The organism is Pseudanabaena sp. PCC 6802 (assembly GCF_000332175.1).
GTDB lineage: Bacteria > Cyanobacteriota > Cyanobacteriia > Pseudanabaenales > Pseudanabaenaceae > PCC-6802.
Window position 1 is genome coordinate 3,486,756 of sequence record NZ_KB235914.1, and the last position, 115,343, is coordinate 3,602,098.

Here is a 115,343-nt window from a genome sequence, read left to right on the forward strand (position 1 = left end):
CAGCCCGACAAAAATCTTAGGCGTGATGGCAGGGATTAATCCATCAAACTGGAAGTTGCGATGCGATCTCTGCTGTGAAGCGGGTGGGGGAGCAGTTTGTAATTCCATTCTTCCAGGCTGTGTTTGTCCGCTATGAAGCATAACTTGAGCTACACAACAGGAGGAAGTTACTATGTCCATAAAATGTGTGAGGAAGTTTAGTCAGATTGTCGAGAATAATACAGAGATTCAAAAGAGTCTAGAAGCAAAGACAGATCGAGAAAGTTTAATAAATCTCGCTGTGCAGATTGGTTCTGAAATAGGCTTGAGTTTCACAGCCGACGAGGTAAACGAATATTATACAGAAGAGAGGAGAAAAATTGAAAGAGCGTCTAACAGTATCTTTCCGGCGATTCTTAGCAATACGATTAGATTTCTCCAAACAACAATCTCAGCATTCCCCCTTGCAGGTGGGATGCGTGTCCCACCAGTTGATACAGCCTCCAGCATTTGCGATAAACTGCCGCAGCACTTGGCACGTTTAATATGTGAAAAAGTTGTAAATTCCTAAAGGAGCAATCACCATGAAACTTCCGATTCAAGCCCAACCCGTCATGAGAGGAGTTAGTTCCTCAAAACTTGCAGGCAAGACAATTACCCCTTCTGAATGTAGTTATTTGCGTTGTGGCGCAAAAGTCTTAGAGTGTGCATCCGCTTGCTACGAAGGTGGAGTGGCTGCCTGTCTAGCCTGTCTGGGTCCTTCTTATGAAGCTTGTAAAGACTGCTTCAGCGATATCTTCTAATCAAAGTATCCTAGTAGTCAGCTTGCTTTACTGGCATAAACTTTCAAAAGTAAACCTCAATAAACAGGAGAAATCACCATGAAGCTTCCCATTCAAGCCCAACCAGTTTTACGTCAATTGAATAACTACACTTCTCAACATCAAGGCATCCTGCCATCTGCCAGCAAGTGTTGCGGTAGTGATGAATATTGTTTAGGTTCTTGTATATGTTTCTTGGGAGACTGTAGTTGTGCTGGTGCGTGCGTTCCTAAACTGTAAACAGATCGTGTTTGTTGAGTTTCCATTTTCACAAATTAACCTTAGAAATCAGGAGAAAGAATCATGAAACTTCCCGTTCAAGCCCAACCAGTACTGCGAAATGTCAGCGATACCAAAATAGCCATGACGAATGCAGTGATAGCATCAGGGTGTTCGACTTGGAAAAAAATTGGCTGTGCTGGTGCAGTAGCAGCCTGTGCAGCAGTCTGCTATGCAAGTGGAGGACTCGCATGTGCGGGTTGTTTTGCCGGTCTAGGGCAGAGCAGTTGCATTGATTGCCTATAAAGGATCGAAATTTTTAAAATTTGGAGATTGGGGATAGGCAAGATTCATTTCTTGCAGTCCCCAATCTCGGTATTAAATAACTCAACACAAAAAAATACTACAAAATCAAGTGAAGTTGCGAGTAGCCACAGCGCCACCTAACCAGCGCGTTGCAGCGGACGGAATGGAAACCTTGTTGCTGCATCCAAGGCGACTTGCCGCCGCTGAACGCAACCGTTAGTGGATGTGGGATCGGATCCCCCAGACTGGATATAACCCATAGAGTATAAATTTTAAGCAGAAAGAGCTTGGAATGGGCTAGTGAGGCTTTCTAACTGCTGGACTAGCAGGCTCAGGAATAAACCTACATCCGTAACAACCCCAACGGATTCCACGGAGCCGCGATCGGCTAGCTTAGTGACTACAGCGGGATTGATATCGACGCATACCATCTTCACTCCAGCCGGAGTCATGTTGCCCACGCCAATTGAATGCAGCATCGAAGACAGCATCAGAATCATATCCGCACCTTTAATTTGCTCGGCATATTTCTCCTGCGCCTTAATCAAATCCATTTCCGTATCCGGCAGCGGGCCGTCATCGCGAATGGAACCAGCCAGAACGAACGGTACGTTGTGGGTGACGCATTCGTACATGATGCCTCTGGTCAGGACTCCGTGCTCGATCGCTTTGGCAATACTGCCATAGCGGCGAATTGTATTGATTACCTTGAGGTGGTGGCGATGTCCGCCGCGCACGGGTACGCCCTTTTGCATATCCACGCCTAGAGAAGTCCCCATCAGCGCTTGCTCGATGTCGTGCACGGCGATCGCGTTGCCCCCCAACAAAGCCTGCACGTAGCCTTCGCGGATTAAATGGGAGAGATGCTCGGCACCGCCCGTGTGGATGACGACGGGACCAGCGGTGACGACGACCCTACCACCGCGATCGCGAATTTGCCGCAATTCCCAGGCGATTTGCTCGACGATTAGCTCTACTCGCCGTTCGCTGGAGACTCCAGCCCCCATAAAGCTAAATTCTGGAGCCGTAGTATTGCGTTTCTCACGGGATTCGGTTTTACGACTGGTACGAATGCCTTCTACGCCAACAATGACGCGATCGCCCACTTCCAAATCCCTCAGAATTTTACAGGTAGCCATTACTCCATCGGGCGTTTTGCTAACCACGATCGCCCCATCCATGCGCTGATTCTGCACCTTAACCCATTCGCACTCTACCCGCACCTCGGTGGGATAGATTGTCGTCACGTAGAAATCATCCGGCGCTACGCCCCGTTGCGCGCACACTTCGATATTCGTATCGCAGGCTTCCTGCGGAGGCGGTACGGCTCCTAGATCGATGAGTTGCGTCACGATCTCTTCCATGACATCGTGGGAGGGCGCAGATACCTTCACATCAGCAACAGAGATACTTTGTCTCTGTTCGCCCAACGCAAAGTTTAGAACTTGGAAACTACCGCCATTGCCAACGATCAGGTCTAACGCCTGATTCATAATGCCCGCATCTAGCAAATGTCCTTCCATGTGGATGGTACGACTTTCCACAGGAGTGCTGGCGTGTACGTCTTCCAGAACTGGCTCCGTAACGCGCAGGGTCAGGCATTTTGCCGCACCCCCAGCTTTGAGAAACTCCGTCAGAGGCGTTTCGATGACCTGAAATCCCGCATCGGCAAGCCGACTTTTCAGCGACTTACTAGCTTTGTTCATCACGACGGTCGTCTCAATATTCACGGCGTTGCAGGCAAAATTCACCGCGTCGGCTTCCTCGATCGCGATGCGTTTTTCCGCTGCCACCCGCATCTCGATCGCGCGGTTGGAATAGGTATCAAAAGCACCAGGATAGTAAAGTAAATAGCCGCCACTCAGGGGACAAAAACAAGTATCTAAATGATAGAAGCGATTATCGATTAAATGCAGGGATAATACTTCGATATCCAGCCACTTAGCGAGATAGGGATGTGAGTCCAGTTCGGAGCGGAAGCCATAGCCCGCCCACAACCAACGACCTTCGCGATCGAGCAGAGCGTCACCCGCCCCCTCAAATGGCAATTCCTTGGGAAGTTCAAATACCGTATAACCCTGCGACTCAAACCAGGCTTTGAAATAGGGTTCTTCACCCTGACGCTCTTTGTGGAAAAAGCGACTCAGCACTACATTTTGTCCCAACACCAAACCCGCATTGGCGGTAAATACCATATCGGGCCAGCCCTTTTCTGGTGGCACGAGATCGACTACTGCCATGTCTTTGAGAATATCGTGCAACCCCTGCCACTGCTCGACAGCAAGCGCGCGACTGGAACGATGGATATTACCTTCCATCCAGGGATTAATGACATAATCGACATCGTAGTGGTCGGGAGCGCACATTAAAAAACGGATTGGCATGGTCATAGATACTTTGAGGGATGCTGGGATAGCTGATGGACGTTACAGGAATTACGCAAAAGCCTTGCAATCGATTGCAGGCTAAGATCTTAAACCTATTGAAACAGGTTAACCGCAGCCATTTACTCAGTCTGCTTTAGCTGACTTTAGCTTTCAGCCAAGAAATCGATCTCTGGGATTTCCCGGATGGCGCGCGATCGCTAGAGTAGCGATCGGGTTTGGCAAATTTATAATAGCTCTACGTGTACTATTTTTGCCGCACCGCTCAACTCAACTATGGGCTGTCCTTGCCCGTTGCATGGCTGCAAAGGCAGTTCTTCTATCGGAATTTGGAGGATGCGCGGTTGAGGATCGTCGCTGGAATTGCCCACTAATAAGGCGATCTGGCTGTGGTGGGGAGCGATCGCTGCCGCTGCGATTAAGTAATCTTGTTTGTTCCGAAATGTCATGGTTTGCGAACCAATGCTACCCCTTGGTGCGAGGCGAAGGAGATCGGCTTTAAGGCGTTTGGCATAACCTTGAGCCGTCACCAGAACTAACTCTAGTTTGGGATTGATGTCGAAATTCAGAGGCATAGCTGCTACTAAATTCTCTGTGAGTCTGAGCCGCAGAGCTGGATTACCCGCCGCTGCCCGTCCGAGCGTAGGGATTTGTTCTTCGTCGGCGGCCATGCGCAGGATGCGTCCCGCCGTGGTGGCGATCGCAATTTCCCAATCTAAACCCACTAGACCTGCCCAGAAAAGTCGATCGTCATCTTTTAGTTTCATCACTGTCAAACCGCGAGCGTTGATGCCCGCATAGTCTGCTAGGGGCGATCGCTTGATTTTGGATTGACTGCTAATTAAGACCAGGTTATCCGTGGTTTCGGGATTGCGCTCCCAAACCAGGTGAGACACGATCTTGTCGGCGGCATCGGGTAGCAGCGTTACTAGAGGCGTGCCTTTACTTTTGCTGTTTTTAGCTAGGGGTGGAATATCAGAAACTGGCAAGGCAAAAGCCTTACCGCCGCTGGTGAATGTCAGCAGTTCCCGATCGCTGCGGGTAGGGTAGACGGCTATGGGGAAGTCATCGGCGATCGGCTTGACAGGACTGTGACCGTTATTGGTGCTGGATTCCTGGCGCTTGATATAACCTTTGTAGGTAATTTGGATGGTCGTATCCTCGATCTCTACGAGCCGCAGTGGGGGCAAACTGCGGGAACCGCCTTTGGTGTTTTCGAGTGCGTTATTTTCACGATCGTCCGCTGCGAGATCTCGCGCTGCTTCGCTACTACTACTGGCTTTGCGGGATGATGAGTTAGGAGGATTTGGCTCCAGCCAGCCAATGCGGGTGCGGCGTGCGTCGCCGTGTTTCTTCTTGAGGTAGCGCAGGTCTTTTTTCATCGCTTTGAATAATTCGCGGCGATCGCCGAGCAATAATTCCAGTTGGGCGATTTGCGCTTGCAGCTCTGCCATCTCGTCGCGCAGGTTTTGTTGCTCCATCCCCGTGATGCGGCGCAAGGGCATGGAGAGAATGGCATCGGACTGCGGCTCGCTCAGACCCAGGCGGGACTGGATTTCTAATTTGGCTGAGGGGGCATCGATCGCCTGACGCAGAATTTCGATCAAAACATCGAGGCGGGCGATCGCGCTGGATAAACCTTCGACTATGTGCAGTCTGTTGGTGGCTTTGCCTAACTCGTGGCGATAGCTGCGCGTGAGCGTCTCTTCGCGGAAGTCAACGAACTGCTGTAATAGTTCGCGCAGGCTCATTTGTTTGGGCTGAGAGCCAACCAGTGCCAGCATAATCGCGCCAAAATTAGTTTGCAGTGCCGTCTGCTGGTACAAACGCTCTAAAACTGCGTCGGGATTGATTTCTTTCTTTAGCTCGATTACCACCCGCATGCCCGTGCGATCGCTCTCGTCGCGGATATCAGCTATGCCTTCTAGCTTGCCCAGGTTAACCAATTCGGCAATTTTTTCAATCCAGGCTGCTTTATTCACCTGGAATGGCAGCTCGGTGACCACAATGGCAGTACGGGAACGGCGCGACTTGCTGCCCTCAATCGTCTCAAACGTAGCGATGCCGCGAATGGTGATGCTGCCCCTACCCGTCGTATACGCCTCTTTAATGCCGCCATCGTCAACGACAATGCCGCCAGTGGGGAAATCCGGGGCGGGAATTAACTCGAATAGTTTTTCATCGGGGAGATCGGGGCGATCTATTAAAGCGATCGTGCCGTCAATTACCTCGCTCAGATTATGGGGTGGAATGTTGGTTGCCATACCCACCGCAATCCCCGACGCACCATTCAGCAATAGCATCGGCAATTGCGACGGCAGCACGATCGGCTCCTGCTGCGAGCCGTCGAAATTATCGGTAAAGTCAATTACCGAGTCATTGATGTCGCTCAGGAGGGCATCGTTACCAATTTCGGACAGGCGGCATTCGGTGTAGCGCATTGCCGCTGCCGGATCGTTATCTACAGAGCCAAAGTTACCGTGTCCTGCCAGGACGGGATAGCGGCTAGAAAAGTCCTGCACCAAACGCACCAGCGCGTCGTAGACCGATTGATCGCCGTGGGGATGGTACTTACCCAGCACGTCGCCCACTACTCTGGCGCACTTACGGTAGGGGCGATCGGGTAGCAGCCCCAACTCGTGCATGGCATAGAGAATGCGTCGGTGCACGGGTTTCAAGCCATCGCGGGCATCGGGTAACGCCCGCCCTACAATTACGCTCATGGCGTATTCCAGATAGGATCGCTGCATTTCCGCGTGCAGATCCATGGGAACAATTTTTCCCTGCGATGGTTCTGGGGCTAAAAAATTTAATTGCTCTGTCCGCTTTGCCATTAACTTGGTACTACAACGATCGCGCTATCTGAACTAATTAATGCTTACAACATAAGTGCGTAAAAACACAAATTTTTATTTGTATTGTGAAGTATGGGGTGTTAGTTTTGGTGTTAGCTTTGAGGGGACAGATCGCAGAACAATTAATCCCCCCAAATTTTCACATTTAAAAACCATAACTAAGTAATTAGTGTAAACATTCAGAATTCTAGGTTAGTGACTGTGCCAAAACGTACTACTAAACAATGGATAATCAATATCGTCTTGATTATTACTACGCTCTCTTTTTTAGGGATTTCGATCGCGCCGCTACTGGGGGGTATTCTAGCACCGCAACAGGCAGCCAATAAGCCTACTACTACCCAAACCAGCGAGAAGGAAAAGTTAAAAATTCAAATTGAAGGCTTTGAAGCTGTCCTGAAGCGCGAGCCTAAAAATCGCACTGCTTTAGAGAATTTAGCCATTCTGCGCATCCAGGCTGGCGATCTTAAGGGCGCGATCGAACCTTTACAAACCCTGGCAGATATTAACCCTGACATTGCGGACTACAGGCTGAAACTGGCGGAAACACACCTGAGGCTGAAACAACGCGATCTTGCCATTGCTGAATATCGTAAAATCCTGAGCACTAAACCCGGCGAACTGCGCGCTCTTGATAGCTTAATTGGTCTAGAGCTGAAAGATAAGCGTCCTGAAGCCGCGATCGGTCTGCTGAAAGAAACGATCGCGGCTGCCGATACTGTCAATAAAATCCAGCCGGATAGCATCGACAAAACTACCGTCACGCTGATGTTGGGTGACGTATACCTCAATCAAAAGCGCTACGAGGAGGCAAAGGATGTCTTCGATAAGCTTGCCAAGCAAGAGACTAAAGATTTCAGACCTTTAGTGGGGCAAGCTCAAGTAGCACGCGCTCAAGGCGATGAAACTAAAGCTAGCTCTCTATTTACGAAAGCAGCCGAATTAGCGCCTCCTCAATATAAAGACAACATTAATAAGCTGGCTGCAAAACCGCCAGAATCAACAACAAACGTGGCACCAAAGCCAGATACGACCGATCCCAAGGAAAAAACAGATAATAAACCTGACAAGAAAAATTAGATAGGACGGATGGCGTTGACGCAGGGGTTTAGCATTTGTTACTGATGTTTGGGTTTAATGCGAGACTTTCGGACAAATGCTAAACCCTTACGGGTTGGTATGGCAAACTCTTGATGATGGCGTTGAAGTTTGAGGTTAAAGATATGACGGATGTTTGGGTTTAATGCGAGACTTTCGGACAAATGCTAAACCCTTACGGGTTGGTATGGCAAACTCCTGGTGATGGCGTTGAAGTTTGAGGTTAAAGATATGGCGGAATATTTTTCTTGTCCTATCTGTGGTGCGGATGTACCCATCAAAGCGCGTGCCTGTCCTGAATGCGGCTCGGACGAGCAAACTGGTTGGTCGGAAGCCGCAAAGTACGCGCACTTGCTGCCATATACAGGCGAGCCGGAACTAACGCAATCCAGCACTCCAGTTTGGCAGCGCTATGTAATTTTTGCGATCGCCGTCCTGTTGACCCTAGCGTTTTCGATCGCGCAGAATATGGCCTGGATCGTGCCCGCGATCGCAGCAGTAGCTCTCATCTGCGGTGCGGCTTATTGGTTAGGTCAAAAATTCTCGAATAGCCGTAGGGGGATGGAAAGAAAACTATACCGACAACTGGTACAAAGAGCCAGCGGCGATCGCGACCTGGCTAACAGACTGCTGGAATACGAAAAGCAGCGCGCTCCTGAAGCTAATCGCTTGCAATTACTGCAAAATGCCATTTATCGTTGGGATCGCGATCGCATTCGGTACTAGCGATGGAAAATACCACCTAGGAAACCTTCTATGCCGCCTTTGGCAGAATTGCCCTTATATTTTTCCAGAAGTTTCTCCAGTACTTCTCGCTCTTCGCTGCTGAGCTTGGTGGGGATGTCCACCTTAATCGTAATCAGATGATCGCCTCTAGCAACGGGATTACCTAGCTTGGGTACGCCCAAACCTTCTAAGGTCAAGACCGTACCGGGCTGCGTACCTGAGGGAATGGTTAAAGGCTTTTTGCCATCGACCGTATTAATTGTGATTTTGTCGCCCAGAATCGCCTGCAGGTAGCCAATCTTGATTTCCGACAGGATGTTAATGCCTTCGCGCTCGAATTCCGTATCGGCTTGTACGAAGAGGTAAACGTACAGATCTCCTGGCGGGCCGCCTTTTTGACCGGCATCGCCTTCGCCGGATACGCGAAGTCTGGTGCCGCTATCTACGCCAGCGGGAATGGTAATTTTGAGTTTTTTGGTGACCTGGTTCAAACCCTGACCGCCGCAGACTTCACACTTTTCTTCGATCGTCTGACCAGTGCCATTACAGGTGGGACAGGTCGATACTTGCGTAAAGCTGCCAAACGGCGTGCGCGTGGCACGACGTACCTGCCCGCTGCCGCTGCAAGTGCTGCAAGTACGCGGCTTTGTCCCTGGCTTTGCCCCAGAGCCAGCACAATTCGAGCAGGTTTCTAAATGAGAAACGTTAATTTGCTTCTCGCCACCAAAAATAGCTTCGCGAAACTCTAATTTCTGATCGACCCTGAGGTCGTTGCCGCGCGTGGGGCCGCTGCGGCGACGAGGTTGTTGCCCCCCACCCGCAAAGCCACTAAAGAAGCTTTCAAAGATATCGGCAAACCCACCCATGTCGCCGAAGTCTTGATATCCCCCTCCTGCCGCACCGGGCACTCCAGCTTCGCCAAAGCGATCGTAGCGCGAGCGACTGTCCGGTTCTGAGAGGACTTCATAGGCTCGATTAATTTCTTTGAACCGCTCATCTGCGCCATCATCTTTATTTACATCTGGATGGTACTTACGTGCCAAACGTCGATAAGCTCGTTTGATCTCCTCTTTATCTGCACCGCGAGAGACTCCAAGGATTTCATAGTAATCACGCGCCATATGGTATCTACTCGGTCACTTAAAATTTTGGGACTTATCTTAATTTAACCTAGCAACAACGATTCTGTAAAAGTCAATGTAGAGCTTTCAGCGATTAGCAGTTAGCGGTTGGCTTTTTTTAATTAAATCTTCCCTGTAGGATGCGTTAGGCAGCAACTGTAGCGCATCATCACCCATCGTCACTAACCTCAACATTGGTGGGTATCCACGCTAAGGACGAGTTTTAACCGATATATCCCCATTCACCAGGGTTTGACAAGCAAGGCGATAGCTGTTGGGCTTGCGCTTGAGCTTTCTTTTTTCAAAATCCGTCCGGGGAGAGAGCTGCTCGCCGCCTTCGGTAATTTCCACAATGCAGGTGCCGCATTGACCGTAACCACCGCAATTCGTGAGCTTGCCAACTAACTTATAGAGATCGATGCCATTTTCTATGGCTTTAGTGCGTAAATTAGCGCCATCCATAGCAATTACTTGTTTACCTTCTTCGACAAAATTGATATTAGCCATGGCCCGTGCGTTAACTTTTGTAAATCAAATGTGGTAGCAATACCCTTTGAGTTTAAGTGGAGGGTGTGGGGGCTTTGCCTCCACGCAGGGGTTCTATCCCTGCACCCGTCCTCACTCTTTGTTCGTAAAGCTTTATTAAGTAAATTAAACCATTGATGTGGATAGACTCACAATCAGTAAAGAGAAGTAGGGCAGATCTAAATCTGGAAATTGCGTGAGGTTTGACCACACTTTTTGCTGGGGTAGCGTGGCGTGGGCAACGACATGACTGTGGTGCAGGAGGTTTCGCGATCGCAGTAATTTCCACACCTCAGAGTAGACGCTGCTCACTTTCATCAGCACCACCACATCCGCCCAATCTAAAGCTGTCTCTAGCTCGGCAAAACTATGCATGGCGGGCAAAATTGCTAGCTTGTCAGACCAAATTGTGAGGGGAATGCCGATCGCGGCGGCAGCCGCCATGGGAGACGACACGCCTGGAATTATTTCGATTTCATATTCATGGGGCTGAGATTTTAGTCCCCACATCAGATAGGTGAGCGTGCTATAGAAGCTCACATCTCCCTCAGCAATAAAGGAAACATTTTGGCCTTTGCGCAAGTGCTGAGCAATTTTGAGCACGGCTGCCTGCCATGCTGCCTTTAGTACGAGTTTATCCTGGACGAAAGGTAGCTCCAGGGGGAGTTTGATCTGACTGGGGTGCAAAAATTGGGCAGCGATCGCTTCGGCAATGCCCTGCTTGCCACACCGCCCCGCTGGAAATGCTACAACGGCAGAATTTTGCAAGGCCTTCATTCCTTTTAAGGTGATTAATTCCGGATCGCCGGGGCCAACACCAATACCGTAAAACTTACCCTGCACTTGATTTAATTTCTACCTCGTAAAGCGTTACTGAAGCAAGCGCATCAAGACTAGCAAAATTTTGTTTCCGCGATCGGGATAATTTCCTAAAAAATCCTGAAAACCATTGCTAATTTCCGCAAAGAATGTGTCATATTGTCAGCAAACAAACAAGGTTTAGATTTTAGTTTGCTTAAGTTGGGCTTGATAACCCTATGTCAACAGTTCAGAGTAGTCGCCTGATTGCCGAGATCAATAATTTGCTGAGCCATCCGCTCGGCTCAGCTTCTCACGTTCTGTCTGATGAGGTAATTCAGCGTCGCGAGCAACTCAAGCAACTGAGGTTTCAACTAGAAAATGCTCAAGATCCTCGTCGCATTAAAACCCTGGAGCAGAAATGCCAGCTTTTGATCTATCAGCTTGATGGCACGCTAGACGCGATCGCTGATTCCCTGAACCATCCCCAAGCAAACAGTCCCGAGGCAATTGCATCCAGCCAGAATACGCTGCTGGATACATCAAGTACGCGAGACAATCCGAACGATCTAAGCGATCGAGTCGATCGAGTCACCGATCTAAGCGATCGCAGCGATCGCGAAACACAGCCGCAAATGCCATCGGGCGCACCGGAGTTGCCGAGACTAATTACCATAACGCCATCGCCTACGCCCCAGAAACCACCGTCCGAGAATGGCAGTACAGCAAATGAAATATTCGATCGCACCATGTTAGGGAACGACGAACAGGTTGCCTCAATTCAGCAGACAGTTAAGCAGGCGATCGAGCAAACCCTAGCCGTAGAAAGAGCGTTGACGATCGCGGAAATTAATGGCAACATCAAAAACTTAGTTGAGGCGCAACGGCGCGCAGCGCTGAGTCAGGAGCTACAGGAACTGGAGCAGCAGAAGCAGATACTACATACAGAGATTGCAAACCTGGAGGCGCAACGCCAAGAACAAATCCAGCAATTCACCCAACAGCTAGATCGGCACCAGCAAGAGGTAATCGCTCGAATTACCCAACAGCAACAGTCTGAGATCGAGATGTTTGCAGAACAGCAAAAGCTGTACCAGACTGAGATTAGGAACTCCATTCTGGCTTTGCAGGAATTAGTGCGCGATCGCATTCCCAATGAAGTCGATCGAGTCATCCAGGCAATTCGGGCAGAAGAAGAGAAGCGATGGCAAGATGCGAATGCATCGCATCGAGAATTTATGGAACGAGTGCAGGTACAAAGAGAGCGCTTCGCTACGGATCTCGATACTAGATTTGCCTCAACCTTTGAGGAGTTAGAACAGAACGTTCAAGCGTATAAGGATTCTCTTGCCCGCCAGGTCGAACAAGTGAAGGCTTACGAACGGGAGCATGAAGCTTTGCTCGCAACCTTAACCGACCGTTTGGCGGCTAAGGTGGAATCACTCCCAACTTCAATGCCTGATTCTCAGGCAGATAATCTCTTACTTGAGTCAGAATCGGAACCCGAATTATTACTTGACGAACAAACCAATCTATTCGAGGTGTCGGAGCCTGAATTATTCTCTGGCGAGCAGGTCGAAGAGGGTAGCGATCGAGTAGATGAATTATTTACGGGCGATGTCACAGGCGATCGCGATGAGGATGTCGAAGAGCGTGACGATCGAGCAGATGAATTATTTGCGAGCGATGCCACAAGCGATCGCGATGAGGATGGAGATGCGGACGCGATCGAAGATCTAATTAACGAATCAAATCCTTTTTTGAATGAAGATACTAGAACTGCTAGCGACGATAATTCAGCAGCGATTGAGGATCTAATAGCCAGCCTGGATTCTTTAGTAGGAACGTCCGATACACCCGAACAGACTGAACCAGAAGTCACTCTGCCTGAAATTACCGAACTTGCCGATCTAACTGCTCAAATTGAAGCGGATAGCGATCGCTCTAACGATCTTTTGCTAACTACAGATGAATCGGTAGAGGCACCTGAAGAAATAGATGCGATCGTTCCCACCGATCTGACGACAGATATTACAAGCACGGATGAACTGGTTGAATTAATTGAATCGACTGAAGAAATAGAAGATAGGTTAGTACCTGAATCTCAAGTTGAAGCCGAGATAGAACCAGAACTCGATCTAGAAGCAAATCCAGAATTCAACGAACTAGCGAATCAAATTGAAGCAGAGTTCGGTCAAGATCTCGACCGAATAATCTATTATGTTCGACCAGGGCAGGAACCAAGTATGGCAAGTTACGATCTTTCTGCAAATACGACAAAATCAGAGCGGGAGATCGCAGCCAATCTATCACCAGAAACTAACTATGCGATCGCGAATCTGTCAGAGTCCCCTATCCCTGTCCCCTCGATGGACGATGAACTCGAACGCCTGCTCGATGCTGTAGTGGCAAAGAAGTCACCGGATGAGCAAACCTCAGCGATCGCAGAAACACAAGAATTAACGGAACTGCCAGATTTATTGCCAGACTTAGATAGAGAAGAAGACCAGCTATCTGCGCTAGCAGACGTGGAATCTTTAAGCTCTGAGTTAATCTCTAACGATTCTCCCACATCAGAGCGAGTGCGATCGGAAGCGGTTACGGCTACTCCAGGTGGATCGCTAGAAGAGAGCGAGCTGGAGAGATCGGATTCTACTCTGCCACCAGAAGACGGTATCGACCCCAGCTACAGCATAGATGATACCTGGTTTTTAGGTATCGACTTCGGCACTACATCCTTGCGGGCTAGTTTATTCAATGCTACAACAAACAAAATTTATCCTCTCCTATTTGATGTATCTTCAGGGCATTCTAGCGAATATCTACCCAGTACTGGACATGCCTCACCAGAGCCGCTGTCCTTAGATCCATTACAAGCACGATCTATCGATCCTCCTGACTATGAAGATCGGAGGGATGAAGATGCGATCGCCAACTTCAAGAGGTTACTAAAATTAGGCTTGCCCTATCACGGTGTGAGTAATTGGCAGCCGATCGTGCAGTGGACGGATCGGGAGCGCATTCCCCTTCGCTATTTTCAAGCAATGCTGAAACAGCTCGTCCTCAAACTACAGGCTAAGGCAATCTGTGGCAAACTGCCAGAGCTGCATACAATCTTATCTAAGCGCATCTATGCCGTAATTTTGGGACATCCCACCGCATGGTCGGATACCTACGTGCACAATCTGCGCGAAGCAGTTCTGGTAACCGGAATCGTCGATCGAGCCGAGCAGGTGATGGTAATCGATCAAGCGATCGCTCCCTTATTTGCACTCATCCATCAAAATAAAGCACCGCAGGATATCGCTCTAGCGATCGACATCGGCGCGCAAACCACGGATATCTTACTGACAAAGGCGGGAAATGGGATAATTAGTCGCAGCACGATTGGCAGTCTGGGCTTTGATTATGCCGGACTGGGGATTAATCAAGATATCGTCGTGCAATTACTTTATCCCCGCTGTCGATTACTGGCTGCCCCAGATAGCGATGACTGCGATCTAGATCGTTTGTTAATGCCTGCGCCAGGCGATCCGGCACCTGGTCTGCGAGCGGAACTGCAGAAATGTTTAATGAGTTCGTTGGTTGGGAGGGAGTTACTGAACGCAGCCGAGCAACTGAAGCTGGCGCTATCGACGCATTTAGATCGAGATGAATGGGGCGCGACGGTATGCGATCGACCGCTGAGCGTATGGCGACGGGAGTTGGAAAGTCAGGTGATGCAGCCATTTATCCAATATCTCAATCGCGAACTCAACGATTTACTCAGTAGTTCTGGAGTTCTGGCAGATGAGGTAAAATTGCTATGGAAGCTGGGTGGTTCTGTAGCTTTGCCTAGTCTGTCGCGATGGTTAGAGCAAAAATTCCCCAATGCCGCGATCGAGCACCTGCCACCGTCAACAGTTGCCAGTGGCCTGGCGATCGCACCCATGTATCGCTACCTAATCAATATTGGACGGCAGCAATATTCTGACTACTTCTTACTACAGGAGATTTGCCACCTCAACCTGCAAAGTGCAATTACACCTGACCAACTTATGCAGCAGCTTCAGAATCGCGGTGTTAATTCTAAGTCTTGTCGCGATCGCATTTTTACATTCCTCCAGGGCGATCTGCCTATGGGGATCTTTCCTTGGCAGGAGCAAGAGCAAAGTATTTTCTTGAGCGATCCTTCCCTCAGTCACGATCTATTTGCGGGGAGGCTATTCGAGCTAGATAGCAACGGTACGTATCAACCAAACTTAAGGAAATTTCAAGCTCTGAAACTCTACCTCCAATCTATCCTCGGCAACATGCAACAATCTCTCGCGGAGCCTTTAGTATTTCCTGAGTTTGGTCGTACCGCGATCGGTTAGCACCGCTACGTTGACACGCCGTCTCATGCCTGCATTGCCGTACCTATGTTGCTTGACTTGCTTCATGGCCTTGTCTAGAACCCTGCTATATTTATAGCGGTTTTCAGATCGGAAAGAGTAGGGGGGTTGGGGGCGTTGCCCCCAAGAAGGGGTTCTACCCCTTCACCCCGTCAATAAAACCTGTTCTCAATTGAAAAACGCTATAGCTTAAATTTTTTCCAGACTATGGCTTGACTTTTTCCTCCTTTCCTTAACTTGACACCACTGCCCCCGTGTCTGCCTCAACCCTGTGCCTACCCCAACCCCGTGCCTGCCCTAACCCCGTGCCTGTTGTAAATTCCTAAACAAATGGCAACCAGGTATGGGGTGAGAATATGTTATGATCGCCCACGAAGGGCATATAGCTCAGTGGATAGAGCACCAGGTTCCGGTCCTGGGTGTCGGGGGTTCGAGTCCCTCTATGCTCGTTGCTAGTAACCTCGCTCGGATGATATTGACACTCCGCTAACTGAAGATTTTTGGGAAACCATCTTCGAGATAATATAGCGGTTTTCAGATGAAAACGAGAAGGGGGGTTGGGGGCGTTGCCCCCAAGAAGGGGTAGGACCCCTTCACCCCGTCAATAAAACCTGTTCTCAATTGAAAAACGCTATTAATGTTCCCGATCGTGGGAGAATGATCGGTAAGTGCGATTTATGCTCTAGGCTTCAGAGAGTCAAATAAAGATTGCTGTCCTCATCTTTAGATATGGTCTTTGACAAAGAAACATGCCAGATACTACTACTTTTTTGATTTTCCTGACTGCTGCTATAACCCTAATTATGACTCCGGGGCCTAATACTCTATACGTTACAACGCGCAGTATGGAGCTAGGGCAAAAGGCAGGGCTTGTTGCAGCATTTGGAGTAGGGGTAGGCTGCCTCATTCATACTTCAGCAGCGGCATTTGGTCTATCGGCTTTGCTGATGTCCTCCGATTTTGCCTATGAAGTAGTTAAGTATTTAGGTGCTGGGTACTTAGTGTATTTGGGCGTTCGTACTGTCTGGGAACACAAAAAGGTACTTGTGTCATCTGCGGTCAGAAAGATCGATTCCCTTGGTATTTTTGGTGAAAGCATTCTAACTAGTTTGCTCAATCCTAAAATTGCATTATTCTTTATCGCTTTTCTACCCCAGTTCACCAATCCCGATATTCCTTTGATGGGGCAAATTTTTTTATTGGGAAGCGTCTACAGTATCCTATGCACTGGCTGGTATGTCATCCTGGGGTTATTGCTAGGTTCCACCAGCACTTGGTTTATGAACCAGCTCAGCCTTACTCGCATACGTTCGTGGATAACAGGATGCATTCTAGTAGCCCTTGGGCTTAGCATCGCTCTGCCCCTACATATCCTGCCCGAGCATGTCTAATTACTTCTGTTTCTATTCTTCCATTGGTATAAAGGCGTAGAAGCCGAAAACCAGGATTGTTAAGCCGATCTAGTTCAAATTTTGGGGTACGAGGTGCAAACTGAGCGCAGGTAGATGGTGTCACCAAATAGCGTGCTTTAGAGGCACGATCGCTTCTTTCTCCATCCAATTCACTATCAAAGGCTTGATGGGCGTGACCGCTGACAATTACTTGTATCTGAGGATGGCGATCGCAGATCTGCCAAAACCGCTCCCGATCTTGCAACCCACTTTTATCGATCCAATCACAGCCGAGCGAGATGGCCGGATGGTGCAGGGCAATTAAGGTCGGTAAATCGGGTTGCTCGCCAAGTTGCCGATCTAGCCAGGCGAGACTCTCAGCATCAAGATAACCATGGACCTGTCCCGCGATCGCAGAATTCAGCGGCACTAAATTCCAGCCACCCCTCTGCAGGCATGAGTCCCAGAGCACGGCACAACCTCGTAATTCTCTAGCCATAATCGAGACATCGTCGTGATTTCCCGGCAGGCAGTAGGCTGGAATGCCCAGCGATTCGAGAGACTGCTGCAATCTTGCATATGCAGGAATGCCACCATCCTGCGTCAGATCGCCAGTTAAGAGCAAAAAATCCGGTGCGGGTTGCAGATGCCCAACCGACTGCAAAATGGCATGATAGGATACATCCGTATTCACTCCCATGACTAACTGCTGCGGATCGTCCGTCAAATGGATATCTGTAATCTGCGCGATCGACAAGTAAGGGTTAAGCATTTGCTCGAAAATCTTGGTATTAATCACAGATATAGCTATAGCCAATAGGCTTAGGACGGGGTGCAGGGGTTCCACACGGCAGTGGCTCTAGCGGGGAACCCCCAAGACCGCCCTGCCTCCCCTGCGTGGGGGCGCAGCCCCCACACCCCCTGTCCTAACAGATCTGTCTGCGGCTATATTACATGTAAATGCTTAAACCCTCCGATATCTCCGATACCCTCGACATTCCCGATATCCCCGATATCCACTATCCCCATCCCCCAATGCACCCAGGCAAATCCCGCACCTATCACGACCCACTCCACGGAGCGATCGCGCTCAGCGGAGACGATCGCTTGGAAGCACTCCTGATTCGCCTGATCGATACACCTGAATTCCAAAGATTGCGGCGCATTCGGCAGTTGGACACGGCCTGTTTTACTTTCCACGGTGCCGAAGGATCGCGCTTTACACATTCTCTTGGTGTCATGGCGGTGACGCGGCGCGCCTTCGATCGCATTGCCCACCTTTACCCCAGTCTGGCGACCCATCGAGATGTAACGCTGATAGCGGCATTACTGCACGACTTGGGACATGGGCCATTCAGTCACGCTGGCGAGGAGACATTTGGCAGTCAGCATGAAATATGGACGAGGAGGCTGATCCAGGAATCTAGCATCGGTGAAATCGTGGCAAGCTACGATCGCGATCTTCCCGCATCTTTAGATCGGGTGTTTGCGAAGCAGTATCCCTTACCGCTAGTCAGCCAACTGGTTTCCAGTCAACTGGATTGCGATCGCCTGGATTACCTGCTCAGAGATAGTTATTTTACGGGCGTGCAGTACGGACATCTCGATCTAGATCGAATTTTGATGGCTTTGAGTTACGATCCGGTATCGCAACGGTTGGTGGTAACGAGGAAAGGTTTAGTAGCGATCGAGCACTATTTGACCGTGCGTTACTTCATGTACTTACAGGTTTACAACCATCCCAAAAATCTGTCAGCCCGATTTACTCTAGATAAGATCTTTGCTAGAGCTAAGTTGTTGATGCAGTTGGGGCAAATAGAGGCAGATCCCATAGTTACCGCATGGCTGTCACGAGATCCGCAATCTTTAGATTGCCAAACTTATCTTGCTGCCGACGATATTGTCTTTACTTACCACGTGCATCGCTGGCGTTACAGTGCCGATCCCATATTGTCAGATCTCTGCCGCCGTTACCTGGACAGAGATCTGCTCAAAACCACGGATATAAGTACTTATAGCGATTTAGAGAAACAAGAAACGCAAAAAAGGCTTGAGAGTAAACTCAAAAGCCAGAAATTAGACCCTCAATATTACTGTGGTATACGAGTCGCTTTGACTAAAGGATACACGCTTTACCAGCAAGGGATTGAAATTCAAACACCGCATGGGTTGCAGGAAATAACGCAATTATCGCATTTAGTACAAACCCTCAGTCAGCCGATCCAAAGAGCCTGGCTAGTACATCCGTAGCTAGCGACAAACTTACCAGCTTGATTTCACTACACCTGGCAACAAGCCCTGGTGTGCCATTTCGCGAAATACGTGGCGGGATAAACCAAAATCTCTGTAATATCCACGGGATCTACCAGTTAGCCAGCAACGATTCCGCAGACGGGTGGGATTGGCATTGCGAGGAATTTGCTGCAACTCGCGATGCAAGGAAATCTTTTCTTGCTGGGATAACTCGGGGGAGGCTAGCTGCGATTTTAAGGACTCTGCTTTAGCAGCATATTTTGCAACTAGCTTTTCGCGCTTTTTCTCGCGCTCCCGCATACTTTTTTTAGCCATTTGTGCTCAAGGATTTATTGCGACAGTTAACTATACTAGCTAATTTAAGCCTACTTAAGCAAGAGTTATATTCGATTTTTCATTTTTATTATGCGTTTAGTAGGGTGGGCAATGCCCACCTTACCGATGGTATCTCTGCTATATTTGCCAAATGTTGCGGAAGAAATCATGACGGACTCGATCGCTAAAACTTACCCAGATCTGTTACTGAGACTGTTACCTGCTGATGCCGATGTCATTGTTGAGATTGGTTGCGGTAATGGCATGATGGGCGAGCAGTATAAGCGCATAAATCCTAAGTGTCTTTATTGTGGGATCGAAACCGATCGCGATCGCGCCTCTGTTGCCTCCATGCGTTTAGATGCTGTAGTCGATGCGATCGCCGACTTACCAATTGCTCCAGGCGAGGTAAATTGTTTTGTCTATGGTGATATCCTGCGGTGCGCGTTAGATCTAGAAACTACGCTGAGACAGTATAACCACTGGCTCAAGGAAGACGGGCAAGTTGTGGCGTATATGCCCAACCCGCAGTACTGGTTGAGAATCGCCAGGTTCTTGCAAGGGAATTGGGGTAGCGAACCAGAATTTATCACCGCACCCAACCAGATTTACTTTGCGTCGATCGATAATATCAAGCAAATCTTTGCGGTGGCCAACCTGAACTTATACGAAATTCAAACTGACTGTCCCCAACTGTCGCCTCAGCAAGCCGAGCAGCTAGAGAAATTTCAAACCCTGATTGCTCCCCTGGTTGAATATTTGGGGTTGCAGACTGCTAATTTCCACAAGATTATCCGTGCGCATGCCTTTGTCGCGAGAGCGACAAAGACTCCGATCGCTTCGCGCTTATTAGTTCAAACTTTCATTGCGGCGGCGGCGGGCTGCGCTCGCATTCGCGTCTACGAACCCAGCAGCTTTCTATCGACTATTCCTGGCACGCGCACCTTTAATATTCAGCGCGATCGCCCCATCGACCTGAATCTGGCGATGCCGGACGAAGAAAAAGTATTTATTTGGCAAAGAGCTTTATTGTTATATCCCCAGGATATGCAAAGGCAAAAAACGCTAATGCAACGCGGGTTTCTAATCGTGGCAGAGCACGATGACGATCCCTACTTCTGGCCGGAAAATGCGGATAACAAGTTCCTACTATTTATTAGTTCCCACTGCATCCAAACCAGTACCGAGCCACTCGCCCAACACCTGAAGCAATTTAATCCCAATGTCAAGGCATTTGCCAATCAACTAGCCTATCTGCCACCTCGACGCGAGCATACCAATCCAGATAATGTAACTTTGTTTTTTGGGGCGCTGAACCGCCAGAATGATTGGCAACCGCTTTTACCCGCTCTCAATCGCGTCTTGAATAAGTACGATCGCGTGGCGGTAAAAGTAATTCACGATCGCGAATTTTTTGAGGCGATCTCTACCGAACGCAAGCAATTTCAGCCCTTCTGTCCCTACGAGGAATATCAAGTCATCTTGCATACCTGCGACATCGGCATCCTCCCCCTGGCCGATACCCAATTTAATCGCATGAAATCGGATCTGAAATTTCTCGAACATGCGGGACATGGTGTGGCGGCGCTAGCGAGTCCCGTGGTTTATGCCGACACGATTAGAGATGGCGAAACCGGCCTGATCTACCGCGATCCCGATGACTTTGCCGACAAACTAGAGGAACTGATCCGCAGTGCTTCTCTACGTCAAGAACTAGCCGATCGCGCTTATAAATGGGTAGCAGAAAACCGATTAATGTCGCAGCACTATCACACGCGCCGTGAATGGTACCTGGAAATGCGATCGCAACTGCCGAGACTCAATGCCGAACTGCGCGATCGCTGTCCCGAAATGTTTGTCGTGTAGCTTTTAGCGGTTGGCTTTTAGCAGTTAAGGCTCGAAGCCTTCTAGTTCCGGTACGTCGGCAACTAAATGCACGCCCTGGATGTAGAGCGATCGCCCGTATTTGCCCACATTAATCAAGCGCAACTTACCGCCCTGTTTTTTTGCCTGTACGGCCATATCAATTGCCGCACCAACACCTCGACTCACGATCTTGGTGATACCTTCAAAATCGAGCACTATGGTGCTGAAGGTTTGCTCGAGGTAGGGTTGCACGACTTCGCGGAAATAGGGCACTGTTGTTACGCTTAATGCACCGCTGAGTTGCAACACAACCTTATCTCCGTCTATTTGCTCGGAGATTTTGAGTTCATCTTGTAGGAAAGAGGAGTAAGTCATGTTTGAGGTGTAAGTGAACTTGAATCAGGACTGGACAAAAATGTACTCATACGGATTAGGGTACCCTGGTCAGAGGATTCAATTTCAACCCTATCGACCAGAGACTTAATCATATGAATGCCAAAACCACCATTTTTAACCCCAATCTCTGAGATTAAGTCAAAATCAGGGGCTGGCACGCTATCTGGGTTGAAGCCAGGACCGCGATCCCGCACCTCTAGAATTAAGCTATTATGCATGGCTATGAATGTGATGTCCACATCCATCTCATCTGAGTCGCTGTAAATGATAGCGTTTACGCAAGCTTCAGTGAGGGCTTGGACAATATCCTGCACGCGACTTGGCTCAAATCCCATCTTACGAGCAAGTACCTCTACCGCTGCAACTGGCACATCCTCAACTCCCGAAATTGGGGGAATTGAGATTCGCAATTTTAGTGGTTTATCGCTCATGCTCGATTCATGTAGGATTACCAAACGGTTGATTTAATGCCCCCTCAAGGTGCCTCAGCATTTAATAAATTGTCTGTTTGCAAAAAACCTTAATTTATCAGACACGATTATACACCTTTTCTGTTTGCGTCCTGATTAGATTGATACAGCCAGAACTTAGATTGATTTGGATCGCTTAAGGCAAAACTCTGCATGGGAGTATAGCCTATATGCACCCCCATATAGCAATAATAACTCGATGGGGGTTGGCTCAAAACGCTATTATAAAATGTCTTAGGAACAAAGCTCCTGTTTGGGTTTTGTGCCTCGGCTTAACTGTGAATTGCAAGTTTAGGTTGAGGAGTAAGGAGCTAAAATACTAAGGATGGTATTAGTACTAAAATTGCCAATATGCAGTTGAACCATGCTTCTAACGACCTGACTAGCGGCAGGATGCTGCAAAGGAGTTTGCTACCTCAAGCTCTGCCAGCATACCCTGGCTTGGATATAGCGGCTGAAGTTTGGACAGCGGTAGACTTGGGAGGAGATTACTATCAGTTTCTCGAACAACCCGGATTGCTAGCAGTTGCGATCGCTGACTCATCCGGCAAATCGGTGGCGGGGGCAATTCATGCAGCTCTGTTTAAGGGGCAACTAGATGCCTATGCATCTCAAGGTAGGCTGCAAAACCCTGTATCGGTTTTGAATTCCTTAAATCATTTGCTTTGTCGGAGTCGTACCGAGGATGCAGTGGCTTTAGCCTATGGTGCCCTCGATTTTGGCAGTTACGAGATCCACCTCGGTAATGCTGGAATACCCGGCCCCATTATTTATCGTGCAGCTCAGCGTGGGTGCGAAGAAGTAGTCAACCCTGGTATTGCCCTGGGTAGATTCGGCGATACTTTCTATAAATCAACTACGCGATCGCTAAATGAGGGAGATGTTGTAGTTTTCTTTAGCGACGGCTTGACGGAGGCAACCAATTCTAAAGGAGAGGAATTCTCCGAACGAGGTGCTGATGGTCTTTCACCTTTGCAAAAAGCAATTATCAAGCTCGCTCACCTATCCGCCCCAGAAATTCGAGATGGGCTGAAGCAGGCATTAGATGAATTTTCAGGGCAGGAAATCCCCGATGATGATGTTTCTATCGTCACGATCAAGCTCAATCAAAAGGTACCGCTCTCGCTGTTGCGCAATTGTCCGTATCAAGAAGCTCTACAGGTATGGATACGCTCTGAGGAAAGGGATGAATCTGCTTTGTTACGCGGAGCGCGGCTAGCGGAAGCATTAAAGTGGGCGCACGGTCAAAAGCTCAGCCATACAGACACGGAGTTTTTGGAGGCGAGCAAGCGTATTGACGAACGCGAGCACATGCAGGCACAGTTGCTCGAAGCCGCCCAAGTACGAGCCGCCGCTGCCGATCGCCTCGAAAAACTCAGTCGCGACCTGGCTAAAAGCCTGGAATCTGAAAAGCAACACCGCCTGCAGGCAGAGATGGGCGAACTCAACGAGCGGATTGTGGCACTGACAATGTCATCGGAAGCCCTCTACCTATCGAATAACCACCTCGAAGCGTTAATTGCTACGACAATTGGGGGCGTGCAGCTCAAAAAGCTCACCTCGCAGCTAGCGCAAAAATCGATGGAACTGAAGCCCAATACCCAGATTCGTACCACGACTGCTTTAGAGCAGGTGGTCTATGGTATTAACGAATATAACCGCCTGGAAGGGCATGGGTTTTGGGTCAACCGCGTCAGTTTCAGTCCTGGCGGGAATCTGATTGCTTCCTGTAGTAGCGATCGCAGTATCAATGTTTGGGATCCCCAAGGTAAACTGCTGCAAAGGCTCTACGGTCATACTAATTGGGTCACCAGCGTAGAGTTTAGCCCCGATGGCAGTACCTTGGCATCTGCCAGTCGCGATAATACGTTGAAACTTTGGTATTTTAGCAATGACGAATCTGGGTTATTTGCTGAGAAAGCAACTCATACTCTCAAAGGGCATGACGGTCCAGTCCTGGATGTAAGCTTCAGCCCTGATGGCGAGTTGATTGCCTCTGCAAGTGAGGATACCACCATCAGGATTTGGAAAATTAATGGTGCATTAATGAGAACTTTGCGCGGAGGGCACAGCCGTTGGGCTACCTGCGTTAGCTTCAGCCCGGTTGGCGACACGATCGCTTCCGGTAGCGCCGATCGCACCATCATATTGTGGCACGTTAACGGTACGCCGATCAGAACGCTCAAAGGTCACGATAGCTTTGTCGAAAGCGTCAGTTTCAGTCCTGATGGACAATTACTGGTCTCGGCCAGTCGAGACAAAACTGTCAAGCTATGGAGCATAGATGGTACGCTCCTGAAGACGTTTCACGGCCACACCGATAAGGTATGGGATGCGGACTTTCACCCAGATGGTAAAACTATAGCTTCAGCCAGTTGGGATCGCACGATCAAAATTTGGGATATAGAAGGCACGCTGCTCAAAACTTTCAAAGGACATGGCGATGCCGTACATAGCATAACTTTTAGTCCTGACGGTAGGACGCTCGCCAGTGGGAGCAGAGATACCACGGTTAAATTGTGGAATATCACGGGCACGCAACTGCACAGATTGGTCGGTCATACGGATGAAATTTACAGTCTGGCGATTAGCCCGGATGGCTTGATGCTGGCTTCTGTGGGCAAAGATCGACAGGTTAATCTTTGGAATATGAAGGGTAAGCTATTAGCTTCGTTGAGCGGGCACAACGATCGCATACATAGCGTCTGTTTTAGCCCCGACGGACAGACAGTGGTATCGGCTAGCGGTGACAGTACGATTATGTTTTGGCAAAGCCGCAACGGTAAACTGATTAATACTCTGAAGGGGCATAGATCCGAGGTGTATGGCATCTGCTATCGGCCAGACGGTCAGGTAATTGCTTCCTGTAGTGCAGATACTACGGTACGCATTTGGACGGCTGAGGGTACGTGGTTGCAAACTCTGAGCGAGCATGGTGGTGAAGTTTACAGCGTTGCCTTCAGTGCTGACGGTAGCATGATTGCCTCTGCCAGCAAGGATAAAACTGTTAAGCTCTGGAATTGGAATGGTAGCTTGATCCGCACCTTTGAAGGGCATAGTGCTGAAGTATTAACTGTTTGCTTTAGCCCTGATAACCAGACGATCGCCTCTGGCAGCATGGATCAGAGCGTCAGGCTGTGGAGTTTGGATGGAACCCTGCTCAAAACTTTAAACGGTCACAGTGCCGAGGTCAGATCTGTTTGTTTTAGTCCCGATGGTAAGGCGATTGCCTCTGGCGGTGAAGATACGCTGGTGCAACTGTGGAGTATAGACGGTACTTTGCTGCGCACGTTTAACGGTCACACTGGAGCAGTAAAAAGTCTTTGCTTTAGACCGAATAGCAAGGCTTTGATCTCCGCTAGCGAGGATCGCACGATCGTGATCTGGAATCTGGACATGGATAACCTGCTCATGCGTGGCTGCCAGTGGTTGCAGGAATACCTCAGAACCAATACCAATGTTTCGCAAGACGATCGCCGTACCTGTCTGGGTGGATGCAGTTGGCTATTTAAACATTTGCAGTCCAATAACTCTGGACAAACCCAAGCTCAGGGTTGAGCAAATTGCTACGAAAAATTTACCAATAGCTGTAGGGGCAGCGCCTCCGTGCCTACCCTAAGCTAAAAGTGCCAATCGCCCGATCGGATGAAGTACGAATATATGCCATATCCCTAAAGTGCTAGACTATCCCCTATAAAATTGGGGCTATTAGTGATGAAAGTCAACCAGCTACAAAGACTAGGATCGTTGCTCGTCCTAATGGCTTTAAGTGCTTGCAGCCAGAGCGGGGCAACTAACAATACTGGCGCAGGTAATTTTTCTGGGTTGCCTGTAAGGATAGCTAGTGTGGCATCGGGCACCATTGAGGACAGTTCCGACTACGTGGCGAGCATGAACTCCCGCACCTCGATTACTTTGCAACCGCGCGTATCGGGTCAGGTAGCGCAGATTTTTGTCCAGGCTGGCGATCGCGTGGATGCAGGCACGCCCATCCTGGCGATCGATCCATCTAAACAGCAGGCTGCTGTCACTAGTAAAATTGCGGCGATGGAGTCAGCCGAAGCAGCTCTAGAAGAAGCTAAAGCGGATCTAGCTAATGCCGAAGACCAACTGAAGTCGTTACAGGCCAAGAAACAGGCTAATCTTTCAACGCTAGCCAATAACCGCCGCAACCTGGAGCGCGATCGCCAACTGGTAGCAGAGGGCGCAATTAACCAGCGCATATTCGATGACACTGCTACCAAGGTAGCAACATCCCAGGCGGATCTCGACTCTATAGATGCCGATATTAGAGCGCAAAGATCGTCGATCGCCAGAGCCAGAGCTGCGATCGCCCGCAACCAGAGGCTGTTGCAACAGGCGCAAGCCGATATGCGAGAGCAAAAGGTACAGCTAGAATTTTTTACGATCAAAGCCCCATTTGCTGGCACGGTAGGAGATATCCCCATTAAAGTAGGTGATTTTGTCAGCGAATCCACCAAGCTCTTAACTCTCAGCCAAAACGATCGCCTGGAACTACAAATAGCCGTTCCGCTTGAGAAGGCATCTCAGTTAAAAACGGGATTGCCAGTTAGATTAATCGATGACCAGGAAAAATCTAAAGCAGATGGGAAAATCTCCTTTGTTGCCCCCAATGTAGATAACTCAACTCAGTCGATTCTCGTGAAGGCTGTATTCGACAATCCCAAAAACTCTATGCGCGCCGATCAGTTTGTCAAAGCCAGATTGGTTTGGTCTAGCCGCCCTGGAGTATTAGTTCCTACTACAGCAATTTCGCGGCTGGGCGGTCAGAATTTTATCTTTGTGGCTGAAAACAAGGCCGATACTGTTGGGCAAACTCAATTAGTTGCCAGTCAAAGGCCAATTAAGCTGGGCAAGATTGTAGGCAATAATCAGGAGGTATTAGAAGGTCTTAAACCAGGTGAGAAGATAGTTACCTCAGGTATTTTACAGTTACGAGATGGCATTCCCATTGTTTCCGCTCCTGCCAAAGATAATGTCAAAGAAGGTACGTCTTCTAAACCCGAGTCAAAAAGTTAGCCTCAGGTTCCGCTCTCTATCTCAGTTCTAGACTATGATTCTATCCATATCGGACTTTTTCATTCGGCGGCCCGTGCTGGCTACGGTGTGCTCGGTGATTATCACATTGATGGGAATCGCCTGTATTTTTATTCTACCGATCGCCCAATACCCCGAAATCGCACCACCCAAAGTTAACGTACAGTCTAATTACATTGGAGCAAATGCCGAAACCGTAGAGTCAACCGTGACCAGCGTTTTGGAAAGGGAACTCAACGGTATTGAAGGTGTGAGGTATATTTCCTCGACTAGTGGCAATGATGGCAGTAGTGCGATCGCTCTGACCTTCGATCTGGGAAGGGATAAAGATATCGCTGCCGTGGACGTGCAAAACCGGGTTTCGTCTGTGGTGTCGCAGTTGCCAGGGCCAGTGCAGCAAACCGGAGTCCGAGTGTCAAAGGAATCTGGTGGGTTTCTGCTGGCTATTGGGGTTTATGCCGAGGATGGCGAGGATGGCAAGCCTAGATATGACAACCTTTATCTCAGTAATTATGCCGATCTCTACATTGTGGATGCGATCAAGCGAGTTAAGGGTGTCAGTAACGTTCAGATCTTTGGCGAGCGCAAGTACGCTATGCGGTTGTGGCTGGATCCCAGTCGCATGGCAGCGCGCAACTTAACCTCCCAGGATGTAGTGAATGCGATCCAGGAGCAAAACCTCCAGGTAGGAGCGGGGCAAATCGGGCAACAGCCCGCCCCGGAGAATCAGCAGTACCAGCTATCAGTTTCTGCTAAGGGCAGGTTGATTAACGCCGATGAGTTTGCCGATATTGTCATCAGGAGCAATGCTGACGGTACGTTAATCAGGCTCAAGGATGTGGGGAGAGTGGAGTTAGGCGCAGAAAACTACGGCTCTGTGTTGAGATTCAATCGTCGTCGCAATATCGGTTTGGGTGTCAGTCAGTTACCGAATGCTAATGCCCTGGAGGTAGCGCACCAGGTCAAAAAAGTATTAGAGGAGTTAAAACCGAGTTTCCCGCCTGGTCTGAACTACGCGATCGCCTTCGATACCACATTATTTGTAGAAGCGGGGACGGAGGAAGTAATTATCTCGCTGCTCATGGCAGTCACTCTGGTAATTATCATTATTTTCTTCTTTTTACAGAACTGGCGTTCTACTTTAATTCCCGCGATCGCCATTCCCGTCGCTTTAATCGGTACGTTCCTGTTCGTCAAACTGTTGAATTTTAATATCAATACGCTTACCCTATTTGGTTTGACCCTGGCTACGGGGCTGGTGGTGGATGACGCGATCGTGGTAGTCGAAGATGTGACTCGCAACATCCAGGAAAAAGGCATGAATCCGATCCAGGCGGCTATGCAATCGATGGATGAATTGCTCAGCGCTGTCGTTGCGAGTTCCTTGGTATTAATTGCCGTGTTCGTGCCCGTAGCATTTTTCCCCGGTACCACGGGGTTGCTGTACAAGCAGTTTGCCTTGACCATTGCCTTTTCGATTGCGATTTCCACTTTCAACGCAATTACGCTAACTCCCACGCTCTCGGCAATGCTGTTGCGTCAGGGGCAAACGCCGGACAATTGGTTCTTCAATGCAATTAACCGGGTTATAGATCGTACCAGGCTGGGATATAGATGGATGCTCGACCTGATTGTAAATCTCAAGGGCATCATCATACTGTTATTCATACTGTCGCTGGGTCTAACCTATTGGATCTATATGATCGTCCCCACCGGCTTTTTGCCAGAGGAAGATCAGGGATATATCATTACGATTGTGAAAGCGCCGGAAGGCGTATCGCTGAACTATACCGAGAAGGTATTGGAACAGGCAGAAGCGATTATGAAGGAGGTGCCTGAAATTGAGAACGTCTTTGCGGTGGGAGGTTTTAGTTTTAGCGGCACCACGCCTGAGAATGGTATTATCTTTTCCACTCTGAAACCTTGGAAAGAGCGATCGCGTCCAGAGCAATCTGCTCAAGCAGTTATAGGTAAGCTTTTGCCCCAACTGCTATCAATTAAGGAGGCATTTGTCATTCCCATTCCCCCACCAGCAATTATTGGTCTGGGGGATGTTGGTGGTTTTGAATTCCAACTTCAGGATAAAACTAGCCAGGGCTTCCCAGTTATGGAGCAAGCCATCGGTCAGTTATTGGGCAGAGCCAGTACCTATCCCAATCCCCCCGACACTCCGCCCAACGATTCTAAACCTCCGCAATTAGTGGGCTTGCGACCGGATTTCAGCGGTAATACACCGCAGCTTTCCGTAGAAGTGGATCGGGCTAAGGCTAGCGCGTTGCAGGTATCGCTGCAAGATATCTTTAGTTCCTTGCAAACATTCCTCGGATCCCGCTATGTAAATGATTTCAACCAGTTTGGTCGTACCTATCGCGTTTACGTTCAAGCCGATCGCGATTTCCGCTCCTCGCCTGAGGATATCAATAAGCTATACGTGCGATCGGCAAGCGGCAAGATGATCCCGTTGGGGAATTTAGTCAAGGTCACCCCAACGATCGCGCCATCCACCATCTATCATTTCAATCTGTTTCGCTCTGCCAAAATTTCTGGCAATGCAGCCCTAGGAGTGAGTTCGGGGCAGGCAATTAACATCATGGAAAAGGTAGCAAAAGAAACGCTACCGCAAGGTTTTGGCTTTGAATGGTCGGGTCTGTCGCTGGAGGAAATCAGTGCGGGCGGTCAGGCTTATATTATCTTTGGTTTGGGTCTAGTATTTGTATTTCTGGTGCTGGCAGCGCAGTACGAAAACTACATCGATCCTACAATTATCATGCTGACGGTGCCGTTAGCAATTTTAGGCGCTCTGTTTTTTGTGATGCTGCGCGGGCTTGCCAATGATGTCTACACTCAAATTGGCTTCGTCATGCTGATTGGGATGGCAAGCAAAAACGCTATCTTGATCGTAGAGTTTGCCAATCAATTACGCGCTACGGGACTTTCCATTACCAAAGCAGCAGTGGAGGCAGCGCAGCAACGCCTGCGTCCAATTTTGATGACCGCTTTATCTACAATTATCGGTACGGTACCGCTGGCGATCGCCTCTGGAGCGGGAGCGGCATCGCGTAAATCTCTAGGTACGGCGGTAATTGGTGGGATGTGCGTGGCCACTGTGCTGAGTTTATTTATCGTTCCGGTTTTGTACATCACGATCCAGACCATGCAAGAGCGGTTGCGCCGAGGTTTGTACAAACCCGCTTTGGCTGGCATTGGTAGCGATCCGGAACCGGAAACCATAGATGTGGAGATCGTCTCTAACCATCAGGGGTTACCCGACCGCATCCAGAGCGATCGGAATTTTACTAAGGCAGATCCCAGACAGGAATCTACATCTAACCAAACTGGAAACGGATCTGATAGTTCCCACACTCCCGATCCGAGCAAAGATCCCGATCCCCGAGAGACACCCAAGACATAAAGTCACGCTTAAGCACAGGCCGGAGCGCTAACCTGGATAATTCATGAAGAGAAGGAAAAAGGGAGCATCTCAGTTTTGCAAGGCAAGGTTAAGAGAGCCATTAAGGTATGCAGAACGGTGTTTGCATTGCTTTTTCCTGCTCTGGAGTCATGGTTGCTCTCCTTGGGTTTGGTTTCTCGTATTCCTATCTTCTGACTTCTGATTTCATTTTTGCTTATAGTTATAGCGGTTTTCAGATGAAAACGAGAAGGGGGTTTGGGGGCAACGCCCCCAAGAAGGGGTTCTACCCCTTCACCCCATCAATAAAACCCGTTCTCAATTGCAAAGCGCTATAAAAAGATTATTTTTATTATATCCTGAGAGACTGGTGAATACGTCACTGAAAGTCTACTCCAGTAGGGTTCGTTAATAAAGAAGGGGGGATTACTAGTTTATTATGACTTGGTATGCTGCTCACGCAATCATGTATGTGAAGTTTAAAGATGGCAATCAAGATAAATATCCTATTTGGGAGAATGCGATCTTGATAGAAGCTTCATCTTCAGATGAGGCATGGGAGAAAGCTAAAATCAGAGCAAAGGAAGATGAAGATGATGGTGAAAATCCCAGAGGAGAGTCATTATGGGAAGGTCGTCCTTTCATATTTGTCTTTGCTGGTATTCGGAAAATTGTTTCGTGCGTGGATGAAGAGAATCGACCCACAGACGGCACGGAGATCGCGTATTCCCAGATGGAACTTCCCGATCTTGATTCCCTATCAAAATTCCTGAAAGAGGAAGAAGTATTCCTAAGATATGATTGCTGATGTTGATTTGTATGGAGCATGGAAAGCCTCATTTTGATTTTAACTTCTCCGCTCGGAAACTCTGCATCGGTGAAAGTGTATATCCAGATTGGATGAGATCTGCGAGAGGAGGGGTGTTAGATGAAACTACCCATATGAGATCGCCATTTATTGAGGGATTTTACCGAAGCGATCGCCTCAGCTTTTTATTCAGAGAGCGATCGTCAATGATTGAGATGTTTTGTCGAAGCGATCGCCTCAGTTTTTTATTGAGAGAGCGATCGCTCATTAGTTTTTCCCAGTGAGATCGCCATTGATTCAGGGATGCTGCCAAAGCGATCGCCATTTATCGAAGGGGTTTGTCGAGGCGATCGCCCTTATTGCTCATGCTTGCGGTTGTTTTAGAACGATCGCGTACGTCACTCTTTGATGGGCGATCGAGATTGCCTCTTTTACTAAAGGGTTACAATGTAAATGTTACTGAATTGGGAAGGAGCTATGCAAACAATTTATCGGTTAAAAGCAAATGAACTCGATCTCAATTTTCTGGAAGGGTTAAAAGCCACTTTCCAAGGGAAAGAGATTGAGATTGTTGTGTATGAAGTTGATGAGACTGCATATTTACTTAGCTCAGAGGCAAATAAACAAAGGTTGCTCAAAGCTATAGAAAATGTTAGCAAGGACAGAAATCTGATTGAGGTTAATCTAGAGGAATTGAACGTTGAATGAAACGAAAAATCAAATTTGATGCTGATGCGTTCGATGATTTTACTCAATGGGCAAAAGAAGATAGAAAGCTGTATGCAAAGATAATTGATTTGATTAAGGATATTGAGCGATCTCCTTTTCAAGGTTTGGGTAAACCCGAACCATTGAAATATGAATTAAGTGGTTATTGGTCGAGGCGAATTAATGACGAGCACCGCCTTGTCTATAAAGTGACCGATGACGAAATTACTATTATTGCTTGTAGAAATCATTACTCCTAAAGATAAAGCACTCCTCAAATTTATCAGGGATATCATCAAAGCGATCGCCTCAGTCTCTTATTCAGAAAGAGATCGCCATTTATTGAGGGGTTTTGTTGCAGCGATCGCCCCAGCTTTTCATTCAGAAAGCGATCGTAACCAGTTATCCAAATCTGAGGAACTCTCAAAATCCAAAAGTGCTTCGGCTAAGCTATCCAATTGTGTAACGCTTAGAGCAGAAACGCGCTCGGTTATCTGAGGAGAAACCAGCGCTCTAGCCTCTTCCTGTAAACCTACATTGCCGCCCTTCTTGTCTATAGCGGTTTTCACTTGAGAATGGGTTTTATTGACGGGGTGAAGGGGTTCCACACGGCAGTGGCTCTAGCGGGTAACCCCCAAGACCGCCCTGCCTCCCCTTCTTGGGGGCAACGCCCCCAAACCCCCTGCTCTTTCCGATCTGAAAACCGCTATACCTTACCTGCAAGATTTCCTGATAAATAACAGATTCACGCATCATTGGCTCCCTGAATAACCCTTCAGTCAGTAGACTTTATCGGCAATAAAAAGGGCGAAATGCCATCAAAAGCTTATGCAGCAAGCATTTCGCTTAATTTCAGGCCATTTCTGAAAGCCTTGTGTAGCAAGGCTTTGACTATTTCCGAAGTCTATTCTATGTTTATGCAGAAAGATTTGGGGAGCCATTGGAGTGCAAAGTTTGTACCTAACGCATATGGACGTCCTCACCTGCGACACGTAAAATTTTGCCAGTAATTTGCGATCGCCGTGCCTAATGCTAAAATTGCGTGCTAATTTATTGGCATTCTCGATCGACCAGAAGTTATTGCCGTGTACATCAAACACATCGAGTTGTCTCGGTTCAAATCCTTCGGTGGTACTACCCCGATCCCGATCCTGCCAGGGTTTACAGTTGTCTCTGGTCCCAACGGATCTGGCAAGTCAAATATCCTGGACGCTCTGTTGTTTGCCCTGGGTCTGTCCAGTTCCAAGGGTATGAGAGCCGAGCGCCTGCCCGACCTGGTCAATCAAGCACACTCGCAAAAGGGTCGCACGGTAGAAGCTAGCGTTAAAGTCGTGTTTGCCCTGGAGCCTGGAGATCGGCAACCTGAAGCTGCCCCTGCTACCAATTCCGAAGTAGCCGACGATCGCCCCGCACCAACCGCAAGCATCGTTGCCCCCCCAGAAGATACGGCGGAAACCATTGAGGATAGTGAAAGTACGGCCATCCATGCCGCGATCGCCGATCGCTGCGATCGAGAAGCTCCCCACACCCCAGCACCCCAAAACGAGACGAGCAATCCCGATGAATGGGCGATTACTCGTAAACTGAGGGTTACCAGCCAGGGCACCTATACATCTACCTACTACATCAACGACCAGCCCTGCACCTTAGGGGAACTGCACGAGGAGCTTGCCAGGTTCCGCATTTATCCCGAAGGCTATAACGTCGTGCTACAGGGCGACGTTACGGGCATTATTTCCATGAACTCGCGCGATCGCCGCGAAATTATCGACGAGCTAGCCGGAGTGGGCGAGTTCGATCGCAAAATCGACCAGGCCAAAAACAAACTCGATGACGTTAAAGACCAGGAAGACCGCTTTCGCATTGTCGAGCAGGAGCTAGTCGCCAACCAGGAAAAACTCAAAAGCGATCGCGTGAAGGCGGAAAAATACCAGGCTCTCCGTAAGGAATTAGAGAGCATGGTGACGGCAGAGGTAGTGCTGCAACATCGCCAGTTAGTTCAACAACAGTCCGCCAAAGAAACCGAACTGAGCAATTGCCAGACCGCTGCCACTCAGCTACGGGAGCAAATTGTGGAATTGGACGGCGCGATCGCTACGACCAGCACGGAACTGGATGCACTCAACGCCAAAGTCCGCACCCTCGGCGAAGAGGAATACCTCGCCGTATCCACGGAAATTGCCAATAAAAGTGCGGAATTGCGCGCTATGCAACGGCAGCAACAGGAATTTACTAATAACTACAAAAATACCCAGAACAACATCATTGCCACCCAAGCAGAAATCGAGCAGTTACTCAAGCAAATCGAACAACTGGAGGGACAAAAGCAAGTTCAGGCGCAGGAAATCGAAAAACTCAGTCTGGCACGCGAGCAACAAGCTGGCGTTGTCGATACCTATCGCCGCGAACTCCAGTCCATCGCCGCATCCGCCAACGATTGGATGAAGCAGCAGGCGCAACTTTTCCAAGCGATCGAAACATTACAGCAAACCATCGATCCGCAACGGCAGGAACGCACGCGCCTGAGCGAGTCACTAAGACAATGGACGCTACAGTTAACTAACCAGGAGGCAGAGCTAGCCGAACTGCAAGAACCACAGGGACAATCCCTCACGGACGAACTAAGTCGATATCAAGCAGAAGCGAGCCAAGCGCAGACGCTGATTCAATCCGTAGCGATATCCCTCAGCGAAGCGCAAACCGAATTGCAAACTACGAAAGAGACGATCGATCGCCTCACCCAAGAGCAAAGGGTCAAAGGGAGGCAGTTGGATAAACTGGATGCCCAGGTACAGGCTACCAGCGAAGCCCAGGGCACGAGAGCTTCTCAGATTGTTCTGGAAGCCAATATCTCCGGTGTCTATGGCCTGGTGGCAACCTTGGGGAAGGTAGAGCCGAAATATCAACTTGCCCTGGAAATTGCAGCGGGCAATCGCCTCGCCAATATCGTTGTCGATAGCGATGAAGTGGCAGCGAAAGCAATTAATCTGCTCAAGCAGTCAAGGGGTGGTAGAGCGACATTTCTACCTCTGAATAAGCTGAAGCCAGCCCGCGACCTGTTCGACCTCGATCCGAAATTGGGCGCGATCGCCTATGCCCTCGATCTGGTGGAATTTGACGTGCGTTACGAGGATGTCTTTGCTTATATCTTTGGCAATACCATCGTCTTCGATCGCCTGGACAAAGCTCGCCTGCATATCGGCAAATACCGTATGGTAACGCTCGACGGCGAACTGCTGGAGGTTACGGGTGCGATTACAGGTGGTAGCGCGCCCAGTCAAAGCGGCATTCACTTCGGCACGCTCGCCCCTGCCGAATCAGCAGAAATGGCTCAACTGCGCGATCGCCTTATGGAAATCGATCGCCTCCTCGGTCACCTCTACAAACAAGCCGACAAGCTCCAAGCACAGGTAACAAAATCTGAAGCGCAACTCCAAAACGCTCGCGTTACCCAGCGAGAAGCTCAAATCCAATGCGATCGCCTCACCGAACAAATTAACCGCACTTTTAAGGGGCGCGATCGCCTTACCGAACAAATGCATCAAAATCGCACCGCGATCGAGGTGGCACAGTCACAGATTCTTGGGTTAGAGCGATCGATCGCCGATCTCGAATCGCGCATACAAGCTGAAAAAACACAACTAGCGGAGCTGGAAAAATCCGGCACGCATCAACGCTGGCAACGGGAACAGGAGGCGCTCCAACTACAGGAGCAACAACTCAATACCGTTGATTTATCCCTGCGGGCGGCTCGCCAGCAACTTACCGACTGGGAAAACCAGGGTCAACTACTACATGAAAAAATTAACCAGCGCCAGGTCACCCTTCAGGAACTGCGCTCTACCCAAACCGACTTGCTAAATCAGCGCAACAAAGCCCAAGCTGAAATTAAACAGTTAGAGGAAGAAATTACCAATCTGCAAGTCCGACTCAATGCCCTCGAACAAACTATCGGTACTGCCAAAGCCGAACGGGATGCCTGCGATCGCGCCCTGCGCAACCATCAATCCAACCATCAGCAACTGACCTGGCAACTGGAGAAAAATGGCGAACGACAGGCAGAACTAACCGAGCAAATCTCTCAAATTAAGGCTAGCTTCGCCAATATCGAACTGCCAGAGATCCTGCCAGAAATTCCCGAAAGCATGACCCTGGAGCAACTCCAACTGGAGCAACGCCGCCTGCAAAAACGCTTGCAGGCAATGGAACCGGTAAACATGATGGCGATCGCGGAATATGAAGCCACCACGGCTCGCCTCACGGAGTTGAGCGCCCGTTTGGAAACCCTCAATCAAGAACGTACGGAGTTGCTACTACGGATTGAGAACTTTACAACCCTGCGTCAACGCGCCTTTATGCAAGCATTTGATGCCGTCAACGAGCACTTCAAAACCATCTTTGCCGAGCTATCCGATGGCGACGGTCACCTGCAATTAGAGAATCCCTCCGCACCGCTCAGTGGCGGTCTAACCCTGGTGGCACATCCCAAGGGCAAACCAGTGCAACACTTAGCTTCCATGTCCGGCGGCGAAAAGTCGCTCACCGCCCTCAGCTTTATCTTTGCCCTGCAACGCTATCGCCCGTCACCCTTCTATGCTTTCGATGAGGTAGACATGTTCCTCGACGGTGCTAATGTGGAACGATTGGCAAAGATGGTACGCAAACAAGCAGAACTGGCGCAGTTTATTGTAGTCAGCCTGCGTCGCCCTATGATTGACTGTGCCGAACGTACAATTGGTGTCACGCAGGCACGGGGAGCGCATACTCAAGTGCTGGGTTTAGAACTGCGATCGAGCTAGAGGCTGTCATAAGCAAAGATAATGACATCGATCTCCAACGATCGAGATTGGCAATGAAATTTCTATTGGTTCTTGCTATAAGAGCCTCTTTTTTTGGGAATCATAGCGATCGCATTCCTGCTTGCTTATAGCGCTTTTCAACTGAGAACGGGGTTTATCGGTGGGGTGAAGGGGTTCCACCCCTTCTTGGAGGCAACGCCCCCAAACCCCTACCTCTTCAACCGATCTGAAAACTGCTATAGAAGTTTAAGCGAGTGCTGCCTGAAAGTAACTTTATCAGTCAAATTACATGAAAATTGCCCAGAGACTTCAAATCAAACGCATTTTGATAGGGCTTATTTGCCTTGCCCTTTTTTGCGGAGCCTTCTTTTTTGTCCTTTCTGCTTACAATAACGACAGTACCCAGCGCAGCAGCTCGTTTAGTTTTGGAGCCGATGAAAAAGAATCCAATCGCATGGAGGTTACTGCCACTCTTCTAGGTGCTGACCCTGTTAAAGGAGATCTGCCCATCAGGATTTCAGTCGTGCCCAAAGGGAGTTTTGCCATTAACGATTCCCCCCGCATGAGCCAGGATCTGACTTTTATAACCACCGTTGAAGGGGCGAAATCAGATGGGACGCTTGCTAAGAATAAAGTCCCACCCTACATAGATGGCACGCTTAGTCTTTATAACGGACGGGTAAATGATTATCCTTTCGATAAACACGAAGCCGATCTTTACCTTTATTTTGTTAATCCAAAGAACGACCAGCAAAGCATTCCCATGTCCGTTGATTTTAATGGTTCTATTCCTGGGTTTAATGTCGACGCAGATATCATTAAAGGGTTTGATAGCGAAGACAATATTGGAATCAAGGTTCATATCTCGCGCTCGATCGTCACCAAAATATTTGCCATTTTTATCATGGTAGCGATGTGGTTTGTTGCCATAATTGTATTAACAATGTCATTAGCCGTGCTTCTGCAGAAACGTCCTATTGAGCCAGCTTTATTTACATATATGGGCGCGCTTCTGTTCGCACTTCCGGCAGTCCGCAACATTCAGCCAGGTGTTCCTCCTGTGGGCACTCTCACCGACTTCCTCAGCTTTTTCTGGGCTGAAACCATCATTGCAGCTTCTATGGGTATTATGTTTTATTGCTGGTTTACCCGTTACCAGCCCAAAACTTAAGGAGAACTAATGTTCTGTTAAGGATTTTTCGACGGGCAGATCGCCTTCCAAAATAACTCTGACAGCACATCCTGAACAGTCAACTTAAACTTAACGAAATACCGAATATAGCGTTTTTCAATTGAGAACGGGTTTTATTGACGGGGTGAAGGGGCGGCGGCCCCAAACCCCCTACTCTTTTCGGTCTGAAAACTGCTATAAAAGGGCATTGCTAGGTCTAGAAAATTTCTGATTGCAAATTTTTTTTGCCAAGACTGCCCTTCTATTGCTAGGATATAATACTGCAAATAACGCAATAACCTGCGGTCATGGTGGAACTGGTAGACACGCTATCTTGAGGGGGTAGTGGCTAACGCCGTGAGAGTTCGAGTCTCTCTGACCGCATTAACATAAGAAGAACGCTTTTAAAATCAACAGTTTCAAGGATTGTAAAAGTAGCTATGACCAATTTTATGACCGAAATTTGATATCGTAAGTTTTTTGTAAACCATAGCAAAGATATACTTACCTCCTTCGCTCAAGAGGTATGCTGAAGTATTCTTCGAGGGCTTCTAAACAGAACAGATAGGTAGCCCCTGCGCGGATAAAGTGCCTCTTTATTTTGAGGCTATCTGCCTTTATTAAACGCATGAGTTTTTGGGTACTGATGTTTGGCTTTCCCCATTCATTGAACCCAAAAGCAGCAGAGGCTTGAACCGTTGTAAGGTTGAAACGAGATTTCATCTAGCACTTCTCCTCGATCTGCATGGATATCTGTTGCGTCAGGTTAGAAATTGACTGTCCGTAGTTAAGCTGTTTCGATCGCTCTTGCGCCCAGGCGTCCCATTGCCTTTTGTGCCAGAGGTGCATTTGTTCGCAGTGGGCAACTGTGAGGCGAATATCCCACTGAGCCTGATACTCTTGCTGAGTCATGACCTCACCACCGTGTTTTTGGGCATAGTCCTGCCGTTGGGCATCAGTGGCAAAGTAGGCATTCCTGTACTTTTCCCCGGCTTTGCAGTCGAGACGCTGGCAGATGAAGGGTTTACCGTTTTTACCACTCACGAGTTGACTCAGATAAGGGTTATCGACTAGTCCTCCGTCACAGCAGCAGAAACATTTCCACTGAGGGCGGACATCGCGATCGCACCGCGAAGGAGCAGGAATAGCTATCAGTTTTTCACCTTCGTCGAATTCGCCACTCATAATTACCTCCTTCTCTGATAAGCGACGGCAAACTGGTAACGCTCCTCGTATTCGGGCGAAGTTTGGTCTATGCCGACTGTGAGCAGATGGGTCATGCCCTTAAACGGATCGCTGAGGATAGCTTCCCACTCAGCATATCTGCTGTCTGGTGAGGCAGTTTGCGGGTAGAGCCTTTCGTATTCAGCTTCAAGATGTTCGAGGCGCGAGAGTATCCAGGCGATCGGAGCGGCGGGGCAATTGGGTAACTTGTCCACCTGTTGCCAGCAGAAGTTTTTAAAGGTGTCATCCAGGTTTGCCCAAGTTCTGGCGGCGCGGCGAGATTTGTCTTTATTTCTTGGTTCTACAGAGGTTTTATCTGGAGTTTCTGCGTTATTTCTGGAGTTTAGACTAAAAGGCAACAAGAAGCATCTCGCTAGATAGAAACTAGCGAGAGAGAGGATAAAAGGGAAGAAGTTGAGCTAAGCAGTTGCAGCGGAAGCTTTTTTGAGGGGCTTGGCATAGCGTTTTTTGACAGTAGGATAACGAATCCGTTGGGTTCGTTTTTTCCCAAGAGGCCAACCTGGAGACTTACCGCGAGGTTTAGGGTCAGGGGAAGGAGAGCCAATCCTGACCAAAACTAAAGCAAAAGCATTTGCAACTCGACCAGGAGACAATTTAGTCATCGGTTTCTGCCAAGGCAGAGGAGAGTCTTGGACAAGTTCACGAGCGAGCCACAATTGCCAAGTAAGTAAAGGCATCAAGTCCGACCAAGTCTCCATCTGAGCAGGGGTAGAAAGCTGAGGGATTGTCCAATGGAGACGTTGACGCACCAAGCGATACCAATGCTCAATGGCAAATCTGCGCAGATATTTTTGCCATACCTCACTCAAGATTGGCTCGTCTTTAGCGACCCAAATCAACCACAGGGGTTTCGATTCAGGCATATCAAGACGTTCGACCAGAATGAGTGTAAAGGGATGGTCTGCGGCTTGCTTTAAGTGCAGGTTTGGCCATCGACGAATTTGCAATCGTCCCAGTTTAGGCTCTGCAATTGTGATGTCTGCTTGGGGAATAGACCAAGTGTCAGAGTCTTTGAGGCTAAATTTCTCTCCATGCTTATGGGGTCGCCCATGCCCCTCGTAATCCTTTGGGGCATGATACAGAACCCGGTTGGGGCGTAGCCTGAGCAGCTTGATACACGGGATGTCTGCTGTTTGCTGCAAAAATGGTGCGCACCCATACTCGCCATCCCCCAGGAAAAGCACAGTCCCAGGAATTTCCGCACAAACCAAGCGTAACTGACTAGCGGCTTTCTGAATCGGGTTCTCGAAACTGGTGATCCGCTCATGCCGCAACGGTAAGGCAAAACTCCCTTCTGACTCTGGAATCCAGGCAATTGTGCTGTATCCTTGCCCCACCGTAACAGGTTTGCTTCCTACTCCCGGTTGAGGTTGATGTTCGTAGGTGCGTTCTTGTAATGTCACCGCATAGGGACGCGACCAGGCTGTATGGTCGCCCGCCAATATCGTCACCTCTGCTGCCGGCATTTGCTGTATGTATTGCTTCATCAAGTCTTCACGTGGAGGATGACTATCTTGCAGTGCTTCATAGATACTCGACCACTCCCTCCGAAATAATGGGCTTAACGAAAGTTCCACAAACGATGAAACACTCCGACTCGTCAGTACCGCATCCATCAAGTCGAACAGCGCATCTCTCCCGTTCCCTATAATTTCGTACGTGTACTTGCGAAATTGCTCAAGTTTATCCAAACTAATCATGATGAAGCTGTTGATTTTATAGTCTTTTCAGCTTCCATCATCAAGCGGTCAGTCTGCAATGGCTGGCTGCTTTTTACCACTTTTTAGTCTAAACTCCAGTTATTTGAAAAATTTTCAAAATTCTCTCTCTCCACAGTTTTTGTTGGTGCAGACAGAGAGAGATCTTTTTTAACTTCTTCTTTGTGGAATTCATTATTTATATGCGTGCGATCGCCCATAAATGGTTCGCCCATTTGTGGTAAACCTGAAAGTGGCTGAAGTGGTTTTGCGGCAAGCGGTAGAGTAAGCTGTTCGACTGGCTCGTGCTGCTGAATTTTTCGACCTTCAGGCAGTGGGTCAATGGGTAAGGGACGTTCGTATACTTCGTAGTCCCAAGATTGAAATTGTCCCGACGGCGATCGCTTGATGACGCGGCGCACGTAACCAAAATTGATTAGCTCGTCGATCGCAGAACGGATAGCGGAGATCCCATCTTTGACGCGATCTGCGATCCAGTTCAGATCGAAATGCCAATCTGGTGGAAAGCTGAGCAAGTAGCTGTGCAGACCGTGGGCGCGAAAAGATAAGCGCTCGTCGCGCAAAATGTCATTGTCGATTTGGGTAAAGCGGTTGCTGTGAATGGCATGAACGACAGTCATAAATTACACTCCTGTTCAAAAATCAGTTATTGAGGGCTAGGGGTCAGTCGCTATAGGGATCTGCTGGTGGCAAATCTAAGGGGCGAGTGCTTGGCATATTGCGATGTTTGGGCTGGCGGGAGCTGTTTGCTTTCTTCCGCTGCTGGCGGCTGGAGAGCTTTGAGGCGATTGCCTGACGGATAGTCCCTAAGATAATTTCGAGCTGAGGCAAGACAGATTCGATGTCCTCATCGGCAACCATCCTGAAGCTGACTTGGGCACGCCACTCTTGCAGTTTTTTAGCGGCGACTGTCACCGCAGACTCACCTGGGAGCAAAGGGATACTGAAAAGCTTGCAGATTTCATAGGCGTATTTAGCAACGGGAACGCGATACTGACCGCCTTTCATCAGTTCGGTCATCAGGCGTGTCGCCACACCGATCGCGCGTTGCCTTAGCGTTGGGTCGAGAGGCAGTAAGGGTTTAGTACGAAAGCTCATATTCATACCCCCTCAGCAAATAGCTGTTCTAGTCTCTGCGCGTAGGGGAGCACGCCATCGTCGATAATGCGACGTATTGGTATTCCTGTTTGTGCGGAAACTTTCTTGAGATATTCGTGTACCTCAACCGAGATATCCGCTTTCGTGGTTTTTAATGATTGCGGCATATTATGTTGTATAACGTGATCTCACGTAATATTACTTTTTCTGCGTATATGCGTCAATATCAGTTCAGGTATTTTTCAAGGGCAGTTATGTATGATGACCACCGCGTAAATATTGACAAGGAGAAGTTGCAGAACTGGACGAAAGCTGAGGCTGCTAAAACCAGTCAGAATCGGTTTGCCAAGGATTTAGGGACAACGGCAACCACGATCAATCGTTGGGTTTATGGTAGGGTTGATGCAGTAACGGGTAAGCAGTTGAAGGCGATCGCGGCGTATCGGGGCGAAGCCATTGAGGATACGTTGAGCTGGATAGCACTGCCTGAAACTGAGCCAGTGAATCAAGATGAGTTTGGTGACCTTGTTGCCAAGTTTAATCATCGGATCGCGAAACTTGAGCAAGATAACGAACTCCTTAAGGAAGAGAAAGATCTTCTGAGAGAGGAGATCGACGATCTCAAGGAGTTTGTTGAGGTTCTAGCGGCGGAATTCCATGACTCAAAAAGAACTAAACCATACAAGGCTAAAGTTTAAGAGCATTGAGAGGTATCTCATTCTTTGCGATTGGACGTTAGCGGGGCGATCGCTCCTGATTTCGTGCTCTGAGCGAGTAGCTGAAAAGCTTAAAGTTAGACTTGATGCACTGGTCTTAAGTTTTGAGCATTTGGAAAAAATTACGCTCAATGACTCAGTGGTTTTCGATGTGCCCTTGCCTGAACTTCCAGATCCGTCTGCTTTTGGGGAGATGAGGGTAGTGAAGATTATGCGACCATCAAAAGCGCTACTCGAAGCGAAGTTTCCTCTGATTGAGATAAAAATCTGATGGAGATAAGCATAGGTTTGCTTAGAGGCTGCTACTTTTTTCTCTACATCGCTAAATAGCTAGAGGATCACTTGCAAATCTTTTCGGGGCGTTGCTCTTTGGGGGATATCTCAGGTGTACTGACCCTGAAAATCGGTCTTGGTGAATTACCTTGCATTTGTCTGAATCTTACTTTTCACGGCATCTCTGAAAGCCCTTTCAGGTAAGGGTTTTGCCCAAAGATTTATTGTCAATAATCTTGGCTTAATGACAATAAGTAATGGTTGAATCAGGTTTGTGAGATCGGGCTATCAGTGCTTTTGCTAGAACAACAAGATAACGTGAAAAGTCAGGTCTGGATAACTCACCAATATTGGTATGTTACCCAGAAGTTTTCTATATAACCAATGGTGCTAGTTGCTCAAATCCAGTCGGAATGCCCGCACAAGCAAAACGCCCATACTAGAAACGATTTTTCAAGGCTTCTAGACATTTGGGTACACTTCACACCAAAGGTTATATAATTGCCTTAATAAGGTGTGTTACCCAGAAAAAGTTTGTATACAAACTAGTAATGCCCTAGAGGAGCGTCATGCTCAACATCCTCACATCCGAAACATTTTGGGCCGCATTTAGCGCACTGGTTGCTTTTGCAGCATTGCTTTTCACAATTGTAGGTGTCATCATTGCAATGTATACCGCAGGCAAGTGGCGCCGGCTTCAATCCGCTCTACAAAAGGAACGAAAGTTTTATGAGGAACAGGCTCGACGCGTTGCGCATCCAACCATAAATCTTCCCGGAGAGTCCACCACTGAACGTTACTTGAAGTCAATCGACAATGGTTTACTTGCAATCGCTCAACTATCTAGCGAACAACGAGAGCACACGAAGGACAAGCTACGCGATCTCCTTGGGCAGTTAAGAGCTACACACACAACTTTGGTCAATGAATTGAAGCCGTTTATGGAGGACAACGCAAAAAAGTTTTTCAAGGGCTTCAACAAATTCAACCGGAACTTTGGCGTGCGGTACGATGCTGGAAATATTCCCCATAATGCCAGAACTCACTGTGACGACGTGGTGGGCATCATCAAAGATGTAGCATCACAATTAGAGTCCGATGGCAATGCAACTAAAACTCCATCAGACGTGATCTACAAGATTCGAGAGATTGGGTATTCCATGGAATATGCTGACCAAGAGGTTATCGTCCCCATCATGAGATTCATTCTTTCGAAGACAGAGGTGGAGCTTTCATTGATCAACTCCGCGATCATAGACGGCGACATGCGTAAGGCGATTTGGCTCAAAGAGCGTTATAGATTTGACATTAAGAACTTATATGGGCAGCTTGATGAGGCTCTTACGACAATGAGCAGTTTGACCTCGAAGCTATAGACTGTCAAACTCATCAGATACTAATTGCTGAGCATAACCAAGCATTGCACTGGAGCGAGGTGGTCCGTTTGTTTTGAAATCAATGTCATTCCCTGCCGCCCGGTGAATGCAACCGTTATATCTCATTCGGATCGCTATAGTTGAGAGATGTCGCACGCATCCCCAGAATCAATCAGTAGCCTAGCAGGGCAGGTAGCTGCTGGTGCATTCTGTCGAGTTTGCTGACAGGTTGCCGTTTTGCTTTTTCTGTAAATGCCATCAGCAGATTAAACTTCGTTGGTTCGCGAAATTCCTCATGGCATGGCTGCTTGTACTCATTCCATACGCCGAGCATTTCACTGGGCGCGATGACTCCCTTCTCTGGCGTCCTGAAGATGACTGCTCTGGCTTCGTCATCGGATAGTCCTTCCAGTTTCAAACGCTCCAGATTCTTGAATAGGTTCTCGATCTGGTCGGGCAATTGCTTGAATGCATCACAGACGATCGCACCAATATCGATTCCCGATGTGTGCTTGCGCTTGACGCGAAATGCACCAGAAAAGGCAAGATTATCGCACAGGAAGATACGCGCTCCTGCTACGATGCCTGCTGTCATTGTCTTGTCGTGGGAATTGCGAATGCCGATGCAGAAACCATGCTCTGCACTCTGCTCGAATGCTAATACTCCGAACAGTCGATGTCCGTGTCTGGTGAGTCCATAGCCTTCACTTTTGAGCGTCAAACCAGCACAAGCGCTCAGCTCCAAAATAGACTCGACAAATTGCCGATGGGCAACGGGTTTCCATGTGGTGGTTGGTTCAGGCGTGGGAATGGCAAAAACTTCATCGCGGCTTGCAGAAAAAGCGTTACAGTGCAGCATTAACATGATAGGTTCTCCTGATTTTTGTGTCGTCTTGATGGTGGGGCGAACGTATCGCCCCGATGGAATGGATAGCTACTCGTCGGAACCAGGCAAAGCGTAAACAGTCAGTGCTTCGTAGGGCAGATTGGCTGCAAATCTCTTGATTTCGTCAATGCGCTCTTGCTGGTTGGGTTGCCAAGCAAACTCAACCGCGTAATAGGTCGTACCATTGGCACGGGACGAACGAGATTGCATTTGAGCAGTTACGATGCCACAAGCGATCGGCTGCTGTTTTTCTGCTAGATCGAGCAACATCTCATCGAAATTGTCCATCGATTCTGTCTTGAACAGGATGTGAGAAATGATGTTTTGCTGGTCGATAAAGATGATTTCCAGCCAGGTCTGAAAGTCATAGCCAAACAATTCGTCCTGTAGTTTGCGCCATGCCAGAACCTCCATTTTTAAGGTTTTATCAAGTTTCTTGGCAGCCCCGATCTTAAATTGCCCAGATTGACAATCGGCGCGATATTGACGCGGCTTACCTGTGAACGTGATGCCTTCAATAGTGAAGTTATCGAAACCATTGCTGAACACACTGCCTTCGACTTCAACCGTCGCTGTTTGGGGTTCAGTCTTTGTAGTGCCATTTTTACGAGACATAGGTTTTCTCCTTGATTGGTAGGTTAATTCGTGCGGATATATGGCGAATCGCACCCCGCCCCGTCGCTAGTTAAAAGTCATCCTCGTAGTCGGGATCTGATTCCAACTCTTCCTGCGTGCGGCAGTACAGATGAAAAATGCGCTTAGACTCAACTTCGGATTCCAGCATGGCAGGGCTAGTTGCGCTCTGCTCGTCCAGCCACTGCTCGTATTCAGCCCAGGCATTGCGGTCGTGCCATGCCTCTTGCTCGTCCAGTCTCATGACTTCGTTGTCTGTCGGCATTGTGTTATCCTCATGGTGAAAGTTTTCCGATCTGGTGAGGCAGTTTAACGACTTGCCACAGGTCGGTTTTTTATGCAGCTATCTGCGCTTGCGCGATGATGTACTCACGCAGCGATGTGTAACCGAGATGGACAAGTGTGGCGTAGACATGCTTGCAACAAGCCACAGGACGGCTCAAACCGAGTGGATTAAAAGCAACCTGATTTTTGAAGTCTTCACAGCTACACTCAATGCGATTATGGTAGGGAGTGCAGATGTACTTGGAATCTCTCTGAGGATTGCGAACGATATAGCCGCCAACCATTACAGACTTAAAGACTTGTAGCCCCTCGGCATCTCGCTTGCGGCGATCGACAAAAAAGGCGCGATAGAGCTTGAAACTGAGAAAACGAGGACGAGAACCTTTCACCCAAACCCAGACGCAACTACCCCAAACCTGAAAGCTCCTGATGGCTTCTTTGGCTACACCTAAAATCTGAGCGGTAGCAGAGATGCTGTAAACGATATTTGTCGCATTGACCATTGGTGGAACTCCTTGTTTTTATCTTAATACATGATATAACGTAGGCTTACGTAATACAATAGGTAAATCATTTAAAACCCTTATGCAGCAACGATGATGGATAGGCAATACTAATACGTAAAGCTACGTAATAATACGAGAAAGAGGGTATAATAATGGAACAACAAGAAGAAAGGCAATGAAAGCAGTCGGAGTCACTGGAACGCGCAAGCTAACCGAGAGCCAAATAGAAAAAGCTATGACGGAGCTAAGGGAACTACTCGATAAAGCCACTAAACTGCACGTAGGGGATGCCGCAGGAATAGACGCTCTCGCCTACAGATGTGCAAACAAGGGGATGGAAGTAGAACTGCACGAAACCGAAGGCAGAAAGCCATACCAACTTCAGCAACGTAGCAAGCGGATGGTCGATGCTCTAGCAAAAGAGAGTGGAATGCTCCATGCTTTCGCCAATAAGCCCTGCCCTGGTGGTGTAACTGTGAACTCGTGGGCTGGGTCTGGAACTTGGGGGACTGTGCGCTATGCGATCGCCAAAGGCGTACCTGTAGAACTGCACTGGTTGATCGAATCCTGCGAGCTGCCAGATTGGATGGTGGAAAAGCAACTGACTCTGATTTAACGGACAGCATCGGGCTTGACAGCCCTGCTACACTCACGCTCCACATGCACCACACCACATCACAAAAACTAATCGCGTAGCGTCAACTTGATTCGCGGAATGAAGCACACGACAGCCAATAAAGCGCGGCACAAAAGCAGCGCATTTGATATGAATTGGAACAACAATTTTCTGATTTGCTGTCGGAGCGCAGCGGATGTCAGCAAAAATAAACAAATGTGAGCGCACGTAGCAACTACAGGGTAATGACAAAATTGCGAAGTGCGCGAACTCCAAACCGTGCGGAGCGATAGTGAAGCTCAACAAATAAACGTGACTTCTATGACGCGCTGCTGACTGCTGTGCTAGGCTGGCGCATCCTGCGGAATGGAGCGCAAAATAATCGCGGTTCCACCGCGTCCGCTTTTCCCCATGGGGGATTGAGGGGACAAGCCCAGCGGCTTTAGAGCGATCGCTCGGTGTGAATACTTGCAGCACTGAGCTAATAAATGGACTGAGACGGTGCGATCGCTTACCCCAATTCACCTTGATATTTAACGATACGCCAAGCACGGTCGAATCCGATCCAATCGTTGTTTGGGTAGAATGCACGCAGTTGTGACTTCTGTTGCCTCTACCACGCAAGCTAATGCTCAGGCTAAATCTGTTTCATTCAGCTCGGAATTCGAAGACTCAGAGGCAGTATCTGTGATTGTCTCTAATTCTGCTTCCAACTGCTCTATAGTTGGCAGGCTATCTTGCAAATGCTTGGGTAGCTGATAAGTGGAAACTCCTATCGGTGTTTGCATTCCCTGAAGGGCAAACTCTACAACTGTCTTGTCCTTTGACTTGCAGAGAATAATGCCGATGGTGGGTTCGTCTTGGGGCGATCGCAACAAGCTGTCTACTGCGGCAACGTAGAAATTCATCTTGCCTGAAAATTCAGGTTCAAATTCAACTGCTTTCAATTCGATTACCACATAGCAATGCAACTTGACATGGTAGAAAAGTAAGTCCAGCCGATATTCTTTGCCGCTTACTTCAATCGGATATTGGCTGCCCAGGAATGCAAACCCTATACCCAACTCCAGTAGGAATTTACGGATATGCTCGATGAGCGAGCGCTCCAAGTTTCGCTCTTTTACTCCCTCGCTCATACATAGGAAATCAAACGAGTATGGGTCTTTGAGTAGCTGGTTAGCCAGGTCAGATTGTGGTTGGGGTAATGTGCGATCGAAATTCGTGGTTGCTTTGCCCTGCCGATGATACAGATCGCTCTCAATCTGATGCACCAGTACATTGCGACTCCAGCCCTGCTGCACGGTTGTATGGGCATACCACAGTCGCTCTGTCTCCAACTTGAGCTTATCGAGCAAAGTAATGTTGTGGTACCAGGTAATTTGTCCAAGCACCTCTTGGACAATTTGCTCGTCAGGGTATGCTGCGGCAAAAGCTCTCATGTAGAGCAGGTTTGTGCGAGAAAATCCTTTCATCTCTGGGAACGCAGTCTTCAGATCTTTCGACAAGCGATCGATGACCTTTGCCCCCCACCCTTGCTGCTGCTGACGACTGAGAATGTCACACCCGATTTGCCAGTAAAGCATTACCATTTCTCGGTTCACAGCTAACGCTGCCCGTACTTGCGCCGTGCGGATACGCTCTTTCAGAGCGCGTAGAAAGTCCTCATAGTCGCGGGAAGTTTCGAGCTTATCGGCTGCCATAGCTTATGGATAATGAATACCTTTAGCTTTATATCATCATTACCACTAATTTCACTTTGACAGTGCTTCGAGAATTGCTTCGTGAAGTTCGATCATCCTGGCTTGATTTTTAGTGGACTGTTCAAATCCAAGCGAGATCGCCTCGAATTGTTGTTGCTGAATTCCCTGGGTCACCGCGATCCTTTGCTGCGTTTCAGCCAGATTTTCCAGGAGTTCCTCAGAACGCTGTAACTCTTTAGCCAGCAGAGTATTTGTGAGATCTGCTACAAGCTTCTGGTCGCGTTCGTCGCGCAGGAGTTCGGCTTTCATGGCCTGTTCTTTGCCAGCGATCGCTATTTCAATCTCCTTTTGCCGCAGTGCCCAGCGTTTATCGAGATAGGAAGGCAACCATTTCCCCAGCGCGATCGCGAAAGAAACAACCACAAACCCAATTATCCCGATGTCTTGCCAAGCATAAGGTGACAGCGTTGGGAATTGCGGCTGTTGCGGTTGTGGCTGTGTCTGAATTTGGGCAATCATATCGAAGCTTCAAGTACTCAAAAATAACTCTTTCTCAACGTGGCGGCGACTTACTAGACCTGGCATGGGTTCGTCCCCGGCATTCACCCAACGCTCGAACTGGTCGGCAGCAGCTTGATAGTTCCCTTCGTTGAGCAATCTAGCTAGCGTTGATTCTGCCAGCGCTCCTACTCCCAGGTTATAGGCGAAGCTTACGAGAGCATCGAATTGATTCTGATTGAGCGGCACGCTGATGCAACCCAGGATTCCCTTCTCGAAATACTTGAGGTCTTCACTGAGAAGCTGCTCGGCTTTTTCTTGAGTAATTGTCAGACCTGGATATACATCGCTTCCCGTGTGTCCGTAACCGATTGTCCACGGATCGCCACCCGTGCCAGGATCGGGGTAGGCTTCTAGTTCGCGTCCCTCAAACTCCTTAATCAGGTCCATACCGCGTTGACTGGTCTGCAAGGTGGTAGACGCATTAGACTCGTCGGGAGTCCTCCAGGTGATGACGAATTGCTCGAAGTCTTCTCTGTTCAGTTCTCCCTTCTCTGCGATACAGGTGTTGGCAAAGGCGATCGCTCTTTTCTGGTGAGGCAAACTTTTGTAATTGGCGATCGCGTTATCGAGTCGAAAATCTTTTACTTCCATATCAATCCTCCATAACTGAAACTCCCCAGCTTGGGGAGTCGATAATGTTTATTCTTCGTCTTCCTCTAGACATTCGTAGTCATCGCTATCGTCTCCATTGTCGGGAGCGATATCCGTACCTATCAGGGTTGAAGCAACTGAGTCGAGCAGACTGCGAGCTAATAGGATTTTGTCAGCGATCGCCATCGATGCGATAGCTTCCTCGTTCTCAGCCAGAAAATCATCAAGTGTCGTCACGGGTTGTGTCCTCCACGGCTTTACCGTTAAGCAATTGTTCAGGTTTCAACGAGTCGAATTCGGAGGCCAACTACACCTTGAGCGTGCAGCAGAATGACTACTTGCTCGTGGGTGTAGTTTTTGCGATTGACTTTGTAGTGCCATGCGGTTGTGGCGATAGTATTGCTGGCGATGTGGTCGTAGACTGCCTGCCATCTCTGGGCAAACTCTTGCTCTCCCTCACCCATCCAGTCCTCGACATACCGCACCTGGAAGACGCGATCCAGGTCGCGCACTTCGCCACTACTGGGCATCCTGTAGGAAAGCCCACGCGGAACTACTTCTACAGGGAAGTCGGATTCAGAAGGGTAGAGTAAGCCAGACAAAAGCGATCGCAGCTTTGCAAGAAATTCAGCGTAGGTCATTAGATACCTCCGCTACCACCAGGGATTGCTACGTTAAAGTTGCCAACTGTAGTGGAGGACAGGAAGTTACCCATCAGGTCAGAAACTTGCGCCTCTAATAGATCGATCTGGTATTGACCGTTTGCGGTGAAGTCCCATACGCCACCAGGAGCACCGACTGCATAGGTGACAATCCGTCCTTTCTTGTCGGCAGTAGCTTTAGTTCTCGTGGCTCTAGCAAGTTGGTTGAAGCTGTTGGGGCCAGTCACGCGCACATCGAGTTCGCCAAGTTCGCTATTCTTGCCACCAATGGTGGAGGCTTTGATGCCCACATCGTCGCTGAATTGGACGGTAAAGTAGTAGGGCTTGTCACCAGGAGCGATGATATCGGAGATAGTGCCAGCAGAGACAGTCGGACTGGACTGGTCTAAAGGCACAGCTTCGACGCGCTCTTTAAAGGCTTTATCAATTTTGAAAGATGCCGACCAGCGTGCGGGAACGTTAAACGGCTCTCCTGTGGCAGGACTTGTACCTGTGCGCGGAGCGTTAGGACGCATCGCAAACGTGCCGAAGCCTTGCAGCTCGACGGGTTGATTGGTCGTCACAGTCGAGATAATTTTTTCGAGGGTGACTTTAAGGAAGCGATCGGCATCGTATCCACCGATTTGTAGATCTTGCGCGATCGCATTCGCTAGTTCGAGTTGGTTCATAGGTTTCCTTGCAGAATTATATTTAACGTGTATAAACGCGATTATACGTAATTAATTATATACGACGATCTAGCTGACTGCATTACCTCTCCGTAAAGGAAGGCAGTCATCTCAAGATTTCTTTACTTGTTACGATCCGTCGTAGGGTTTGTAGAGATGTTCTAGCTTAGTCAACATCACTTGTTCCAGACCTGCCCTGCGATGCTAGTGCATTTTCAGCGAACCTCTTTTGGTTCATTGCAACACTGGGCATTGTTTTTTCAAGCTTGATGCAAAACATCTTCCTTGAGGCAGCACTAGGAATATGAGGGGCTGTTTGTGAAGTATTCGTAACAGTCATAAAATATAGTTCAACCTGGGATGCTAGCGGCTAGGCGCAGTAATTCTCTAAAGATGAAGCTCGAAATCATTTATGGTCGTCGAAACCACAGCCCTTGAGGCAGTTATTTAAGACTTGGATCGGGTTACAACGATTTTCTCAAAGGAGTTCGAACAGTTGCTGATTAAGAATTGATGCATTTTTGTTTAATTTGGAACAAATCTGCTGTAGTTTTTTATATATACCTAAAGAATTTAGGTATTCAAACTAAATAAAATACACAAGATTAGTCTCTATAGGGAGGATGTCTTTTCCATTTAGTTTTTTAGTCTGTATTATTTAATGAAATCCTATTCCTTAGCAGTAAGTTCCCTAAAAAGTCAATAGACTTTGTTTTGTTGTGCCGTTTTTATCTATCTAGCAGTTTTTTAGTAGTCAGGAGAGGATTTGCCAAGTTCTCAACAAGCAATGGTATGAATTCTAGATCTACAATCACATAGAAAATACAAGATAGCTCTCTTCTTGAATGTTTAGCCAATTGGGTTGATGACGTTTGGGGTTGCAAGCTAAGTAGCTGCAACTTGCCCATGCCCCCTGATGTAACAAATTATCTTTTTTCTTAATTATGAATCAGCTGTTTAAGTCATTTATTGGAATTGCAGCAGTAGTTGCCACAGCTTCTACAGGAGGATCTTTGCTTGCAAAGGATGGTTTGGCTAGAGCATTAAGCCAGGGGGGAGATCGTCAATTTGACTATGGTCAGTTAAAAAATCATGAGGGAGCTATTGTCTCGAATAATATTGGTGTTGAGCGTAATTCTCTCGCTCAAATAAATACGACATCAGCAAGTAGCAGTTCGGCATGCCCAGAAAAGACTCCAGGCACTCTTGCACCTCTACCATGGAGTCCTGCAATTGCTATATCAAAGAACTCTAAGCCCAATTATCTTGCTGGAGTCATGCCCGAAAATCGTATATATTTATGGGATCTTTCCACCAAAGATAGACTTCGTGTTATTCCAGACTTTAACCCAGAGAAGCATTTAGATAGTAAACCACTTGAGCATCAAATTACGTCTTTAGCTATTAGCTCTGATGGTGCAACCTTAGCAGGAGGGCTTCGGCATAATACGGTCTATCTTTGGGATACCTCAAATGGTAACCAAAAGGTGATTCTTACTGGTCCAGATGGTAGTGCTTCTTCTCTTGCTTTCGATCGCAACAATCAACTGCTTGCTGTAGCGTATGGCGAGTCTAAGAGAGCAATTATATGGGATCTGAGGAAAGTTTTTGCCAAAGCAAAAGACGGTAAAGTAGCCCTAACAGACTTGGAGAAAAACAATGATTATTACGAGCTTGTAGATGATACTCTCAGTAAGGGTGAGCCTAAAGGGAAGCTCAGAAAAGTCTTGCCTATAGCAGATCGAGTGTGGGTTCAATCTGTCGCATTTAGCCCCGATGGAAGGTTTTTGGCGACTAGTGGTTCGGACAAAAATTTTAAGCTTTGGGATACGTTAACTTGGAAACTGCTCCAAACCGAACCACTAAATGGTTCCTATCAGGGGGCTCTCCAGCTTGCTTTTAGTCCAGACAGTCACGTGCTTGCAGCTGCAATCGAAACGCCGAAAGGGACTGGGGAAGTTAGATTGTGGGATGTACAGGATCCAAATAACATTAAACTTCTCCAGACATTCGCTAAATTTCCTGAAGCTGTTAGATCGGTTGCCTTCAGTGCCGATGGCCAGTATTTACTTGCTGGAAGCAGAGACGGTACAATCACAGCTTGGGATTGGAAGACTGAAAAAGAAGTTTTCAACACATGCGGTGATACATCGGGTATTGGCTCGGTTGTCTTCAATCCGTCTAACAATAAATTATTTGTAAGTGCAAGTTATAGTGGCTTAGTGAAGTTCGGGCAAATTCCTGACATAACTCAGCCACCTCCACCTCCAGCTAAGATGGAGATGGAAGCAGCTAAGATTTTTCTTGGAATTATTCTGACACTATATGCGCTACTTGCACTATATCTTATTTATATTTCGCGTGCGAGATTTACAGAACTAATAAAAGATATTCTGAAAAATTTAGACAATGATTTAAAAAATCTAGTATCTAACGGAAAAGTTCTTGGCGATCAGGTGGCTCATTCAACTGAAACTGTTAAAGCTTGCGGACAGAAGGTCGAGAAAACTGCTAAAGACTTGGAATCTAACGAGCCTCAAGTAGTATGCTTTGAATATGTTGATGAGAATGGATCTACAAATATAAAATATAATATAGCTCCAATTGTCGAGGATATTCGAGATACTTCAGATGCAATCTGTAAGCTTGGAGAGAAAACCACAGACTTAAGCAATCAGATTGAAAAACTTTTTAGCGAAATCAAGGCAAAAGCCCCTGAAGAAAAGAAATTATTGAATATTGTTAATCCTATTTATTTCACCTTAGGACTATTACATCTTGGCTTGCTTATCCTTGGCTTATGGTTTTTATATGTAGGCATTAAAGGAACGTCTCAGGGCGAGAGCCAGAAAATTCCAGCTACCACCAATTATTCTAGATCGGTTGATATTGCTAGCAACAAGTCAGCCAAATTAAATTAACTAGCTCAGATAAGTAAGAAAGTCAACTTTTTATCTACAGCATTAGAGGTTTGCTTTTATAAATCAAGAATTCTCGATCTATTTAGTATTCAACTTCTACATGCGGCTTATATACATACCAAAACAAAAAGCCGTTCATTATTGATGGTAGTTTGACTTTGTAATGATTGTTAAACGAACCATCTTCTTGAATCGATACGATTGAAAGTCTCTCCCCCGATCTCAATGGAATTTTTGGGGTTGAACCACTACCATCAGCTATAGGATATTGTTTAAGAAATGTATCGAATTTTGCTACGATTTCTTTAGCGGGTTTGGTTGTCATAATTGTTCTTGTTTAGACTCTATCTAAATTTTATTGGTAGTATTACAATAGACTGCTACTAGCATAATAAAAATATATCAACATTTCACACCTGAATTAGGGTTTATATAACAATTCCGAGAGCTGAGATATGGTTTCAAGCTTCTCTAAAGAAGGTTCTAGAAGTTCGAAAGACTCTGGCAGTAATAGTTACTTTTCATCTCCTTCTGCGGTGTCGCTACCGAAAGGAGGAGGTGCCATCAGGGGCATTGGGGAAAAATTCTCGATCAATCCAGTCACAGGTACTGGCGCTCTTAGTTTGCCTATTTTTACATCGCCAAGCCGCTCTGATTTCCATCCCAAGTTGTCATTAAATTATGACTCTGGTGCAGGAAACGGATCTTTTGGATTGGGTTGGAATTTATCGGTTCCTTCGATCGCTCGCAAAACTGATAAAGGGCTGCCAAAATACCAAGATTCCGAAGATTCGGATATTTTTATCCTTTCAGGGGCTGAGGATTTAATTCCGTCACTCGTTACAAGTGGTGAAGATTGGATTAAAGACATTGCGACTGAGACTCCAGAAAATCGTGCTTACAAAGTTCAGCGGTACCGCCCCAGGATTGAAGGGCTTTTTGCTCGGATTGAGCGGTGGCAGCATCAAGAAACTGGTGATATTCATTGGCGCTCTATCTCGAAGGACAATGTTACAAGCATTTATGGTGAAACCAAGGACTTTAACAGTCGGATTGCCGATCCTGAGTATCCCTCTAGAGTATTCAAGTGGTTACTTGAAGCAAGCTATGACGATCGCGGCAACCTGATTGTCTATGAATATAAGCAAGAGGATTCAAAGCAGGTTCCCCAGGATGCGGTCTCCGATAAGAATCGGCTTTTAGTGCCTCAGGCAAATGTCTATCTGAAGCGAATTAAGTATGGGAATCGCACCCCTTACAAACAGGGTGATGGGCAACCAGGGGGGGATATCGTAACGCTTGCCAACAGCAATGATTGGTTATTTCAGGTCGTCTTTGACTATGGCGAGCACGACCCTACCAACCCTACACCTACGGGTGAACCCAATCCATGGGGTTATCGGTCAGATGCTTTTTCCAATTATCGAGCGGGATTCGAAATCCGAACTCGACGCTTATGTCAAAGGGTATTGATGTTTCATCGCTTTGACGAGTCTGGAACTATTGGCGCAAACTGGAATTTGGTGCGATCGACCAATTTTGATTACGATCCCGATCCCGTTGCTACTTATTTGATCTCAACGACACAGATTGGTTACTCTCAAGGTGCGCCTGAGGGGAAATCCTATCCGTCTTTAGAATTTCGTTACGATCGCCCCACCATCAACAATCAAATTAGCTCCATCGATCCAAACAGTCTCAAAAATTTACCGATTGGCTTGGATGGCAGCAAGTATCAGTGGATCGATCTAGACAGCGAGGGGATTTCTGGAATTCTGACCGAGCAGGCAACGGGTTGGCTTTACAAACGAAATTTGGGCGAGGCACAATTTGGTACGACAGAACTTGTGGCGACTAAGCCTTCAATTGCTAACCTGAGAAATAGTCAGCAGCGGCTGATGGATCTAGCAGGAGATGGGACGCTCGATCTGGTTTCTTTAGGTAAGCTCTCTGGGTATTACGAGCGACAAAAATCGGGCGAGTGGCAACCGTTTGTGACCTTTGAGTTCTCGCCAACGGTGAATTGGAACGACCCGAATCTGCGATTTATCGACGTAACTGGGGATGGCCATGCTGATATTTTGATTTCGGAACGCGAACTGTTTGTCTGGTATCCATCCAAAGCACGGGAGGGGTTTGGCGCTGCGGTCAGGGTCTATAAGTTACAAGATGAGGAAAAAGGGCCGACGCTGGTGTTTGCCGATGTGTTGCAGTCGGTATTCTTGTCGGATATGACGGGAGATGGGCTGATCGATATCGTTCGCATCCGCAATGGCGAGGTGTGCTATTGGCCGAACCTGGGCTATGGGCGGTTTGGGGCAAAGGTGACGTTAGATGGATCGCCGTTGTTTGCGCATCCGGAGGTGTTTGACCCAAAGCGGATTCGACTGGCGGATATTGATGGTTCGGGAACGACGGACATTATTTATCTGGGGCGAGGCGAGTTCCAGGTGTGGTTTAACCAAGCGGGTAATAGTCTTAGAAAGCATGGTTCCAGACCTGGGGAGCAGCCGTTAACTTTTCCGGCGGTGGACAATCTGGCATCGGTGCAGGCAATCGATTTGTTTGGCAATGGCACGGCTTGTATTGTCTGGTCTTCCTCGTTGCCGGGGGATGGGCAGCAACCGATGTATTACATCGATCTGATGGGCGGCCAGAAGCCGCATCTGTTGCGATCGCTCGTCAATAATATGGGGGCAGAAACGAAACTCCAGTATGCCGCTTCAACCAAGTTTTATTTGCAAGATCGAGCGGCAGGGACTCCCTGGATTACGCGGTTACCATTTCCCGTCCACGTAGTAGAAAGGGTGGAAACCCTCGATCGCATTACAGGAAACCGTTTTGTTACGACCTACCGCTATCGCCACGGTTTTTTTGACGGTGAAGAACGAGAGTTTCGCGGGTTCGCTTATGTGGAACAGAAGGATACGGAACAATACGAAAAATTTCAGCAAGGCGGCGGGACAAATGCTTCAGCCGCAGGGCTGCACCTGCCACCTGTGGTGACGAAGACTTGGTTTCACACGGGAGCCTATTTTGAAAGAGAGGCGATCGAAAAGCAACTTAAAAGGGAGTATTATGCAAGCGATCCCCAGGCAGTTTTTCTGCCGGATACAATTTTACCCAAGGATTTAACGCCCCAAGAACAGAGGGAAGCTTGCCGCGCTCTCAAAGGGCAAATGTTGCGCCAGGAAATTTACGCAGAGGATGAATCGGACAAGAGCCAGCATCCTTATCGGGTGACGGAATCGAATTATGAGATCCGGCGAGTTCAACCCTTGGGACAGCAACGCTATGCTGTTTTCTTTACCCATCCACGGGAAACGATTACCTATCACTACGAACGCCATCCCGCCGATCCTCGCGTTGCCCACCAAATGACGCTGGAAGTCGATGATTTTGGTAACGTTTTAAAATCTGTTGCGATCGCCTATCCTCGACGTTCAATCCCCACGCCCGCAAGTGATTCCCCGTCAGAAGAGCAAGCTCAGATCCTGATTACCTACACGGAAAATCAGGTTGCTAACGTGCCGGATCGACCCGACTGGTATCGGATCGGCGTTCCCGTTGAGACAAGCACCTATGAAATAACAGGGGTAAAACCTAATAACGGAAAACTGTTTAGCTTAACTGATTTTTACAAGAAACCGGAAAATAGCGGGCAGCCATCGGGGTACTACAACGCATCGGAAATTAGTTATGAGGCTCGTCCCACTCCGAATACACCTCAAAAACGCTTAATCGAGCGAGTCAGGACTTTATACCGCCGCAATAGTCAAGCAAATACTACCGATCCCGTTCCTCTGGATTTGAGCAAAATTGACTCTCTAGCGTTACCCTGTGAGAGTTTCAAGCAGGCATTTACGCCTGGTTTGCTAACTCTAGTCTATGACAGCAAAATTGGCTCTAATGCTTTAGATGACCTGCTGAGGGAGGAAGGAAAATACGTTCAGCTTCGAGACAGTGACGCTTGGTGGATTCCGTCTGGACGGCAGGCATTCGATCCGGCTCGGTTCTATCTGCCAGTGCGAACCAAAGATCCCTTCGGGCAGGAGTACGTCAGCACCTACGATCGCCATGCTTTGCTAGTCGTTGAAACGGTCGATCCCCTCGAAAACCGGATTCAACTCCGCAATAATTACCGAGTCATGCAGCCAGCGCAACTGACCGATGCCAATGGCAACCGCTCTGAAGTGGTTTTCAATGCCCTCGGCATGGTGGTGGGAACGGCGGTGATGGGGAAAGTGGGAGAAACAAAAGGGGATTCTCTGGAGGGATTTGAGCCAGATCTGGATGAAGGTAAGCTACGCCGACACATTGAGAACCCGTTAGCGAACCCCGAAGAAATTCTGGGAAAAGCGACGACGCGCCTCATCTATGACTTAGAAGCCTATCGCCGGACTCAGCAGCCAGTAGTCGTCTATACGTTGGCGCGGGAAACCCACAACAGCGATCTGCCTGCGGCGGGACAGAGTAAAATCCAGCACAGTTTCCTCTATTCCGATGGGTTTGGGCGGGAAGCGCAGAGCAAGATTCAGGCAGAACCAGGTCCTCTCGATCCGAATATCCCGAATTCTCCTACTATTAATCCTCGTTGGGTGGGGACGGGGACGAAAATCTACAATAATAAGGGCAAAATCGCCCGCCAATACGAACCGTTTTTTAGTCCAACTCACCAGTTTGGCATCGAACAGCACGGGGTCAGCGATACTCTGTTTTACGACCCCATCGAACGGCTGGTAGCGACTCTCCACCCCAACCACACTTACGAGAAGGTGGTTTTCGATGCGTGGCAGCAAGCCACTTGGGATGTGAACGATACGGTCGCGGTAGATCCCAGTATCGATGAGGATACCAAGCATTTTCTGCTCGCTCCCGATGGGACTCCCCGCCTGCCGAAAGAGGACTATTCACCGACTTGGTACGAACAGCGACGGGGCGGTCAGATGGGGCAACAGGAAAAGGATGCGGCGCAAAAAGCAGCCAGCCACGCCAACACCCCTACAATCGCCCATTTGGATGTATTGGGACGAACTGTTTTGACCATTGCCGATAATGGCGGGGGGCAAAAATTCCCGACGCGGATCGAGTTGGATATTGAAGGGAATCAGCGTTCCGTGACTGATGCCAAGGGGCGCAAGGTGATGGTCTATGACTACGATATGCTGGGCAATGTCATCCACCAGCGCAGTATGGAAGCTGGGGATCGCTGGATGCTTAACAATGTAGCGGGCAATCCCATCCGGCAATGGGACAGCCGCAACTATCAGATCCGAACGCGCTACGATGCCTTGCAACGCCCTACCCACGTCTTCATGCAGCAGGGAGAGGCGGCGGAATTGTTGGTCGAGCGGTTGGTTTATGGCGAGAGCAATCTCGATGCCAGCCGAAATCTACGAGGAAAGTTGTACCGCCACTACGACCAGGCGGGGGTCGCGACTAACGAGCGGTTTGATTTTAAGGGGAATTTGCTCGAAAGCAGTCGGCAATTGGCGAAGGAATACAAACAAACCGTTAACTGGTTGGTTTTAGCGGATTTGGAGGACTTACAACGCCTCATTAATGTGGCAAACTCCAGTTTAGAGACGGAGATCTTTACCAGTCTGACTCGCTACGATGCGATGAATCGCCCTGTCATGCTGGTTACGCCTCACAATCGCACGACGCGCCCGAATATCATTCAGCCTAGTTATAACGAAGCGAATCTGTTAGAAAAAATCGATGTCTGGCTGCGGCGCAATGCGGTTCCTGCTGAGTTGCTGGCTGCCAATACGACGGATTTTCACCCCGTCACCAATATTGATTACAACGCCAAGGGGCAGCGGCTGGCGATTGAATACGGCAATGGCACGACAACCAGATATTTCTACGATGGCGAGACGTTTCGGTTAATTCGTCTGTTAACGATGCGTTCCCAGTTGGGGGAAAACGAAAACCAGAACGTTCAAGATTTGCGCTACAGTTACGACCCAGTTGGCAATATTACTTACATTCAAGATAACTCCGATCTGCAAAACGTTATCTATTTCCGCAACCAGCGCGTCGAACCAAGTGCGAGTTATGAGTACGATCCCCTCTATCGCCTGATTAAAGCGACGGGACGAGAACATCTAGGGCAGACAGGAGGAAGGCTGAACGCTCCACAACAAACGGATAGCGACGATACGCCTCGGATGAATTTACCCCATCCTAATGATGGCAATGCGATGGGAACTTATACCGAGGAGTATAAGTATGACGAGGTGGGGAATATCTTACGGATGGTTCACCAAGCCTTGAATGGGGGGTGGACGCGCCACTATGACTACAGTGAGCCAAGTTTAATCGAAACGGATAAGGTCAGTAATCGTCTCAGCCGTACCAGTTTGCCGGGGGATGCCGAGGGAGAGTTCGGTGCGCGGTATAAGTACGACGAACACGGCAATATGACGCGGATGCCCCATTTGCCCTCGATGCAGTGGGATTATCGAGACCAGCTTCAGGCTTCTGCTCGACAGGTTCGCAACGATGGGGGTGCGGCGGAGACGACCTATTATGTCTATGATGCCAGCGGTCAGCGCGTTCGCAAAGTGACAGAACGGCAGGGACAGAACCCGACTCGCCTGAAGGAGCGGATTTATTTAGGCGGGTTTGAGATTTATCGAGAATATAACGGCGGGGGCAATGCGGTTACGTTAGAGCGAGAAACGCTGCACGTTATGGATGACCAGCAGCGCATTGCTGTGGTAGAGACTCGAACGCGGGGGAACGATCGTTCGTTAGCGCAACTGGTGCGGTATCAGATAGGGAATCATCTGGGGTCTGCTGCTCTGGAGTTGGATGATGGGGCGAATGTTATTTCCTATGAGGAGTATTATCCCTATGGAGGTACGTCCTATCAGGGGGTAAAGAGTCAGACGGAGACTTCTAAGCGTTATCGCTATACGGGTAAGGAGCGGGATGAGGAGAATGGGCTGTATTATCACGGGGCGAGGTATTATGCACCTTGGTTGGGGAGGTGGACTGCATCTGATCCTGCACGCATGGTTGATGGGACGAATTTGTATCTCTATGTACGAAATAATCCCTTAATGTATGCCGATTCAACTGGTGCATATTGCGACCCTACAACACAGTCATGCGTCGATCCAACAGAACCTACGGAACGTGAAGAGGCATTACAGCAGAGTCTTCCAGAAAATGAGCGTCATCTACCGCCTGCTTCCTTTGAGGCACATCCACCATCACCGTCAGCAGAGTCACCACCAGCAGAGCCGCTGCCAGCTTCGTCATCAACGCCCCTAACTGAAAAAAGTGAGACAGGTGGTAAGAGTGTCGGGAAACCCGGCTTTGGGGAGAGCTTAATTCCTGTCTGGGGATCGGGTAGGGAGGCAATTTATAACTTTCAAAAAGGTAGCTGGGGTTGGGGAATACTATACACAGGTTTGGCAGTTACTGATGTTTTTTTAGTTAAGTCTCTAGCGACAGCAGCTGGTAAAGCAATAATTAAAACAGTTGCAAGGGAGACTACTGAGTTAGCAACCAAAGAAGTTGCAGAGAAAGGAATTGAAAAGGTAGCAGAAACGACATTTAAAGAAGCTTCAGAAAAAACCGCTCAAGAAGTTGTGGAGAAAACAACAAAAGAAGCAGTTAGCAAAGAAGTAACAGAAGTAGGACTTCAATCATTTACACATGCTGAAAAATATGGAATTAAGCCTTACAAAGAACTCAAAAAACTCCTTGAAGGAACAAAATTAGAAGCTCATCATTTAATTGAAAAAAGATTTGCAAAAATATTGGGCATTAGTGCAAATAAAATTGAATCAATAGCCTTGACTAAAACTGAACATCAGTTGTTTACAAATGCTTGGAGACAAGCAATAGGATATGTAGGAGATACAAATATAATAAACACCGCAAATGTGACGAAAGAGCAAATTCTTAATGCAGCAAGAAATATCTACAAAGAATATCCATATATATTACAAAAATTGGGATTATAATTAGGGAGAAAATCATGAAAATTATTCATCAAATCTTTCATAATTGGACATCAAATGAGATTACTGTCTTGAAGAAATATGGAATCAATTTAGAACCCGGCTATCAAAAAATATTTTTAGATGAAGATGAAATTTATCAAGAGTTGAAGCCTATCCTGGACAAATGGGGTGTACTTGATATGGCAAGTACAGAATTTTCTGGTAAAGACTTTTCAGTATCTACTTCTTTTATGTTTTATCCAGCATGGCAAACTGGATACCCACAGCCAGAAGATGATTTTAAATATATAAATACTACTTATGATACAAGCAACTATTGTTCTAAATGTGGTTTGGGTTTAATACAAAAAGAATCGTTTAGGTTTAAAAAAGAACCAAAATGGGGTAAAAAAAAGACATTAATGTTGAATTGGGTATTCGATGAAATATTTGTAAAAGATGATATATATGAAAAGATTTTTATGCCTTTAAATATTGATTATAAGCCAGTCTTTTTGTACAAAAAAGAAACAATCATTGAATCAGTGGTACAATTGATAATCCCAGAAGCCATAGAGCCTTTAAATCTTAAAAATTGCCCTTTTTTGTTGTGTGAAGCTTGTGGAAGAAAAAAGTATTTTCCAATGACACGAGGTTTTTTTCCTGCTTTTTTGTCTGATTACTTACCTAATACTTTTGTAAAAAGCCAAGAGTATTATGGCAGTGGAGCTAGTGCATCTAAATGGATGTTTTTACCTAAAGAAATTAGAGATCTGTTACTAATAAATAAAGTAAATATGGTATATGTTCCCGTTAGCAGTGAGTAAGTTCTCAGTGCGATCGCATCGCCGTAGGTTGGGTTGACGAAGGAAACCCAAAATTAATAAAACTTATAATGGTTATTGGCAGGATTAGAAAAATGGGAGGAATAAATCGTGCTAACAAAATTAGAAATATTGAAAATCATAAAATCCCGATCTAGACCAAGGAAAAAAATCACTGTTGGGTTGCAACCGATAGGGAATCAATAGAACAAACAATGGCAAAAGATCTATTTCATGATGCAGTTAGACGAGGCTTAGAAAAAGAGCAGTGGATCGTTACAGACGATCCATTAGAACTGGAATGGGAGGAAGTCGCCGTCAAAATCGATCTAGGGGCTGAACGATTGATTGCTGCTGAACGAGATCGGGAAAAAATTGCTGTTGAAATCAAGAGCTTTATTGGTACATCTGCCATTAATGATTTTCACACCGCTTTAGGGCAGTTCTTGAACTACCGAATTATGCTGGAAGTCAAAGAACCAGAGCGCCTGCTCTATCTAGCTGTACCCTTGGAAACCTATCGAACTTTCTTTCAGAGTCGCTTTGCTCAGGTGGCGATCGAGCGATATCAACTTCACCTGCTTGTTTATGAACCAATGACTGAGGAGATTGTCCAATGGATAAATTAGAACACTATCGAACCTGTATTCAAACATTGTTAGAAAAGCGTAGTCAATCTAAATCTCGCAACGAGGATATAGAAAACGAATTATTTTGTGACACAGTTCGGGATCGCTACCAACTGATGCGAGTAGGCTGGAAAGGCTTGGAACGAGTTTATTACACTGTTTTACACTTTGATATCAAAGATGGAAAAATTTGGCTCCAGCACAACGCGACGGACACTGATGTAGGTCAAGAATTGATAGAAATGGGAGTTGCCAAAGAAGACATTGTTCTTGGGCTACATCCACCCTACAAACGCCCTTATACCGGTTATGGGGTTGCTTGATTTTCTAATACTTATTGCAGAAACACCTACCAATCGTGAGAGGATATTCAAAATGGCAGAACCTCCTAAACCTATCGCTCAACTGAAGTTTACGCCAACGGTCGATGAGGCACTAAAACAGCTCGCTGATGATACGGCAGTCAGCGCTAGTAAACTTGCCCAGACTATCCTGAATCTTTACGATCATAAAAGGTACTATGCCGGTGGGATGTTTGTTTCGTTGACTCTGCAAGAGACAGATCTGAAAAAGCCCGCTCAAAAGTGGTTAGAAGAAGTTCAAACCCTTTTCGATCCCGAAGCATTAGTGGCTAACGGGTATCAGCCTGAGCTACACGGTCGACTAGCGATCGTCGGACTAGCCATACTCGATACCAAACTGTACGAGCAGCTAGAGCAGCATCAAGCCTTTACAGCGCTGGTCAAAGAGCTACGACCTCCCTTAAAAAGCCTCACTGATATCCTCAGCGATCGGGGACGAAAACTTTACGACGAGGTAGTAAAGCCAACACCGCGCGAAGTTGCTGATACCGTGCCTAACTGGTCTGACGATCCGCTGAAAAAACTAGATGAAGACCAGCTTGGGCGTGAAGCATACGCCCGCTTCCTCGCAGAGCGTATTAAGGCCATTCCATCTGGATCGGGTGCGTACACCATCCATCTCTATGGTCCCTGGGGAGCTGGAAAGAGCACTTTGCTCAATTTCTTGCAAGCTGAGTTGACGGCTGAGGGGGCCGAGACTTACCCCCCGACAAAGATTCCACAAAAGCAGGACAGCAGTAAAGAGGTATCTACAAAGCAGCAAAGGTGGCTAATTGTTGAATTTAACGCCTGGCGCAACCAGCATATCGATCCGCCTTGGTGGTCGCTTATCGATACCGTGTTTCGGCACACCAAGGGAGAGCTGTCCTGGCTAAACCGTATGTGGGAATACGAGTGGCGTCTATTTTCCGGGCGAGTATCTTACCTCTTTTCGCTAGCTGTGTTGATGTGGGTATTGGTTCTGGGAGGGGGCTGGGTGCTACAGTACGCGATCGGCAAGGAAGATCGGCCAGGTAGAGAGAGCCTTGCTCAGGTCGCAAGCACAGCAGAGAATGTGGGCAAGATCGTAGCCCTCGTAGTAACCATTTGGAGCGGCATCGAAGCAACTAAACGCTCGCTCTTGTTGGGGTCTGCTGAAGCGGCTGCAACCTATAAACAGCGAGTTAATGACCCGATGAACGAGATCGAGCAGCGGTTCAACAAACTCATTGAACGTCTTGCCCCTAGACGGGTGGCTGTTTTCATCGACGATCTAGATCGTTGTCAAAGCAGCTATGTTGTCGAGTTGCTGGAAGGAATCCAGACGCTGTTTCGCGAAGCTCCGATCGTTTACGTGGTTGCCGCTGACCGCCATTGGCTAAACGCTTGCTACGTGCAGGAGTATGACAAGCTCGAACCATTTATTCACGAACCGGGTAAATCTCTCGGAACGCTCTTCCTGGAGAAGGCCTTTCGTTTCTCTACCCCTATACCGGGCATTCCTGATGAAATCAGAAAACAGTATTGGTCGTATCTGTTGCAGCTAAAAACTGAGGAAAAAGATCTCAATAAGGCACGTCAAAAGGCGAAAGAGGAAGTTTCGAAAATTAGCGGAGAGGGTGACTTACAGCATCTTGCTACCCGTAAAGATGAATCTAAGTCATTTGTGGAGCAACAGGCGATCCGGGAAGAAGTGGCTATGCGATTGGCTGCACCGGAGGTCATGGAGCGGCTCGAACATACACTCAAGCCGTATTCTTCGCTTCTCGATCCCAATCCGCGTGCTATGAAACTGTTGGTGAATGCGTACAGCGCTAATTGGGCGATTTCCCTGTTGTCCAGAATCGATGTAGAGCGACATCAGTTGATCCTGTGGACAATCCTCTCGGAACGCTGGCCTGACTTAGCGAGCTTTCTTGAGGAACATCCAAAGATGGTGAATAGATTTAGACCAGGTAATTCACTCGACGTTGATAAAGATTTTGAGGCATTGCTCTCTGATAGAGAAAGAGAAACTTTGAAGGTTTTATTCTCCGACAAAGACGTTATCGATGTTGTTAATGCTAAAGGCATTGACGATATTCCGCTCGGACCTGCTCTACATGAAGAAGCAATTAAGTTGTGTTCGCTTATGCACGCATAGTGCAACTCGAATCTTTGACTGAAAGGCATCAATTCGATAGAACGCGCGAAACCCAACATCCCTAGCCCAAGCATACCGTCTTTTGCTCTTGATGGGGTTTTATTTCGTTCAACCACAGCGGACAATTTTTATAATGGGGCAATGGGGCGATCGCCGATCTTTTAGGGTACATTAGCGAAGCGTAACGCACCAAATTCCCTAAAAATAACCAAATAAGGAGAAAAATCCGATGAAAATCACCAAAATTGACACTAACGGACAATTGACTATCCCCCCTGACATCCGAGAGCAACTTCAACTTCTACCTGGCACAGAAATCCAGATGGAAGTGATAGGGGATACCCTACAAATTCATAAACCCAGATCCCTCAACCGAGGAACACAACTGATTGCTACCATCCGTGGCAAAGCAACTAGCCGCCTGACTACTGAGAACATCATGCAACTGACCCGTGAAAGCCCATGACCGAGATTCTGGTAGATAGCAACGTCATCCTTGATGTCCTGACCGAAGACCCGCAATGGTTTGAGTGGTCGGCTCAAATGCTTGCAGAGTACGCAGATCAAGGAGATTTAGTCATTAACCCGATTATTTACGCAGAAATCTCAATCGGTTTCAATCAACTCGAAGAGGTAGAAGCAGCCCTGCCGCAGGATTTCTTTCGCCGAGATCCTTTACCCTATGCAGCCGCTTTTCTAGCGGGACAGAGTTTTCTAAACTATCGCCGTCGAGGTGGAGAGAGGCGATCGCCATTACCGGATTTCTATATTGGCGCTCACGCTGCCGTTGCTGAAATCCCCCTATTAACTCGTGATGTCAACCGTTACCAAACTTACTTTCCCTCAGTCCGACTGATTATGCCCTAGTGCGATCGCCTTGAATTAAGCCATAAAAATAAACCCAACATTACAGCAGCAGATGCATATAAACTACTATATTCCGAACGACTGTCAACTCTCACCAAAAAACGCTTTGGGATTTATTTCCGCAATCTGTTGATAGTCAACTTCCCCAAGGTATCCCCGCAGATCCAGACTAAACTTTTTCTCCGAGGTTGCCATTTGCACCATGTAATAATCCGAACCAAACAGAATTTTAGGTCTTAACTGAGGGTCTTGCAGTAAAACCTTGAGAAAAGAGAAATACTTTTCATCATTTAGGGTATAAGAGATATCAGCATAAACATTGTCATACGCCTTCAACATCTGCAAAATCAGATATAGCCAATTCAGTCCAAAAGCTTGTTTTATTTTTTGTTTAAGCTCTTCTTGCTCCTGCTCAGTGCGAGAATCATTGTTCAGTAAATCTCTAATTTCTCGAACAATTTCATCATACTTTTTCCTATCGTCATGAGAAAGAGGATTCTCTATGTAATCATCCCAATCTTCATTGCCACCAAAGTGAGCAAAATCGATTTTAAGCCGAGGATACTGCTTTAACAAATACAAATATTGAACGGGATGGGCGAAAAAACTGCAAATCTTCTGTCTATCATTGCCATTCCTTCTCTTGTTCCGTTTGAGTTCCTCAACAATCTCTTCGACATCGATCCCATCAAATTTAAAATCCTGTAGATAGCTTTTAAGCTTTTTATCGCCGCCCCGATAGTAAACCCCTGCCGGTGAAGTATGGGTAATAATCGGAATCCGTTTGTCTTCTGCATACCTGTAAACCGGATTCAATCTAGAGTCATAGGGGTAATATCCCAATGGCGCATAGAGCTTAATCCCTGCAAAATTCTGCTTCTCCAAATAATCAAGACCCAACTCCACAACCCCATCTCGCCTCGGATCGAGACAGATAAACGGCAGAATTAATTCGCTATACTTCTGATTTTGCTTTAACTGAGCCAATTCCGTTAGTTGTTGTTCAAAGGATTGCTCGCTCTCTCCCGCATCCATACGGGTCATATCCATACTCAGCACGACAAATCGACTACCTCCTGGATAGAACTTTTGTATCTGATTGAAGATCTTTTCTTGCGTATCCAAAGCCCCCGTACTGATAAATGCTGCATAGCGATCGAATAGGTCGTCCGTACTAAATGGGTTCAAGCGGTTGAGCAATCGGGCAATAGGTCTGAAAAATTTATATTTAGCAAAGAATCGAACCAAACCAAAAGGCACGAAATATTCTGGAACGGCTTCAAACGTAAAGATATGGGTATGGCAATTGTGAATAATCATAATCTTGATGGCTCTAATCCAGTTAGATTAGCTAAAATTCTTAACATTATGCTATTGTTTGCCCTGCAAGCAATGTGAGAGAATAAAACTGAATTAATTATAACCGTCATTGATGTTTCTGCATTTGAGAGCGAATTTTCTAGTAAAACTCCAAATTTCTTGTTAAGTTAGTTCGCCTAGAAAATCCGCATTCTATAAAAAATGTAAACTTAACACTAGTCACTCAAACAAAATATTTAGACGAATTTGCATTTATTGATATACCTCTGTCTTACAATCTAGATCTATTTAATAAGTCAGAAAAATCATTGGATGGTCTTTAAACAAGATACTAAAGCTGATGAATGGTTATGCCAACACCTAAAGCTCTTTCTCCAATCCAAACCCTCGAAATGTTCAAGGAAAGCCATCCCGACTTGAACAGTATCGAGAAAATTCTCGACTTCTCCGAAGAAATTTTTGTCAAAGATTTTACTGACAGAGAACCCTTTAACGGCGACATCCGCAAGGCTCGCCAAGCCTATCGTGCTGCCCAACGTATTCAAGAACAAATCACCCTGCTCTGGGCAAACCTCAAAGACATCGGTTCCCCTGTCCTCAAAGAAGCCCTCTTCAACAATATTCCCCAGAGCTTCATCGATTATTTCAATTCCATCCCCGCTTACAATCGCCTCTTTGGCAACCTCGACTTCATCGAAACCGACCATTCTCGTTCCATTTTTGGTCCTGCCGCCTATTTCGTCGATTTGCTCCGCTTTATCGAGAAAAATATTATTAAAAATGACAAGAATAGTATTCCTGCTGGACACGAATTAGAAAAAAGACACCTGCGCCTATTTCGCCTTCCCCTCGATAAAGAAAACACCTTTAACCTCGTCCCCTACATCGATCTCGTCACCGAAGCTCTAGAAGATATTGTCCGCAGGCCAGACGAGCCTGAAAAATCTCCCTATCAGGTGCTGGAGGAAGCCAAATTTCCCATGCAACTTCCTTTCCATCTGCCCCTAGAAGAAATTCGCCTCTACTTAAAACAGCTAAAAATTAGCCTAGAAGAGATCTATCGCCTCTTTAGCCTAGTTGGGCAAGAAGCATTTACAGATCTTCTCCCTGATGAAGATGAAAGTGGTGAAAAATTAACTTCGGATCGATCTAAAATACTTTTTGAAGAACTACAAAAAAAAGGAATTTTAGATTTTCGAGGCGCGTTAACGGATGCCTTTCAGCCCGATGATCCGAATTTCAATCTCATTTTAAGCTCAGATTTTATCGAATATGAAAAACACATTGTTGAAAAACTTCAAGAATACCGAGGATTAGAAGTAGCGATCGCACGTGAAATCTTAGCTCTTTCCCCACGGGAATATCAGTTAATAGAGAATCCCGTCATTGCAGAATCAGAACTGGGAAAATTTTATGGAACTACACGAAAGTTATCCTGGCACGTTGATACAACTTTCGTAGATTCTTTGAATCGCCAAGTTTTTCCCGATTCATTAAGACAAAAATTTATAACCGAGAAACAAATTTTATCTGAATCTCAATACATTAGTGTGTTTGCTTTGATTCAAGGAGAGAAATGGCGAATTTCAGATTTACAGAAGAAGAAAATATACATCATTCAAAAAGAAGGTGCGAGACTTACCATTTCTCTAGATGTTGTACTTGAAGGCAAGGGAAGTCTAGAAGACGTTGAGGTATTTATCGAGAAAACAGGACTTACGCACAAACAATTAGACGCACTTCTGTTCCTCGATCACAGCAATGATGAAATTAATGCTGGACTGCCTCGACTCCTTTTTATCAATAATACGGGTGATGTAGAAGGATATTTGAGCATCACAAGTCAGTTTGACAAGAACAAGCTCTTCGATCTCGATTTTTCGGCAGACACAAATGCTGACTTTACAGATTGTATTGAACTTTTAGGTCAGCATATTTTCCCCAAGATGTTACACAAGAAATTTGTAGATTGGGGAATCGACCTAACTAAAAGTGACTTTGAGATTCCTGATAACGCAACCGATGAAGAAAAAAAGAGACTAAATAGACTAAATGCTAGTGCAAGTATAGAAGTATTGATTGATGTCTTGGTTGCCGCTAGATCTGGGAAATGGCTAATTAAAGATGCCAATGACAACAAACTCTATATTCTTCAGGTACTTGAAAAATCTCTGAAGCTTTACGAAGGCAAAGAACAAAAATTAACTATTGAAGGAGATAAAGCTACCGCTCTACTAGCTCTTCTTAATAAGCCAAAGCTAAGTAATGCTGATTTAATAGCTGTAGGCGTAGAACTCAGAAAGAACCTTAGCCTTTCAGATAAACTCGAAATTAACGAATGGAAAACTGATAAATGGCGAGTTCGGGATTCAGAAAAAAATAAAACCTATATTATTTGCCACGATTTTAATCAACCCAGCTTAAATCAACTTAGCGTCTTTGACGAACCCTACGATCGCCTCGAAAACCTCACCCTCAAGAGGCTCGATCGCATATACCGATTCCTCAAACTTTCCCGCAAACTAGACTGGACATTTGCCGACCTCGATTGGGCTTTGCGAACTCTACAGAAAACCCCTGTCGGCGAAAAAGTTCTGCGCTTCGACGGCGTTAACGACTATATTGCTATCCCCAACGTCCGCGATCCCAAAGATCCAGATGCTTTCAAAGACACTTTTACCCTAGAAGCTTGGGTTCAACCAACTCAAGCAAAAATCAACCCTATTTTCGCTAAAGGGACTCCTGATGGCTCTTTTACTCAATTTCTTTTCTATGTCACTCCAAAAGGAAAATTAGCTTTCTTCTGCAATGCTAATGTTTCTACTACTCAGGGCTGGGGGGCAAAACTAAAGGCTGAAAATAACAATCAAAATATTTTTCAAATAAAAGATGGGGAATTAGTCGCTATCAATCTAAAAAACATTCCGACCAACGATCGAGACAATAAAGATTACGGTCTGACTTTAATGAGCGATCGCTCTATTCCCCTTGATGTCTTTACTCATGTTGCAGCTACCGTTAATGAAGAGAAAAAGATAGATGGGAAGAACTACTATCAACTGAAGTTTTACATCAATGGAATTTTAGATAGCACTTGGTCTTTAGATAATAAGCTACCTGTAACCGATTTGCCTGATGTCTCCGAACCTGAAAAAGTTCAAATTGACATCAACATTGGCAAAAACCTGCTCAATGAGTTCTTATCTGGCAGTATTACCGATATCTGCCTGTGGAACCACATTCTTTCAGAAGAAGATATCCAGACCAATCGCTTCAAACGCCTCAACGGACGAGAAGAGAAACTTTTTGCCTATTGGCCCCTAATCGAAAGCCTCGATTCACAAATAAAAGACTATGCTGTTATTAAAGATGAGAAAAAACAGCTATATCATGGCATACTCGGCAACGACAGCCCTCATACCCTGCCTATTTGGGTACATGGCGACCTAGCCTTAGACGCTTTTCCTACGCCTCTGTCCATCTATGCCTATCACTTCAATGGTGTAGATGAATATGTTGGAGGCAAAGTCAAAAATTTAGACCTCAATGCTCTAACCATAGAAGCTTGGGTAACAATTGACGAAGCCAAAACCTATCCCATCCTGCTCAAAGCTGACGTTGTTAATAAGCAAGTTCAGCCCAAATATAAGCTGTGGATTAATGATGATAATAAATTGGTATTTTGGGATGGCTGGTTAGGACAGACCTTTACCGCCGATCGAGCAATTGAGCGATCGCAACCCCAACATATCAATTGGGTTCATATAGCAGTTGCCAAGGGAGCAGCCGTAGAACTATTTCTCAATGGAGAAGCAGTAACAGCAACTCATGCTCCATTAACGTCAGTTCAGGTTGAGCCTTCAACAACATTAGAACTTGAAGATACCTCTATCCTCTATCTAGGACGAGATTTTACTCCCAATTACCTGAAAGGTTCGCTACAAGAAGTCCGTATTTGGAACCTTAACCAAACACAAAAAGCGATCGATGCAAACCGCCATCATCAGCTAACAGGCAATGAACCAGGACTGGTGGGATACTGGCGACTGGACGAACCCAATCCGCATTTGAGCGAAGCCCGCGATCGCACCGTCAATAAAAACCATCTTTTCCCCGGCGGCATTCTGGAACTATATCAGCCGCAACCCAAAACTTATAACGACCCCATTCTCCCCGATCCAGTACAGTCCGAATCAGAAATTTTAACGTTTGGAGCGAATCAGTACCCCGCCATTATCCAGAACGACAAACGGGAGGGTTTGGGACATTTCGAGCAGTTCACCTTACAATTTTGCTTTAAAGCCGACGAACCTGGAGTTGGCGATCGCAAACAAGTACTCTACACTCAAGGCGATAAATTTACAGGGCTAAACATCTACCTCTCGCAGGGAAGATTATTCACTTATGCTTGGCATGAAGACTTCGATGGTACACCAATTGATGAACCAGTCAGCTTAGAACATAGCCCCATTGAGGCAGGTAAATGGTATCACTTGACCTTCACCTATGATGAGACGGTTGAAGATGAATTGTTTAAGTGTTCTGAAGAAGATTTAAAAGAATTTCTCAAAATCAGCGAGACGAATCCTATTCAAGGCACTGACGATCCAAAATTTAAAAATTTAAAACAAGTTTTGGCAGGCCAGTTGTCGTTCACTGCAACTCCAAATTCCATAAAAGTTTGGATTGATGAGCCAAATAATCAATGGCGGATACGGGATTATCTGAGTGGGAAAACTTTTCTCATTCGTCGCCAGGATGATCGGCTTACAATTTATGAGAAAACGCCCCATCCGCAAGATGAAGTTGCCTATCGACTCTATCTTGATGGGAAAGAGAAAGATTTCAAGGAAAATGGTTTCCGTCTCGACCAAGTAGGAACAACTTATCTGGGCAGCCTGACACCCAATATATTCACGCGATTTGAAGATGGACTAGCCCCAGCAGATACTGATTGTCACTTTGCTGGTCAAATTACCGAATTCAGAATATGGCAGAGAGTTCTTTCCGATCGAACCATCCACCGACTACAGCATATTCCACCTGAATTAAAGGATAAAGACTTAATTTGCTATCTTCCAATGACAGAGGGCTTTGGTCGCATCGTCAGCGACCATGCTGGTCCGCTTTATGAAAATCAGGGATTGGAACTAATCATTCCCGACCAATCGCCAAATTGCCATGATGGAAAACTATCAGTTGGATCCGACACCCCTCGCTGGGTAGAAGTTAAAGATTTACCTATCTTCCGCGATCGCGTTCTCAAACTCAATGGCAAGGAACAATATTTGCTATTACCCTACGCCAGCGATCTCAACCTCATCGATTGTGACTTTACCCTAGAAACCTGGATTCGCGTCGAGGCATTCGCTACTCAAGATATGCCCATTGTGGGTAGCGATAGCCCTAAAGACGCAGATGACGATGTTGCTAAGAATCAGGGGTTTTACCTCCTGCTTACCGATCGCGGTCACATTCGGGCAGGTTTGTATGGCGACCACGTTACTTCCGAAAAAGCGATCGATCCAAAGTGTTGGCATCATATCGCTTGGCGTTTTGAAAAAGCAGCCAAAACACAAACCCTCTTTATTGATGGACAGCCGCAAGGCACTCTATCAGATAGTCAAAGTCTTCAGAACGATATCCCCCTCTACTTGGGCTATCGGCAGGTCAAACAGGGATACCAGCCACCTGCTCAAAGTTACTTTACAGGAGAGGTTGCCGAACTTAAAGTTTGGAGTGCAGCGCGGGAAGATACCCAAATTCAAGAAACTTGGAATCAGGAACTCAAGGGCAACGAAGACAACCTAGAAGCCTATTGGATATTCGACCGCGATCCGCGATCGCTCTTGGTCGATCGCACAAATTCCTCTCACCGCGCCCCAATTGAACTCGGCAGCAATAGCGATCTGGAAACAAAGTGGAACGGATCGACCACTCCCTTCCGCCGCCAATCCCTCGCTTTGCAGTTAAATCCTGAAGCCGATCGACCCATCGACTATATCGATCTTGCTCCCTGTGTCATCCCAGATCGGGGAACTATCGAGTTATGGGTACAGTTCTGCCGCACTGAAGAGCAAATTTTACTCGATGCCTCAACAGCAGATCGCCAGCATCATAAACATTTTTTCATTGCCGTTTCTCATCAAACACTTTACTTCCATGTAACTGATGATTCGGGAATCGAGACTGTCGCTCACATCCATCTTACAGGCTTTCCCGAAGCATTTGATTCCGCATGGCATCACCTCGTTGCTACCTGGGAATTCAACCCGCAAACTGCTGAAACTAGCATTCAACTGATCCTCGATAGTTTTTACAAAGATCGTTCTAGACGGAAGGGAAATGGGAAAAAGCCTGAATTTCCCAGTCCTTTCCTCGGTCTGAAAAGAACCATCGAACGGATTGACTATCCCACTCAAATTCCCCACGCTCAGTCTTTTCAAGGCAAAATCAGTCAACTTCGGGTTTGGGATCGGGTTCTGACTCGCCAAGAACTACAGCGATTCCAGAATGCAGATCTAGAAGGCAATGAAAAAGGCTTGAGTTTCTGTCTCGTAGTTGTTGAGGAACCAGTTGCAAGCAAAAAGTTATTGCTTTATGCACCCAAGACCGATCGGTCGGACGTTGAACCCTTATCAACGCATTTAAAAGATTTAGTGTCGGGTAAAATCTTCTGCTTGAGCCGTCTAGCCATTCCAGATCCTCACCCTCACTGGGTCGATATCGATACAGGCATCAAACTTGATGGTGAGGACGATTTTATCCATCTGGAGCACTATTGCCCGACTGAAAGTGGCACGATCGAAGTCTGGGCGAAGTTTGCCCCTGCCCGTAACCAGTTTATTTTAGATGCATCCAACGACGAACCCCAAGGAATACCCGAACAACAGAAATTTTTCTTGCTAGAGGTGCGCGATCGCCAATTGCGCTTTGGCATTGAAGACGATAGCGATCTTAATTGTGTCGTGCATATCAATCTAGATAGAGAAGCCCATTCTAATTTCTTCTCTCAATGGCATCATATCGTCGTTGCTTGGCAATTTGACAAGGTCAATCAGAAAATAAAGGCTTGGCTAGCTCTTGATGGTGAAATCGTAGAAACCTGTAAACCCAACTCCTCCAAAAATTGGATACATGACTATATACCAGAATGGCAGAAACCAAAAGCCCATGGGATCGAACCTACATTCAAAACTCTCTTCCTCGGTAAGCAGCGTGGAAGCTACTATCCTTGGAAAGATTGCGATCTACCTCGTTCCTTTGAAGGTGAGATTGCTCAAATCCGCATTTGGAATTGCGTCCGTTCTTATGAAGATTTGCAAAACTTGCGCGATGTTCCGCTACAAGGAACGGAGCCAGGGCTATTAGTCTATTTGCCCATTGAAGAAGGCGAAGGGACTACCCTCAACAACCTTGTCCCAAATGGCGAGCACGCTCTTTTATTCATTGGAGGAAACTGCGATGCTGACGAAAAATGGGTAACACTCGATCGCGGAGTTCAGTTGAATGGGATCGACGAGTTTATCGAACTACCTAAATATGTACCGTCAGAACAAGGAACTATCGAAGTCTGGGGACAATTCTCCCGCTTTTGGGATCGGGTAATTTTTGATGCCTCTGGTGATGCTGACAACTGTTTTCTGCTAGAAGTAAACGACGGAAGTCTATGTTACAAGCTATTACAAGAGCCCATTCGATTCGATCTGACAAGCTTCCCAGAGACTTTTGACAGGGGATGGCATCACATTGCTGTCACTTGGCATTCAGATGTCGAGCATAAAAAAATCGTCACTAAGCTTTATGTAGATGGTCGAGGTCCTGTAGAGTCCGATCTTTGCCTACCTGATAAAACTCTTCAACAAGTCCTGAAAAATCTATATGTTGGTATCCAGCGCGATCGGGACTTTGCCACAAAACGAGATCGAGCATTCATCGGGACAGTTAGCCAAATCCGAATCTGGGATCGCGCTCTTTGTTCTGAGGAATTACATCGCTGGCGTTATGCCAAATTAGAGGGCTCTGAAACTGGACTACTTTTCAACTTACCGATCGATGAAGGGACTGAGACAAAACTCAGAGATTTAGCAAATGGGGGAAGTGCTTTCTTGAAAACTGGCGGATCTCCGCTTCCACAGTGGCATTGGCAGAGTCCCCAACTCTTTCATTTCCAGCAAGATTATGTTGTCCTGCCCAAGACAGAGGTACTGGGTATCAACAATAGTGACTTCACCCTAGAAACATGGATTAAGTTAGAAGATTTGTCAGAAGTGCAGCCCATCTTAGGGATTAGGGGGCCAAGAGATCCTCAATTGTTAGCCCAAGAGCAATTGGTACTTAGTGTTAATCTAGAGGGGCACGTCCTAGTACAGATGCATGGGAAACAATTGGCCGCCGATCGCATCAAGCTCTTCCCCCATCGCTGGTATCACGTCGTTTGTCAGTACCAAGCGAGCGAGCGCAAACTATCTCTGAGTGTCCTAAAAAGAGATCGTGCTCACTGTCAATACGATCGATGCTCCAACCACTTTATTGCCACTATTTACACCAGTGGCAGCGAATATAGCCATCAACTGGCGGAACATGTTGAATTGTATAACGCCCACCGACGCTTATATATCGGCTTTTGGCGTTCGTGGAACGTCAAAACAAAAACCTGGGATGATAACTTTTTCCGAGGCTTTATTGACGAGGTACGCATCTGGGAAGGCACCAGAACTAGGGATCAAATCAAGCAAGATCGGGATCGGCGCTTGCGAGGGGATGAAGCAGGATTATTCGCCTACTGGACTTTAAAAGAAGATCGTCACCGTACTCTCTACGCACTAGGCTCTCAACACCATCAAGCACGCATACCTGATCGAGTGCCACAGATCGCTGCTCTTTACGACCTAGCATCAGAGCAGCCTCCTATCTATGCTCCTCGTCCTGCTGCCAAACTAGATGGATATAACGATTACATTGCGCTTGGGCAAACCTTTTTAAGTAATGGACGCACGATTGAGTTCTGGTTTAAGACGCAACAATGGCATCACCTCGCGGCTGTCTATGAGGAAAGTGCTATCCCAACGCTCTTTTACGATGGCGCAGCGATTCCCGATCCACTACCCCAAGATTTCGATCCGAAATTATACGAATTCTTATTGAATTTAAATCGAAGTACTCCCCCAGATAAGTCAAGTCAATTTTTCTCTGGACAGATCGCTGAATTACGTCTGTGGGATTGCCCCCGCACTCCAGCAGAAATCCAGGCTAATTTTAAGCGCCGTCTGACAGGTAGAGAAGCACATTTGTGGGCGTACTGGCCGTTGAATGAGGGAGAAGAGACTTGTTTATACGACGAGAGTGAAATCCTCGCTCCAGCAGAATGGGTCGTCGGTTTGGAAAATACCGCCGATAAGTGGCAACCTTTACCTCCCCCAGATATTAGGGAACCTATATCAATTGCAGGACTGAAGACCTCTCCTCTTTCTGCTCTTTACCTAGATGGTAAAGATGATTTCATCACGCTTGGTGACATTGCTGACTTGAAATTGAACCACGATTTCACTGTAGAAGCTTGGGTGAAGATTGACGAGTCGGCAGAAGGTAAGACAATGGCAGTTTTGGGAAGCAAAGCCCTGTCAAATATCGATCGCTCTAAGTCCATATTGTGCTTGGGCATTAAGGCCAAACGCCCCTATTTCAGTTTTGGCGGCAAAAACTCCCTCCATCCCAATTGGAACCTCGACCAGGGATGGCATCACCTGACTTGGCAGTATGAAGCCAGATCGAAAACCATGCGTATTCTCGTCGATGGAATCCAAATTGCCAAGAAAAACGAGCAGCCTGCCTTCACAGGTCGAGGAGAAGCAAGAATTGGTTATTGCCAAGAGTGGGACGAATCTTCTCTCAAAGATCGCTATTTTGCAGGAGGACTTGGAGAAATTCGAATTTGGCATTCTTTCCGTAGCGAGGAAGAAATTCGCGCTTACTATAAACGTCGATTGCCAGGAGAGGGGGATATTCTTCAAAAACTGGTGGCTTATTGGATCTTTGACGATCGCAACCACACGATCGTCCCCAGCCGCGTAAAAGTTGAGGAAAACTCCTATCAATTAGTGACCCATAGTGACAAGGATAGAGGACAACCGAACTGGAACTGCATCCAAGATCGTCCTATTCTGTTAAATCCACTTCTGCAAAAGGCTCTACACTTTGATGGTAAGCAGCAATATCTAGCAACGGATGAATTCCAGTTACCTTCAGCTGCATTTACTTTGGAAGCTTGGGTTAAAGTTGAAGACTTGGATGAGCCTCGTCCTATTTTCTGGTGGAGTAGCCGCGAGCGCAAATTTGAGGTTCGTATCTCCCAAGAGGGCAAAGTTCAGTTTTTGAACGCCAACGGGGAAACTCTAGTTGAAACGGAGGACGCTGCTAAAATTACACCTGCATCCTTTAATAATATTGCCGTCACAGTTCAGCCGCAGGATGGCGAAGAAGTTATTACTTTATGGATTAACGGTAAGGATGAAGGTAGCGACTGTGTTCCAGTTCCTACGCCTCTTGACAATCCACAAGATTCGCTCTTCCAAGTAGGTCGGGGCAATCCTGATGGATCTTCTACCTACTTTAAAGGATCGATCCAAGAAATTCGGATCTGGAATAGAGCAAAAACAGGTTTAGAGTTGCAACAACACCTGTACTACCCCCTTCAACTCCAGCCAATTCTCTCTGATTTACTGGCTTACTGGCCGTTGGCTAAACTCCAGGAAAATAGCAGTGGACTATACGCGCCGAACTTAGTCAAGGATAAACCCGCTCTACTGCGGCTCGGAGGCTTGCTAGAAACTCGTAAGCCCGATGCGGGAGAGCCAATGCAGTTCTTAGATGCTCGTCGTCCAGTGTTGACTCTCCCTATCTCGAAGGGTACTCTGCATCAGTTACCAATTCTTTCATTTAAGCAGCAACACCATCCAGATCGCTCTCAGCGCACTGTTGAAGTTTGGTTTGTATGTGACAATCCTTTCTTGGCTGATAAACAACTCGTTTATGAAGAAAAACGCAAAGACCCTCGACTTGAGTCAGTATCTTTTAGAGCTTTCACTCTGGCTTTTCGGCACCAGAATGTTAATGTGTTAAGTTACTTGATCCTGTATCAATTCCTTATTTATCGACATCTCAGTATTTACGTTCAGAGTGGTCAAGTTCACTTCGAGATATTTAATCAACTAGAACCTGAAGATAAGTGCCCAGATCGCCTTGATGATTGGTTTGTCAGTACGATAAAAACCGATCGCATTCAAGCAGGTCGCTGGCATCATGTTGCATTGGTCTTAGATGGTCGTGATGAAATTTGTGATAACGCTATCTATGCCTTGCTTGATGGCCGAGTTATCGATACTCAACCAGCTTTTCAATTATGGGGTACACCAGAATACGCGATCGTTGGCGGACTAGAGTTTGCTTTGTCTTCAAATGATGCAAGTTTATCTATTCACGGCATAGCTAATCCCCTTATCGGACAAATTAAAGAAGTCAGAGTTTGGGAAGCCGCTCGCTCTCCTAAAGCAATTAAAAACTCGTTAGACGAACAGCTTCAAAACAATCAATTTAAGTTATTCGATAAGGATAAACCAGAGCAAATCCTATTCCGTTGGGAAACTCACAATTTACCGAAGGGCTTTGTCTCTGGCATGAGATTATTAGCTGCGACAGAGCCGAGCATTAGCGATCCTCAAATTCCTTTAATGGATCTAGCTCATCTTCTCCAACTGAAAAATGAATACCAACAGTCAGTCGATCGCCTGTGTTCGCTTTGGGCAGAAGTCAAGCATATTGGCATTGCCGATCGGCGTACCCTCTTCGATGACATCTTCAATTCAGGTGGCACATCAAGACCTCTCCATAAATTCAATCCAGATAGACTCAATCCAGGTGGCACATCAAGACCTGTCGATAAATTAAACCTTAACCTCGAAAAGATCGGATTCTCGGACTCTTCTTTCCTGAAGATGTCTTCAGCAGACCAATACTGGTCTTACGGACAACGAATTCGTTGGGAGGTGAATAGCACTGAAACTTCCCAGCGTCAGATTCGCACTCGTCTGATGAGTGCTTTACGGGTTTCTTCCCCAGACCTAGTCCTTATGGTGCAAGCCATCAGTGGCGAGGTTGATACTGTCATTTTGGATGGTAGCTATCTGTCTCAACTTTATCGGTTAAAGCTGCTTGCCACTCTATTGAAACTATCCATTGAGGATGCAATTAAACTCCGCAACCTGCTCAAGCAAGAGTATAAAGATACTACACCTCTGAACGATCTAGCTCACTTCACCATTCAGGATGCGATCAAGCTAAAAACTCGTGCAGATTGGATGCGGGAAACAGAAATCGATCTGTCTGAATATGATTACCTAGTTAATGACAAAGAAGACAAGCGAGTTTCTGTTCCTTACAAGGATACCGATGTCTTCGATATGGCGGTTGCTCTACTCAACCAGTGTCGGGAGCATCTGCTCAGTCCGCAGGGATTGGTGACGGAGGGCATTAGTGAGTCGGCTTCTGAAAAAATCTATCAGCAGTTAAAAGATGATGGGAATATCCAAGAAATAACCTTGCAACTTCCCTCAGGCAATAATAACACTGATACTGTTGTCAATCTTGGAGTTATTCAGCCTGGTTTTGCACCTGGTGCTCTCAGTCCAGATAACTATCTTGAATTAATCGCCCAATATTCCAATTGGTTAGCAGCTTTTGAAGGAGCGATCGATCTGACAATTGCGCGAAGAAAAGCCTATATCCTATTCAAGACCAGTTTAGAAGTAGCGATATCATCTGACGAATTTCTCAAAAAAATCCAAAATGAGTTTCAAAAGAAAGGATTTGTGCTTTCGTCAAGTAAGCTAATAACAAGAGAGTGGCTGATTAAAGACAAGGAGAACAATAATTATCTGATCGAAAACAATGATGATGGGCTGTTTAGCATAAAGCCAATTGATAATGCTGATATCTTGTCATTTGCCGTTGACACTGCATTTGAGAAGAGCTTGAACCAGCAAATCATTCCAGAAGATTTACGCACTTTATTGGTCTCCAAAAACATATCCCTTTCGCCAGATGCCTCTGTAACAACAACAGAATGGTTGCTTGAATGGTCAATTAAAGACCAGTCAAATAAAAACCAGAAGAAAGCTTATTTAATTATTTTAATTACAGGCGAGGAAAAGCAGTTACAAGTTATCCAAACTGACTCTATAGGAGACAACAAAAAGTTCACTCTTGACTCAAAGTTTATCGACAAGTTTATCAGTGAACTCAACAATACTAATGTCTCTCCAGATTTGCAAATAGAATTTCTGCGGAATGAAATCAAATTACCTCAGCAGATCGAAATTATAACTAAAGAATGGCAGATCGAAGATAAAGCAAACGGCAAAACCTATGCTATAAAACATGAACCAAAGCACAAGTTTAGTATTTATCTAATTGATTCTACCGATAAAATCCTTGGTATCGATCTTGCATTTGATGAACAGCTTAATGAGCAACGAGTTTCTAATGATTTATGTGCTTTCTTTAGTCAAAAAAAGGCTCCCCTTGCATTACCTATTACCGTAAAAATTCAGGAATGGGAGTTATCGGAAGTTTTTGATGAAGACAAGCAAAAAACACAGCGATCTTATACTGTCTGCCTTAATCCAGAGCAGAATCCTAATAAACCAAAAGAAATTAACTTAGATATTTACGGAGGCTGGATAGACGATCTAGGAAGAGTTATTCTCGAAGAAGTTCTGTTGCCTAATTTGCCTAATATTGAGGGCAGCTTCACGAGCAAACTAGAACTGCTCCCGTTGAACTACGTTTCAACTGAACAAACTGAATTTCTTGAAACCGTTGAAAAATTAAGGGGCTATTTCCTTAAAGAAAATTATTTTCTCTCTCAAGATCTTGTCATTCAAAAAAGATGGGAAGTTGAGGATGGGAGTCGTATCTATTCAATTCAACAGACGCAAGACAACCTTTTGAATGTTTACCAAAGCGATCGCTTTGGTAAATCCTTGTTATTTACTGTTCCACCAAGCTTAAGCCTAATAGAAAAACTCAACCAAGAAACTGTACCCATTGAGTTGTTTGAGCAAAAGGGCTATACACTTTCACCAAAACCAACTTTAGAAAAAGAGTGGTTGATTATCGATCGCATACAGCAAACCTCTTACCTCATCAGACACAATACTCGCGAGAATCAGCTTGATGTTTTAGATATCCAAGACCCCGAACAATTAAGCCTGAAAAAACTACAGAATGCCTATAAATCAGTTACGCCTAAACCCAGTAATGAAAAACTGCTGGAAGTCAAAGCCAAACTTCTGAAGCAGCAGAAGTTGCAATCCAGCCTCGTGCCTTACATCACCGCTAAGTTAATTGCACTTCGAGATGGTCTGTTGGGGACTCTTCTTACTCCTCTAGCTGACTTACTAGGGACGAACCCCGATCGCCTAAAACTCATTATTGAAAGTACGAAAGATAACAGCATTGAAGGGAACACCTACGGCAAAGGTCAGCTCTTCGCAGAAAAATACTTGCAGGAGATTAACAAAGTTGCGATCGCGCAAGATAAAGATAAAGCTCTATTACAGAGTTCAGCTCTCCGTGACGATCTCAAGCAATGGAGTAAGATTCTGTTCTTATTGAGTCAGTTTGCTCTCAGTGACTTTGAGATCGCGGTTTTATTGAAACAACCAAAGGTCTTTGGTCTGGAAGCACTTGACTTGTTGAAACCGTCTCAGTCCGACCTGACTGATTTATATACATTTGTCAAGCTGAAGACAGAACTGAGAGATCCAACAGATCCAAGCGATCGCAGTAACAAATTAGTGAGAATTCTCCAGAAGGAAGAAGGGCTGACAATTTCTTCCTTAACCAACTGGACGGATGCTGAGATTAATACCTTGTGCGAGAGCTTAAAGATTGAAGCCGGAAGTCTGGCGATGTTAGATCTCGATCGCCTGAGTCAAGGTTTCCGCCTGATACGAAAATTAGGTACGAATGCTCAATATTTGGTCGATCTGGCCACCGAAACTTCTGACTTGAAAGCCTTTGACCCCATTAAATCTGCCGATCCGCGCTATGAATTCTATCAACGCCACGCTGAGGTGTTATTTAATCTGATGCGGGCTAGATATAATGCCGAACAATGGCCTCTAGTTTACAAACCTCTCCACGATCTTTTAGCGGTACAGAAGCGGGATGGACTGACTGCATTTGTGATGGAGGAATTATCAGACAAGATCCAAAATCGTAAGAGTCCAGATTTGCTGTACGAGTATCTGTTGATTGACGTGCAAACAGGCAGTGAAGTTGATACCTCGCGGATTGTACAAGGAATTGCTAGTTTGCAACTCTACGTCCAGCGTTGTCTGATGGATCTAGAGGCAGGCGTTAAGCCAGAAACCATTCCCCCGAAAGAGTGGGAATGGATGAAGAATTATCGAGTTTGGGAAGCAAATCGTAAAGTATTTTTGTACCCAGAAAACTATATTGAACCTGAGTTACGGGATACGAAAACACCTGAGTTTGAGGCACTAGAAGAAGAGTTACTACAAGATGAAATCACTCAAGATACAGTTGAAAGGGCGATTATCCATTATCTCGATAAAGTTAAAGAACTTGTTGATTTAAAAATTGTAGGTGCTTACCTGCATAAAGAAATCGGTGCGCAAGGCAAACAAAAAATCGTACTTTATTTGATTGGTCGTACCAATAGCCACCCCGGTATTTACTATTATCGAGAATATATCGTTAGCAAGGATCGTTGGCTTTCTTGGGAAAAAATCGATTTAGCAATTAATTCGGATTTTGTCAGTCCTGTCTATGCTTTCAATAAACTATTTATTTTTTGGGTAGAATTAACAATAACTAAAAAAGATGCTGATGAGAACGGCAAAAAAGTAAGTCGTGATTTCTATAAGCCTACCGTTAAATATTCTTACTATAATTTCGATAAAACTTGGACAGTTCCTAAAATTTATCTAGAACTTCCTGCCGATTTTCAAGTCAATGCAAATCAAGAACCAGATCCAAATTTACAAAGAGTTTTTGTACAAAATATCAAAGAATTTGCTCCTCCTAAAGATTCAAGACAATTAATTCCAGTTAATGATAATTTCTCCAACGTCAAAGTTGCGATCATTAGTAAGAGTGCCGATCTTGCGAGATTCATTCCCAACTTTAGTATGGATAAACTTACCTGGTCTTTCTGGGTAAAAATCAGTAACGTTTTTGCTATTCCTCCTGGGGAAGTATCATTGTCAGACTTACCTCAAAAAACTCTCATGCTCTTTAGTTATGGAGATCCTCAATCTAATGAGAATACCGAAACTAAGGTAAAAGCAACTTTTGCTAATCAGTTCATTCCTATTCCAGAAATTGTTGATTTAAAGAGAAGACTGGAAGACATACAAATAGAGGTAGCTAATGCACAAAATGAGTTCGACACCCAACAAGTAGAAGTAACCAATGCACAGAATGAGTTCGACACCCAACAAGTAGAAGTAACCAATGCACAGAATGAGTTTGATATAAAACAGACAGAATTAACGAATATTCAACTTCAAATAAATGAAGCTCAAATTCTGGTTACAAATGCCAGAATACTTCTCGAAAATGCTAGTAACGAAGATGCGCGTGATGCAGCGCGACAAGAACTTCAGACTGCTCAAAGTAATCTTAATCAAATAAGGCTACAACTCGATCCAGCTCAACAGGCACTTAATCAAGCTCTAGACGTACTTCAGACTGCTCGAAACGAGCTTAATCAGGCACGCCAAACACTTCAGACTGCTCGAAACGAGCTTAATCGGGCACGCCAAACACTTCAGACTGCTCGAAATAATCTTAATCAAGCACAAAATAACTGGGAAGAGGCACTAAAACGACCTCATTGGCAAGAGCAACTAGTGTTTGCTTTCCATATTGGCGACCAGAAGTTTGAGACTACAAAGTTGAGCTTCAATACTTGGCAGTATGTCGCGATCATCGCTAAACATGATGGGAGTGCATATGATGTCAATCTTTTAGTCTTTAAACAAGATGCACAGCCTATCACTCCTAGTACGACTCCTGACATTAATGAGTCAAAAAGGTTAACCGTCAGTATTATATCACCAGCAAAAAAACTATCTATTGGTCAAATCGATCCTGTCAATGTTGAGCAAGCTTTCACGGCTCAGATGAGTGAATTTCAACTTAGGGGAATCGCAGGAAATCCAGGAGAGATAGCTAACAATCGCTACAATCGAGAAGAGAATGCCATCTCTCAAGGATTACGCTTAGCATTAGATGGTCGAGAAGGCAAAGTCACGGTGGAATCATCTACACTGCAACTGAAAGTAATTTCTGCCAACATCATCCCTGTAGAGCCACGCGAACGTATTTTGATACTTTATAGAGACCAAAAGAAAATTCTTCGAGACAGTCTAGATGATGAACTTCACTTTTCTCTAAATTTATCTCTTAAGCAATCCGTTCCAGAAACTTATGACTATGATTTGATTCTGAATGAATCGCGGCTTAGTATTACTTACGCTGATAGTTTACTCAATTACGGTGAATATTTAGCAGCAGATGCTTCTTTTCAAAAATTGGTTACCCTCATTTTCAGAAATTCTAACCTGATTCAGGGCATAGCACAATATTATACATTGAAAGCATTTTGGGATCGAAATATTTTGCTAGATAACCTGAAGATTAAAGAAGTATCTTTACTAGATGTCAATAATCAACCCGGTTGGTACATTTTAGATACGGGTGATGAGCAATTTTTAATTAGAATTGCAATAGATGTGGAAAAACTGAAGACAACTGAGGAACGTATGACACTAGAATATGGCTCAAGAACTGCCAACCAGCCGCAACCAATTTCGCTATTCTTAGAACATGATACAGTTTTATCAGTAGAAAAACCTCAAGATAATCAAAGCCCTCGTTCTCCTTCATTCAAATACCAGTTTGACCGTTTAAACACATTTGCAATACATGAACTTAGCAAGAGACTTTTTCAAGGTGGGATTGATAGCTTTTTAAGCTTAGATTCTCAAGAAATAAAAAGATTAGAACTTGAATTTAGCAACTATAAGCCTGTTCCTGGCTTTGATTTTGCAACCCCCCCATCAATAACACTTCCAACAATCGACTTTAAAGGGGCTAACCATCTTTATTTTGAAGAAATATTTTTCCATATTCCTTTTCTAATTGCTAATCAACTCAACACCGATCAAAGATTTGCTGAAGCTCAGAAATGGTATCACTACATCTTTAATCCAACTGCTCAGGAAGATTCTTCTAGTGCAAATACAAAAGATCGCTACTGGCACTATCGTCCGTTCCGCAACCAAAATCTCGAAACCTTCTCCGAAATGCTTTCCAATGATAAAGCGTTAACCGAATATCGAGAAGATCCCTTCGATCCACACACTATTGCCAATCTACGCCTCAATACCTATCAAAAAGCAGTAGTAATGAAATATATTGATAATCTACTCGATTGGGGAGATTACTTGTTCCGTCAGGATACCCGCGAGTCGATTAATGAGGCAATTCCTCTTTACGTGCTGGCTTTTAATCTACTCGGTCCGCGTCCTAAAGCGAAGCCAGAGCGTAAATTAGATCCGATGGGAACTTATCAGGATATTCAAGCAGATCTACAGCAAAATAATATTTCTGAACTGCCTGATTTCCTGATCCCATCAGGCGATCGCCATCTTAACGACAAAGTAGAGATTCCCTTCGATCCTAACCGCAGTGTAATCGCTCGCTTCAGTGTCCCAGAAAATGCCCAATTAATGGGTTACTGGGATCGAGTTGAAGGCAGACTTTACAACATTCGCCACAGCCTCAATATTGACGGGGTATTCCGTGCGCTCGATCTGTTCCAACCCCCTATCGATCCTGCTGCACTGGTTCGAGCCGTTGCAGGTGGTGGATTGGCAGGAGGCATCAGTGCGGCCCTTGCTTCTCTGAATATGCCAGTGCCTCACTACCGCTATAGCTTCATGCTCGAAAAAGCCAAGGAAATGAACCGACAGGCGATCGAATTGGGTAGCGCATTACTACAGGCTCTAGAAAAGAAAGATGCCGAAGAGTTACTGCTGCTTCAACACACCCATGAGTTGAATATCATGAATCGAATGACGGAGGTAAAACAGCTACAGATTCAGGAGACCGAAACTAACCTTGAGTCGTTAAAAGCAAGTTTGGAAAATGCTCAAGACCGCAAACAACATTATGAAGCTCTAATGAGCAAGGGGATTAGTTCACTAGAGTTAGCGCAAATTTCTCTTATTCAAAACGCTTTGGATGCTCGAAAAAGAGCAGGAAATTTCAAGAAGGAGGCTTCCTTAATTGGACTTTTGCCTGATTTTTCTGGTGGCATATCTGGTGGTTTCCCGACTGCTGCTCACGTTACAGCTTCAATAGGTGGAACACAAGCATCTCGTTTTCATGAGCTAGAAGGAACACGATCAGAACTAACTGCTGATGAAAAAAATACAGAGTCTCAGACGACGGGGTTAATGGCGAATTACGAGCGCCGAGAACAAGATTGGCAACTCCAGAAAACGATCGCCGAACACGACATCGCTCAAATCGAACAGCAAATCGCCGCTACTGAAATTCAAATCAAAATCGCCTCCCGCGAACTGCAAATCCACGAGCTAACCATTAGCCAACATAAGGAAGTCGGAAACTTCTATCGCAATAAATTCACCAACAAAGAACTCTATAGCTGGATGACCAGTCGCCTTTCTGGTCTTTACTTCCAAACCTATAAACTCGCCTTTGACTTAGCTAAAAAAGCCGAGAAAGCTTACCAGTACGAATATGGAACCAACGACACCTACATCGATTTCGGTCATTGGGATAGCCGCCGCAAAGGGTTACTTGCAGGGGAAGGATTGAGACTCGATCTCGCTCGCTTAGAAAAAGCGGCTTTAGACCAACACTGTCGCTATCTAGAAGTAACCAAACACATTTCCTTACTTCGCCTCGATCCTAATGCTTTCCTACAACTCAAGGCAACAGGTCGCTGTCAGTTTGGACTAGGAGAACTACTATTCGATCGCGACTTCCCCGGTCACTACTTCCGCACCATCAAGTCAGTAACCATCTCAATCCCCGCTGTCATCGGTCCCTACCAGACTTTCAGAGCTACCCTCACCCAAACCAGCAACAAGACCCTATTAGCTCCCGACATCACAGGAGTCCAATACCTTATGGGCGATGGCGACCAATCCCCCACCACTATTCGCGCTGATTTTCGAGCCAACCAGCAAATTGCTATTTCTACAGGGGTTGAAGATAGCGGAATGTTTGAACTTAATTTTGGCGATGGTCGCTATCTACCCTTTGAAGGTACGGGAGCCATTTCGACTTGGCTGCTGGAGATGCCAAAAGCCACCAATCCCATTGACTTTAGCACCATTTCAGATGTCATCATCCACGTTCGCTATACAGCCAAAGCCGATGGTGGCCTATTCAAGCAAAACGTCATGGGACTAGAAGCCTTTAAAACCTACGAAGGGGTACGACTGATAAATGTCGCTCAAGAACTAGCAACAGATTGGCATGTCTTCAAGAATTCTGAAACAAAAACAGACTTTAACATACCATTAGGCACAATTGCTCCCCCGAACGTCAAAGTTAGCCCTGATAACATTACTATGCAGTATATTCGCAGCGCAGGGTTAGATGGCAGCTTGACCGATGTAACTTCCCAGTTCAGTCAAGAGTCCAACGAGCAAATACTAACCATTAAAGGTAAAGGTGATGGAAATTTTGACAAGAAGAATCTGGAAAACTTATTTGTATTTTTAAGCTTCACTGGATCGCTAGTGTGAAGATTACCCTCACCTTGAAAAATTCATGACACTAACACTATTGCAAGAATTACTTGCACTACCCAATGAAACCGAGTGGGTAGAGTTCAAGCATAACAATAGCGCCCCAGACAACGAATCAAGGAAACATGCCAAGTACGTGCCATTTGGGGCATAGATTTTATATGACTGTTATTTGACTAATGTGCTAAATCCAAACGCAAGACTGACCGTCTCAATCTGTACAGTCCTTATACGGCAAGCATTACACTTTGCAGATCTTATATGACTTTTATTTGACTTACAGCAAGCGATCGCCTGACCGCATGTTTTAGCTCGGTTAAGTTATGTCTAGGGCTGACCAAGCAGCTTCGTTCCTCTTGGCAAGTCACGCACAACTCTGATGACTACTCCCCAAACATGAAAGTCGTCATCTGGACTGACACGTAGAGGCTTATAGTTAGGATTTGCTGCCAACAGTACTATCCCATTATTCTCCCACTTAAGTTGCTTAACGGTGAGGTCACCATTGACAACAGCGATCGCAATATCAAGCTCCATCAGCTCAGTGGTTTGCTCTACCATCAGCATATCGCCATGATTGATGCCTGCATTAATCATCGAATCACCAGCTACATGCAAGAGGAATGTCTTATCAGGATGCTTGATGAAATCTTTCAAGTCGATCTCATCCTCAATATAATCCTCAACAGAGGAAGGGGAACCCGCAGGGACGGGGCACATATACAGAGGGAATCGCGCCTTACTCGAACAACTTGCTCTATAAATTGCTACAACTTTCATAAAAAGACGATATTGAAAACTGTACGTCAATCATAAAGCTATATCTTGTTTTATGACAATAGTTTTCAGCTATTTAGTGCAGAATTTCCAACTTTTTCATCTTTTTTCTGTGGTGGGCGCGGTCTGTCAGGTCGAAGCATGATCGTTTCATAGGCTCTAGCATGATGGCGATCGCTGATCCATCGATGATAAGTTTCGCTGTGGATAGCCATTGAGTGTCCCATTTGCTGAGCCGCCAATTCGATTGGCAGTCCAAATTCCATCGAACGAATTGCCCACGCATGGCGCAGATCGTAAGGAGCAAAAGGTACTTTGTACTTCCAGAACTGTCTGTTGGCAGCGTTACCTGGCTTTTGAACTTTTGGATGTTTGGGATTGCTCAGGTCAAAAATCTCCACCCATTCAGGATAAATAGGATAGACTCTGCGATCACCTGTCTTCCCATCAGTAATATTCAGGATAGGCATATCATCAAAGTTGAGAAATGCTAGTTCGCTAGGTCTGATGCCATAAGTTGCCAGTATGCCATATGCCCATTGCCAGCTAGGAGTAGGAATGCGGTGAAACCACTCCTGTATTAGATCGTCGGTTGGAATATCCCGAGGCTGTACTTTTCTGGGCGAGTAATTGCCAATATAGTCTTTGAGATCGTTTTCGAGAGGGACACTAGCGAATTTAGCAAGCGATCGCAGGGCAAGACAGTATCGGCGACGGGTGCGCGTATCAGGTTTGGTACTGAGCACCAGATCCATAATCGCTCGCTCGGTGAGAAGCTTGTCATGGGGTAAACGCTTGAATACTTCGTCATAGTTCTTCTGCCATGTCACAGGTGAGCGATCGGCTTTAGCAAAGTAGTCAGTCTTGAATTGACCAATCAGATCGACAATTGCTAGTTTTTCAGTCTGTTGGTCATCAAATTTGAGAAAAGGTGTCCAATCGAAGCGTTGCTGATCCAGCAACCCCGAAACTTCCTTAGCCTTGGCCTCCGCAAAGCTGAGTCCCGTTGCTGTGGCATTTACCCCTAGAAAAATTCTTTGTCGGGAAGGACGAGTCAGCTCGCTTTCTGGTTTTGGTGGCAATGTACCTCGTAGAACAAGGCGATCGCCGATTTGTTCAATACGTAAGCGGATCTTTCCAGCGCGTAGGCGCGCATTGGCTTGTTCGAGTCTGTCCATAAAAAACTGTGGAACTCCCTTATGTCTGAAGTTTGTAAGCCCAAGTTATTGTGACCACTTTTATGACCGATTATAGCGAAAATTTTGATAAATTTTGATATCTCTTGATATGTGTTGATATCGTGAAACCCCTTTAAAATAATGGTTAGAGACTAGATTTAAAGGTCTTCAGGTTGCTAATGGTTACGGTCTCTCTGACCGCATTCTACTTAACTACAAAAGCCTTGACATCCATACCCAGGTTGCTTTCTAGACTGGTATTGCACCTTTCAACAGCTACCAGAACAGGTCAAAAAGTACCAACATTTTTGCTAAATTTAGGCCAAATTTTAGTCTAGACTAAATGACTATGTAGCTCTATTTTGGTATGGGGCAAAGTTTATCCTATGGAAAAACCGATCCAAGCCAACGATCGCCTAAAAGCAGGTAAAGTTAGTTACGCATCGAACAAGTCAGCGATCGCATAGCTTGGAAAATTGGGAGCATCTCAGTTTTGCAAGGCAAGGTTAAGAGAGCCATTAAGGTAAGCAGAACGGTGTTTGAGGACTTGTGGCACATTATCACGGTTCCATTGAGCGCCAGAGATTTTGATGCGTCTAGCGATTTGCTTAACAGCAGATTCCACTGCGCCAGAACCAATAGAGCAAATCTGCTCGGTTTGGAAATACCAATAATCAGGAATACGATGGCGATGCTTGTGCAGATAAGCAATAAAATTGATGCTCTGAGGACTAGCTAAGTGATTGAGCTCAGCAATAGCTGCAGTCACATTACCCCGCCACAAAAAAGCTTCGACCCCAGTCAAAAGTTGAGCTGTAGCCTCAATTTTATGCAGGTTTTCCACCAAATGGAACCAGTCCAAGATTTCATAGCGACTATCAGGTATAGAGATCTGGGCAATAATATTCCAAATCCCATCATGTCCATCCCCAATACAGGTAACCATATCTGCTAAAGGCTGTCGATTTACCCAGTCTGTTAAGGCAATGTTATCTTGAAATGTGGCAAATATGGCTTGTCCATGCAAGTTCACAGCTTTATAGTCCTTCCACTCACTTGGCTGTCCAAGTGGCGTGCGCAGTCTGATTCTGCCTCCATCGACACTTAATTCCTCGACCGACTCTTCTACCTCTAGGGGGCTAAATTCATGGCGATGCACCAGGCGCTGTTGTGTACTGCGCGATATTTGCACTCCCATCAACATGGCTAAGTCTTTGGCGGCTTGTTCGTAGGATACATTCGCACTCAAGATCAGGCTACATCTTTCCACATACGGGCTCACCTGGCTATAGGGGGCTACTTTGAGCTTCTGCGCTTGCTTTTGCGTGAGGTGGAGCTGTCCGATGCTGCTTTGCACTCGCCTGCGGCGTCCTGCTTCTGTGCCCGTAACTGTGCGGATAAAAAACTCCCTATTTCTGGGCTGACATGTTCGAGGATTTGCTGCCGCACAGCGATTTCGATCCCTTCCAAGCTGGTTAGTTGTTCCGATGGTGTATTCTGATAAAGGATGGCGGCAATAGCTTGAACGTGCGCTTGCATTTCTTTTTCCTGCTCTGGAGTCATGGTTGCTCTCCTTGGGGTTGGTTTCTCGTATTCCTATCTTCTGATTTCTTCCCCCTTTTGGCTACCCATCTATATTAAGCATTATTACTCAGTGCAAAGTTGAGATGCTCCCGAAATCTCTTCGAAAAAGATTTCTAAACCTGGTTTGCTAAAATCTAGCAACAGCACTGTGCGTACTAAATCAGAATCATTCCATGCTTCGTGCTCCGTTGTATCCTCAAAGATTAAGCAATGACCTTCTTGCCAATGCTTGACCTCTTCTCCAACTCTGAGCGTGCAATTTGGAGGAACAACCAGGCCGAGATGCAAACGAAATTCGTTCCTAGCCCACCCTGTGTGAGCCTCAATATGGGTATGCGGTGCTAGGCGAGAAAATCCTGCCAAGGTTAGATTAGGAATGCTTTCTAAAATTTTTGCTGTTTGCGGACAGCGATCGCACGCTGCATTAATTCGCTTCCCTAATGCAAAAAGTCCAAATACCCTCCAATCACCTTGATACATCTCGCGTTGTACCCAAGGGTCAAAGATATCCTGTGGTAATGCTAAATATTCATCTCGAATTACTTTCCACTGCTTTACCAGAGTGTCTGTGAAGTCAAATAGATCGGGGTCGTAAAACATCTTTTATTGCCTTATCATTTATCGGTGTCACCTAGTATAAATTCGCCCACTCAGATAAATAAAGAGGTTCTTTTTGATAAAAATCAAATTTGATAAAAATCAATTTGGAATGATTAGTTGTTTATACGCTGGCGATTCTGCCAAGTAGAGCGAAGTCGGCTAAGATTTGCTTGTGCCATGCCTAGATAAGAAGCGAGATGTCCGAGTTTTACTTTTTTTAGAATATCTGGACGCCGATCGAGCACATTATCATAACGTTCGGCGGCAGACATCGATTGTAGAGAAAGTATACGTTCTTGACATTCCATATAATATCTTTCGGTTATTAAACGACCCAGCTTATTCCAAATAATATCTTTTTCATACAGAAATTGCAGAGTTTCGTAGCTAATCGAAATCAGCTTACAGTCTGAAATAGTTACAATTTTTTCAGGACTAGGCTTGCGCGATACAAAACTGTAAAAAGAACTAACAAAATCCCCTGCAAATCCAAACCATGCCGTTATTTCCTTACTATCCTGATAGTAAATTGCCCTTACCGTTCCCTCTTCTACAAAGTGCAAGTAGTTGGATGTCTCACCCAACTCCTGTAGAACTGCATTTTTAGGTAATTCTTGTCGCTTAACTAACTTGCTAAGCTCTTCTTGATGCTTAGAACTCAGGATGACAAATCGATCGAGTGCACTAAAGAGTTTTTGATGCATTATCTAATTTCTACTTTGAGTAAATTCATTCAACCTAGCAAGTGAGCCAACCATATGGCAACCAACTTTCTCTCTCAACAGATAACCTCGCTCTGTCCTAGTCGATTAGTTTACTATGCTTACTTACCACTCAAGTCTCGCTCTAAGACAAGACATTGCCATCGCCAGCTTAAACCTCTAGTGATATGCATGTAGCATGGGGGGTTCCCTCTATGCCCTGGATAAGATGGGAGATATCCTTTTGCTACTGATTTAGGATTGTTAAAATGATAATTTATGCTATAATTCAATCCATTGAACCATCTTAGCTGTTTAAGGAAACACCGATCGAACTGATAAATTTCTTCTTGATTATATGATGGGAACGGCCAATAAATATTGGGATTTCCTAAATCTTCCCAAACTTCCTTTTGCGAACTGTACCCGAACCAATTATTGCTGTAGTTTTGCCACAGGCGATCAAGAGCTATAAGTTCATTCAGTGGAAAGGCTCTAAGCTCATCAGGATATAGATCTCGAAATTCATTCACTCCTGAGATTTCGACTAGCTTACGACATGTTTCCTCATCAGCATTTTGCCATTCTCGATCTGCCAATGATTTCTCTAAGCAACTATAATCAATCATCGCAATTACTTTACTAAGGATGGGCATGACCAAAATTTGATGTAAAAGACAAAAGCTGATAAGGTTAATCAGTAGGGGTAAGGAATTAAGAGAAAGATTAAAGCATGAGTACATCAATAATCGAGAGTAATGAGAAATTTGTAACGCTTCAAATTACGATACCATACAGCAAATCATTTTTAGAGACGGAAACAAGCATTCAATCAGCGTTAAATGATGCAGGGACGGTAGCGAGTGGAGAAGCACTAAAACAGTTAGATACGGATGGATTGCCGATAGAAGTGGATGGAAAAAACTGGACGAGCAAGGGGAAACAGGCGAAAACATATCAAACACCCTATGGCAACATCAGCATCAGTCGACATGTTTATCAAGCGAGTACAGGAGGGGCAACATACTGTCCATTGGAAGTAGAGGCAAGGATCATCATCACTTCAACACCAAGATTAGCGAAGCAGATCAGTCACAAATATGCAGAAATGAGTAGCGTGAGGTTAGTTGAAGACTTACGCGAGAATCATGGAATCACAGTACATCGTTCATTTGTACAGACATTAGCCGAAGCAGTTGGCAGTATCGCGCTGAGCAAAGAGGAGGACTGGGCTTACCAAACACCAAAACTAGAGGTAGCAATTCCGACAGTGAGTATCGGATTAGATGGTACTTGTATGTTGTTATGTGGTGAGGGCTATCGCCAAGCAATGGTGGGTACGATTAGCTTGTATGACCAATCAGGGGACAGGCAACACACAACTTACATAGCTGCCACCCCCGAATATGGACGTGAGCGGTTTTTAGGACGACTGCAACGGGAAGTAGAGACTGTCAAGCAATTGTATCCCAATGCCCATTATCAAGGTTTAGCCGATGGTGCTCCCGAAAACTGGACTTTTCTAAATACCGTAACCGACACCCAAACATTGGACTTTTACCATGCCACCCAGTATTTAGACAAAGCAGCTAAGGCTCTTCATCCACGTAACGAGCAGGCACAAAAAGCTTGGATGGATACCCATTGTCATGACCTTAAACATGAATTTGGAGGGGCTTCGAGGTTACTTGCAGAAATACAAACCATTCAACCCAAGAGAGTTTCTCAATCCATTATTCAAGGACTTCAAGATGCTATTACTTATTTTCGCAATCATCATCATCAAATGCTTTATGCTGAAGCCATCTCCTCTAATTTACCAATCGGTTCCGGAGTCACCGAAGCTGCTTGCAAAGTAATTATTAAGGCTCGCTTGGGAGGGGCTGGCATGAAATGGAAAGATTGGGGTGCTTCTATCGTTTTGAGCCTTAGAACTTTGACTTATACCAAAGGTCGTTGGCAGCAATTCTGGTCTAATATCAATCGCTATGGTTTCTCCCTCTAATCCCTACATCAAATTATGGTCACACCCCTAAGGATTGTTGCGATCTTAGCATTTTTGATACTGCTTTAGAATTTTCTAAGAGAGCCCAAAAAAGCCAAATAAACCCTACCCTTAAAGCTATGATATATAATTTTCTAGTTAAAGGTAATAATTGTTCCTGCATTAAGTCTGAAAATACCCAAGGAGATGCAGCTATCATCAACCCTATGCGAGTCCATAACACTGTAGTAAGGAGTCTTGGGAAACTAACTAAAATCTTGGTTAAAAAGAATGCAAAGATAAGAAATAAAATTCCAAAAACAAACTCTACTCCTTGATCGATGTAAAATATAGTTAAGTCGCCTTCATAGTATCTTTCGATAAATAAGCTCGTGTAGCTTGAAAAATAAATTGAAAATATTGGTCGACTGACTAAAGCCAAGCCAATAAAGAAAAAAAATATTCCTAGTATCCCTGGTGTTGCTAGACTAAATACATCCTTTTTAATCAGAACGCTATTCCGCTTGATAGTGCAGTTCATTAAGCCCGATAAGCCTGGCTTCAAGATAATATCGTACTTAATAATTTCATTGTCTTCACTTACTTCAAAATGGTGAGCGGATGATATCCAAAAATTCAGTTTTTTAGAAACTATGTCGTTGTCGTAGTAGACATATTCCTGACCAGTTAAATTAAAAGCTAATTGTATATCGTGATTTCCAATCCTAAAATTAATTCTATTCACATCGCCTTCCTGATTTAGCTATGTCTTAAAGCATAAACCTTTACACATAGACAAGTAAAGAGGCTTTTTTTGATATAAATCAAATTTGGGAATATATAGCCATAAACAATAGGCTTAGGACAGGATGCAGGGTTAGCCCCCCTGCTGGGATGCATCCTCCCCGTCCTAACAGATCTATCTACAGCTTATTATCCCTTTACGCAAACGACCTGCTTCAGCGTTGCCACCACTTCCACCAGATCGGCCTGATTGCTCATCACCTGCTCGATGGGCTTGTAGGCTCCAGGAATCTCGTCAATAATCGCCTCATCCTTGCGGCACTCAACACCTGCTGTTTGTGCGATCAGGTCATCCAGTGTGAATTGATTTTTGGCCTTGTTGCGCGACATCAGGCGACCTGCGCCGTGACTGCAACTGCAATAGCTTTCCGCATTGCCCTTGCCCTTGACGATATAAGATTTCGCTCCCATCGAGCCTGGGATGATACCATAATCCTCCTCGCGAGCGCGGACGGCACCCTTGCGCGTTACGTAGACTTCCTCGCCATAGTGCATCTCCTTTTCGGCATAGTTATGGTGGCAGTTTACCTCCAGCAAGGCCCTGGTGGGCTTGCCACCGGCAAGGTGCTTCTCGATAATTTTCTTAAAGCGTGCCAGCATCACGTCGCGATTGAAGTGAGCGTAGTCCTGCGCCCATTGCAGATCGTGCCAATAGGCATCGAATGCAGAGGAATTGGAGACAAAGTAGGCTAGATCCGGATCGGGAAGAGAAGTGTCGGATAGTCTGGCTAGATCTTTGGCAGTGTTGATATGGCATTGCGCCATCACGTTACCGATGCCGCGCGATCCTGAATGCAGCATTAGCCACACCTGGTCTTCAGCATCGAGACAGACTTCCAAAAAGTGATTGCCGCCCCCGAGCGAACCCATCTGACGCAGCGCCTTACCTTCTAGATCGCGCACGCCGGGATGCAGGTTTTTGAAGTCTCTCCAACCCTGCCAGTTCGTTACCGCCTTCTCGATCTCCTTATTTTCATTAAATCCCACCGGAATAGCAGCTTCGAGATCCAAACGAATCTTCTTCAACTTACCTTCCAGTTGAGTAGACTTAAATGGAGTCTTTACAGCAGCCATCCCACATCCAATATCAACTCCCACAGCCGCTGGGATAATCGCTTCTTTTGTAGCAATTACGGAACCCACTAAAGCTCCCTTACCCAAGTGTACGTCGGGCATCAAAGCAACGTGTTTGAAAACAAAGGGTAGTGAGGCGACGTTTCTCGCCATTTTCATCTCATCATGCCCGAGGTCGTGATTAGCCCAGGACAGTACGGGATTAGGTGTGGATATATTTAAATTTTCGTAGGGCATAATCTTTGACTCCTGACATTGAGAATTGAGAAGTATAGCGTTTTTTAATTGAGAACAGGTTTTATTGACGGAGTGAAGGGGTTCCACCCCTTCTTGGGGGCGTTGCCCCCACCCCCCCCTACTCTTTCCGAATCTGAAAACCGCTATAGGAGTATAAGTTCAGCAGCATCTTTTGGGAAAGAGACTACCAGAGTAATAACCTCTATTCAGTCACTACATCTCAATTTGTTTATGCTACAACATGCTACAAGGAAATGCAAGATCCTATTGCCGATCGCACTAGACAAAGCTAACCTCAGAATATAGGGAATACACAAGGGCGATCGATATGTCACTTAAAGCTGCTAAGGAAGCACTATTGCGCAAGCGCTACACCGAAGCGATCGCAATTTTGCTGGAATACTGTCAAGACAGCCCCGATCCTGGCACTAAAGAGTATATTCAGGCGCAGATGTGGCTGGTGTCGGCCTACCAACGCACGGGGCGGGCTGATAAAGCGATCGCGATCTGCGAGCAACTGCAAGAAAACCCCGATCCGCAGTTACAACAGTGGTCGAGAAAATCTTTGGTTACCCTGAGGGCAGCGCTGGAAGAAGCTCCCGATTCTGGTATTAAATCTAATCCCGACGTGGCATCAGTGGTGAAGTCCAAGCCCAATCGCTATCGCAAGGGCAACGTTACTTTAGCACTTGCCACTAAATTCAGGTTGTACTACATCCTGGCAGCATTTGTAACCATCATGCTCGTCGTCGGCATTATCTTTGGCATACATCTATGGCTGATTGGTTTAGTGTCGCTGGTATTTACTACGGGTTGGCTAATTGCCGCGACTATTAGCACGATAGTACTCGGTACGATTTTATTTTTTATGTCGCCCTGGATTGTCGAAATCGCGCAGAAGCAATACCACCGCACGCAGTGGGTCACACTTGCCGACCTGGACGAAATCGCACCGGAAGCAGTTACTGTAATTGAGAAGTTTTGCGAACTGCAAAATATTGATATACCGAGACTAGGTTTGATTGAAGATCGAAACCCGGTTGCTTTTATCTACGGTATCCTGCCCAATTCTGCCCGGATCGTAGTTAGTCGGGGATTGCTACAAATTCTGGATGATGATGAAATTGCCGCCGTCTATGCCTATCAACTGGGTCGCATTCGCAACTTGAGCTTTGCGATTGTGACTTTTGCCACTGCCCCCGCCCAACTGATTTATCTATTACATGTTTGGCTCAGTCGTCTCAGTTTCAGAGCCAGGCGCGCCAAAAATGCCCTGCGACTCATCGCCACGATCGCTAATGGAATCTACAACTTTGGTAACTATATCGTTTTGCTGGCTACTCGCACCAGTAGCTATCTCTGCGATCGCACTGCGGCTGAGTTAACTGGTAATCCCAATGCCATGACCCGTGCATTAACTAAAATCGCACGCGGTTTAGTGCAACAAACGCAATTAGGTCAGCCCACCAGTCGGTTATTGGAGTCTACCCGCGCTTTGGGTACCTGCGACTACAAAACTGCTATCCCAATTGGCATGGCATTTGAGATTCTCTATGCGGGGCAATCCGAACATAACTTGTATAAAGTATTTTTGTGGGAACTGTTTAATCCCTGGGCAAATTGGTTGGAATGGCACTCCACGCACGCGCTCATCGGTCGTCGCATCAAGCAGCTAACTAGTTATGTTAAACAATTAGGATTAACCAGTGAATACGATTTTCCACTGATTTTGAGTGAAGGGCGATCGCTAGATCGCCCTAAGTTACATCGGAATTTCCGACGCGACTTACTAATTCAAACCGCTCCCTACACGGGCTTGTCGTTGGGTTTAGGATTGTCCTTCACTTTGTTCTGGCTGTACAACAACTGGCTGCCCCTCAGCCTATCGATTGTTGGGTTGGGTTTAGGTATTATGTTTCAAGGTAGCTTGAGATATCCCAGCTATCGCAAAGTGGCAGATACCGATCTGGTCGGCCTGCTCGTCGATCCCTATGCCAGCACGCTATGCGGTCAACCAGTACAAATTCCTGGTGAATTATTGGGTTATGGCAGGCACGACTTGCAGTTGGGCTACACGCTTAAACTAGAAGATCAGTCCGGCTCGATCTACCTCAACTACCTGCCTAACCTCAAAACCCTCTATGCCGATCCCGGCCAAATTATCCAGCAAATGGAAATATTAGCGGGAGAGTCCGTCCTGGCAACGGGTTGGTTCCGACGCGGCGAGATCTCCGCGATCGATCTTTCTACCTTAAAGCCTATCCTGGAGAATCCTAAATCTAAAGCAAAAACGCTGGTTAGCTACCACCAACTGTGGAATAACGTACTTAGCTCTGCGATCGTGTTTTTGGGGCTAATGGTTCTGGCAGCCAGTTCTTTATTTTAAGAATTTCGGCACTGTCAAAGCCGTCAAAAATTTTTTTGAGGTGCATGCAAAACTTGTGTTATGCTTGGTAAGCGCAAAATTGGGTCGCTAACTCAACGGTAGAGTACTCGGCTTTTAACCGATTAGTTCCGGGTTCGAATCCCGGGCGACCCATCATAAGATAATCCAATACAATACGATAATGTCCGAAAAAGCTTCTACCAGGAAGCTTTCAGCATATTTATGGTCTAATATAGTCCGATACGATATGATGAAATCTTAGGTTAATCCAGGGTACAAATAGGTTACAGATAGCAATTGAGGAAAGGCTGTACCCTATGCTGACTGAGGTTCAGATTAAGAATGCTAAGCCACGGGAGAAACCATATCGTTTGTATGACGAGCGTGGCATGTTTTTTGAAGTGCGTCCTGCTAAAAATCCAAAGGGCAGTCGTTTTTTTGGGTTTAAGTTCAGGTTTGAAGGCCGAGACAGGCATATGAGCCTGGGAACTTATCCCGATCTCTCGCTAAAAGAGGCGAGGGAATTACGAGACCAATACCGCAAGCTAATTAAATCTGGCATAGACCCGATCGCCCAGAGGAACGCTGCAAAAATATCGGTGTCTCGACTGGGAGCCGATACTTTTGAGGGTGTGGCGCGAGAATGGTATCTGAGATTTTCACCCAACTGGTCGCCAAGCCACGCCAAGACAGTTATCAGGCGACTCGAAGCAGATCTAATCCCGTGGCTAAAGCATAAACCTGTTGGTGAAATCACGGCACTTGAGCTGCTAGCCGTGTTGCGCAAAGTTGAGGAGAGAGGGGCATTGGAAACTGCGCACCGGGAACTACAGATTTGCGGTCAGGTATTTCGTTACGCGATCGCCACGGGAAGATCGGAGCGCGATATTTCTGCTGACTTGAGAGGTGCGCTGCCCCCAGTACCGAAAAGTAATCACCATGCCGCTGTCGTCGATCCAAAGCGCTTGGGTGAGTTGCTCCGAATAATGGATGGCTATCAGGGTAGTTTTGTCGTGAAGTGCGCCCTACGTTTAGCACCCATGCTGTTTGTCCGGCCTGGCGAGCTGAGACATGCCGAGTGGCAGGATATGGACTTAGATAATGGCGAATGGAGATTCCTCGTAAGCAAGACGGGACAGCCGCATATTGTCCCCCTGGCAACTCAGGCGGTGGAAATTCTCAGAGAGTTACATCAATTGACAGGGCAAGGAGTATACGTTTTTCCTAGTGCGCGTTCTGGCCTGAGGGCGTTGAGTGAGAATGGCGTTTTGGCAGCATTACGCAATCTAGATATCCCCAAGGAAGAGATGTCTGGACATGGGTTCAGAGCTACTGCCAGAACGATACTGGATGAGGTTTTGAAGTTCCCACCACACTTGATCGAACATCAATTAGGTCACGTAGTCAAAGACCCGTTAGGTAGGGCGTACAACCGCACTCAACACTTGGAAGAGCGTAAAGAGATGATGCAGCGCTGGGCGGATTACTTAGACGAGCTGCGGGCTGGTAGCCATGACAATTAATTGGACGCCTTGGGATTTAGAGGATGATGAATTCACAATATTTGAGGCGGCTTGCTTATGGCTGGAAATTGAGCCGGATGAAAAACTATTGAGATCCTGCCCAGCAAAACTCAGAGTGATGATGGATGCGATTGTAAAGTATTTAGATAGATTTGCTAAACCTCGGAAAGTACTATCTATCCATGATGGATTTATGGTGGTTCAGGGCGATGAACCCGCTGACACTCGCAAAGTCAAACGTACTGATTTGGAAAAAATGGCCAAAGAAAAGGGAGTAAAGCCGAAATTTTTGTTTAAAGCGATGCGAGCGGATAATACTCAGCCAACTACCCCAGACCTTGAAGATAAGCCTTTGCACACAAGGGTGCGCAAATCCTATTTGAGGTTGATAAAAGGGCTACTCAAAAATGCAGGCATAGAACCGACTGAGTGGGGAATTGCAAAGGTTCTTGAAGGGATGGTTACAAGATCTGGTGAAACACTCGGAGACGATAAGATCCGGGGAATTTTAGAGGAGCTTAACAGTCAGCAAGCGGATGAGAATTTAGATTTGAAAGTTGTTTTAGGGATTTTAGCAGAACTCAAAAATCTAGATAAAAAACCGATTTCGTCAAATCGGAAATCGGTATCCAAGACATCCTGAGGAGCCTCAAAACCCAGACACAGAGGGCAAATCAAAAACCGATTTAACGAAATCGGAAAACGGTTTTTGAAATCGGCCAATTTTCAAATCAGACGTTCTAGTCTTTAAGACGTACTAAATAAAACGAAATATGACATCGTCCTTGTATGGTGACAAAGCCCTCAGACTTCGCCAGGTTCTGCAAATAGTTCCCGTTTCCGCCTCGACCTGGTGGTTGGGGGTTAAAACGGGTAAGTTCCCGCAGCCGACAAAGTTAGGTCCGCGAACGACAGTTTGGCGACTTTCTGACATCCAAGCGCTGATCGATCCTAAAAAGGAAGGCGCTTAACCATGTGCTTCCCAAAACTCAAAGCCGATCGCTCCTACCCTCGAAAAGTAAAGCGATCGGCCAGTTCGATCAACCAACCACTCAAACTGAGGAGTTTGATTAATGATTGATTGCCTTCATATAGTCGAACAATTTCTGGCATTTGTCAGTAGTCGGCTTACTCTTCCCACGCGCAAATAGCAAAAAGCGATCGCCCGTCACAGGTAGCGATCGCTTCGCTCAACAAAATTATTGGAATAAATTTATGCAAGAGCTTAAATCTATAGGTATTAGTCTATCAAATGAGCGATCGCTGAACAAGCTCAGCAATCATCGCAAAGCCTCAATCCCTCTCTGTGTCGAGCTTTTGACCCTTTTGCCCTGGAGTAAATGGTCGAGCATCAAAGTCGATCGCGCTCTGGCTAGGTGCGAGCAGTTAAACTTATTCCCCTCAACCCCTCAGTCGCAAAATATCCGCTCAGTCGGCATTTCGCCGCCATGTAAGCACTGCGGCTGCAGGCGTGCATACATTTATCGCGGCAAATTGCTCTGTTGTAGGTGTGATCGGTCTGTGGGAGGTGTGGCATGATTAATCGCACCCAAAAATGGATCTATTCAAGTGCAACTAACCCTTGTCCGATTTGCGATCGCGTTAAAGATGGGGATTGCCGAATTAGCCAGGATGGTGGTTTGGTGCTTTGCCATTCCGAGGTTAATGGTCGAGTCAAGGGCGAGCAACTAGGCAATTACATTTGGATTGGTAGTATCTCAGAACCGATGGACTGGGGTAAGTGGATTACTCCCAACTTAGAGCCTCGAAAAAATCCCGATCACCGACCTACAGGCAAAACATATAGGTTTGACTATCAAAATGAATCGGGTGAGGTGGCCTGTACCAAGGTCAGGATTTATCAGAAGCAAAACGATGGCTCTGTCAAAAAGAAAGACTGGTGGGAACCTAAAGGAGTCGATAGCGCTTCACTTCTGCCTTATCGTTATGCCGAAGCGATCGCCGCGTTAAAAGCAGATCCGACTCTGCCATTACTAATTGACGAGAGCGAGATGACGTGTGATGAGTTATGGCAGCGGGGGGTACCAGCGATCGCATTTGGTAGGTCGCTGAAACCAGCGCGAATCAAAAAGCTGTTAAGTGGCTATGAATCGTGTTTGGTCATCTGCATCGATCAAGACGAGCCAGGAATAAGGAAAGCCGCCAAATACCAAAAAATATTCCCGATGGCGGCAACGCTCAGACCTTACCCTGAGTCTGACTTTTGGCTACCTGAATGGCTGCCTGAATCCGGTGGATTAGATGTTAGAGATTGGATTCTTGAGAATAATCTGAGCAAAGACAAGGTGCTAGAAGCCATTCAGCAAATGCCCGGTAAGAGATCGCCCGAACAGCCGCAAGCTACCGATTCGGATAAGTTTGAAGGCGGTAAGCCCCATTTCTGGAGTACGCCAGAGCAGGGCTTGGTCTGGGAAAGCTACGAAAAAGACGATGATGGCAATACTCAGCGATCTCGTACCAGAATAGGCAATCACCTGCAAGCGATCGCCTACATCAACTCACCGGATGGTGATGGCGCGGCGCTCCTGCTTGAGTTCAAGAACCAACAGGGGCACCTTTGCCGGTGGACAATGCCTAGACGCGCGTTGGGTGCAGACAGCGGTACTCTAATTGGGGAATTGCTAGGTCGCGGGTATGGGCTGGTTTACGAGCAAAAGCGAAAACTTGCCAGATACCTGACTGAGCTAGGCACCGAGGTTAATCGGACTTACACCGTGACCGAGTCAACTGGTTGGCTGAACGGGTCGTTCGTTCTCCCCAACAAAACTTACGGCGATCAAACACTGCGATTCAGGGACGTAGAACCATCCCAAGATTGCCCCTTCGAGATTAAAGGTACTCTTGATGGTTGGCGCTCCGAGGTGGCAGCAAAATGTGCGAATAACTCAAGACTCATCTTTGCGAAGGGCGTGGCTTTTGCCGGTCCACTACTGGTCATCGTAGGTATGGAGTCTGGTGGCTTTCACTTGGTAGGCGGCACTTCTCAAGGTAAGACTACGGCACTGAATGTCGCAGCCTCTGTTGCTGGCATAAAAGAGCTTCCACACTGGCGAACGACTACTAACGGACTGGAGAGTACTGCAACAGCTTCCAACCACCTGGCTTGTATGTTAGACGAAATCGGGCAAGACGAACCCAAGGATGTGGGCGCAAAAGTCTATATGCTCGCAAACGGTCAAGGAAAAGCTCGGATGCGGCGCGACCTTACCTCAGCAAGGGTGAAAACTTGGCAACTTTTATTTCTATCCAGTGGTGAGGTTGGACTCGCAGCTTACTTGAAACAGGCTGGTATCTCGCTCAAAGGTGGTCAAGAGGTCAGGCTACCAGACCTACCCGCGATACCTAAAAACTCGCAATATGGGGTATTCGAGTCAATTCATGGTTATGAAACTCCGGTAGATTTCGTCAACGCATTAGAGCGAGCGGTCAAACAGCAGCACGGGACGGCGCTCGATGCCTACCTAACTCAATTGGTTGAGGATAAAAAGCTTGATGGGTTTGCTAAGCGACTGACTAACGAGCTGTTCGCGATCGCTGGTGACTTATCGGCAAACTACTCGGATGCAGCTATCAGTCGAGTTGCAAAGCGTTTTGCACTGGTACAGGTCGCCCTACACCTTGCCCATAGTTACGGGTTGCTACCATTCCCCGTCGAGCAGTGCAATTGGGCTGTCAAAACCATGTTTGATGATTGGGTTAACGCTCGTGGCGGCGACGGCTCTATCGAAATCAAACAAGCCCTGGAGCGTATCGAGCATCTGTTTGTGTCAAATGAGCATAGCGATCGCATTTACAAAGTTGACAGCAAAGACGCTCAAACTGTCAGGAATTTGTTGGCTTACCGCAAATTAGATCCTTTTGAAAAGGAGGTTGAATTCTGGGTTCCTAACGCAGTGTTTAACTCTGAGGTTGCCAAAGACTGCGATCGCCATGCACTTATTGCTGAGTTGCAGAAAAAGGGTTGGCTGAAACCACCTGGTGTTGATGGTAAACCCTACCTGGGTAGGCGTATCGATGGCAAGAAAATCCGCGTCTATGTCTTTACTCAGTTTTGGAGTAATGAAAAAAGTGAGGTTCCAGAGGTTCCACAGGTTCCAGTGAGCCAGAATGCAGACACAGTAAAGCATACAGACAGTGACGAGCTGGAACCTAGCTCAGGTTCCAGCAGGTTCCAGAGGTTCCAGAAAGACATTTTTGATAATGCCGTGGAACCTCTGGAACCTGACCAAAAATCGACAGGTTCCAGCGAGGTTCCAGTTGAGAACCTTGACAACAAAGGGTTTGCTGGTAGTGGAACCCCTGGAACCTGTGGAACCCACAAAAAACAGCAAAGTTTAAAAAACACTACCTCGGAGGCGATCGAAGATGCCGATGAGTTCTAGCCTTTTGGTGGGGGCGATCGCTTTCGGTAAGTCTGGTATTGGTTGCCCTGTCACTCAGGTCGAGGGCGATCGCGTGACAGTGCTTTGTTCCGACGGCAAGTTAAAGCGTGTCCCCCTTAATGCGATCGCTCGCTGGGAGATGCCAGGACAAAAGTTTAAGCCCTGCGATCGCGTAACAATCGCCGTAGGCAACCCCGAACGGTTTCGGCATCACGGCAAAGTCGGCACAATCCGGCGCTTTGACCCCAAGGACTCGACTTTCGAGGTGCAGTTAGACGATGGCGGTCATGGCTGGTGGCGATCGGAGTTTTTGCGGGTGGTGAAGCATGAGTAGTCGGATCTCATTCTGGATGCCAATTTATAAGGACACCGCAAGAGTCAGGGGCTACAAGCGTGGCTGGGTTTGGCATCAACTGCAAAAGCAATTCAGCGATTTCACGCTGAACGAATTGCAGTATATCGGCCAAGAGCTTGGCTATAAGCCATCGTGGGCAGAAATCCAATTTGTCCAACAGTCCGAGGTGCAACAAAAGCAACAGCGCCAACATCCCCCCTTGGACTGGCGGCAAAAGCACAGGCAGCAACAGCGCAAATCTAACCAGACGTTTAAGCAACAGTTTGCCGACCATTGGCGCGCCCCTACCCCCCAAAGACCATTGCCTCATTGGGGTAGATCTGAATACCTGCGCCCTTACCTGGATTTGCTTGGACTGGATATGCCGTTTACCGAGCAACAACTGAAGGCGGCTTATCGGTCTCGGGCGAAATCAGCCCATCCCGATGGTGGCGGCAGCCATGCCAGTTTCCTGAGGTTGAAAGATGCCTATGACAAGCTCCGAGGGGAATTATGAGTAGCGCGATCGCGCGATCGCGTAAACATATCCCCTCCAATATGTCGATTTTTTGGCGAAAAATAAACATGCGATTGACACATCAATCGCAACTATCTTTATCGTCCTCTGCGATCGCTTTCCGCAAAACTTCTCTTACCCACTCATGACCTTTAGCTCTCACATACTCATCAATATCGACTGGCAGGCGAAGGCTAAATACTTTGCTTGCTAGGGGCACATCTCGGATGCTTTCAAACTTGCCGATACTGCCGATCCGCGCACCTTTGATAATCCTCATTGCCTATCTTCCTATTAGAACCCGACAATCCTACCCTAGCACGAGTCAACACGTACTCAAATTTGGTCGCAATCTAGTCACCAAAAATTGCTAAAAGTATTGCTATAAACGTGTCTACACGCTATAATTATATCCATAAAGCAAGACGATCGCCCCTCCCGGAAAGAAGTAAGCGATCGCCTTGCAAGTAAAAACTACTTAAAAGGATTGTAGATTATGTTGAGTCTGCCAGCAAACGATCGCGCCGTTGCGAGCCTGAGACTTGTCAATCATTGTCCGCTGCCATGGATGGACTATACCGACGATTTTGATATCCCTGAAGTGCCCTACAGGGTGGTTGTCCGGGATATCCCCGAATATGGCTACGCTCAAGCAGTGAGTCTGGAAGAACATTATCGCGTTTTGTTTCGCCTGGGCTACGCAAACGATGAGGAGGAAGACAATGGCTAAGGTAGTTACTCCCGACATCGCCACGGTAGAAGTCATTGGCAGAGCCAAACAATCCAATTACTCGGACGACGTTTACCATCCCTGCCTATTCACACTGGCAAGCGGCGGTCAAATATGGAAGTCGCTAAACCAGTCAGAGGCAAGTCAGCTAAGCAAAGGCGATCGCGTCCAATTGGTACCCGCTGGCACGGACAGCAAAGGTAATACCAAGCACAACATCGTCAGGATGGAGAACCCACCGAATGCTGTGACAACCGAAGCGGTTGGGTTAAGTACGCAGGAGAAGCAGGCGATCGCCACATATATCCAGCAGCAAGCAAAGGTACTGCGATATTGCTATGAGTCAGCCGCGGGCGAATTGGGAAGCTTGGAATTATCAGAAGAGAGTATCAGAGCATCCGCCCATACTCTGTATCTGGCAGCTAGCAAGCATTTCAAGTTGTAAATTTTATCGGCAAACATAAGGAGAAAACTCATGATCGAATCAACACTCAAATCTATCGTCACGGACTTGAGCGATATTGGGGGCAATATCGGCATTATTGCCTCGGCTCTGCGTCGCCTGGATGGGGATTTTGCAGAGAGATATCCCGATGACGATCGCGAATTGGAAAAATTGCTGCTTGCCATCATCGCGCTAGAAGGCATCGAAGAACTCATCCACAATTCGACAATGGCGCTTGCGAAGCTGCCGGAGCAAACTGATAAGTAACCGACAGGTAGAAGTCGAGCACCTGGCGTGGCTGACTGAATCAGGTTAGCCACCGCCAGTCCCTCTTAACGCGAACCGACGCGGCGCACGAGCCGAAGGCAGCGCCGCAAAACCCCAGCTGCAACGAGAGAGGTTAATATGGCGAAGCTGCGACCCTTAGGGACTTGACGGGTAGCTCCGCCTCCCCTACACTCACGCATTCCACACGCACACACCATTGCGGAATGGAGCACACGATAGCCGTTAAAGCGCACCACAAACGAGTGCATTTTAGAAAGAATTAGAACAACAACTATAGACGCTGAGACGGAACGAAGTGGAGGGGAAGCAAATAAACAAATGTGAGCGCACGTAGCACCCACAAGGTCGAGCGAAATTGCGGAGTGCGCGAACTCCAAACAGTGCGGAGCGATAGTGAAGCTTAATAAATAGAAGTGACTTCTATGACGCGCGAGGACTGGTGCGCTAGGCTACTCGTTCCTGCGGAATGGAGCGCTAACAAAGCCCACGGCTAACGCACGTAGGAGTAGGCCGACAAGGGCACAATCAAAGCTGAAGATGCACTTTCAATCTGACGCGAAATATTGCAATGACAGCTTTGTCAATATTTCTTTAACTTTGCTAATTGAATATGGAATGCATGGAAAGCCCCACTCGGGGGCGGCGTGAGCGGGGGTGGGGAGCGATCTGGCTGCTTTGCGATCGCAATTTTTGCGACTGACAAACTATTTACTGACGGCAAGCAGCCCACTAAGCACCGCAGGGACGAGGATGCGGTATAAATTGCGAAGCATCATCTAGCGCGGGAATCTCAGCCGATCTAATTAATGCATGCGCCTTATAAAAAAGGATCTCCTCACTCAGGAGCGATCGCCTGCTTCCAATTTTCAAGAGACATTTGTTCTGGCACGTAAATTTGTACTTGTGGCGCGATTTTGTGCGCATCGTGGTTTCTTTCTCGCCAACCTAATTGGGTTTTGCAGAGGAAAATAATCATCGTCGTGTCGCCTTCCATAGCGGTATCGAATGCCAGTTGCGCTAGTTTGACTTCCGCTATGGCTTTGCCTGATTCCCATGCTCCACGAATCCTCTCATCTTTTTGCAGGTAATTATCCAAGGTGCGATCGCTGATTCCTATTACTAGCGCGATTTGACTTAGAGTGAATCCCAGGCTTGCCAGCCGCTGCAATTCCGATAGACGGATTTCTCTTGGCTTGCTTGGCAGATCGTTAATTATTTTTTTGGTTGCGCTACCAGCTTTTGGCATATTAGAAAAGTTTTAGCCCGTCACCTATGTGAATGATTTGAGTATAGATTTAAAGCCCTGTCGGAGTGCGATCGCTTTTTAATGCACTTGGTTCTCAGCTATGGGCAACCTCTTTCCTGGCAGTTTCCAAAAGGAATGTAATCGGGAGTCATTTACATGGATCTTATTAAAAGGGGCTGTAACATTGCATTTTTTCAAGGCAGGCGTTCGCAGGCGAGTCCATCTTTGTCCCTATCGAGTAAGAAAGGATCGTCAGGGAAAGCGTCTAAAACTTTTTGAGCCTCCCTCTGTGTAGCAAAGTCCTTACAATCGCAGTTTCCTTGTGACACGCAAATGGAAACTGTGGGGCTGGCTGTATTGACAGCTTTTTTGTTGTTGACTACACTCCCTACCCCTAAAACGATTGCAAAACTAATGCCCACAAATGCGATGAGAAATAGTGGGTTATCCTCTATGCCTGACTTCCTGTTTTCATCTTGAACAATGGGTAGCTTTGGTTTGTTACGTGCGATCGCGCGATCCATCAAACGATATTTCCAATGGTAAACATTTGACTGAATGGAGAATAAAGATCCGATAGATTTAAAGAAATTTTTCACTCTCAGCGTAATCCTTGCAAAGCTAATGAGTCCAGATTACCCAGCTATGCACCTAAATTATCCATTGAGCTATGCAAAAGTCTGGGTATCAGAATCTCCAGCCTGTTTACTAGCTCAAAGCGCAACGATCGCACTCCTGAGCAGCAACTGATTGCGGAAGCCCTGGAGAAAGGACAGCATTGGCAAGTATGCGATCGCTCGGGGAGATCGCTACTCTGGGAGCGGGTTGGTTAAATTAATTGCAATTTGTTATATTGTTGTTAACAGCAATATTTAAGTTAGGAGATATGCCAAATCCACACCCAAAACCTGAAAACTTGAAGCCTCTCCCCCGTTGTGATGACAGCACCGAACCATTAGCCAGTGCAATTCTAGCGGTCAGAGTCTCGACCGAAATAGATGCTGTGGTGCGATCGCAACCTAACAAAGCCGCGTGGCTGCGGCGGGTCATTACCGAAGCGGCACAACGCGAACTAATGGGAGGTAATGAGTTATGACCTTTGAAGAGTTGCAGGCAATAGTTGAATCTACGGCTCGCACGGTGCAAGGTTTAGCTGAGACTCAGGGAGAACTTCGACGCGATTTAGCCGAGCAACGTTTAGAGTTCAATCGAGAAATGGCTGAATACGAACGGCTAAACCGACAACGTCATGACGATTTAAGTGCAGAGTTGCAAGCAATATCCCGTGATGTTTCGCGGCTGGTTGACACTCAGCACGAGGCCGCGACAGAGCGACACGAACTCAGACAAGCCACCTTGGGTATTGCTAACCTGCTGGCATCCCTAGATGAGGATCGCCCCACTATCTTTAGAAAGCTGAATGCGATCGAGAACAAAGTCGATAGGATATTAGAGCGTTAGCCTTTAGCTATCCACAGGGAAAGAGGCAGGTGCATTAGTTAGTTTTAGAGTAAAATACCTCACAGCATTACTCATTTGTGGGGACAATTTGGGGTACGCTCAAATCGTCTAGATGCTAAACCCATTGCCTAGCTAGAAATGCAAGAGTTTTCTCTATGGGCGGGCGACCCATTTTTTCGGAGCCGCGATCGGCAAAGTTACGAAAATAATCAATACTGCTCGATCGATCAGCCAAACTTACCCGATACATACTCCTGGGTTTGTTGTTTGGTAGCATTCTCGAAAATTACTTGTGTAGTATCAAATTCTACTAGCTCTCCGAGATACATAAATGCGGTGAAGTCAGAAATGCGAGAGGCTTGCTGCATGTTATGAGTGACGATCAAGATGGTGACTTTTTCCTTCAGGCGGCTCACTAATGACTCAATACTGGCAGTAGCGATCGGGTCTAGTGCAGAGGTTGGTTCGTCAAACAGTAATATCTCCGGCTCGGTAGCTAATGCCCTGGCAATACAGAGGCGTTGCTGTTGACCGCCGGATAAATTTAGGGCTGAGTCTTTCAGCCTATCTTTTACTTCGTCCCACAGAGCCGCATCTCTCAGGGCCATTTCTACTTTGTCATCGATCGCTCTCCGCCTTCTCTGCCCCCTAACTCGCAGTCCATAGGCAACATTCTCATAGATGGATTTTGGGAAAGGATTGGGTTTCTGAAATACCATCCCAATTCGCATTCTGACCTCAATTGGATCGATGTGCTTGTTGAGAATATTTTGGGATTCTAATAGAATTTCTCCCTCATAGCGATTGCCAGCATACAGATCGTGCATGCGGTTGAAGCATCGCAGCAGAGTGGTTTTACCGCACCCCGACGGACCGATCAAGGCTGTCACTGCATTCTCTGCTACATTGAGGTTGATATTTTTGAGGGCGTGGACGTCACCATAATAGAAGTTGAAGTTCTCGACTTGCGCTTTAGCTCTTATTTCTTGGGAGATCTGCATAAAATTCTGGGAGTAGTATTTCAAGTAATTATTTTCCAACTGCTAGACCTAATTTCTATTACCACTTGATGCGCTGGCGGAAATAATAGCGTAAATAGATAGCTAATCCATTCATCAAGAGAGTAATTCCAACCAGAACTATCCCAGCGGCGGCGGCGTTAAGCTGGAATTCCGGTTCGGGACGCGATACCCAATTAAACATTTGAATTGGCATCACTGTAAAGGGTGCAAATAGCCATTTAAACGAGTACCAGGGTTGTTCGTCAGAAAATGGCAAAAAAGCAATAAATGTGAGCGCTCCGATTGTAATTAGCGGTGCGGTTTCGCCGATCGCTCGCGACAATCCCACAATAATTCCGGTCAGGATACCTCCTGCCGACGCTGGTAGTAGATGATCCCAAATCATTTGCCATTTGCTGGCACCCATAGCATAGGCTGCCTCGCGCAGGCTGCTCGGCACCGCTTTAATCGCCTCGCGCGTAGTCACGATGACCACGGGCAGAATCAACAGCGAGAGAGTCATGCCCGCCGTGATTACGCTTTCCCCCAGTTTAAGTTGCTCGACAAATACACCCAATGCCAGCAATCCATAAACAATTGATGGCACGCCAGCCAGATTTGAGATATTAATTTCAATTAAAGCTGACAGCCAGTTCTTGCGGGCATATTCTTCTAGATAGATGCCCGAGGCAACACCTAAGGGCACAGTTGCTACAACTGTCACTAACATGACCAGCAAGCTGCCTACCCACGCTGACAGGATACCAGCATCTTCCGGCACTGGGTCGGCAAAGGAGGTAAGGAATTTCCAATTCAAGCGCGGCGTACCAGTCAGAGCCAGGTTAGTAATTAGTGCTAGCAGCACGAATAAAATAACTAGCAATGCCAAAAGCCCGAAGATAATAAATATATAATCCCAAAGCTTGCGACGTTGAATCCCAGTCCGAAGCGATCGCAGGTTTCTGGAAGAATCTCCTGTTGAGGTGTCATCCAACGAATCATCTGGTTCCAAGCCCTCTGTTATCAACCAATCTGCCATGTAACTAGTAGACCTCCCGAAAACGCTTGCTCAAAAAATATCCAATGATATTGAGTATAAGAGTCATCGACACCAGAGATAATCCTGCGATAAAGATAGTGTCATACTCTATGGAACCATGTGGGATATCTCCCAAACTCACCTGCACGATATAAGCCGATACCGTTGCTGCCGATTCTAGAGGATTCCACGTATAGTTTGGTTGCAGTCCGGCAGCGATCGCCACAATCATCGTCTCTCCAATCGCTCGCGAGATCCCGAGGATATAAGCTGCAATTACACCAGAGAAAGACGCTGGCAAAACCACCCTTAGCGCTGTTTGCAAGCGCGTAGCGCCAGTCGCGTAGGAACCTTCCCGCATTTGCAAAGGAACGGATCGCATGGCATCTTCACTAATCGAGCTTATCAAAGGAATAATCGCAATTCCGATCGCTAGTCCCGCACTGAGCATGTTAAATCCTGGGAGCAGAAAGTATTCAAACTCTCCCAGATCGGGCATGAAATATTTCTGCACCGCCAGCAGAATTGCTTGTAAGGCAGGCGATATAGCAGTTAGCGCAAAATAACCAAATACGACAGAGGGAATACCAGCTAGTAATTCTAGAATTGGCTTGACAATCTCGCGGGTGCGGCTGGAGGCAAATTCACTTAAATATATAGAAATAATTGTGCCAATCGGAATGGCGAATGCGATCGCTACGCCGGTGGTGACAAGCGTTCCAGTTAGAAGTGGTAATATACCAAACTTGCCACCTTCAAACAGAGGGGACCATTCACGCTCGTTTAAAAACTCCCCTAGGAAAAAACTAATTGGTGTTGTATTACGCAGTTCTGCTACTTTTAAGAAGAAATTATATGATTCTACAATTAGAATCTCCATGATTCCAAATGTTGTCAGAACCGATGAGAGAGCAGCCAATAACAGAATAATCTCTATTCCTCGCTCAATTAGCACGCGCTTCCATTTGCGCTGACTAGGCATAAGGGCAAGCCCTGCCACAGAAGATTTTGCCATGCCAAATACTTAATGACCTCGTAGAGTAAGTAAATAATGAAAAGAATACAGCATGACATGTTGCACGCTGTATTCCATTAAAACCTATAGAAATCGCAAATCCCAATTAGAAACAGATTGGAAATTATCGATCAATCTACACCTTCACGATCTAGAACTTCAGCAATGGTTGCACCGATATCGTTTTGACCGTTGAAGACGGTACCAGCTTTACCCTTGTTGAAGTTTGCCAAAATCTTTGGATAAGAGGCACCAGGGAGAGCCGTATACTTTGCCTTTTTGGTAATAGCTGCACCGTTATTGATGAAGTAGCTCACAAACTGCTTTACTTCTGGACGTTTAGCAGCGTCAACCCTAATGTAGATGAACAGCGGTCTAGAAAGCGGCTGATAGGTGCCATTTTGGACGGTTTGGTCGCTAGGAAGTACGGCTGAGCCAGAAGGGGAAACGATCGCTACTGGTTTAATGCGGCTCTTATTCGCTTCCAAGTATGACTTACCGAAGTAGCCCAGACTGCCGCGATCTCCAGCAACACCCTGTACCAGGACGTTGTCATCTTCACTTGGCGTGTAATCAGTACGGCTAGCTTTTGCCTTGCCATTCACAGCTTCTGTGAAGTAGTCAAATGTACCTGAGTCAGGGCCTGGGCCAAATAGTTTAATTGGCACATTTGGGAATCCTTTACGAACCTGGCTCCAGTTTTTTACCTTCGACCCAGGCTCCCAAATTTTCTTTAGCTCAGCCACTGTCA

93 protein-coding genes and 3 tRNA genes (2 of these 96 cut by a window edge) are annotated in these 115,343 nt (G+C 46.5%); 49 read left to right on the forward strand and 47 right to left on the reverse strand.

Translation table 11 applies throughout. The annotated features are described in order from the left end of the window. A protein-coding gene (locus tag PSE6802_RS0121990; protein ID WP_019502197.1) for a hypothetical protein crosses the window boundary here: on the reverse strand, positions 1–108 show its beginning. Its footprint begins 126 nt before the window's first position; the window shows 108 of its 234 coding nt (coding positions 1–108); its start codon is at positions 106–108; its stop codon lies off the left edge, out of view. Between the two features lie 64 nt (positions 109–172). On the opposite strand from PSE6802_RS0121990, the gene PSE6802_RS0121995 reads away from it, so the two are divergent. The 4 genes from PSE6802_RS0121995 to PSE6802_RS0122000 all read left to right on the forward strand — a co-directional run bounded on the left by PSE6802_RS0121995 (position 173) and on the right by PSE6802_RS0122000 (position 1,325). Next, a complete protein-coding gene (locus PSE6802_RS0121995) occupies positions 173–550 on the forward strand; it encodes a Nif11-like leader peptide family natural product precursor (RefSeq protein ID WP_019502198.1) in 378 nt (125 codons plus the stop codon). 13 nt (positions 551–563) lie between these two features. Next, positions 564–782 (forward strand): hypothetical protein, encoded by a 219-nt coding sequence (locus PSE6802_RS33805; protein WP_156815622.1) that lies wholly within the window; start codon positions 564–566, stop codon positions 780–782. A gap of 78 nt (positions 783–860) precedes the next feature. Further along, complete coding sequence (locus tag PSE6802_RS33810) at positions 861–1,040, forward strand: hypothetical protein (protein ID WP_156815623.1); 180 nt, start codon at positions 861–863, stop codon at positions 1,038–1,040. A 63-nt stretch (positions 1,041–1,103) separates the two neighbouring features. Then, a complete protein-coding gene (locus tag PSE6802_RS0122000; RefSeq protein WP_019502199.1) occupies positions 1,104–1,325 on the forward strand; it encodes a hypothetical protein in 222 nt (73 codons plus the stop codon). A 272-nt stretch (positions 1,326–1,597) separates the two neighbouring features. On the opposite strand, the gene argZ is transcribed toward PSE6802_RS0122000, so the two are convergent. Further along, positions 1,598–3,715: a bifunctional arginine dihydrolase/ornithine cyclodeaminase gene (gene argZ, locus PSE6802_RS0122005; RefSeq protein ID WP_026103473.1), complete on the reverse strand. Its 2,118-nt coding sequence runs from the start codon at positions 3,713–3,715 to the stop codon at positions 1,598–1,600. A 221-nt stretch (positions 3,716–3,936) separates the two neighbouring features. After that, positions 3,937–6,543, reverse strand: a complete 2,607-nt coding sequence (locus tag PSE6802_RS0122010) for a DNA gyrase/topoisomerase IV subunit A (RefSeq protein WP_019502201.1) — start codon at positions 6,541–6,543, stop codon at positions 3,937–3,939. A 222-nt stretch (positions 6,544–6,765) separates the two neighbouring features. Here PSE6802_RS0122010 and PSE6802_RS0122015 point away from each other — a divergent pair, with 222 nt between their 5' ends. Next, positions 6,766–7,644, forward strand: a complete 879-nt coding sequence (locus PSE6802_RS0122015; protein ID WP_019502202.1) for a tetratricopeptide repeat protein — start codon at positions 6,766–6,768, stop codon at positions 7,642–7,644. Between the two features lie 38 nt (positions 7,645–7,682). Here the strand turns inward: PSE6802_RS0122015 and PSE6802_RS33815 are convergent, their stop codons facing one another. Beyond that, the gene (locus PSE6802_RS33815; protein WP_156815624.1) at positions 7,683–7,826 is read right to left on the reverse strand and encodes a hypothetical protein; all 144 of its coding nucleotides are present in this window, start codon (positions 7,824–7,826) and stop codon (positions 7,683–7,685) included. A gap of 67 nt (positions 7,827–7,893) precedes the next feature. On the opposite strand from PSE6802_RS33815, the gene PSE6802_RS0122020 reads away from it, so the two are divergent. After that, entirely contained in the window at positions 7,894–8,388 is a 495-nt protein-coding gene (locus tag PSE6802_RS0122020; RefSeq protein WP_156815625.1) for a zinc ribbon domain-containing protein, read from the forward strand. On the opposite strand, the gene dnaJ is transcribed toward PSE6802_RS0122020, so the two are convergent. The 3 genes from dnaJ to PSE6802_RS0122040 all read right to left on the reverse strand — a co-directional run bounded on the left by dnaJ (position 8,385) and on the right by PSE6802_RS0122040 (position 10,877). Further along, positions 8,385–9,509, reverse strand: coding sequence for a molecular chaperone DnaJ (gene dnaJ, locus PSE6802_RS0122025; RefSeq protein WP_019502204.1), 1,125 nt, complete (start codon positions 9,507–9,509; stop codon positions 8,385–8,387). The genes PSE6802_RS0122020 and dnaJ overlap by 4 nt on opposite strands. 210 nt (positions 9,510–9,719) lie before the next feature. Beyond that, positions 9,720–10,016, reverse strand: a complete 297-nt coding sequence (locus PSE6802_RS0122035) for a 2Fe-2S iron-sulfur cluster-binding protein (RefSeq protein WP_019502206.1) — start codon at positions 10,014–10,016, stop codon at positions 9,720–9,722. Positions 10,017–10,160: 144 nt separating this feature from the next. Beyond that, positions 10,161–10,877, reverse strand: coding sequence for a precorrin-2 C(20)-methyltransferase (locus PSE6802_RS0122040; RefSeq protein ID WP_019502207.1), 717 nt, complete (start codon positions 10,875–10,877; stop codon positions 10,161–10,163). Between the two features lie 194 nt (positions 10,878–11,071). On the opposite strand from PSE6802_RS0122040, the gene PSE6802_RS0122045 reads away from it, so the two are divergent. The 3 genes from PSE6802_RS0122045 (at position 11,072) to PSE6802_RS0122055 (ending at position 16,596) form a co-directional block, all read left to right on the forward strand. Continuing rightward, positions 11,072–15,187: a hypothetical protein gene (locus PSE6802_RS0122045; protein ID WP_019502208.1), complete on the forward strand. Its 4,116-nt coding sequence runs from the start codon at positions 11,072–11,074 to the stop codon at positions 15,185–15,187. A gap of 394 nt (positions 15,188–15,581) precedes the next feature. Further along, positions 15,582–15,654, forward strand: a tRNA-Arg gene (locus PSE6802_RS0122050). 300 nt (positions 15,655–15,954) lie between these two features. Beyond that, positions 15,955–16,596, forward strand: a complete 642-nt coding sequence (locus tag PSE6802_RS0122055) for a LysE family translocator (RefSeq protein ID WP_019502209.1) — start codon at positions 15,955–15,957, stop codon at positions 16,594–16,596. Here PSE6802_RS0122055 and PSE6802_RS0122060 read toward each other — a convergent pair. Beyond that, a complete protein-coding gene (locus PSE6802_RS0122060; RefSeq protein WP_019502210.1) occupies positions 16,553–17,395 on the reverse strand; it encodes a phosphodiesterase in 843 nt (280 codons plus the stop codon). The two genes, PSE6802_RS0122055 and PSE6802_RS0122060, sit on opposite strands and share 44 nt — an antisense overlap. 236 nt (positions 17,396–17,631) lie before the next feature. Here PSE6802_RS0122060 and PSE6802_RS0122065 point away from each other — a divergent pair, with 236 nt between their 5' ends. Continuing rightward, positions 17,632–18,846, forward strand: a complete 1,215-nt coding sequence (locus PSE6802_RS0122065) for an HD domain-containing protein (protein WP_026103476.1) — start codon at positions 17,632–17,634, stop codon at positions 18,844–18,846. Between the two features lie 12 nt (positions 18,847–18,858). On the opposite strand, the gene rpsN is transcribed toward PSE6802_RS0122065, so the two are convergent. Continuing rightward, positions 18,859–19,164, reverse strand: a complete 306-nt coding sequence (gene rpsN, locus PSE6802_RS0122070) for a 30S ribosomal protein S14 (protein WP_019502212.1) — start codon at positions 19,162–19,164, stop codon at positions 18,859–18,861. A gap of 90 nt (positions 19,165–19,254) precedes the next feature. Here rpsN and PSE6802_RS0122075 point away from each other — a divergent pair, with 90 nt between their 5' ends. Further along, a complete protein-coding gene (locus PSE6802_RS0122075; protein ID WP_019502213.1) occupies positions 19,255–21,030 on the forward strand; it encodes a glycosyltransferase in 1,776 nt (591 codons plus the stop codon). A 24-nt stretch (positions 21,031–21,054) separates the two neighbouring features. On the opposite strand, the gene PSE6802_RS0122080 is transcribed toward PSE6802_RS0122075, so the two are convergent. Together PSE6802_RS0122080 and PSE6802_RS0122085 are read right to left on the reverse strand one after the other, a co-directional pair. Continuing rightward, entirely contained in the window at positions 21,055–21,405 is a 351-nt protein-coding gene (locus PSE6802_RS0122080) for an STAS domain-containing protein (protein WP_019502214.1), read from the reverse strand. Next, the gene (locus PSE6802_RS0122085) at positions 21,402–21,857 is read right to left on the reverse strand and encodes an ATP-binding protein (protein WP_019502215.1); all 456 of its coding nucleotides are present in this window, start codon (positions 21,855–21,857) and stop codon (positions 21,402–21,404) included. The genes PSE6802_RS0122080 and PSE6802_RS0122085 overlap by 4 nt, the downstream gene beginning before the upstream one ends. A gap of 390 nt (positions 21,858–22,247) precedes the next feature. On the opposite strand from PSE6802_RS0122085, the gene PSE6802_RS0122090 reads away from it, so the two are divergent. The 7 genes from PSE6802_RS0122090 to PSE6802_RS0122120 all read left to right on the forward strand — a co-directional run bounded on the left by PSE6802_RS0122090 (position 22,248) and on the right by PSE6802_RS0122120 (position 32,139). Then, the gene (locus PSE6802_RS0122090; protein ID WP_019502216.1) at positions 22,248–25,454 is read left to right on the forward strand and encodes a WD40 domain-containing protein; all 3,207 of its coding nucleotides are present in this window, start codon (positions 22,248–22,250) and stop codon (positions 25,452–25,454) included. A 156-nt stretch (positions 25,455–25,610) separates the two neighbouring features. Continuing rightward, positions 25,611–26,936 carry an efflux RND transporter periplasmic adaptor subunit gene (locus tag PSE6802_RS0122095; protein WP_019502217.1) on the forward strand — a complete coding sequence of 442 codons (1,326 nt, stop codon included), beginning with the start codon at positions 25,611–25,613 and terminating at the stop codon, positions 26,934–26,936. A 34-nt stretch (positions 26,937–26,970) separates the two neighbouring features. Further along, on the forward strand, positions 26,971–30,366 hold the full coding sequence (locus PSE6802_RS29980; protein ID WP_083901731.1) for an efflux RND transporter permease subunit: 3,396 nt from the start codon (positions 26,971–26,973) through the stop codon (positions 30,364–30,366). Positions 30,367–30,802: 436 nt separating this feature from the next. Continuing rightward, positions 30,803–31,171: a DUF4288 domain-containing protein gene (locus PSE6802_RS0122105; RefSeq protein WP_019502219.1), complete on the forward strand. Its 369-nt coding sequence runs from the start codon at positions 30,803–30,805 to the stop codon at positions 31,169–31,171. A 134-nt stretch (positions 31,172–31,305) separates the two neighbouring features. Next, the gene (locus PSE6802_RS33820; RefSeq protein ID WP_156815626.1) at positions 31,306–31,455 is read left to right on the forward strand and encodes a hypothetical protein; all 150 of its coding nucleotides are present in this window, start codon (positions 31,306–31,308) and stop codon (positions 31,453–31,455) included. Between the two features lie 193 nt (positions 31,456–31,648). Beyond that, positions 31,649–31,879, forward strand: coding sequence for a hypothetical protein (locus tag PSE6802_RS0122115; protein ID WP_026103478.1), 231 nt, complete (start codon positions 31,649–31,651; stop codon positions 31,877–31,879). Further along, positions 31,876–32,139, forward strand: a complete 264-nt coding sequence (locus PSE6802_RS0122120; protein ID WP_019502222.1) for a Txe/YoeB family addiction module toxin — start codon at positions 31,876–31,878, stop codon at positions 32,137–32,139. The genes PSE6802_RS0122115 and PSE6802_RS0122120 overlap by 4 nt, the downstream gene beginning before the upstream one ends. A 117-nt stretch (positions 32,140–32,256) precedes the next feature. Here the strand turns inward: PSE6802_RS0122120 and PSE6802_RS35975 are convergent, their stop codons facing one another. Next, positions 32,257–32,487: a DUF4351 domain-containing protein gene (locus PSE6802_RS35975; RefSeq protein ID WP_071592314.1), complete on the reverse strand. Its 231-nt coding sequence runs from the start codon at positions 32,485–32,487 to the stop codon at positions 32,257–32,259. 477 nt (positions 32,488–32,964) lie between these two features. Here PSE6802_RS35975 and smc point away from each other — a divergent pair, with 477 nt between their 5' ends. The 3 genes from smc to PSE6802_RS0122140 all read left to right on the forward strand — a co-directional run bounded on the left by smc (position 32,965) and on the right by PSE6802_RS0122140 (position 38,233). Continuing rightward, positions 32,965–36,678 (forward strand): chromosome segregation protein SMC, encoded by a 3,714-nt coding sequence (gene smc, locus PSE6802_RS0122130; RefSeq protein ID WP_019502224.1) that lies wholly within the window; start codon positions 32,965–32,967, stop codon positions 36,676–36,678. 289 nt (positions 36,679–36,967) lie between these two features. After that, the gene (locus tag PSE6802_RS0122135; RefSeq protein WP_019502225.1) at positions 36,968–37,849 is read left to right on the forward strand and encodes a DUF4436 family protein; all 882 of its coding nucleotides are present in this window, start codon (positions 36,968–36,970) and stop codon (positions 37,847–37,849) included. A 302-nt stretch (positions 37,850–38,151) separates the two neighbouring features. After that, positions 38,152–38,233 (forward strand) — tRNA-Leu (locus PSE6802_RS0122140). Positions 38,234–38,353: 120 nt separating this feature from the next. Here the strand turns inward: PSE6802_RS0122140 and PSE6802_RS0122145 are convergent. The 7 genes from PSE6802_RS0122145 to PSE6802_RS33825 all read right to left on the reverse strand — a co-directional run bounded on the left by PSE6802_RS0122145 (position 38,354) and on the right by PSE6802_RS33825 (position 42,077). After that, positions 38,354–38,572, reverse strand: a complete 219-nt coding sequence (locus PSE6802_RS0122145; protein ID WP_019502226.1) for a hypothetical protein — start codon at positions 38,570–38,572, stop codon at positions 38,354–38,356. Next, positions 38,573–39,034, reverse strand: a complete 462-nt coding sequence (locus tag PSE6802_RS0122150) for a hypothetical protein (RefSeq protein ID WP_019502227.1) — start codon at positions 39,032–39,034, stop codon at positions 38,573–38,575. It lies immediately after the preceding gene. Positions 39,035–39,036: 2 nt separating this feature from the next. After that, entirely contained in the window at positions 39,037–39,432 is a 396-nt protein-coding gene (locus PSE6802_RS0122155; RefSeq protein WP_225902697.1) for a hypothetical protein, read from the reverse strand. Positions 39,433–39,492: 60 nt separating this feature from the next. Next, positions 39,493–40,794: an NF041680 family putative transposase gene (locus PSE6802_RS0122160; RefSeq protein WP_019498766.1), complete on the reverse strand. Its 1,302-nt coding sequence runs from the start codon at positions 40,792–40,794 to the stop codon at positions 39,493–39,495. Between the two features lie 83 nt (positions 40,795–40,877). Next, entirely contained in the window at positions 40,878–41,432 is a 555-nt protein-coding gene (locus PSE6802_RS31415; protein WP_051050594.1) for a hypothetical protein, read from the reverse strand. 43 nt (positions 41,433–41,475) lie between these two features. Next, positions 41,476–41,910 (reverse strand): hypothetical protein, encoded by a 435-nt coding sequence (locus tag PSE6802_RS0122170; protein ID WP_036945719.1) that lies wholly within the window; start codon positions 41,908–41,910, stop codon positions 41,476–41,478. A 2-nt stretch (positions 41,911–41,912) separates the two neighbouring features. Further along, positions 41,913–42,077: a hypothetical protein gene (locus PSE6802_RS33825; RefSeq protein WP_019502230.1), complete on the reverse strand. Its 165-nt coding sequence runs from the start codon at positions 42,075–42,077 to the stop codon at positions 41,913–41,915. Positions 42,078–42,164: 87 nt separating this feature from the next. Here PSE6802_RS33825 and PSE6802_RS0122180 point away from each other — a divergent pair, with 87 nt between their 5' ends. The 3 genes from PSE6802_RS0122180 to PSE6802_RS0122190 all read left to right on the forward strand — a co-directional run bounded on the left by PSE6802_RS0122180 (position 42,165) and on the right by PSE6802_RS0122190 (position 44,275). After that, positions 42,165–42,608 carry a helix-turn-helix domain-containing protein gene (locus PSE6802_RS0122180; RefSeq protein ID WP_019502231.1) on the forward strand — a complete coding sequence of 148 codons (444 nt, stop codon included), beginning with the start codon at positions 42,165–42,167 and terminating at the stop codon, positions 42,606–42,608. Then, positions 42,568–42,897 carry a hypothetical protein gene (locus PSE6802_RS34160; RefSeq protein ID WP_019502232.1) on the forward strand — a complete coding sequence of 110 codons (330 nt, stop codon included), beginning with the start codon at positions 42,568–42,570 and terminating at the stop codon, positions 42,895–42,897. Before PSE6802_RS0122180 ends, PSE6802_RS34160 begins: the two co-directional genes overlap by 41 nt. 571 nt (positions 42,898–43,468) lie before the next feature. Continuing rightward, the gene (locus tag PSE6802_RS0122190; protein WP_019502233.1) at positions 43,469–44,275 is read left to right on the forward strand and encodes a hypothetical protein; all 807 of its coding nucleotides are present in this window, start codon (positions 43,469–43,471) and stop codon (positions 44,273–44,275) included. A 172-nt stretch (positions 44,276–44,447) separates the two neighbouring features. Here PSE6802_RS0122190 and PSE6802_RS0122195 read toward each other — a convergent pair whose 3' ends face one another. From PSE6802_RS0122195 to PSE6802_RS0122210, 4 genes are all read right to left on the reverse strand, one after another. Next, positions 44,448–45,134: a hypothetical protein gene (locus tag PSE6802_RS0122195; RefSeq protein ID WP_225902698.1), complete on the reverse strand. Its 687-nt coding sequence runs from the start codon at positions 45,132–45,134 to the stop codon at positions 44,448–44,450. Positions 45,135–45,209: 75 nt separating this feature from the next. Next, positions 45,210–45,776 (reverse strand): hypothetical protein, encoded by a 567-nt coding sequence (locus PSE6802_RS0122200; protein WP_019502235.1) that lies wholly within the window; start codon positions 45,774–45,776, stop codon positions 45,210–45,212. A gap of 70 nt (positions 45,777–45,846) precedes the next feature. Beyond that, the gene (locus PSE6802_RS0122205; RefSeq protein WP_019502236.1) at positions 45,847–46,059 is read right to left on the reverse strand and encodes a hypothetical protein; all 213 of its coding nucleotides are present in this window, start codon (positions 46,057–46,059) and stop codon (positions 45,847–45,849) included. A 70-nt stretch (positions 46,060–46,129) separates the two neighbouring features. Then, complete coding sequence (locus PSE6802_RS0122210; protein ID WP_019502237.1) at positions 46,130–46,582, reverse strand: hypothetical protein; 453 nt, start codon at positions 46,580–46,582, stop codon at positions 46,130–46,132. A 178-nt stretch (positions 46,583–46,760) separates the two neighbouring features. Here PSE6802_RS0122210 and PSE6802_RS0122215 point away from each other — a divergent pair, with 178 nt between their 5' ends. Continuing rightward, positions 46,761–47,201 (forward strand): hypothetical protein, encoded by a 441-nt coding sequence (locus tag PSE6802_RS0122215; protein WP_019502238.1) that lies wholly within the window; start codon positions 46,761–46,763, stop codon positions 47,199–47,201. 33 nt (positions 47,202–47,234) lie between these two features. On the opposite strand, the gene PSE6802_RS33830 is transcribed toward PSE6802_RS0122215, so the two are convergent. From PSE6802_RS33830 to PSE6802_RS31420, 7 genes are all read right to left on the reverse strand, one after another. Continuing rightward, positions 47,235–47,792 carry a hypothetical protein gene (locus PSE6802_RS33830; RefSeq protein WP_156815628.1) on the reverse strand — a complete coding sequence of 186 codons (558 nt, stop codon included), beginning with the start codon at positions 47,790–47,792 and terminating at the stop codon, positions 47,235–47,237. 41 nt (positions 47,793–47,833) lie between these two features. Continuing rightward, positions 47,834–48,901: a PDDEXK nuclease domain-containing protein gene (locus tag PSE6802_RS0122220; RefSeq protein ID WP_019502239.1), complete on the reverse strand. Its 1,068-nt coding sequence runs from the start codon at positions 48,899–48,901 to the stop codon at positions 47,834–47,836. A 51-nt stretch (positions 48,902–48,952) separates the two neighbouring features. Further along, positions 48,953–49,420 (reverse strand): hypothetical protein, encoded by a 468-nt coding sequence (locus PSE6802_RS0122225; protein WP_019502240.1) that lies wholly within the window; start codon positions 49,418–49,420, stop codon positions 48,953–48,955. Between the two features lie 9 nt (positions 49,421–49,429). Next, the gene (locus PSE6802_RS0122230) at positions 49,430–49,870 is read right to left on the reverse strand and encodes a lysozyme (RefSeq protein ID WP_026103480.1); all 441 of its coding nucleotides are present in this window, start codon (positions 49,868–49,870) and stop codon (positions 49,430–49,432) included. Between the two features lie 231 nt (positions 49,871–50,101). Then, a complete protein-coding gene (locus PSE6802_RS0122235; RefSeq protein ID WP_019502242.1) occupies positions 50,102–50,290 on the reverse strand; it encodes a hypothetical protein in 189 nt (62 codons plus the stop codon). Positions 50,291–50,328: 38 nt separating this feature from the next. Continuing rightward, entirely contained in the window at positions 50,329–50,694 is a 366-nt protein-coding gene (locus PSE6802_RS0122240; protein ID WP_019502243.1) for a hypothetical protein, read from the reverse strand. After that, positions 50,694–51,383: an HU family DNA-binding protein gene (locus PSE6802_RS31420; protein ID WP_019502244.1), complete on the reverse strand. Its 690-nt coding sequence runs from the start codon at positions 51,381–51,383 to the stop codon at positions 50,694–50,696. Before PSE6802_RS31420 ends, PSE6802_RS0122240 begins: the two co-directional genes overlap by 1 nt. 944 nt (positions 51,384–52,327) lie before the next feature. Between PSE6802_RS31420 and PSE6802_RS0122250 the strand changes: the two genes are divergently transcribed. Next, positions 52,328–54,304, forward strand: coding sequence for a WD40 repeat domain-containing protein (locus tag PSE6802_RS0122250; RefSeq protein WP_019502245.1), 1,977 nt, complete (start codon positions 52,328–52,330; stop codon positions 54,302–54,304). A gap of 82 nt (positions 54,305–54,386) precedes the next feature. Here the strand turns inward: PSE6802_RS0122250 and PSE6802_RS0122255 are convergent, their stop codons facing one another. Beyond that, positions 54,387–54,629 (reverse strand): hypothetical protein, encoded by a 243-nt coding sequence (locus tag PSE6802_RS0122255; protein ID WP_019502246.1) that lies wholly within the window; start codon positions 54,627–54,629, stop codon positions 54,387–54,389. A 130-nt stretch (positions 54,630–54,759) separates the two neighbouring features. On the opposite strand from PSE6802_RS0122255, the gene PSE6802_RS0122260 reads away from it, so the two are divergent. The 7 genes from PSE6802_RS0122260 (at position 54,760) to PSE6802_RS0122290 (ending at position 67,069) form a co-directional block, all read left to right on the forward strand. Beyond that, positions 54,760–62,286 carry a SpvB/TcaC N-terminal domain-containing protein gene (locus PSE6802_RS0122260; protein WP_019502247.1) on the forward strand — a complete coding sequence of 2,509 codons (7,527 nt, stop codon included), beginning with the start codon at positions 54,760–54,762 and terminating at the stop codon, positions 62,284–62,286. Positions 62,287–62,300: 14 nt separating this feature from the next. After that, positions 62,301–63,092, forward strand: a complete 792-nt coding sequence (locus PSE6802_RS0122265; RefSeq protein ID WP_019502248.1) for a hypothetical protein — start codon at positions 62,301–62,303, stop codon at positions 63,090–63,092. Positions 63,093–63,304: 212 nt separating this feature from the next. Further along, positions 63,305–63,718, forward strand: a complete 414-nt coding sequence (locus PSE6802_RS0122270; RefSeq protein WP_019502249.1) for a XisH family protein — start codon at positions 63,305–63,307, stop codon at positions 63,716–63,718. Then, positions 63,706–64,041, forward strand: a complete 336-nt coding sequence (locus PSE6802_RS0122275; RefSeq protein ID WP_019502250.1) for a XisI protein — start codon at positions 63,706–63,708, stop codon at positions 64,039–64,041. Before PSE6802_RS0122270 ends, PSE6802_RS0122275 begins: the two co-directional genes overlap by 13 nt. 52 nt (positions 64,042–64,093) lie before the next feature. Continuing rightward, the gene (locus PSE6802_RS0122280) at positions 64,094–66,202 is read left to right on the forward strand and encodes a KAP family P-loop NTPase fold protein (RefSeq protein WP_019502251.1); all 2,109 of its coding nucleotides are present in this window, start codon (positions 64,094–64,096) and stop codon (positions 66,200–66,202) included. Between the two features lie 229 nt (positions 66,203–66,431). Further along, positions 66,432–66,668: an AbrB/MazE/SpoVT family DNA-binding domain-containing protein gene (locus tag PSE6802_RS0122285; protein ID WP_019502252.1), complete on the forward strand. Its 237-nt coding sequence runs from the start codon at positions 66,432–66,434 to the stop codon at positions 66,666–66,668. Continuing rightward, on the forward strand, positions 66,665–67,069 hold the full coding sequence (locus PSE6802_RS0122290; protein WP_019502253.1) for a type II toxin-antitoxin system VapC family toxin: 405 nt from the start codon (positions 66,665–66,667) through the stop codon (positions 67,067–67,069). Before PSE6802_RS0122285 ends, PSE6802_RS0122290 begins: the two co-directional genes overlap by 4 nt. A gap of 84 nt (positions 67,070–67,153) precedes the next feature. Here the strand turns inward: PSE6802_RS0122290 and PSE6802_RS0122295 are convergent, their stop codons facing one another. After that, complete coding sequence (locus PSE6802_RS0122295) at positions 67,154–68,389, reverse strand: amidohydrolase family protein (RefSeq protein ID WP_019502254.1); 1,236 nt, start codon at positions 68,387–68,389, stop codon at positions 67,154–67,156. Positions 68,390–68,739: 350 nt separating this feature from the next. Between PSE6802_RS0122295 and PSE6802_RS0122300 the strand changes: the two genes are divergently transcribed. Continuing rightward, positions 68,740–89,262: a LamG-like jellyroll fold domain-containing protein gene (locus tag PSE6802_RS0122300; RefSeq protein ID WP_019502255.1), complete on the forward strand. Its 20,523-nt coding sequence runs from the start codon at positions 68,740–68,742 to the stop codon at positions 89,260–89,262. Positions 89,263–89,287: 25 nt separating this feature from the next. Then, positions 89,288–89,419, forward strand: coding sequence for a hypothetical protein (locus PSE6802_RS35520; protein WP_263970390.1), 132 nt, complete (start codon positions 89,288–89,290; stop codon positions 89,417–89,419). 173 nt (positions 89,420–89,592) lie between these two features. Here PSE6802_RS35520 and PSE6802_RS29995 read toward each other — a convergent pair whose 3' ends face one another. The 6 genes from PSE6802_RS29995 to PSE6802_RS0122340 form a co-directional block, all read right to left on the reverse strand. After that, a complete protein-coding gene (locus PSE6802_RS29995; protein WP_019502256.1) occupies positions 89,593–89,985 on the reverse strand; it encodes a LexA family protein in 393 nt (130 codons plus the stop codon). Positions 89,986–90,110: 125 nt separating this feature from the next. After that, positions 90,111–91,220: a site-specific integrase gene (locus tag PSE6802_RS35010; RefSeq protein WP_019502257.1), complete on the reverse strand. Its 1,110-nt coding sequence runs from the start codon at positions 91,218–91,220 to the stop codon at positions 90,111–90,113. A 487-nt stretch (positions 91,221–91,707) separates the two neighbouring features. Then, positions 91,708–92,783 (reverse strand): ISKra4 family transposase gene (locus PSE6802_RS0122320; protein WP_156815358.1). Its coding sequence is split into 2 segments (ribosomal slippage): positions 91,708–92,625 and positions 92,628–92,783, totalling 1,074 coding nucleotides; the frame shifts between segments, so codons are not numbered across the junction. A gap of 84 nt (positions 92,784–92,867) precedes the next feature. After that, positions 92,868–93,404 (reverse strand): aspartyl/asparaginyl beta-hydroxylase domain-containing protein, encoded by a 537-nt coding sequence (locus PSE6802_RS0122330; RefSeq protein ID WP_019502258.1) that lies wholly within the window; start codon positions 93,402–93,404, stop codon positions 92,868–92,870. Positions 93,405–93,517: 113 nt separating this feature from the next. Further along, complete coding sequence (locus tag PSE6802_RS0122335) at positions 93,518–94,108, reverse strand: Crp/Fnr family transcriptional regulator (protein ID WP_019502259.1); 591 nt, start codon at positions 94,106–94,108, stop codon at positions 93,518–93,520. A 119-nt stretch (positions 94,109–94,227) separates the two neighbouring features. After that, positions 94,228–94,734: a GUN4 domain-containing protein gene (locus tag PSE6802_RS0122340; protein ID WP_162139235.1), complete on the reverse strand. Its 507-nt coding sequence runs from the start codon at positions 94,732–94,734 to the stop codon at positions 94,228–94,230. A gap of 104 nt (positions 94,735–94,838) precedes the next feature. On the opposite strand from PSE6802_RS0122340, the gene PSE6802_RS0122345 reads away from it, so the two are divergent. Then, complete coding sequence (locus PSE6802_RS0122345; RefSeq protein ID WP_019502261.1) at positions 94,839–96,110, forward strand: ISKra4 family transposase; 1,272 nt, start codon at positions 94,839–94,841, stop codon at positions 96,108–96,110. A gap of 19 nt (positions 96,111–96,129) precedes the next feature. Here the strand turns inward: PSE6802_RS0122345 and PSE6802_RS0122350 are convergent, their stop codons facing one another. Together PSE6802_RS0122350 and PSE6802_RS0122355 are read right to left on the reverse strand one after the other, a co-directional pair. Then, positions 96,130–96,834: a hypothetical protein gene (locus tag PSE6802_RS0122350; RefSeq protein ID WP_019502262.1), complete on the reverse strand. Its 705-nt coding sequence runs from the start codon at positions 96,832–96,834 to the stop codon at positions 96,130–96,132. A 188-nt stretch (positions 96,835–97,022) separates the two neighbouring features. After that, complete coding sequence (locus PSE6802_RS0122355) at positions 97,023–98,204, reverse strand: RtcB family protein (RefSeq protein ID WP_019502263.1); 1,182 nt, start codon at positions 98,202–98,204, stop codon at positions 97,023–97,025. A gap of 328 nt (positions 98,205–98,532) precedes the next feature. Between PSE6802_RS0122355 and PSE6802_RS0122360 the strand changes: the two genes are divergently transcribed. The 8 genes from PSE6802_RS0122360 to PSE6802_RS0122395 all read left to right on the forward strand — a co-directional run bounded on the left by PSE6802_RS0122360 (position 98,533) and on the right by PSE6802_RS0122395 (position 107,367). Continuing rightward, positions 98,533–100,590 carry a M48 family metalloprotease gene (locus tag PSE6802_RS0122360; protein ID WP_019502264.1) on the forward strand — a complete coding sequence of 686 codons (2,058 nt, stop codon included), beginning with the start codon at positions 98,533–98,535 and terminating at the stop codon, positions 100,588–100,590. An 81-nt stretch (positions 100,591–100,671) separates the two neighbouring features. Further along, positions 100,672–100,743, forward strand: a tRNA-Lys gene (locus PSE6802_RS0122365). Between the two features lie 164 nt (positions 100,744–100,907). Beyond that, positions 100,908–102,113, forward strand: a complete 1,206-nt coding sequence (locus PSE6802_RS0122370; RefSeq protein WP_019502265.1) for a tyrosine-type recombinase/integrase — start codon at positions 100,908–100,910, stop codon at positions 102,111–102,113. Next, positions 102,103–102,756, forward strand: a complete 654-nt coding sequence (locus tag PSE6802_RS0122375; RefSeq protein ID WP_019502266.1) for a hypothetical protein — start codon at positions 102,103–102,105, stop codon at positions 102,754–102,756. The genes PSE6802_RS0122370 and PSE6802_RS0122375 overlap by 11 nt, the downstream gene beginning before the upstream one ends. Before the next feature lie 130 nt (positions 102,757–102,886). Continuing rightward, positions 102,887–103,084 (forward strand): helix-turn-helix transcriptional regulator, encoded by a 198-nt coding sequence (locus PSE6802_RS32215; protein WP_071592316.1) that lies wholly within the window; start codon positions 102,887–102,889, stop codon positions 103,082–103,084. 564 nt (positions 103,085–103,648) lie between these two features. Next, entirely contained in the window at positions 103,649–106,516 is a 2,868-nt protein-coding gene (locus PSE6802_RS31425) for a DUF927 domain-containing protein (RefSeq protein ID WP_019502268.1), read from the forward strand. Further along, entirely contained in the window at positions 106,506–106,850 is a 345-nt protein-coding gene (locus PSE6802_RS0122390) for a hypothetical protein (RefSeq protein WP_156815630.1), read from the forward strand. Before PSE6802_RS31425 ends, PSE6802_RS0122390 begins: the two co-directional genes overlap by 11 nt. Beyond that, positions 106,843–107,367 carry a J domain-containing protein gene (locus PSE6802_RS0122395; protein WP_019502270.1) on the forward strand — a complete coding sequence of 175 codons (525 nt, stop codon included), beginning with the start codon at positions 106,843–106,845 and terminating at the stop codon, positions 107,365–107,367. Before PSE6802_RS0122390 ends, PSE6802_RS0122395 begins: the two co-directional genes overlap by 8 nt. Before the next feature lie 82 nt (positions 107,368–107,449). Here PSE6802_RS0122395 and PSE6802_RS0122400 read toward each other — a convergent pair whose 3' ends face one another. Beyond that, positions 107,450–107,647: a hypothetical protein gene (locus PSE6802_RS0122400; protein ID WP_019502271.1), complete on the reverse strand. Its 198-nt coding sequence runs from the start codon at positions 107,645–107,647 to the stop codon at positions 107,450–107,452. A 216-nt stretch (positions 107,648–107,863) separates the two neighbouring features. On the opposite strand from PSE6802_RS0122400, the gene PSE6802_RS0122405 reads away from it, so the two are divergent. From PSE6802_RS0122405 to PSE6802_RS0122415, 3 genes are read left to right on the forward strand one after another with little or no spacing between them, the layout of a single operon-like run. Continuing rightward, positions 107,864–108,097 (forward strand): hypothetical protein, encoded by a 234-nt coding sequence (locus tag PSE6802_RS0122405; RefSeq protein ID WP_019502272.1) that lies wholly within the window; start codon positions 107,864–107,866, stop codon positions 108,095–108,097. Beyond that, positions 108,090–108,542: a hypothetical protein gene (locus PSE6802_RS0122410; RefSeq protein ID WP_019502273.1), complete on the forward strand. Its 453-nt coding sequence runs from the start codon at positions 108,090–108,092 to the stop codon at positions 108,540–108,542. The genes PSE6802_RS0122405 and PSE6802_RS0122410 overlap by 8 nt, the downstream gene beginning before the upstream one ends. 30 nt (positions 108,543–108,572) lie before the next feature. Continuing rightward, positions 108,573–108,809, forward strand: a complete 237-nt coding sequence (locus tag PSE6802_RS0122415; RefSeq protein ID WP_019502274.1) for a hypothetical protein — start codon at positions 108,573–108,575, stop codon at positions 108,807–108,809. 856 nt (positions 108,810–109,665) lie between these two features. Here PSE6802_RS0122415 and PSE6802_RS30005 read toward each other — a convergent pair. Next, positions 109,666–110,076: a hypothetical protein gene (locus PSE6802_RS30005; RefSeq protein WP_019502275.1), complete on the reverse strand. Its 411-nt coding sequence runs from the start codon at positions 110,074–110,076 to the stop codon at positions 109,666–109,668. Positions 110,077–110,270: 194 nt separating this feature from the next. Next, complete coding sequence (locus tag PSE6802_RS0122425) at positions 110,271–110,675, reverse strand: excalibur calcium-binding domain-containing protein (protein WP_225902699.1); 405 nt, start codon at positions 110,673–110,675, stop codon at positions 110,271–110,273. Between the two features lie 287 nt (positions 110,676–110,962). Here PSE6802_RS0122425 and PSE6802_RS0122435 point away from each other — a divergent pair, with 287 nt between their 5' ends. After that, positions 110,963–111,172 (forward strand): hypothetical protein, encoded by a 210-nt coding sequence (locus PSE6802_RS0122435; RefSeq protein ID WP_019502278.1) that lies wholly within the window; start codon positions 110,963–110,965, stop codon positions 111,170–111,172. Then, positions 111,169–111,537 carry a hypothetical protein gene (locus PSE6802_RS30010; RefSeq protein WP_019502279.1) on the forward strand — a complete coding sequence of 123 codons (369 nt, stop codon included), beginning with the start codon at positions 111,169–111,171 and terminating at the stop codon, positions 111,535–111,537. The genes PSE6802_RS0122435 and PSE6802_RS30010 overlap by 4 nt, the downstream gene beginning before the upstream one ends. Positions 111,538–111,764: 227 nt before the next feature. Here PSE6802_RS30010 and pstB read toward each other — a convergent pair whose 3' ends face one another. From pstB to PSE6802_RS0122460, 4 genes are all read right to left on the reverse strand, one after another. Next, entirely contained in the window at positions 111,765–112,538 is a 774-nt protein-coding gene (gene pstB, locus PSE6802_RS0122445) for a phosphate ABC transporter ATP-binding protein PstB (RefSeq protein ID WP_019502280.1), read from the reverse strand. A 58-nt stretch (positions 112,539–112,596) separates the two neighbouring features. Next, positions 112,597–113,577, reverse strand: coding sequence for a phosphate ABC transporter permease PstA (pstA, locus tag PSE6802_RS0122450; RefSeq protein WP_019502281.1), 981 nt, complete (start codon positions 113,575–113,577; stop codon positions 112,597–112,599). A 4-nt stretch (positions 113,578–113,581) separates the two neighbouring features. Further along, the gene (gene pstC / locus PSE6802_RS0122455; protein ID WP_019502282.1) at positions 113,582–114,592 is read right to left on the reverse strand and encodes a phosphate ABC transporter permease subunit PstC; all 1,011 of its coding nucleotides are present in this window, start codon (positions 114,590–114,592) and stop codon (positions 113,582–113,584) included. A gap of 131 nt (positions 114,593–114,723) precedes the next feature. Next, on the reverse strand, positions 114,724–115,343 hold the 3' portion of the coding sequence (locus tag PSE6802_RS0122460) for a PstS family phosphate ABC transporter substrate-binding protein (RefSeq protein WP_019502283.1). The gene runs 403 nt beyond the window's last position; 620 of the gene's 1,023 nt are visible here — the last part of the coding sequence; its start codon lies off the right edge, out of view — the gene reads right to left on this strand; it ends in the stop codon at positions 114,724–114,726.

What these genes read in the sequence shown, in the direction of transcription:
- PSE6802_RS0122220 (WP_019502239.1), bottom strand. Translation starts at nt 48,901, where the DNA reads ATGGCAGCCGATAAGCTCGAAACTTCCCGCGACTATGAGGACTTTCTA.
- PSE6802_RS31420 (WP_019502244.1), bottom strand. Translation starts at nt 51,383, where the DNA reads ATGAACCAACTCGAACTAGCGAATGCGATCGCGCAAGATCTACAAATC.
- PSE6802_RS0122195 (WP_225902698.1), bottom strand. Translation starts at nt 45,134, where the DNA reads ATGCTGCACTGTAACGCTTTTTCTGCAAGCCGCGATGAAGTTTTTGCC.
- PSE6802_RS30010 (WP_019502279.1), top strand. Translation starts at nt 111,169, where the DNA reads ATGACCTTTGAAGAGTTGCAGGCAATAGTTGAATCTACGGCTCGCACG.
- PSE6802_RS0122280 (WP_019502251.1), top strand. Translation starts at nt 64,094, where the DNA reads ATGGCAGAACCTCCTAAACCTATCGCTCAACTGAAGTTTACGCCAACG.
- PSE6802_RS0122435 (WP_019502278.1), top strand. Translation starts at nt 110,963, where the DNA reads ATGCCAAATCCACACCCAAAACCTGAAAACTTGAAGCCTCTCCCCCGT.
- PSE6802_RS0122330 (WP_019502258.1), bottom strand. Translation starts at nt 93,404, where the DNA reads ATGTTTTACGACCCCGATCTATTTGACTTCACAGACACTCTGGTAAAG.
- argZ (WP_026103473.1), bottom strand. Translation starts at nt 3,715, where the DNA reads ATGACCATGCCAATCCGTTTTTTAATGTGCGCTCCCGACCACTACGAT.
- PSE6802_RS0122020 (WP_156815625.1), top strand. Translation starts at nt 7,894, where the DNA reads ATGGCGGAATATTTTTCTTGTCCTATCTGTGGTGCGGATGTACCCATC.
- PSE6802_RS0122360 (WP_019502264.1), top strand. Translation starts at nt 98,533, where the DNA reads ATGTCACTTAAAGCTGCTAAGGAAGCACTATTGCGCAAGCGCTACACC.
- PSE6802_RS0122275 (WP_019502250.1), top strand. Translation starts at nt 63,706, where the DNA reads ATGGATAAATTAGAACACTATCGAACCTGTATTCAAACATTGTTAGAA.
- PSE6802_RS33810 (WP_156815623.1), top strand. Translation starts at nt 861, where the DNA reads ATGAAGCTTCCCATTCAAGCCCAACCAGTTTTACGTCAATTGAATAAC.
- rpsN (WP_019502212.1), bottom strand. Translation starts at nt 19,164, where the DNA reads ATGGCTAAAAAAAGTATGCGGGAGCGCGAGAAAAAGCGCGAAAAGCTA.
- PSE6802_RS0122335 (WP_019502259.1), bottom strand. Translation starts at nt 94,108, where the DNA reads ATGCATCAAAAACTCTTTAGTGCACTCGATCGATTTGTCATCCTGAGT.
- PSE6802_RS33805 (WP_156815622.1), top strand. Translation starts at nt 564, where the DNA reads ATGAAACTTCCGATTCAAGCCCAACCCGTCATGAGAGGAGTTAGTTCC.
- PSE6802_RS0122340 (WP_162139235.1), bottom strand. Translation starts at nt 94,734, where the DNA reads ATGATTGATTATAGTTGCTTAGAGAAATCATTGGCAGATCGAGAATGG.
- PSE6802_RS29980 (WP_083901731.1), top strand. Translation starts at nt 26,971, where the DNA reads ATGATTCTATCCATATCGGACTTTTTCATTCGGCGGCCCGTGCTGGCT.
- PSE6802_RS0122225 (WP_019502240.1), bottom strand. Translation starts at nt 49,420, where the DNA reads ATGATTGCCCAAATTCAGACACAGCCACAACCGCAACAGCCGCAATTC.
- PSE6802_RS0122405 (WP_019502272.1), top strand. Translation starts at nt 107,864, where the DNA reads ATGTTGAGTCTGCCAGCAAACGATCGCGCCGTTGCGAGCCTGAGACTT.
- PSE6802_RS0122290 (WP_019502253.1), top strand. Translation starts at nt 66,665, where the DNA reads ATGACCGAGATTCTGGTAGATAGCAACGTCATCCTTGATGTCCTGACC.
- PSE6802_RS0122240 (WP_019502243.1), bottom strand. Translation starts at nt 50,694, where the DNA reads ATGACCTACGCTGAATTTCTTGCAAAGCTGCGATCGCTTTTGTCTGGC.
- pstC (WP_019502282.1), bottom strand. Translation starts at nt 114,592, where the DNA reads ATGGCAAAATCTTCTGTGGCAGGGCTTGCCCTTATGCCTAGTCAGCGC.
- PSE6802_RS35010 (WP_019502257.1), bottom strand. Translation starts at nt 91,220, where the DNA reads ATGGACAGACTCGAACAAGCCAATGCGCGCCTACGCGCTGGAAAGATC.
- PSE6802_RS0122270 (WP_019502249.1), top strand. Translation starts at nt 63,305, where the DNA reads ATGGCAAAAGATCTATTTCATGATGCAGTTAGACGAGGCTTAGAAAAA.
- PSE6802_RS31415 (WP_051050594.1), bottom strand. Translation starts at nt 41,432, where the DNA reads ATGACTGTCGTTCATGCCATTCACAGCAACCGCTTTACCCAAATCGAC.
- PSE6802_RS0122205 (WP_019502236.1), bottom strand. Translation starts at nt 46,059, where the DNA reads ATGCCGACAGACAACGAAGTCATGAGACTGGACGAGCAAGAGGCATGG.
- PSE6802_RS29995 (WP_019502256.1), bottom strand. Translation starts at nt 89,985, where the DNA reads ATGTGCCCCGTCCCTGCGGGTTCCCCTTCCTCTGTTGAGGATTATATT.
- PSE6802_RS0121995 (WP_019502198.1), top strand. Translation starts at nt 173, where the DNA reads ATGTCCATAAAATGTGTGAGGAAGTTTAGTCAGATTGTCGAGAATAAT.
- PSE6802_RS0122035 (WP_019502206.1), bottom strand. Translation starts at nt 10,016, where the DNA reads ATGGCTAATATCAATTTTGTCGAAGAAGGTAAACAAGTAATTGCTATG.
- PSE6802_RS0122105 (WP_019502219.1), top strand. Translation starts at nt 30,803, where the DNA reads ATGACTTGGTATGCTGCTCACGCAATCATGTATGTGAAGTTTAAAGAT.
- PSE6802_RS0122095 (WP_019502217.1), top strand. Translation starts at nt 25,611, where the DNA reads ATGAAAGTCAACCAGCTACAAAGACTAGGATCGTTGCTCGTCCTAATG.
- PSE6802_RS0122075 (WP_019502213.1), top strand. Translation starts at nt 19,255, where the DNA reads ATGCGTTTAGTAGGGTGGGCAATGCCCACCTTACCGATGGTATCTCTG.
- PSE6802_RS0122345 (WP_019502261.1), top strand. Translation starts at nt 94,839, where the DNA reads ATGAGTACATCAATAATCGAGAGTAATGAGAAATTTGTAACGCTTCAA.
- PSE6802_RS0122160 (WP_019498766.1), bottom strand. Translation starts at nt 40,794, where the DNA reads ATGATTAGTTTGGATAAACTTGAGCAATTTCGCAAGTACACGTACGAA.
- PSE6802_RS0122045 (WP_019502208.1), top strand. Translation starts at nt 11,072, where the DNA reads ATGTCAACAGTTCAGAGTAGTCGCCTGATTGCCGAGATCAATAATTTG.
- PSE6802_RS0122415 (WP_019502274.1), top strand. Translation starts at nt 108,573, where the DNA reads ATGATCGAATCAACACTCAAATCTATCGTCACGGACTTGAGCGATATT.
- PSE6802_RS35520 (WP_263970390.1), top strand. Translation starts at nt 89,288, where the DNA reads ATGACACTAACACTATTGCAAGAATTACTTGCACTACCCAATGAAACC.
- PSE6802_RS0122260 (WP_019502247.1), top strand. Translation starts at nt 54,760, where the DNA reads ATGGTTTCAAGCTTCTCTAAAGAAGGTTCTAGAAGTTCGAAAGACTCT.
- PSE6802_RS0122390 (WP_156815630.1), top strand. Translation starts at nt 106,506, where the DNA reads ATGAGTTCTAGCCTTTTGGTGGGGGCGATCGCTTTCGGTAAGTCTGGT.
- PSE6802_RS0122085 (WP_019502215.1), bottom strand. Translation starts at nt 21,857, where the DNA reads ATGAGCGATAAACCACTAAAATTGCGAATCTCAATTCCCCCAATTTCG.
- PSE6802_RS0122000 (WP_019502199.1), top strand. Translation starts at nt 1,104, where the DNA reads ATGAAACTTCCCGTTCAAGCCCAACCAGTACTGCGAAATGTCAGCGAT.
- PSE6802_RS0122265 (WP_019502248.1), top strand. Translation starts at nt 62,301, where the DNA reads ATGAAAATTATTCATCAAATCTTTCATAATTGGACATCAAATGAGATT.
- PSE6802_RS0122190 (WP_019502233.1), top strand. Translation starts at nt 43,469, where the DNA reads ATGCTCAACATCCTCACATCCGAAACATTTTGGGCCGCATTTAGCGCA.
- PSE6802_RS30005 (WP_019502275.1), bottom strand. Translation starts at nt 110,076, where the DNA reads ATGCCAAAAGCTGGTAGCGCAACCAAAAAAATAATTAACGATCTGCCA.
- dnaJ (WP_019502204.1), bottom strand. Translation starts at nt 9,509, where the DNA reads ATGGCGCGTGATTACTATGAAATCCTTGGAGTCTCTCGCGGTGCAGAT.
- PSE6802_RS0122285 (WP_019502252.1), top strand. Translation starts at nt 66,432, where the DNA reads ATGAAAATCACCAAAATTGACACTAACGGACAATTGACTATCCCCCCT.
- PSE6802_RS0122180 (WP_019502231.1), top strand. Translation starts at nt 42,165, where the DNA reads ATGTATGATGACCACCGCGTAAATATTGACAAGGAGAAGTTGCAGAAC.
- PSE6802_RS0122065 (WP_026103476.1), top strand. Translation starts at nt 17,632, where the DNA reads ATGCACCCAGGCAAATCCCGCACCTATCACGACCCACTCCACGGAGCG.
- PSE6802_RS0122410 (WP_019502273.1), top strand. Translation starts at nt 108,090, where the DNA reads ATGGCTAAGGTAGTTACTCCCGACATCGCCACGGTAGAAGTCATTGGC.
- PSE6802_RS0122355 (WP_019502263.1), bottom strand. Translation starts at nt 98,204, where the DNA reads ATGCCCTACGAAAATTTAAATATATCCACACCTAATCCCGTACTGTCC.
- PSE6802_RS0122370 (WP_019502265.1), top strand. Translation starts at nt 100,908, where the DNA reads ATGCTGACTGAGGTTCAGATTAAGAATGCTAAGCCACGGGAGAAACCA.
- PSE6802_RS0122135 (WP_019502225.1), top strand. Translation starts at nt 36,968, where the DNA reads ATGAAAATTGCCCAGAGACTTCAAATCAAACGCATTTTGATAGGGCTT.
- PSE6802_RS0122090 (WP_019502216.1), top strand. Translation starts at nt 22,248, where the DNA reads ATGCAGTTGAACCATGCTTCTAACGACCTGACTAGCGGCAGGATGCTG.
- pstA (WP_019502281.1), bottom strand. Translation starts at nt 113,577, where the DNA reads ATGGCAGATTGGTTGATAACAGAGGGCTTGGAACCAGATGATTCGTTG.
- PSE6802_RS33820 (WP_156815626.1), top strand. Translation starts at nt 31,306, where the DNA reads ATGAGATCGCCATTTATTGAGGGATTTTACCGAAGCGATCGCCTCAGC.
- PSE6802_RS0122395 (WP_019502270.1), top strand. Translation starts at nt 106,843, where the DNA reads ATGAGTAGTCGGATCTCATTCTGGATGCCAATTTATAAGGACACCGCA.
- PSE6802_RS34160 (WP_019502232.1), top strand. Translation starts at nt 42,568, where the DNA reads ATGACTCAAAAAGAACTAAACCATACAAGGCTAAAGTTTAAGAGCATT.
- PSE6802_RS0122145 (WP_019502226.1), bottom strand. Translation starts at nt 38,572, where the DNA reads ATGAAATCTCGTTTCAACCTTACAACGGTTCAAGCCTCTGCTGCTTTT.
- PSE6802_RS32215 (WP_071592316.1), top strand. Translation starts at nt 102,887, where the DNA reads ATGACATCGTCCTTGTATGGTGACAAAGCCCTCAGACTTCGCCAGGTT.
- PSE6802_RS0122055 (WP_019502209.1), top strand. Translation starts at nt 15,955, where the DNA reads ATGCCAGATACTACTACTTTTTTGATTTTCCTGACTGCTGCTATAACC.
- PSE6802_RS0122120 (WP_019502222.1), top strand. Translation starts at nt 31,876, where the DNA reads ATGAAACGAAAAATCAAATTTGATGCTGATGCGTTCGATGATTTTACT.
- PSE6802_RS0122210 (WP_019502237.1), bottom strand. Translation starts at nt 46,582, where the DNA reads ATGGTCAATGCGACAAATATCGTTTACAGCATCTCTGCTACCGCTCAG.
- PSE6802_RS0122295 (WP_019502254.1), bottom strand. Translation starts at nt 68,389, where the DNA reads ATGATTATTCACAATTGCCATACCCATATCTTTACGTTTGAAGCCGTT.
- PSE6802_RS0122215 (WP_019502238.1), top strand. Translation starts at nt 46,761, where the DNA reads ATGAAAGCAGTCGGAGTCACTGGAACGCGCAAGCTAACCGAGAGCCAA.
- PSE6802_RS0122375 (WP_019502266.1), top strand. Translation starts at nt 102,103, where the DNA reads ATGACAATTAATTGGACGCCTTGGGATTTAGAGGATGATGAATTCACA.
- PSE6802_RS0122255 (WP_019502246.1), bottom strand. Translation starts at nt 54,629, where the DNA reads ATGACAACCAAACCCGCTAAAGAAATCGTAGCAAAATTCGATACATTT.
- PSE6802_RS0122200 (WP_019502235.1), bottom strand. Translation starts at nt 45,776, where the DNA reads ATGTCTCGTAAAAATGGCACTACAAAGACTGAACCCCAAACAGCGACG.
- PSE6802_RS0122400 (WP_019502271.1), bottom strand. Translation starts at nt 107,647, where the DNA reads ATGAGGATTATCAAAGGTGCGCGGATCGGCAGTATCGGCAAGTTTGAA.
- PSE6802_RS0122170 (WP_036945719.1), bottom strand. Translation starts at nt 41,910, where the DNA reads ATGAGCTTTCGTACTAAACCCTTACTGCCTCTCGACCCAACGCTAAGG.
- PSE6802_RS0122080 (WP_019502214.1), bottom strand. Translation starts at nt 21,405, where the DNA reads ATGACTTACTCCTCTTTCCTACAAGATGAACTCAAAATCTCCGAGCAA.
- PSE6802_RS31425 (WP_019502268.1), top strand. Translation starts at nt 103,649, where the DNA reads ATGATTAATCGCACCCAAAAATGGATCTATTCAAGTGCAACTAACCCT.
- PSE6802_RS0122150 (WP_019502227.1), bottom strand. Translation starts at nt 39,034, where the DNA reads ATGAGTGGCGAATTCGACGAAGGTGAAAAACTGATAGCTATTCCTGCT.
- pstB (WP_019502280.1), bottom strand. Translation starts at nt 112,538, where the DNA reads ATGCAGATCTCCCAAGAAATAAGAGCTAAAGCGCAAGTCGAGAACTTC.
- PSE6802_RS33825 (WP_019502230.1), bottom strand. Translation starts at nt 42,077, where the DNA reads ATGCCGCAATCATTAAAAACCACGAAAGCGGATATCTCGGTTGAGGTA.
- PSE6802_RS0122010 (WP_019502201.1), bottom strand. Translation starts at nt 6,543, where the DNA reads ATGGCAAAGCGGACAGAGCAATTAAATTTTTTAGCCCCAGAACCATCG.
- PSE6802_RS0122300 (WP_019502255.1), top strand. Translation starts at nt 68,740, where the DNA reads ATGCCAACACCTAAAGCTCTTTCTCCAATCCAAACCCTCGAAATGTTC.
- PSE6802_RS0122115 (WP_026103478.1), top strand. Translation starts at nt 31,649, where the DNA reads ATGCAAACAATTTATCGGTTAAAAGCAAATGAACTCGATCTCAATTTT.
- PSE6802_RS0122250 (WP_019502245.1), top strand. Translation starts at nt 52,328, where the DNA reads ATGAATCAGCTGTTTAAGTCATTTATTGGAATTGCAGCAGTAGTTGCC.